We start from the raw sequence: 113,615 nt of genomic DNA on the forward strand, positions 1-113,615 counted from the left end.
CGCAGGTTGATATTGCCACCGGAGATCGCTTCCAGGGTTTCGGAGAGGTGCACGACCGGCGTGCTCAGGCCCACCAGGTGGGACGGGAAGGCGATGGGCACCTGCCAGCGCACGCGCTCCTGGGCGTTGGCGGTGCTGGCCATGGTGGCGCCGGCCAGAATCACGGCGGCTGCCGTGCCGGCCAGCTTGAAACGTGCAGACCCTTTGAGGCCAGTTGAGGCTTGCATAGACGCGACTCCACTTGTTGTGACGGGTATTGTTCTAGGGAAAGGCCTATTCCAGCCGCGAAATTAGCCATGGCCTCGCGTGGAAAGCAATATTGGAAAATTGGTAAGACCAAAATTCGGAATTTCCGATTGTGAGTGCGAAAAAGTCGTGCGACGAATGAATGCCGTATTTGCACGATAAAATCTAAAAAAATGGCGCTAAAATCTCACATATAAAGCTTATGTTTAGCTTGCTTATGCTGTTTTCCGAGCATGGGAGTGCGACCAATTGTTAAGTTGATGTATCCCCGCGCAGCCATACATGAGGGGGAGAAGTGCATGGACCGAAGTCTCGAGAAAATATTAAATTGGTCTGACCGGGTGGGGGCGAAGGGGTGGAGAGGTCTGGTGTGGTTGGCCTCGGCTGGCGAGTCGGCTCGGGATCAGGCCGTTGCCCTATGGCGGGTGCGTGACTGGCACTCCTCCTGCTGGGTCTCACCATCGCCGCCGGATGTGCTGGGCGAAGAGAGATGGTTACCGCCTGGCAAGGCTCGTACTCACCTCGGGCGCGAGCACGACCTGATCGTCTTCGACGCCGCATCTGCCGGGGCCGGCTTCGACGCTGACGCCTTCGGAGCGTTGAGTGGCACCCTGCGTGCCGGTGGCTTGCTGGTGCTGATGACGCCACCCCCCGATGCCTCGCCGAGCCGCTACATGGCCCGATTGCTATGGCGTCTGTCGCGGGCTGCCGAGGTGGTGCGCTGGTTTCCCGGGAAACCGCCGCTGCTGCCTCGAGTGTCTGCATGTGCTCTCGAAGCCGTCGGTGACAGCGGTGATGCCGACTGCCTGACACCTGATCAGGCCGAGGCGGTGAGGCGACTGGTCGGGCTCCGTCGGCGACGCCCGCTGGTACTCACCGCCGACCGCGGCCGCGGCAAGACCGCGGCGCTTGGCATTGCCTGTGCACGCCTGATGGCGTCGGGCCAGGAGGAAGTCTGGGTGACGGCACCGCGTCCGCAGGCCGTGACGGCTCTGTTCGAGCGCCTGGAAGCGCTGCGCCCGTATGGCCAGCGCCAAGGCAACCGCTTCGTCGACGCGCAGGGCGGGCGGGTCGAGTTCATTGCTCCCGATGAGCTGGGCCTCAAGGTCGAGCGTGGCGAGGCTGGCGGCCAGGGAAGCCGGCTGCTGGTGGACGAGGCCGCCGCCATTCCCGCCGCCATGCTGGGGCAGTGGCTCACGGCGTTCCCACGTATCGCCTTTGCCACCACCGTGCATGGCTACGAGGGCTCCGGTCGCGGTTTCGCCCTGCGCTTTCGCAAGCGGCTCGAGCGAGCGACGCCCGACTGGCGCGAATTTCACCTTGCGGCACCGGTGCGCTGGGCCGAGGGCGATCCGCTCGAGCGCCTGGCCAGCGACCTGCTGCTGCTCGACGCCGAGCCGTCTCCGCTCCCACCCAGGGTCGCAGCGCCACTAGAGGCAGTGCGCTGGTCGCGCGCGGCGCTGGCCGCCGATGAAGCCACCCTGCGCGAGGTCTTCGGCCTATTGGTGCAGGCGCACTACCGCACCACGCCTGCCGACCTGCAGCGACTGCTCGACGAGCCGGGGCTCGGTATCACGACCCTGGCCGATCATACCCATACCCAGGCCGTCGCGGTGTGTGCCGACGAGGGGGGCTTCGCCCCTGAGCTGGCCGAACGCGTGGCCCGCGGTGAGCGCCGCCTGCCGGGTCATTTGCTGGCGCAATCGCTGGCTGCCCACGGCGGTTCCCGCGAGGCGCTCATGGCTCGTCTGCGTCGCGTACAGCGCATTGCGGTGAACCCGCAGCGCCGCCGCGAGGGGCTGGGGCGCCGATTGCTGGAGCATGAGCGTGAAGCCGCCCGGGAGGCCGGTATCGACCTGCTGGGGGCCAGCTTCGGCGCCGAACCGGAGCTGCTGGCCTTCTGGCAGGCGCTGGGTTTTCGTGCCGTGCGCCTGGGATTGTCACGCGAGACCTCCACCGGTGAGTACGCCGTCATGGTCGTCGCTCCGCTTGGTCCCAAGGGTGAATTGCTGGCCGAATCACTGGTGGAGCGCTTCCAACGGCTGCTGCCCGTCCTGCTGGCCTTCGAGCTTGCCGATCTCGATCCCGAAGTGGCATTGGCACTGCTGGCCGAAGGGAGGCCATCACGCTTGAGTGATGCCGAGCGCGGCGATATCGCCGATATGGCCCATGGGCGTCGCGAGCCGGCCCTGGTACGTCCTGCGCTGCAGGGGCTGGTGCGGCGTGCGGCAGCGGCGGGCTCTCGGGAGCCAGAGCTGGCCTGGCTGGCCGCCTGGGCCTTTCAGGGCCGCGACACGGCCTGGCTGGCAGCCCGGTTCGGTGCCAAGGGGAGGCGCCAGGTCATGGACCGGCTGCGCGATGTCGTGGCCCGCTTTCTCGGCGATGATCCGCTCATGCCATGAGCGGGCTTTTCCCGGCGCCAACGGCCCGGTAAGGTAGTCCGGTTATCCCCATGCAGACCGATCATGAACGAACATCTCGAGCAACTCGCGCCGCAGCCGCTGTGGCGTCATTTCCGTACCCTGTGCAATACGCCGCGGCCGTCGGGGCACGAGGCCGAGCTGGTAGCCATTCTCGAGCGTTGGGCCGAGCGGCACGGGCTTGCCCACGACCGTGACGACTTCGGCAACCTGAGACTTCGCAAGCCGGCCACGCCCGGCAAGGAGGGCGCCCCGGGCGTCATCCTGCAAGGGCATCTCGACATGGTGGCCCAGGCCAACGCCGACCATCCCCATGACTTCACCCGCGACCCCATCGAGACCTATGTCGAAGATGGCTGGCTGCGCGCCCGGCACACCACGCTGGGCGCCGATAATGGCCTTGGCGTAGCGGCGGCGCTGGCGATACTGGAGGACGAAGCGCTGGTTCACGGTCCGCTGGAGGCGCTGTTCACCCTCGAGGAGGAAACTTCGATGGGGGGCGCATTGCAGCTGGCGGAACACTGGCTCGAGGGGAGCGTGCTGCTCAACCTGGATTCGGAAGATCGTGGCGAAGTGTTCATCGGCTGCGCCGGTGGTGCCGACATCCTGGTGGAAGCCCAACTGCCCACGGCCGACGTGGGACCCGACGAGATCGGCGTGCAGCTGGCGCTGACCGGCCTGAAGGGCGGCCACTCCGGTATCGATATCCACCGCGGTCGCGGCAATGCCAATCGCCTGCTGGTACGGGTGCTCAGGGTGCTGGAGGCCTATGACATCCGGCTGGTCAGCTATCACGGCGGCACCTTGCGCAATGCCATCCCGCGCGAGGCCTTCGCTACCCTGGTGCTGCCCGCCGACGAGGTCGCCGCTGTCGAGAGTCGCGTAACCGTGCTGGAGCAGGAGCTGCGTGCCGAGCTGGCCGGGGTCGACGACAATCTGACGCTGATCATGACGCCGCTCGAGGCACCGCCTGCACAGGCGCTCAATGCCCATGCCAGCGGCATGCTGCTGGCGGCGCTGAACGTGGCGCCCTACGGCGTGGAGCGCATGAGCAGTACGGTGCCCGGCGTGGTGGAGACCTCCAATAACCTGGGCGTGGTGAGCCTCGACGGGGGCCGCTTTCATCTCTGTGCTCTGGTGCGCTCGCTGCGCGACAGTGCGGTGGACGACATGGCCGATCGTTTTCGCGGTCTGTTCGATCTCATCGGCGCGCGTACCCGGGTCGAAAATGCCTACCCTGGCTGGACACCGGTGCCGGACAGCGCCTTGCTGGCGCGCTTCCGGCGCCTGCATCGGCAGCAGGTGGGCAGTGAGCCGGCAGTCAAGGTAATCCACGCGGGTCTGGAGTGCGGCATCCTGGCGGGCAAGTATCCGCAGCTCGAAATGATCTCCTTCGGCCCTTCGATCCGCGGGGCGCATTCTCCCGACGAGCGGGTGGAGCTGAGTTCGGTGGAGGAGTTCTGGGAACTGCTGCGGGCACTGATCGAAGACCTGGCCAACGAAACGGTGGTGCAGGAGGCCTGAGCCGGCCAGGGAGTTTCAAATAGACCGCCGCTCGCTGTGGGGCGAGCGGCGGAAGATACATTCAGGCTTAGTACATCAGGCGTGTTGCCGGCTGTGCTTGCCTTCGGCGATCTCCTCGACGAGCTTGCTGCAGAACGCTTCGAGATCGTCGGGCTTGCGGCTGGTGACCAGGCCGCTGTCGACCACGACCGCCTGGTCGACCCATTCGGCTCCGGCATTACGCAGGTCCTGCTCCACCGAAGGGTAGGACGTCATGCGGCGGCCCTTGGCGACACCGGCATTGATCAGTACCCATGGGCCGTGACAGATCGCGCCGACCGGCTTCTTCGCCTCGAAGAAGCGCCGGGTGAACGCCAGCGCCTGCTCGTTCTGGTGCAGGGCGTCGGGATTGAACAGCCCGCCGGGAAGCTCCAGCGCGTCGTAGTCGTCGGCATTGACCTGCTCCAGGTGACGGTCGACGTCATAGGAGGGGCCCCAGTCCGTACCGGCCCAGGAGCGAATGCTGTCCTTGTCCGGTGCGATCACGTGTACCGTAGCGCCCTCTCGCTCCAGCGCGGCCTTGGGCTCTGTGAGTTCCGACTCCTCGAAGCCGTCGGTGGCCAGGATGGCGACGGTCTTGCCTTTCAGCTTCTCGCTCATGTGCTACCTCCTTGCACGCAGTGATTGCTGGCTCCGCCAGCATGGGTGGCGAGTCGCGACTGTGTACTCCTGAAGGGTTGTAGCGGATGGCCTCGACGACAAGGGCGGGAATGTTGCGAATCGTCAAACTGGTTGTCGGCGTGTGGCCCTGTGTTCGCATGGAGCCGGGTTGCCCCCGGCTCCGACAGCGATGACGCTCAGCCCAGGTAGGCGTTGAGCATCCAGACGGTCTTCTCCTGCTCGCGGATGTAATCGCCGGCCTGGGAGGCAGTGCCCTCGTCGTCGGCATCCGAGGCCAGGGCGAGCAGTTCACGCTGCAGCTCGATCAGAGTCTGGTAACCTGCGAGCACGCCGCGCACGCAGGCTTCGCCGTCGTGTATGTCCTTGTCCTCGCGGATCTGCGCCATTGACACGTAGTCGCTATAGGCGTGTACCGGCTTGTGGCCCAGGGTCAGGATGCGCTCGGCGACTTCGTCGACCTTGGTCAGCAGGTCGGTATAGAACTCTTCGAACTTGGCATGCAGCTCGAAGAATTGCGGCCCCTTGACGTTCCAGTGGTAGCCGCGAACGTTCATGTAGAAGACCTGATAGTTGGCCAGCAGAACGTTGAGCTTTTCGGCAAGCTGGCTAGCGCTGCCTTGATGCAAGCCGATGGCATTGGTATCGCTCATGTGCGGACTCCTTGTTCGCATGCGGATGAAAGAGATCATGAGAAGTCTATGGTTTTGCCGGGCAGTGATTAAGCAATTTCTGGTCATTGGGGCGATAGTAAGCATGCATGATGGGCCGGGCGCTGCTGCAGCTGTCAATCGAGAGCCGTCTGGTCGGGAACCCGACGACCTGTCGGGACTCTCAAGACAGCAGCGACGCCTTGCAAGGCGGCCAAGTCTGCGTAGACTGCGGCCAATAACGAACAGGAGAACTCCCATGCGCCTGTGGTGGACGATACCCGGCCTGGCCCTGCTGGCCGGCTGCCAGGCGACGCCGACGGTACTGCCCTCTGCGGAACCGCGGCCTGCAGCTGAGTGCCGCTGGGAAGCCGACGGCATCGAGCCGCGCGAATGGGTGCGCCGGGCGCTCAATGCGCTGGAAGCGGATGATTTCGTGGTGCGCAATACCGAACTGGCGCTGGGGATGGTCAGTGCCGAGCGAACCCGGACCATACCGGGCTACGGCGACCGCTATGACAGCTGGGAGCGTACCGGCTTCTTCGGTGGTTTCGGCCTGGGAGGCGGCCGTGGCGTTTCCAGTGGCGTGATGATCGGCTTCGGTGGTGCCGGCGGCAGCATCACCCAGGATGCGACTCAGCTCGAGCGCGTCTCGGTAGTCGCGGATCCAGGCTGGGTGCGGGTCAGTCGCGATATCCAAGTCATCGACTGGCGCGGCGAGCTGCGTGAGTCGCGCAGCGCCAGTGATACGGCTTTTTGCCGTTCATTGCACCAGGCCATGATGACCCCCGCAGTCAGGGAGGAGCCCTGATGCGTGCTCTTGCCACCGTGCTGGTGCTGGTCCTGCTGTCGGGCTGCGCCGCGACGCAGCCTGCCCCGGAGCCGCGTGAGCTGACGCTGGCAGCAGCGCCAGAGGCGACCCTGCGGGAGGTCGTCGGTCTGCTGATGGAGGAGGGCTACGTGATCCGCCACGCCGATGCCGAGCTGGGGCGCGTCGAGGCGGTGCTTGCGCGCTGGCCGGGCTACCGAGTCAGAGCTGCCGTCTCTTCCGAAGGGCAGGGCGCCCGAGCCTCGCTGACGGCAACCCGAGGTGGCGTGCCGTTACCGCCACACCTGCTCGACCCATTGCTGGCCGAGCTGCAGCGCCGGCTGGGACTGGCGCCTTGATCGTTTCGTTCTCGTTGATGAGAGTTTACTAGCGACATGAATCGCTTCCTTCTTTTATTCAGTGCCGGGGCAAGACGTGCCTGGTTGGCTGGACTGCTGGTCCTTCTCTTGTCGCCCGGGTTGGCCCTGGCCCACCCCCACGGCTGGATCGATATCCGCGTACGTCTGATCGTCGACGAGGATGGGCAACTCGAGGCGCTGCACCAATCCTGGCGCATGGACCCTTTCTACAGCCTGGTACTGCTCGAGGAGTTGAGCCGGACCGAGGGCGGGCTTGAAGCCGGCCTCGACCGGCTGGGCGGCGAGATTCGCGGCAATCTCGCGCCGTTCGATTTCTTCACCGAGGTGCGGGTGGGAGACGACCAACTGGGCTTTGGCGACGTGACCGAGTACACCGTGATGGAGCGCGGCGGCCGGGTGGAGTTCATCTTTCTGCTGCCGCTCGCCGAGTCTCGAGCGCTGGGTGAGCAGACGCTGCAGTACCAGGTGTTCGATCCCACCTACTATCTGGAGGTCGTCCACGAGGCGGAGGGTGACACGCCTCCGGAAGAGGCGCTGACGATCAGCGGTGAGCTGAGTTGCTCCACCCGTATCGTGCCCGCCGACCCCGATCCCGAACTGGTGATGGAGGCCGCCATGCTCGACGTGAATGATGAAGCCGAGCCTGGCCTTGGGCGTCATTTTGCCGAGACCGGGGTGGTGACATGCGAGTAATGGCAAGGATGATGGCAAGTACCCCTGGCAGGACCTGGCTGGTTGGGCTCGTTCTGCTGGTGGTTGCCGCGCTGACGCTGCATTTTTTCAGCCAGGGCGGGCTGCAAGCATTGAGCCTCCAACTTGTGGCCTGGCAGCGCGACTTTCACCGTTCCCTTACCATGGCCATCAGCGAATTTTCCGCCACACCCTCGCCGGGTGCCTGGGCGGCGCTGCTGGGCGTCAGCTTCGGCTATGGTGTCTTTCATGCAGCCGGCCCTGGGCATGGCAAGGCGGTGCTGACCACCTACCTGCTCTCACAGGGTGGAGCGGTGCGCCGGGCGCTGACCCTCTCCTTCGCCGCGTCGCTGCTGCAGGGGCTGGTAGCTATCGGCCTGGTGGTGGTGCTGGTGCATGGCTTGGGCTGGGTAACCCGCCAGGCAATGGGCAGCGTCGCCTGGGTCGAGCAGGCCAGCTTCCTGATGGTGACGCTGCTGGGCGGCTGGCTTTGCCTGCGGGCGATTCGTCAGCTGAGGCGCCCGGTCGCCGGGCACATGCATGAACCGCATGGCCACTCTCACCACCACGAGCATCATCACGATCACGGCCATCACGCGCACGACCCTGCCTGCTGCGGCGGCCATCACCACGTCGACCCGAGCCAGGCTGCCGACTGGCGCACTGCGCTGGCCACGGTGGTCGCCATCGGCATTCGTCCTTGCAGCGGCGGTGTGCTGCTGTTGGGTGCGGCCACCCTGCTGGGGCAATTCATGGTCGGTGTGGCGGCGGTCATGGTCATGGCATTGGGTACGGCGCTGACTGTCTCCGGGCTGGCACTGGCCAGCGTCATGGCGCGCGGCTGGGCCGAGCGGCAGCTGGCGAAGCAGAGCGGCATGCAGCGGGTGGGGCGCCTGATGAGCTGGGCCGCCCTGGGCGGCGGGCTTGCCATCATGGCGCTGGGTATCTCGCTCACCATCACCGGTGTGACCCAGCCCACCTCGATGCCACTGCTGGGGGAGCCGCCGGCACGCAGCGCTCCGGCAGAACGCTCACCATCGCCCAGCGGGCATCCTTTCGGCAACTGAGCGTAACGGGAGCTGAGCGAAACCTCAGAGGCGCTGCTTCAGCCCATCCAACTGTGCCAGCAAATGATCGCGCATGCTGGCCAGTTCGTTCAGGTCGTAGGGCTGTCGTTGTCCCTGCCCCCATACCGGCCCCGGCCAGGCGACATCGCCATTCCGGCGGGCAACGACGTGGACATGCAACTGGGTAACCACGTTGCCCAGGTTGGCCACGTTGATCTTGTCGGCCTGGGTCAGGGACTTGAGCATGCGCCCCACCTCACCGGCTTCGTGCCACAGCTGTCGTTGGTCCGCCTCGTCCAGGTCGAAGACTTCGCTGACCGCGTCGCGCCGGGGAATCAGGATCAGCCAGGGAAAGCGCGTGTCATCCATCAGGCGCAGTTGACATAGCGGCAACTCCGTTACCGGATAGCTATCCGCGACCAGACGTTCATCCAGCTGTACTGGAGCCATGTTCCTCTCCCTGACGGTGACGATGGACTCCATCATGGCACAGGCGGGCGAGATGCGCCTGGCACAGGAAGCAAGCGAAGCGGGGCGACAGCGGCTAGAGTGAGAGTGTGAGCCCGGATAGCAAAGGAGAAAGGGAACATGAAACAGACGATAGCGGTATTGTTGGCGGCTCTCATGGGGCTGTCGCTGCTCAGCGGTTGCAATACCATGCGCGGCATGGGTGAAGACATCGAACAGGGGGGCGAGGCGATACAGCGTCAGTCAACTTCATAGTAGTGATATCGAATTTAGCGGTTATGCAAAGCGGCGCAGGGCTGTTACGCTGAACAAGACCATTGCTTCACGGTAAGGAATGGATTTCCCGATAGTGTTTCAAGGAGATATGACCATGAAGAAGGCAATTGCCCTGAGTTTTGCTGTGCTGATGGCTGCCGGTGCCCTGGCGGGCTGCAACACCATGGAAGGCGCAGGTCAGGACGTCGAGCGTGGCGGCCAGCACGTGCAGGACGCCGCCAGCTGATCCATGTGGTCCGGCATGACAGCATGCGGGCGACTTGGCAGTCTCCCCGCGTGCTGCCTGCACGCAACCTTCCCCTTTATCCCTTCTCACTGTAGCGAGATCTTACGCATGGTAAGCCCTCTGAGGTTGTGCCTGATAACTGCCGGCCTGACGTTACTGACAGGTTGCACTCCCATGTCGAATGCCACCAATGCCTCACACGACCCCGCCCCCAAGCCGCCTCAGGTCAGCGAGAGCGATAACGAGAACGCTTGTGGTGCGCAACACGTTCAGGATCGGGTTGGCCGGCGCTACGACGAGGCGCTAGGCGAGTCGATACGCCAAGAGAGCGGTGCCGCCGCGCTGCGGGTCATCCGCCCGGGGCATGCCTACACCATGGAGTACCGGGGCGACCGGATCAACGTGCATATCGACGACAGCGATACCGTGACCGATATCAACTGCGGTTGAGGGGTATATCGTCGACAGGCGAGCGGAGTACGTTTTCCGCTCGCTCATTGCCGCACCCGCCCTATCTCTCCGCGCCGTGCCTATTCTACGCCGTGCTCAGCCTGGGTGCGGCGTTCGGCTTCTTCAGCCTGCTTGCGCAGTTTCTTGCGCAGCGCCGCCTTGTCGAAACGCAGCTTCTGCAGCGATGTCTCCAGCTTGAGTGGTGGCACCCGTGCCGGCTTGCCGTCGGCATCCACCGCCACCATGGTCAGGTAGCAACTGTTGGTGTGGCGAATGAGCTTCTGCTGGATGTCCTCGGCCACCACCTTGATGCCGATCTCCATCGAAGAGCGCCCCACATGGTTGACGCAGGCCAGGAAGGTTACCAGCTCGCCGACATGGATCGGTTGCTTGAACAACACCTGGTCGACCGACAGCGTTACCACGTAGTGGCCTGAGTAGCGGCTGGCGCAGGCGTAGGCCACTTCATCGAGCTTCTTGAGAATGGCGCCGCCGTGCACCTTGCCGCTGAAGTTGGCCATATCGGGTGTCATCAGTACGGTCATGATCAATTCATGCTGGCCGGGTAGGGCATGTTCGTCCATCGAGGCTCTTCCATTGTCGGATTTTCCCACAGCATAACGTCTTCACTGCGGAAAGGGGCAGGCGGTGGCGCGCCTGGTCGCGTGCTTGCGTCGCTGCGGCCGGCCGGGGTGTTATGATCTTGTCATTCCGGAACACCAAGACCGATGCCGTCGACCGGGAAGGAGGAGAACCCATGTGGCCGCCATGCCCGGAGCCGCTGCCTTGAACTGGCAGCGGCGCTTGTTGACTCTGTGCCTGGCCGGGGTGGCGCTGGCCAGCCTATGGTGGCTCTGGCACTGGCAGTATGCCCAGTCGGAGGCGGAAGCGCGTCGCCATGCCGACAACCGATTGTCGCTCTACGGCAGCAGCCTGCAAGGGGCTCTCGAACGTTCCAGCTACCTGCCCGGGTTGCTTGCGCACCAGGCCCAGATACAGGCGGCGCTGCTCGATCCTACTGGGAGCCTCGTGCCCCAGGTCAATGACTTCCTGGCCCTGGTGGCCGAGCGCTCCGGCGCCGAGGTGATTTTCCTGTTGGATGCCGAGGGACTGACCCTGGCCAGCAGCAACCATGCTGAGTCCGACAGCTTCGTCGGCCATGACTATCGCTTCCGCCCCTATTTTTACGAGGCCATGACCACGGGCCTGGGGGAGTTCTTCGCCGTGGGTAGCACCACGGGGCGCCCAGGCTACTTCGTCTCAGCCGCCGTGGGGCTCGGCGATTCGGAAACGCCACGGGGTGTACTAGTGGCCAAGGTCTCGCTTGAGGCACTGCAGGCGGACTGGCGCCGCGCCGGTGAGAAGGTACTGCTCACCGACGCCAACGGCGTAGTGATCCTTTCCAGCCGACCCGAATGGCGCTACCGACGCTTGGGAGAACTGACGCCTCAAGCCCGTGAGGAGATTCGCCGGCAGCGTCAGTTTGTGGACGCGCCGCTCGAGCCGTTGGGACGACGTCTGCGGGACGGTTCGCTGCTGGCAGGAGAGACGGGATATGGCGAGCGTCTGATAGACAGCACCCTGGCCCTGGAGACCCTGGGCTGGACGATGCACTATCTGGTGCCGGTACGGCCTCTTTATATCAGCGCTCGCAATGCCCTGATGGCGGGCATGGCGGTATGGTTGGCACTGTTGCTGCTGTCATTGTGGCTGCGCGAGCGACAGAAGCGCCAGCGGCTGAGGGACAGGGAGGCGGCGATCATCCTCGAAGCCAACGAGCGGCTGGAGGCGCGAGTGGTGGAGCGTACCCGGGAACTGCAGGAAGCCCAGGCAGAGCTGGTACAAGCCGGCAAGCTGGCGGCCCTGGGCACCATGGCCGCCGGTATCGCCCATGAGCTCAACCAGCCACTGTCCGGAATACGTACCTATGCGGCCAATGGCCAGCGTCTGCTGGGTCGGGGGCGCCCTGAGGCGGCCAACGACAATTTCCAGCGTATCCAGGCGCTCTGCGAGCGGCTCGGCGGCTTGATCCGTCAGCTCAAGCTGTTTGCCCGCAAAGGTGGAGCTCGGAAACCGGTGGACCTGGTGGCGCGCCTCGATTTCGTTCTCGAACTGTTGGCGGAGCGCTGCCGCGAGCAGGGCGTGCAACCCCGGCGACGCGTGAGCGAGACGCAGGCGGGACTATGGGTGTTGGGTGACGAGATGCGAGTCGAGCAACTGTTGACCAATCTGTTGCGCAACGCTCTGGATGCCTTGCGCGGGTTGCCCGAGCCATGGCTGGAGGTTGCCATCGAAGCCAAGCCCGAGCGTCTGGTAGTGACAGTGGCCGACAATGGTGCAGGTATCCCCGAAGCGCTGCTGGAACAGCTCTTCGACCCGTTCTTCACCACCAAGGCGGTGGGGGACGGCCTGGGGCTGGGCCTGTTCATCAGCTACGGCATCGTTCAGGACCTCGGCGGGCGCATCCATGCCGGCAATCGCCTATCTGGAGGCGCCTGGTTCCGTGTCGAGCTACCTCGTGCACCACAAACGGTGCGTCCCGAGTCCCCGCCTGCGATCAGGGAGAACCATGATGAGTCATGATGTGTCCGCCGATGTTCTGCCGGTCTGGCTGGTCGACGACGATGCGGACGTGCGTGAGTCCCTGAGCCAATGGCTGGAGATATCGGAGCTTGCGGTGCGTAGCTTCGCCCGCGGCCAGGCAGCACTGGAGGCGCTGCAGGCCGGCGATGTCTGCGGTGTGCTGGTGAGCGACGTGAAGATGCCGGGCCTCGATGGTCTGGCCCTGCTGGGGGCCTTGCAAACCCTCGAAGCGCCTCCTCCGGTGGTGTTGATCACCGGGCATGGCGACGTGCCCATGGCGGTGGAAGCGATGCAGGCCGGTGCCTGGGACTTCGTCGAGAAGCCCTTCGAACCCGAGCGCCTGGAGGAGAGCGTGCGCCGCGGTCTGGAGAGCCGCCGCCTGGCGTTGGAGAACCGCCGGCTGCGCCGAGCGTTGCGCGAAGGGGACCTTGCCGCGCGGCTGCTCGGCCAGGCCCCGGGTATCGTGCGCCTGCGCCAGCAGCTCGCCAACTTGGCGACCACCCGCGCCAACGTGCTGGTGCTGGGTGAGACCGGCAGCGGCAAGGAGGTAGTCGCACGCTGCCTGCACGAGGCCGGCGGGGCGAGGGGACCCTTCGTTGCCCTCAACTGCGGCGCCATCGCCTCGGAGCTGATCGAGTCGGAGCTGTTCGGCCACGAGAAGGGAGCCTTCACCGGTGCCAGTGAAAGGCGCATTGGCACCTTGGAACACGCCAGCGGCGGTACCCTGTTTCTCGACGAGGTGGAGTCGCTGCCGCTGGCGGCCCAGGTCAAATTGCTGCGCGCCCTTCAGGAAGGAGAGATCACCCGGCTCGGCAGCAATGCCGTGCTCAGCGTCGACCTGCGGGTGGTGGCGGCCACCAAGGTCGACCTGCTGGCCCTGGCTGCGAAGGGTGGCTTCCGCGAGGATCTCTACTACCGGCTGGCCATTGCCGAGTTGGCCATTCCTTCGCTGCGCGAGCGTCGCGAGGATATCCCGCTGATGTTCCAGCACTTCTGTTGTCAGGCCGCCGAGGTGCACCAGCGACCACTGCGGGAGCCGGACAGCGAACTCCTGGCTGCCCTGGGGCGCCACCCATGGCCGGGTAACCTGCGTGAGCTGCGCAACGCGGCGACCCGCTTCATCCTCGGGCTGGAGCTGCCATGGCTGGCTGGGGAGGCGGCGCAGGAGGAGAGCTCCCTGGCGGCACAGCTGGCGGCCTTCGAGGCGGCGCTGTTGCGAGAGGCATTGAGCCGCCATGGCGGCAACGTCCAGGCCGTGCTGGAGGAGCTGGAGCTGCCGCGGCGTACCCTCAACCAGAAGATGCAAAAGCATGGGCTGCGCCGCGAAGCCTTCATCGGCAGGGGCGGGAGCGACTGACGTCATCTTGACGGCCACTCGGCAAGTTCTTGCCAATGAAGGACTGACCATCGGCAAGAACTTGCCGATGGTCTCGGCGGGATGGGCTTCCGAACTGCCTGAACGCCATGCAATTCATTGACGCAACTAGGTATCCATCTAACTGGCAGGCTTCTCGCTATCGACTCGGGGCATAACCACAACAGGCTCCCATCGATAGGAGAAGCTCCATGCACAAGCGCCAGTTCCTCAAGTCTGCACTGTGTCTCGCCACTGCCGGCCTGCTCGGCATTACCGCCACCGGTGTCGTTGCCCAGGAGAATGGCAGCGCGGGCGGGCAGTACATCATGGGTACCGCCACCACCGGCGGCACCTTCTACCCAGTGGGTGTGGCTCTTTCCACCCTGGTGCGGGTCAAGCTCGAGCCAACCCACGATCTCACCGTCTCGGCCATCAGCTCTGCCGGTTCCGCCGAAAACTTGCGGCTGATGGAAGACGGCCAGGCCCAATTCGGCATTCTCCAGGCTCTTTACGGTGCCTGGGCCTGGAACGGCAGTGGCCCGGTACCCCATGCCTACGACAACATCCGCTCGGTCTCCATGCTGTGGCAGAACGTCGAGCACTTCGTGATGCGCAGCGACCGGGTCGACACCGGTACCATCGACGACCTGGCCCATCTCTATGGCCGCGGCTTCTCCATCGGTGCACGGAACTCTGGCACTGAGGGCTCCGGCCGGCAGATTCTTGCCGGTCTCGACATCGACCCCGAGCAGATGAACCTGGCCTACCTGGGCTACGGCCCCAGCGCCGACTCCATGCAGAACGGCAACATCGACGGCATGAACGTCCCCGCCGGGGTGCCTGCTTCGGCGGTAACCAGCGCCTTCGCCAACATGGGTAGCGATATTTCCCTTCTGAGCGTCTCGCAAGAACAGCTCGAGCGGATCAATCGCGAGTATCCCGTGTGGACTCCTTTCGAGATTCCCGCCGGCACCTACCCGGGCCAGGCCGAAGCGGTGCATACCATCGCCCAGCCCAACATCCTGGTGGTCAACGCCGACGTACCGGAGGAGCACGTCTACCAGATCACCAAGGCGATGTTCGAGAACCTGCCATTCCTCCATAACATCCACCCGGCAACCCGCGACATGGCGTTGGAGAAGGCGCTGGATGGTCTGCCGATGCCGCTGCATCCCGGTGCCGCCCGCTACTTCCAGGAGCAGGGGCTGGAGATCCCCGAGCATCTGCTGGAGAGCTAAGCACGCCTTTCCAAACCTTGCCAGAGCCTGCTGCCGGGCCATTCCCGGTGAGGGGCGCCGGGGGCAGGCCGAAGAGGAGGTCTTTTTCCAGGGAAGGAAAAAGTAGCGCCCAGGGATGGGTTCACAGCGCCTCCTCGATGGTCCGACACTTCGGGGCCTGCGCCCGGCAAAGCCCCGAACCAGGCCACCGGCAACGCCTTCCTCATCCATGCCAGCTCCGTGAGAACGCCCATGAATACAACGTCACCCCCCGCGGTGCGCGACGAGGCCGCCAGCGAATCCCCAGAACGCCTCGAGCATCCCTGGCTCGGCCGGGTGCTGTTCGCCCTGGCCATCGTCGTGGCCCTGTCGCATCTCTACTTCAATACCCTGGGCACCCTCTCCGAAGTGTGGGTCAGTGCCCTGCACTTCGGCATGTTCGGCCTGCTCTGCGCCCTTTCTGTACCGATGCTCAAGGCCCGCTCCGCCAGCGGTCAACGCCTGGTGCTGACGGTGGACATCCTGCTCGGCCTGGCCGCGCTGGGCTGTGCCTTCTACCTGATCGGCTTCGAGGACGCCCTCTACGCCCGCGGGGTACGCTTCTCCACCGCGGATTGGGTCGTCTCCATCGCGGCCCTGGCCCTGGTACTGGAGTTCGCCCGCCGCACCACCGGCTGGTTCATCCCGCTGCTGTGCCTGGTGGCACTGACCTACGTGGCCTGGTGGGGCCGCCATGTGGGCGGGGTGTTCGGCTTCCCGGGTCTTCACTGGGAGACGGTACTCTTCCGCAGCTACCTGGGCGGCGACGGCATGCTAGGCTCCATCGCCCGCATCTCCTGGTCCTATGTCTTCATGTTCATCCTGTTCGGCGCCTTCCTGGTGCGCTCCGGCGCCGGTGACTTCATCATCGAGCTGGCCCGCTGTGCGGCTGGGCGCTTCGTCGGCGGCCCCGGCTTCGTGGCGGTATTCTCCTCGGGGCTGATGGGTTCGGTGTCCGGCTCCAGTGTTGCCAACACCGTCTCCACCGGTGTCATCACCATCCCGCTGATGCGCAAGGCCGGGTTTCCGCCGCGTTTCGCCGCCGGGGTCGAGGCGGCGGCCTCCACCGGCGGCCAGTTGATGCCTCCGGTGATGGGAGCCGGGGCCTTCATCATGGCCTCCTATACCCAGGTTTCCTACCTCACCATCATCGGCGTGGCAGCCCTGCCGGCACTGCTCTACTTCCTTTCGGTGGCGATGTTCGTGCGCATCGAGGCCAGGCGCAGCAACGCCCAGCACGTCGAGACCGAGGAGGCGCCGCGGCTTCTCGAGGTGCTCAAGGGCGGCTGGCACTTCTTGTTGCCGCTGGTGGTGCTGGTGGCGTCACTGATCCACGGCTTCACGCCGACCTATGCCGCGGGTATTGCCATCCTCTCGGTGGTGGGAGCCTCATGGCTGTCGAAGCACCCCATGACTCCCAAGGCGGTGCTGGAAGCCCTGGTGCTGGGTACTCGCAACATGATCACCACAGCGATCCTGCTGCTTACCGTGGGGTTGATCGTCAACGTGGTTTCCACCACCGGTATCGGCAACACCTTCTCGCTGATGATCACCGACTGGGCCGGCGGCAGCCTGCTGATCACCCTGGTGCTGATCGCCATCGCCTCGCTGGTGTTGGGCATGGGCCTGCCGGTCACCGCCGCCTACATCGTGTTGGGCACGCTCTCGGCGCCGGCCCTCTACGGCCTGATGGCCCATGGCGAACTGATGGATCTGTTGATGGCCGGCGAACTGCCCGAGCAGGCCCGGGCGATTTTCATGCTCGCCGCGCCGGAGAGCTTGGAAGCCTTGAGTGCGCCGATGGACGCCGCCACTGCCCGCGAGCTGCTGGCCCTGGTGCCGGATGATTTCCGCAGCCAGCTCTACGAGCAGGCGTTGTCGCCTCACACCCTGGCCCTGCTGCTGGTGGCAGCCCACATGGTGATCTTCTGGCTCTCCCAGGACTCCAACGTCACCCCGCCGGTATGCCTGACCGCCTTCGCCGCAGCAGCCATCGCCAAGACGCCGCCGATGCGTACCGGCTTCACCGCCTGGAAGATCGCCAAGGGGCTCTACATCATCCCGCTGCTGTTCGTGTGGTCGCCGTTGATCACCGGTACGCCGATAGAGATGGCGACGGTGTTCGCCTTCGCCCTGTTCGGCATCTACGCCATCATTGCCGGCCTGGAAGGCTTCCTGGAACATGAACTCTCCTGGTGGCTGCGCCTGGCAATGTTTCCCATGGGCGCACTGATGCTCTGGCCCCATGGGCAGCTAGCGCTGGATCTACTCGGTCTTGCACTGTTCCTGGGAACCCTGGGATGGAGTGCGCGTATGGGGCGTACGCCGGTACGAGCGGCGATGGCCTAGCAGAGGTTGGGTGCCATCGGCTCGGTACCGCTTCATTCGTTCTTGTCGCGCCGGGAGGCGTCTGCATCCTTGTAGCGGCTGTCCTGCCACGGCCAATGTCCTTCTACCTCGACGTGAAGGGTAAAGCCGAGGAAGGCGCGGATCAGGACGATGACGCCGAGGGTGGCGACCTGTTGGCTGGTATTGGCGATGATGACCGTCTTGATCACGTCACCGGCAATCAGAAAATCCAACCCCAGGATGAGCGAGCGGGCGATGCCGTGGCGGTAATGCATGAAGGCCCGCTGCTGGTGAAACATGCGGTGGTGCAGGAATCGCCAGGAGGTAATGGCGAAGCCGCCGACGATGATGGCGACCCCCAATACCTCGATGAGCAGTGCAATCGTGTCGATGGCTTCAATGAAATAGTGCATAGGGCCCGTGACGTTGGAAGAGGCGACGGCCACGGCACAACATGCCGGGGCCGCTCACGAGTAGGCCGCTCAGAACCAGGTCAGGCCAATCGAGATGATGACTCCGGTGATTACCAGTTGGATCAGGCAGTAGCCCATGATGTCCTTCGCCTTCAGTCCGGCGATGGCGAGTACCGGCAGGGCCCAGAACGGCTGCAGCAGGTTGGTCCAGGCGTCGCCCCAGGCCACGGCCATGGCCACGCGAGCCACGTCCACGCCGAGCGCTTCGGCGGCCGGTAGCATTACCGGTGCCTGTACCGCCCACTGCCCGCCGCCGGAGGGTACGAACAGGTTGACGATACCCGCGCTGATGAAGGACCAGAACGGCAGAGATGTCTCGGTGGCGAAGGAGATCAGTCCTTCTGACATGGTTTCAGCCAGCCCCGACTGCACCATGATGGCCATGATGCCGGCATAGAAGGGGAACTGGATGACAATACCTGCACCGCCCTTGATCGCCTCGTTGAGGCTTTCCAGCAGGCTGCGTGGGGTGCGATGCAGCACGATGGCCAGGAACAGGAACATGAAGTTGACGATGTTGAGGTTCAGGCCGCCACCACGCAGCAGGAAGTGGTCGAGCAGGAAAATCACCCCGGGGATGCCGACCAGCCAGGCGAGCGTCACGCTGTTCTCAAGGCGCTCGGCGGGGCGGGTGATGCGAACCCGCGCGGCGGGGCTGTCGTCGAGCAGCTTGGGATCGATGTAGACGCTATCCTTGTCATCGGGGAGCATGGCCCGGTTGACCAGTGGTATGGCGATGAACAGGCACACCACGATCGCCAGGTTGAAGAAGGCGAAGATGGTCGAGCCGGTACCGATGATGCCGATCTGGTCGGCGGTGAAGTGGCCCTCGGTGGCGATGGTCAGCGGGATGGAGCCGGCCAGGCCGCCATGCCAGACCACGAAACCGGAGTAGGCGCTGGCCACCAGCAGGCGATAATCGACCCGCACCAGGCGGGCCAGCTCCTTGGCGAACAGCGCCCCCACCACCAGGCCGAAGCCCCAGTTGACCCAACTGGCCACCAGCGAGACGAAGGTCACCAGCAGGATGGCGTGTCCGGCGTTCTGGGCCAGGCTGGCGAGCCGCTGCAATAGTCGCTTCACCGGTGGAGAGCTGGCCAGCATGAAGCCGGTCACCAAGACCAGCAGCATCTGCATGGAGAAGGTCAGCAGGTTCCAGAAGCCATCGCCCCAGAAACGCATCACGGCCAGGGGCGTCTGGCGCTCCACGCCGATGGCGGCAGCGGCAGCGATGATCGTCAGCAGCAGTACGAAGATGAAGGGGTCCGGCAGGTAGCGTTCGACCAGCTTGACGGCGGGTCTGGACAGCATTTTTAGCATGGCGGCGTCGCTTCTTCTGATTGTCTGGAATGCGTCTGAGAAAAATAGCGCAAAGTCATCAGCTTGCCCTAATAAAAACGGGCATTTGCAGGTTCAGCAAGAACGATCGTGCATCCGTGGCGTCGTTTCATCGTCCATTCTGCGGCACCACTGGGTACGGCGATGGTGCCAATAGTAGCCGACCAGTACCAGCGATCGCACCACGGCAAAGGCGAGGAACGCCAGCCATAGGGCATGGTTCTCGTGGCCGGGTAAAGCAAACTCCCGTGCCAGCCACCATATAGGCAGGTAGGCGGCCAGGGCAACGAAGATACTGTTGCGCATCTCGCGGATCGCGGTGGCCCCGATGAAGACACCGTCGAGCAGATAGCTCCACACCGCAATCAACGGCATGGCCACCATCCAGGGCAGGTACGTGCCAGCGGTTTCCTGCACTTCCGGCAGGCCGGTCAGCAGAGCGATGAGATAGTGGCCACCCAGAGCGAAGGCGAGCGCCGCGGTAGCAGCCGTGACCAGAGAGAACCAGGCGGCGGCGCGCACGGCAGTGCCGAATTCGTCCCAGCGCCGCCTGCCCACGGCGCGACCGGTGGTGGCCTCGGCGGCATGGGCGAAGCCGTCCAGGGCGTAGCTGGTGAGCATGATGAACTGCATCAGCACGGCATTGGCGGCCAGCACGGTGTCGCCCTGAGCCGCGCCCCGTGAGGTGAAGAACGCCATGGCGAACAGCAGCCCCAGGGTGCGCAGGAAGAGGTTGGCGTTGACCTGGAACAGCTCTCCGTAGGCCGCGAGCCGGAATAGCCGCTCACGCAGGAAGCGGCCCTGCAGCAGTTTCAGCTGCCGGGCGACCAGCCAGGTGCCGAAGGCCAGCGCCGTATAGTCGGCAATCACCGTAGCCCAGGCCACACCGTCGCTGGTCATGCCGAGGCCGACCACGAACAGCAGGTCGAGGGCGATGTTGACGCTGTTGGTCAGCACCAGGATGGCCAGCGTCACGCGGGAGTTCTGCTGACCCAGGAACCAGCCGAGAATCGCATAGTTGGCCAGTACCGCCGGTGCCGAAAGGATGCGGATATGGGCATATTCGGCTGCCAGAGCGGTGGCGACCTCACTGCCGTCGAGCAGCCACAACCCTGTAGCTATCAGCGGATTGGAGAACAGGATCAGCAGCGTCCCGATGCCCATGGCCAGCAGCAGCGACTGCCCCAGCAGGTTGCGTACCTCGCTGTCGTTCTCGCGGCCCAGCGCCTGGGAGGTCAGGCCGGTGGTGCCCATGCGCAAGAAACCGAAGCCCCAGTAGAGGAAGCTGAACAGGGTGGCGCCCAACGTCACGCCGGCCAAGTAGCGCGAATCCGGCAGGTGGCCGACCACGGCGGTATCCACCAGTCCCAGCAGTGGTACGGTGATGTTGGAAAGAATGATCGGCCAGGCCAGGGTCCAGATTCGCCGACGGGCGGCGGAGGGTGTCTCGGCTTGCAGGGTTGCCACGTCTTGTCCCTGTGATTGACGAATCGAGCAGCATGGCGGGTGGGGCGGTTTGACGCAACCGAGTCATGCCGCGACCGGATGTTGGTCTCGGCTATGGGATTCAGGGAAGGCAGAGGAGTATCGTGGAGGCGATACTCAGGCCAAGGGTGCCAGGAGGGGATGAGATGGAACGTATGGAAAGTATGATGGTGGGAATGGCGAAGAGAATGGTGACGAGGGTGGCGGTGGCCACGTGCATGGCAATGGCCTTGTCGCTGGGCGCTATGCAAGCCCAAGCCCAGGAGCAGCGTATGGAGGCGCGGCCGAGCGGTGGTGCGATGATCGCCGATGCCCTGATCGCCCGGCCGCTGCTGTTGGTGGCCACGCTCGGCGGCACGGCGCTGTTCGTCGTCTCGCTACCGTTCTCGGCGATGGGCGGCAACGTCGATGCCGCCGCCGAAACCCTGGTCAAGACGCCGGCAGAGGCGACGTTCCGTCGCTGCCTGGGGTGTACCTCGATCAATCCGCGTCCCCGGCCGGAAGAGCGCTGACAGGCGCTTGAATGCCAAGCCCCGCAGAAGCGGGGCTTGGCATGTGCTGCTGGGCTTACGGCAATCGCTTCAGGCGGCGGTGATCAGGCGGTACTTGGCCATCAGCTCGTCGCGGCTCTCGCGGCGCTCGGGATCTAGTGGAATGCAGTCGACCGGACACACCTGCTGGCACTGCGGCTCATCGTAGTGGCCTACGCACTCGGTGCAGCGGCTGGGATCGATGATGTAGATCTCCTCGCCCGCTGAAATGGCGTCGTTGGGGCACTCGGGTTCGCAGACGTCGCAGTTGATGCACTCGTCGGTGATCATCAGGGCCATGGGTTACCTCGCGATCGGGCAGGCCGCGTCCGGCCTTGCCCTGGATAAAGCGGCTCGGGAATTACCGAGTAATACGGTCAGGTATTGTAATGCTTGCGCAGCGTTTCGGCGACCCTGGGATGCACCAGGCGCGACACATCGCCACCGAGCTTGGCGATTTCGCGCACGATGGTGGAGGAGATATAGGAGTTCTCCACCGCCGGGGTGAGGAAGACACTTTCGAGCTCGGGCGCCTGGGCGCGGTACATGTTGGCCAGCTGCAGCTCGTATTCGAAATCGGAAACCGCGCGTAGGCCGCGCAGGATGATATGGGCCTGCTGCTCGGCCATCATGTCGGTGAGCAGCCCGGAGAAGCCGATCACCTCGACGTTGTCGAGCCCCGCGGAGACCTCGCGGGCCAGAGCGATCCGGGTGTCGAGATCCAGCGCCGGATTCTTGCCGGGGCTGGCCGAGATGGCGACCACCACCTTGTCGAACAGCAGGGAAGCACGCTCGATCAAGTCATAGTGTCCGTGGGTGATGGGGTCGAAGGTGCCGGGGTAGACCGCGATTTTCATGGCGTTCCGCTCATAGCCAGCTCAAGAGGGCTCAGGGTAACCGCCCACGGCCGAGGCGACAACGCCGGGCCGGGGCCAGCGTATCAGTCTTCCAGCTTGCCGAAGGGATTGTCCACTGTCAGCGATACCGGGTGTGTATAGCCGGGGATGACGATGCTGGTGGCACTGACGTCGAGTTCTGGCCCTTCCAGCACACCTTCGCCGAAGCGATAGCGCACCTGGTAGTGGCCGCCGTCGGCCTGGGTCAGATAGGCCCTGCTGACTTGACGGGTGGCTTCGCGTCGCTCATGCCAGGCCGCGATGGCGGCTTCGCCATGGCGTTTCACCAGCAGGCGCTCGGTTACGGCAGGCGACAGCACCACACCGGTGGCGTTGTTGCCGCCGAAGCCCTTGGCGTTGATGAAGGCCGCATCGGCAGTGAAAGGGATCGGCGTGCTGGAGAAGCGCAGCCGCTCGGCATGAACGTCATCGGCTACCGCATCGAGGGTGGGGATGCCGGGCAGCACGCCATGGGCGAAGCTGCCCAGGGCGCTGGTCAGCTGGTCGCCGGCAGCGCTGCCCTGGGAGTGACCGACGAAGGCCTTCACCGCCACCACCGGCCAGTGCTCGATGCCGTTGGCTCGGGCGACCAGATCGAAGACGTGGGATTCCGTTACCCGGTTCTTGGGCGTGCTGGTGCCGTGGGCATGCAGGAAGGTGCGCTCGCGCAGCGCCTCCTCTCCGAGCATGTCGCGTACCAGGGAAGCCGCCTTGCCCAAGGTGATGTAGTTGCCGATACCGGGGGCGGAGATGGAGCGCTTCCAGCCGTCGGCGTTGACGAACACGCCCGGCACGCTGCCGAGGATTTCTGCGCCGAGCTCCAGCGCCAGGGCGTCGTCGAGCAGCAGCACGAACTGACTGGCCTCGGCGATGGTGAAGCCGCAGTTGCGCGCGAAGGGGCGGCAGGCGCGCTGGTAGTCGGCATCGGTAAGCAGCTCCAGGGCATCCAGTGCCTTGAGGCTGTCGTCGTCCGCCAGGGCGCCCATGGCACGAAAGCCCTCGATGATCTCGGGCGTCACCGGGGCGTCGGAGGTGCCTACCATTACCGCACGGCGCTGGCCGCTGCGGATGTCCTCGACGCCCAGGCGGAGGTTGTAGAGAAAGCTGGCGCAGGCGCCGAGCACGGCGCCGGTGCCGCCGACGCTGCCGAGTACATAGGCGTTGAGGAAGTCGGCAGGCATCTGCCCGTAGCCTAGCGGCATCTGCTTGGAGGTGGCGCGGTTACCTGAGACGAAGCTCTTGAGCAGCCCGCCCCAGCCCTCGTCGTCGAGCTGGCCGATGGAGTTGCCGGCGTAGACGGCGATATCGTCGGGATCGAGGCGGTCGCGCAGGGTCTCCCACTCCAGGCCGCTGCTCGACAGGCAGTCGCTGGCAGCGAAAATCGACATCGACAGGCCGCGGGGATGGTGCACGCTGCGGTAGTAGTGGCTGGGGTCGAAGCCGCTGGGCAACTGGCCGGCGGCGCGCACCTGGGCCGGCCGGGTCTCCGGCAGCAGCACATCGAGCTCGCCGGGAGGCACGGTGACCTCCAGGGTGTGGCGGTCCAACTCACGGACCTGCCAGGTCGGCGGCAATCGCTCGGGCAACTGGCGGCGACGAATGCTGAAGGTCAATTCCGACGCCAGGCCAAGGCCGGCGCGGCGATTGGCTGGCAGCCCGTCGTCGTTGAAGCGGGGATCCTCGATGCGCCGGATCAGGGTGTGGTCGAGCACCTGGGCGCGGCAATTCTCGGCCAGCCGGCCGGCAGCGATGGGATTGCCTGAAGCATCGTACCAGGCGCCTTCCCGGCAGCTGCCCAGACCCATCAGAGCGGCCAGGCCGAGCAGCAGCGCTTGCTGTTCGGCTTCGGGCAGGGCGTCGATCACGGTGCGACGAAATGCTTGATGGCCTGAGGTACGACCGGCGGCGTTGACGCCGCCCATGCCGACGATCACCGGTAAGTGTGACAAGCCGCTTTCCTCGTTGTGCTGTTCGTGCGAGTCGGTAATGTAGATATAAGGGAGAAGATCATATCACCCGCCTCGGGACGTCGTCATGGGCGGGTGGCGCAAGTTATGGCGACAAGGATAAAACAAACGTTTGAAAAGAAGCGGCGGATGCGCTATGCTGTCGGTGCTGTTTGAGTCATACGAGTGGGTATGTGGGCGCTCCCTGTTTCTTGGGTGCGCCTTTTTTTTGCTTTCGTAGCAGGTCAGCACTAGGGCCGGCAGGCTGCTAAAATGGCCAGTTCGTCAGCTACCGAACCGTTTCCGCATGCTTGCCACCTCCCGCGCCATCGCCACCAATCAGCACGGCCCGCACAAGGACGTTGCACGAAGGGTCGAACGCGCCCTGAGTCACCCCCTGCGCAAGCCAGTGGCCGCCCATACCCGCGAGGCGTTCGAGCGGGCCCGTGCCTGGTACGAGCGCGACGGTGGGCGGCGCCCGCTGATTCTCGATGCCGGATGCGGCGTGGGATTGTCGACGCGGCAGCTGGCAGCGTGCTTCGACGATCATCTGGTCATCGGCGTGGATCGCAGTGCCGACCGGCTCTCGCGGGAGCATGGCGAAGTGGGCGACAATGCACTGCTGGTGCGCGCCGACCTGGTGGATTTCTGGCGCCTGGCGCTGGCTGCAGGTTGGCAGCCGTCGCGTCACTACCTGCTCTATCCCAACCCTTATCCGAAATCGGCGCACCTCAAGCAGCGCTGGCATGGTCACCCGGTGCTGCCGGTGATCCTGGCGCTTGGCGGCCGGCTGGAGTTGCGCTCCAACTGGCGGCTCTACGTGGAGGAGTTCGCTCTGGCGCTGGAGCAGGTGACCGGTGTCGCCGCTGCGGTGGAAGCCTGCATTCCCGGTGAGCAATACCTGACGCCCTTTGAACGGAAGTACCACTTGAGCGGTCAGTCTCTCTGGTGTCTGGTGGCGGACCTGCCCCATGCGCCGCAGCTCGTTCCCGGTGGTGCAGAGGAGGTTGGCTGATGGCGTTCGTCTACCTGGCATTGGCGATCGTGGCGGAAGTGGTGGCGACCAGTGCGCTCAAGGCCACCGACGGCTTCACCCGCCTCGGACCCAGCCTGGTGGTGGTGGTCGGCTACGTGATCGCCTTCTTCATGCTGTCGCTGGTGCTGCGTACCATCCCGGTCGGCATCGCCTATGCAATCTGGGCCGGCCTGGGTATCGTGCTGGTGGCCCTGGTCGGGGCGCTGGTGTATGGCCAGCGCCCCGACCTGCCGGCGGTACTGGGTATCGGCCTGATCGTCACCGGTGTGGTGGTGATTCAACTGTTTTCACGCGTTTCCGCCCATTGAACCGGCTTCCTTGGGCGTAGGATGGGTTTGACCGAGATGCTATCGATTGCTGTCGTCAGGCTGCGTTGCCTGGTTCTGTTCTGTGGCTTGTGGCTGCCTCTGGCGGCCTCGGGGGCGGGTTTCCCCGCGCTGGAAAAAATGCTCGAGAGTGGCTTTCGCATCAGCGCCGAGGCTCGGCTGCTGGGCGACGGCGGGCGCCCCGGTGAGGTGCTGGGTGCCATCGAGTCAGAGCGTCAACTGTCACCGGCCTCGGTGTCCAAGGCCTACCTGGCGGCAGCAGCGCTCGACCGTTGGGGCCCCCAGCACCGCTTCACCACGCGTTTGGTCAGCACCGCCAGGCCCGACGCCAACGGCGTGCTGCGCGGTGACCTGATACTCGACGGCGGCGGCGACCCTGCGCTTGCCAGCGAGGACCTGTGGCGTCTGGCCCAGCGGCTGCACCAGGCCGGCGTGCGCGAGGTCGATGGTCGCCTGGTGGTCAGCCAGTGGCGCTTCGGCCCGGTGGAGTGCATCACGACGGACCGCTGCGAGGCACTGTCTCGCACGGCTAACAGCTACAGCGCGCTGCTCTCGTCTGCCGGGGTCAATCATGGCAACTGGTGCGTCAACGTGGCCCCTGGGGCAGCAGCAGGCGAACCGGCCCGGGTCACCAGCTGCGACAGCCAGTCGCTGATCGTGGGTATCGACAATCGCATCGAGACGCGTGCGGCCAATGGCGGCACCGAGTTCAGCGCCGAGCGCGTCACCCGCGAAGAGGGAGACGTCATGCTGCTGAGCGGCCACATCTCGCTCGATGCCGAGCCTCGTGACGTCTACCGTGCCAGTGGCGACCCCGCTCGCCAGACGGCGCGAACCCTCACGGCCATGCTCGAACAGGCCGGGATCACCATAGGCGGCGGCTACGCCACCAGCATCGAGGCGCCTCCTTCTTCCGCACGCACCCTGGCACAGGTGGAAGGCAAGCCGCTGCAGGAGCTGCTGCTGCATGTCATGAACTACTCCAACAACTTCATGGCCGACGTGCTGGCGCTCAATCTGGTCGGTTCGCCGCGGGCGACCCTGATCCAGGCAGGGGAAGCGATCCAGGACTACGTTACAGGCCTGCCCGACCACGGCCCGGTGATCATGCTCAGCGGCAGCGGCTTGACCACCGAGAACCGCACCTCGGCGCAGGGTGCCAACGTGCTGCTGGAGAGCATGTTCCATCGCTCTTCGCTGTTTCCCAGCTTCGTTGCCAGCTTCCAGTCCCCGGCCAACGGCGTGGCCCGCTTCATTCGCCGTGGCTCGCCGCTGTTCCAAGACCACATCATGCTCAAGACCGGTACCCTCAACCAGCCCTATGCGGTGCGTGCCGTCAGCGGATACTTCCGTACCCGTTCGGGGCGCTGGGGCGTGTTCACGGCGCTGGTCAACGGCACCGGTTCCACGCCCTGGCTCAACTGGGCCCAGGTACTGGACCCCTTGTCACAGGACCTTGAGCGCATGATCGAGGCGCATTGATGCCTGCCCGCAAGTAAGGATAGCGAGACGATGAAACCAGCACGTACCGGGTGGCGGCACATCATCGATGCCACGGGCTATTCGCTCAAGGGGCTCAAGTTCGCCTTTCGCCACGAGACGGCGTTTCGGCAAGAGCTAGCCCTGTGCGTGGTGCTGCTGCCGCTGGCCTGGTGGGTCGGCTCTGGGCCGGTGGAGTGGATCCTGCTGGTAGGCAGCTGCCTGCTGGTGCTCACCGTGGAGCTGATCAACAGCGCCATCGAGAGCGTGGTGGACCGCATCGGCACGGAACACCACGAGCTTTCGGGGCGGGCCAAGGACATCGGCTCAGCGGCGGTAATGATTGCGCTGGTGGCCGCGGGGCTGACCTGGGGCCTGCTCGTCTGGCAGAAATTCTTCGGCTGAATGTCGCTGCTCCATCCGTCAGGGGTGCCGCAGCGCCAGCGCCTTCGATATGCTGGGGGTGACCCAGCTGCGACAAGGCCCGTTGCCATGCCCATTCCCGACGACTTCCTGCCTGCCGACGATCTTTCCCCCGCGCTCGTGCCCACCCTGGGAAAGGCCTGGCAGCGCCTCGGCGAGAGCCTGGCACGGGGCGACAACGTTGCCGAGATGACCGGCCAGGAGCTTCCCTCCGAGAACTGGCTGGGCCTCGACCCCGAACGCCGGCGTCAGCTGGCGCGCGTCATTGCCATTTCCGATTTCGCGGTCGATACGCTGGTACGCTACCCCGACTGGCTGCAGCATCTCGATGCCAGCGGCGAGCTGGATGCAGCCCCAGACGCCGATACGCTCGGCGCCTGGCTGGCCGAGCGGCTGGAGAATGCCGAGGACGAAGCGGCCCTGCACGCGGCGCTGCGCCGTTTCCGCCGGGCGCGCATGCTGGGCATCGTCTGGCGCGACCTGACGCGGCCGGCGGGCACTGACATGTGGGCGACGGCCGCTGCGGTGTCGCGGCTCGCCGAAGTGTGTCTCGAGGGTGCGCTGGGTTGGCTCGAGCAGTCCCTCGAGCCGCGCTGGGGGCGCCCTGCGCTGCGCACCGATGGCAGCGAGCAGCGCCTGGTGGTGTTGGGCATGGGCAAGCTCGGCGCCGGTGAACTCAACCTCTCTTCCGATATCGACCTGATCTTCGCCTACCCCGAGAAGGGCGAGACCGTTGGCGGGCGCACTGCGCTCGAACACCAGGAGTACTTCACCAAGCTGGGGCAGAGGCTGATCGCCGCGCTGGATGCGGTCACCGCCGATGGCTTCGCCTTTCGCGTCGACATGCGCCTGCGGCCGTTGGGCGATGGCGGCCCGCTGGTCGGTAGCTTCAGCTCGCTGGCCGCTTACTACCAGGACCAGGGTCGCGAGTGGGAGCGCTACGCCATGCTCAAGGCACGGCCGGTGGCCGGCGACCTGGGGGCCGGGAGCGAGCTGCTCGGCAACCTGAGGCCCTTCGTCTACCGCCGTTACCTCGACTTCGGCGCCATCGAGTCGCTGCGCGAGATGAAGGCGCTGATCAACCGTGAGGTCAAGCGCCGCGGTGTGCAGGCCAACATCAAGCTCGGGCCTGGCGGCATTCGCGAGGTCGAATTCGTGGTGCAGGCCTTCCAGCTGATCCGCGGAGGGCGTGATACCGAGCTGCAGGTCACCTCGCTGCGTACCGCACTGGCACGTTTGCCGGAGCTGGGCCTATTGCCTCAGGCGGTGGTCGACGAACTCCTTCCCGACTACGTCTTCCTGCGCGACCTGGAGCATGTCCTGCAGGCACTCGAGGACCGCCAGACCCAGAGCCTGCCCGACGACGAACTCGATCGTGAGCGGGTGGCCCAGGCGCTCGACATGGAGGACTGGCCTTCCGTCATGGCGCGTCTCGACGAGGTGCGCGCCAGGGTGCGCCAGCACTTCGATGCGGTGATCTCCGACCCGGAAGATGAGGTCGAGGTGGTGAGTGATGCCCCTGGTGCGGGTACCCGGTCGCTCGACGACTGGCGCGCGCTGTGGTGCGGCGAGCTCGAGCCTCAGGAGGCACAGGCGATGCTGGCCGAGGCGGGCTTCGATCAGGCCGAGACCGCACTGCGACGGCTGGTGACCCTGCGTCAGTCACGTCAGGTCCAGTCCATGCAGCGCATTGGCTTCGACCGCCTCGAGGCGCTGATGCCGCTGCTGCTGGATGCCGTGGCCGCAAGCGACACTCCCGATACCGCGCTTGAACGGGTGCTGCCACTGATCGAGTCGGTGCTGCGGCGTACCGCCTACCTGGCGTTGCTGCGTGAGAACCCCGAGGCCTTGAGCCACCTGATGGGGCTGTGCGGCGCCAGCCCGTGGATCGCCGAGCAACTGGCTCGTTACCCGCTGCTGCTCGATGAGCTGCTGACCCCGGAAACCCTCTACACACCTGCCGACAAGTCGCGCCTGGCCGATGAGCTGCGCCAGGCCCTGGGCCGCATTCCCGAGGACGACGAAGAGGCCCAGCTCGAGGCGCTGCGCGTGTTCAAGCACGCCCACGTACTGCGCGTAGCCGCCTCGGATATCGCCGGTACCCGGCATCTGATGAAGGTCAGCGACTACCTCACCTACATTGCCGAAGTGCTGCTGGAAAGGGTGCTTGCCATGGCCTGGCGCCACCTGGTGCGCAAGCATGGCTATCCGCGCCGCCGCGACGGCTCGCGCGCCGGGGCCGAGCCGGAATTCCTGATCGTCGGCTACGGCAAGCTGGGCGGCATCGAGCTGGGCTATGGCTCCGACCTCGACCTGGTCTTCATCCACGATGCCGATTCCCAGGGCGAGACCGACGGCACACGGCCCATCGATACGCCGGTGTTCTTCACCCGCCTGGGCCAGCGCATCATCCACCTGCTCACCGCGGTGACCCCCGCCGGTGCCCTCTACGAGGTGGACATGCGCCTGCGCCCTTCGGGCAATGCCGGGCTGCTGGCCACCACCCTCGAGGCCTTCGGCGAGTACCAGCGCCGCGAGGCCTGGACCTGGGAGCACCAGGCGCTGGTGCGCGCCCGCGTGGTGGCCGGCCATCCGCGCCTGGCGCAGGGCTTCGATGCGGTACGTAGCGAAATCCTCGGCCGCGAGCGTGAATGCCAGGCCCTCCGCGAGGAGGTGGTGAAGATGCGCCAGAAGATGCGCGACCATCTGGGCGGCAAGGTGGGGCAGGGCGAGTTCGACCTCAAGCATGACCCCGGCGGCATGGTCGACATCGAGTTCCTGTGCCAGTTCGCGGTGCTCTCCATGGGCCACGAGACACCCGAGCTGCTGCGATGGAGCGATAACATGCGCATCCTCGAAACCCTCGAGAGCACCGGCCGGCTGCCCGCCGAGGAGTGCCAACGCCTGCGCGAGGCTTACCTGGCCTTGCGTAGCACAGCGCATCGCGCCTCGCTGACTCGCGAGGCGCCCCGCGGCCGCGACGCCGATTTCCATGCCCACCGCCAGGCAGTGGTCGAGGCCTGGCAGCGGCTGCTGGAGCCACCGGCATGAGGCCAGCCCACCCGTTTCCTTTCCCACGAGAGAGATCGTAATGAACAAGGTTCTGATACTTCACGGCCCCAATCTCAATCTGCTGGGCACTCGCCAGCCGGAGATCTATGGGCGTGAAACCCTCAACGACATCAACAATGCGCTGTACGAGAAGGCCGCCGTCAACGGCTGGGACATCAAGGCCTTGCAGAGCAACCACGAAGGTGTGCTGATCGATGCCATTCACGCTGCCCGCGAGGACGGCACCGCGGCGATCATCATCAATCCCGCCGCCTACACCCACACCTCGGTGGCCATCCTTGATGCGCTCAACGCCTTCGAAGGCAAGGTGATCGAGGTGCACCTCTCCAACGTGCACAAGCGCGAGAGCTTCCGCCACCACTCCTATGTCTCGCTGCGTGCCGACGGCGTGATCGCCGGCCTCGGCAGCCAGGGCTACCTGGCCGCGCTGGACGCCGTGATCCGCGCCGCCGAACGCGCTTGAGCCTGCTGCCCGCTGGCGTACCTCACGACGGCGGGCCTTTGCATTGCCATCTCCTCAGCGAAGCGAGTCGATCAGCTCACCATTGACGAGCAGCGCCTCGTGGGTGACGAACAGGTGGTTGTTGAACTCATCCATCTGCTCGTCGCCCTGGGGCCGGTGCTGCTCCAGGTACTCGATCGCGGCCACGTGCAACTCCATCTGGTAGGCCAGGAAGGCCTCGTCGAAGGCTTCACCCTCCAGCTCATGCAGTGCCTCAAAGGCTTCGCTGTCATGAACGGCCTCATCGCTCCGTTCGGGAGCCTCACCACGCTCGTCGGCCGCCACCAGCCATTCCTCGAGAATGCCGTGGTCACGCTCCAGGGTACTTGCCAGCTGGGCTACCTCGTCACGTTCGGCGCGCTCCCTGGCCAGCTCGGCCAGTTCCGCCTGGTGCGCATGCAAGGCATACAGGGCATCGCGCACCTCGTCGCGATCGAGATCCGCCCAGGCCGAGCCGAGCACGAAGAGCCAAGCCGTCCCAACCGTTACGATCATTGCACCGTATGAAAGGAATTTTTTCATTCAGCCTCCTGATGTGCTGGGTACCAAATAAAACATGCCTGGTATTTGCATGAACGACTAATGCTTCCTACGGTAGTACAAGACGACACGCTACGGTGCCGGTTATGGATCACACAATAGACAAGTGCGGCAAGCCGCCCAAGCCAGGAACGCCGGAAGAAACCCGCGAAAAGCGTCGGGAGCTGGCCGTTTTCCTCTTCTTGGCAGGAATCCTTTTTCCCATTCTGGCCGTCATCATCGTGGCGGGATATGGCTTTGCCGTGTGGATAGTGCAGATGTTTATCGGCCCTCCCGGTCCACCGGGATAGGTGCATATTTCGGCCTGTTTCCCTACATAAAATAACGACATAAATCGTGACGAAAGCGCCAGTTCGCCTGGCCGGTGGGAGTCTCAGCATGCCACCTGTAGATCCGTCGCGCCGTGCGCTGCTGAAAGGTCGCATGCGGCATGAATCGGTGATCAGACCGCCTTGGTCCATCCCAGAAAGGGCTTTTACGCAACTCTGTACCCGCTGCGGCGAATGCGTAAGCGCCTGCGAAACCCAGGTCATCGTTGCTGGAGACGGCGGTTTCCCTGAAGTGGACTTCAAGCTGGGAGAGTGCACCTTCTGTCAGACCTGCGTCGAAGTCTGCCCGGAACCGATCTTCGACGTCCGCAGTCAAGCATCCCCTTGGAGTCACGTTGCTACCATCAGCCAAAGTTGCCTGGGCTTTCAGGGCGTCTACTGCAAGAGCTGTGGCGAAGTGTGTGAGATCGTCGCCATTCGTTTCACCTTCAATTCCATGCATGTACCCGAGCCTGAAGTCGATACCGATGCCTGCAATGGCTGCGGGGCCTGCGTGCAGCTGTGTCCTGTACAAGCAGTCGAAATGAAGTGTGATACCGCATCGAAAGTCACAGTGAACGCCAGTTAGATCAAGGAACGAACATGGACGACAACGTACACATTTCCAGCTTGGTGGCGCAGGTGAAGCCGCAGTCTATCGATACGATAAAGGCGCAGTGCAGCGCCCGCGAAGGGGTGGAAATTCCTGCTGTAGACCCCGTGGGGAAGCTGGTGGTGCTGCTGGAGCTGCCTTCGCAGCGCCACATCGTCGACTTCATCGACTGGCTGCAGGAGCGTGAAGGGGTGATATCGGTAAGCATGGTTTACCACCACGTGGAATCCAGGTTGGCGTTGGAGCAGGAGGTGCAGGGAACATGAAGCTGACACGGCGTGATTTCATCAAGAATTCGGCGGTGGCCACGGCGACCACCGCGGCGGGCATGTCGACCGCAGCGCAGGCGCAGAACATCGTCACCGATGCCCAGCATACGCAGCTGCAGTGGTCCAAGGCGCCCTGCCGGTTTTGCGGTGTGGGCTGCGGCGTCAACGTGGCCGTGCGTGACAACCGGGTCGTGGCCACGCACGGCGACATGCAGTCGCCCGTCAACCGCGGCATCAACTGCATCAAGGGTTACTTTCTCTCCAAGATCATGTACGGCGAGGACCGCCTGACCCAGCCGCTGCTGCGCAAGACCAACGGCGAGTACGACAAGAACGGTGAATTTACTCCTGTGAGCTGGGATGAAGCCTTCGATGTGATGGCCGATAAGTACAAGGCTGCCTTGCGCGAGAAGGGCCCCGGCGCCATCGGCATGTTCGGCTCGGGTCAGTGGACGATCTGGGAAGGCTATGTGGCCAACAAGCTGATGAAGGCCGGCTTCCGCTCCAACAACCTCGACCCCAATGCTCGCCACTGCATGGCCTCGGCGGTGTTCGGCTTCATGCGTACCTTCGGCTCCGACGAGCCGATGGGCTGCTACGAGGACATCGAGGCGGCGGATGCCTTCGTGCTGTGGGGGGCCAACATGGCCGAGATGCATCCGATCTTGTGGACGCGCATCACCGATCGCCGGCTGTCGCATCCCCATGTCAGGGTTTCCGTGCTCTCCACCTTCGAGCATCGCTCCTTCGAGCTGGCCGACCAGCCGATCATCTTCACGCCCCAGGCCGACCTCGCCATCCTCAACTACATCCAGCGCTACATCATCGAGAACGATCGGGTGAACTGGGACTTCGTCAACGATCACGTGCGCTTCATGGAGGGTAACGTCGATATCGGCTACGGCTTGCGCCCCGAGCATCGCCTGGAGCTGGCGGCGGCCAATGCCCGCGACAGCGCCGGCGCGCGCGACATCGACTTCGAGCGCTATCGGGAATTCCTGCAGCAGTACGATGCCGAGACCGTCACTCGGCTCTCGGGTGTACCCAAGCAACAGCTCGACCGGCTAGCCGAACTCTACGCCGACCCCGACACCAAGGTGATGTCGTTCTGGACCATGGGCTTCAACCAGCACACCCGCGGTGTCTGGGCGAACAACATGATCTACAACATCCACCTGCTCACCGGGAAGATCTCCACGCCGGGCAACAGCCCCTTCTCGCTCACTGGGCAGCCCTCGGCGTGCGGTACGGCGCGCGAGGTCGGCACCTTCTCCCATCGACTGCCGGCCGACATGGTGGTGACCAACGACAACCACCGACGCTACGCCGAGGAGATATGGAGGGTGCCGGAAGGCACCATCCAATCTCAGCCCGGTGCCCATGCCGTGCTGCAAAACCGCATGCTCAAGGACGGCGACATCAACGTCTACTGGGTGCAGTGCAACAACAACGTGCAGGCGGCGGCCAACCTGGTGGAGGAGACCTACCCCGGCTATCGCAACCCTGACAACTTCATCATCGTCTCCGAGGCCTACCCCACCGTCACCGCCGAGGTGGCCGACCTGATCCTGCCGGCGGCGATGTGGGTCGAGAAGGAGGGCGCCTACGGCAACGCCGAGCGGCGCACCCAGTTCTGGCAGCAGATGGTCACGGCTCCCGGCGAGGCGCGCTCCGACCTATGGCAGATGATGGAGTTCTCCAAGCGCTTCGATATCGAGGAGGTATGGCCGGAAGAGCTGCTCGACGCCAACCCGGAGTATCGCGGCAAGACCCTCTATGAAGTGCTGTTCCGCAATGGCCAGGTGGACGCCTTCGGCCTCGATGAGCTCAATCCCGACTTCGCCAACGACGAGTCCCATCACTTCGGTTTCTACGTTCAGAAAGGGCTGTTCGAGGAGTACGCCCGCTTCGGTCGCGGCAAGGGCAAGGACCTGGATACCTTTGACAGCTACCACCAGAGCCGCGGCAAGCTCTGGCCGGTGGTGGATGGCCAGGAAACCCGCTGGCGCTACAACGGCGACTACGACCCCTACGTAGAAGAGGGGCGCCAGTTCCAGTTCTATGCCCAGGCCGACGGGCGTGCCGTCATCTATGCCGTGCCCTACGAGCCGCCCGCCGAAGCGCCGAGCGAGGAGTATCCGCTGTGGCTGGTGACCGGGCGCGTGCTCGAGCACTGGCACTCCGGTTCGATGACGCGGCGTGTCCCCGAGCTGCACCGCGCCTTCCCCCAGGCGGTGGTCTACATGCATCCGCAGGATGCCCAACAGCTGGGCGTCAGACGCGGCAGCGAGGTGCGTATCGTCAGTCCGCGGGGTGACATGCACACCCGAGTCGAGACACGGGGCCGCAACCGCATGCCACGCGGCGTTGTGTACGTGCCCTGGTTCGACGCCAGCCAACTGATCAACAAGGTCACGCTGGATGCCACCGATCCCATCTCCAAGCAGACGGATTTCAAGAAATGCGCCTGCCGTATCGAGGCCGTCTAGGAGGCGAACATGCGACTGATCAGCATTACTTTCCTGTCCTGCTTCGCCGCGTTCGGCCTGCTGGCCCTGCACAGCTTCGCTGCCGAAGGTGAGCTCGATGCGCTGCGTGCCAACGTACCGCTGCTGGAGGAGCCGACCCCGGAGCCGCTCTATCGGGTCGAGGATCGCAGCCTGCGCCCGGTCCGCGAGTACCCGATGCAGCCACCCACCATTCCGCACCGCATCGACAACTACCAGGTGGACCTCAACGCCAACCGCTGCATGGCCTGCCATGCGCGCACCCGAGTCGGAGAAACCCAGGCGATCATGGTCAGCGTCACCCACTACATGGATCGTGAGGGCAACTTCCTCGGCGACCTGTCGCCACGGCGATACTTCTGCATGCAGTGCCACGTGCCGCAGACCGACGCCCCCTCGCGGGTGGGCAACACCTTCGTGGACATGAGCGATCTCATCCGCGGTTCACGTCAGACAGGCCAATAAAAGGAGGACGCAATGTTCAGATGGATCGGCAACGTCCTCGGCACGTTCTGGCGGGTATTCCGCTCCCCCAGCGGATACTTCAGCCTTGGCTTTCTCACCGTGGGTGGCTTTATCGGCGGCGTACTCTTCTGGGGCGGCTTCAACACGGCGATGGAAGCCACCAACACCGAGCAGTTCTGTATCAGCTGCCATGAGATGGAATCCAATGTCTATCAGGAGATTCTACCCACCATTCATTACACCAACCGTTCGGGGGTGCGGGCGGTCTGTTCGGACTGCCACGTACCGCACAACTGGACCGACAAGATCGCCCGCAAGATGCAGGCCTCCAAGGAAGTGTGGGGCCACATCTTCGGAGTCATCGATACCCGCGAGAAGTTTCTCGACCACCGTCTCGAGATGGCGGCCCGCGAGTGGCGGCGCTTCGAAGCCAACGACTCGCTGGAGTGTCGCAACTGCCATGACGAACAGTACATGGACTTCACCCGGCAGAGCCCCCGGGCAGCCGCGGCGCACCAGCGCGGCCTGGTGGAGGGCGATGCCACCTGCATCACTTGTCACAAGGGCATCGCCCATGAGCTGCCGGACATGGCAGGGGTTCATGGCTGGGAATGAGCGGCACACCGCGCGGGAGGAAAGGACGATGAGCTATCGCAAGGGAATGGGCGTCCTGGTGGCGATGTTGGCCATAGGGGTATCTTCGAGCATTCATGGCCAGGATGCGTTTCCTGAGCCAAGCACTCCGGCGCAGCGGGGATCGGTTGCCGAGGAGGCGACGATTGGCACCATCGAGGCGCGAGACGACGACTTGGGCGTTGCCCGTGACGAACCGGAGCAGGACATGCACGGCACCGGTTCAAGCGACGAAGACGAAGCACGACCGGGTGCCGATACAGGGGCGGATACCGAGTCACAGGCAGGGCAGGGCGGCAGTGAACGTCAGGGAGAGGGCAATGAATTCGACTCCCCTTACGCTGACCTGGAACCGGAAAGCCCTGGCCTCGAAGAGCCCCGCCAGCCGATACGCCCGGGGCAGATGGAGCAGGAGTCCGGCAGCCAAGATTGATTCATGGAAGGTGGATCAAAGCTGTTTCAGGGCAGTTTCCAGCCCGTGTAGATCACGAATGGTGATGGTATCGCCGGGGAAAGGCGAGGCGCTTGGGTCGGCGGTGACACCGACGAAGTGAGTCCCGTTGGAGCGGGCGGCGCGGAAATCGTTGTAGGAGTCACCGATCATCACTGACTCTTGTGCGGCATGGCCCCGGCGAACCAGGAGATTACGCAAGCCCGTGACCTTGTCGGGAGGCGAGCCCACGACCTCACGGAAAAAGCATGTGAGTTTGCGCTTCTCGACGATGGCCTTCAGCTCTGCCTCCGGCGTGGCCGATAACAAATAGAGCGGACGCTTGCCGGCCCAGCGGGCGAGAAACTCCACGGCGCCGGCAATCGCCGGGGCCTCGAGGAGGCGTTGCTCGACACTCGCCTTGAACAGGTCACAGAGCTCACGGATACGTTCCTCACTGGTTTGCCGGCCAAAGATCTGCGCCTCGATATGTCGAAACTTGACCTCGCGTGGCTGGCCACCCTTTCGGCCCAGGTAGGCGCACACGGCCTGGTACTGGGGGCCAGGCGCCTCGGCATAGAGATCGGCGAAGGCCTGCCGCTTGAGGGTGGCCGAGTCCAGCACCACGCCATCGAAGTCGAAGACCAGCGCATAGTGAAGGGCTGGATCGGTCACACTCACAACCTTTCGTTCGTTTGTCCTCACCGCTGGCGCGGCCGGGTATGGTCGCGCCAAGGTGTGTCAGGCCCTGCTGAAGCGTTTGGCCACCCAGCCCTTGAGCGGAGTGTTACCCAGCAGTACCAGTGTGATCACGCTGGTCAACACCAGGGACAGCGGGTTGCTGACCAGGGCCAGCAGGAAATCGCCACCGCGATCGCCGACCGACGACATCGCCTGGCGATAGGACTCGTCGAGCAGCGGCCCGAGTATGACGCCAAGGATGATCGGGCCCATCTGGAAGCCGAATACCTTGAGCCAGTAGCCGAGGATGCCGAAGGCGAGCATCCAGTAGACTTCCATCATGTTGCTGTTGATGGAGTAGGTACCGACCACGCAGAGCACCAGGATCAGCGGGATAAGCACCGCCTTGGGCACCTCGACGATCTTCGAGAAGATCTTGATGCCGGTAAGGCCGAATACCAGCAGGAAGATATTGGCCAGCGCCAGGTTGCCCACGGTGAACCAGAAGATGTGCGGGGTTTCGATCATCAGCATCGGGCCAGGGTTGAGGCCGTGGATGACCAGGGCACCGATGATCACGGCGGTCACTGCATCGCCGGGCATGCCCAGCGTCAGCATCGGCACATAGGCACCGCCCACCGCTGCATTGTTGGCTGTCTCCGGTGCCACCAGGCCCTCATAGGCCCCTTCGCCGAACGGCCGGCTGGGGTTCTTGACGGTGCGCTTGGCGTGATCGTAGGCAAACAGCGAAGCGATGTCGCCACCGGTACCGGGCAGTGCGCCGACGACGACGCCGATTATCGCGGTACGTATCGAAAGCGGCAGGAACTTCAGAACCATGTTCAGCGGTGGCACGATCTTGTCGACCTTCTGCTTGATCGGCACCTTGGCCAGGTTGTGCAACTGGTAGAGCGCCTCGGCCACACCGAACAGGCCGATCATCACCACCACGTAGTGGATCCCTCCGAGCAGCTCCATTTGCCCCATGGTGAGACGCGGCTGGGCAGTGACCATGTCCATGCCCACCAGGCCGATGACGCTTCCCAAGGCCACCGAGAAGATACCGCGTGACAGCGACTTGCCGGAGAGCGAGCTGACCAGCAGCAGACCGAGTACGGCGATCAGGAAGTAATCGCGAGGAGCGAACTGCAGCGCCAGGTCGGAGAGATAAGGGGCGGTCCCGGCAAGTACCGCAACGCCGATCAGCCCGCCGATGACCGACATCACCGTGCTCAGGCCGATGGCGCGGCCGGCCTCGCCGCGTTGGGCGAGCGGATAGCCGTCGAAGGCGGTGGTCACCGCCGAGGGAGCGCCGGGAATGTTGAGCAGGATGGCGGTACGTGAGCCGCCGTAGACGCCACCGACGTAAATGCCGACCATCAGCGCCAGGGCATTGTTGATATCCCAGGAAAAGGTGAAGGAGATCAGGATCGACACGGCCATCGTCACGGAGAGGCCGGGGATGGCGCCGATATAGATGCCGGCCAGTACGCCGAGGGCGGTCAGGCCAAGCAGGCCCGGGTCGAGCCAGGCCATGAGCAGGAAGGAAAGGGTGTCACTCATCGAGGGCCTCGAGGGTCAGGGAAGGTAGACGCGGAAGACCACGGTGAAAAGGACATAGATGATCGCAAGGGCGACTGCGGTAATGAGCAGCGAACTGACGACCTTGCCCTGGCGCAGGTAGACGAACATGGCCGCCAGGAAAATGAAGGTGCTGACATAGAAGCTTGCCCAGACGATGGCCGCGAGATAGATCACCGCGCCAACCGAGAAGACCACGATATGGGGCTTGAAGTGCTCGTGTAAGAAGACCTGTAGCTCATGCAGGGCGCTGTGAATGCGTTCATCACGTCGCTTGTAGCGGTGGCTGATCAGGATGGCCAGCGACGAGGCCAGCATCACCAGAGCCAGGCCTACCGGGAATGAGCCGGCCGAGTTGAGCCGTAGCCCGCCGTCGATGCGGTAGGCCTCGACCAGCACACCGATACTCAGTAACAGAAGCAGCCAGTCGAAGACCTTTTCGCCAGCCTGTACGCGCTCGATTTTCTTGCTCATCAACAGACTCCGAGGGGGAGGCTTTGCCTCCCCCTTCACCGCGAGGGTGGATTACGGACGCGGAATGCCAAGCTCTTCAGGCGTGGCTTTCAGCGTCTCGGCATCGGCTTCGAACATGGACCAGGCGGTCACCGACTGCCAGCTGTCCAGGTATTGCTGGGCTTCCTCGCCACGCAGGTTCAGCGGTTCGGCGCCGAAGTTATGCAGGAACTCGACAAACTCATCCTTGGCAACGGCCTGCTCGTAGGCCTCTTCCAGGGTGGTCTTGATGTCGTCCGGGGTGTCCTGATGGACGAAGACGCCCCAGAACGGCCCCCACGGCAGGAAGGCTTCGATGTCGGGCAACGCCTCGGTGATCGGCGGCACGTCAGGCAGCGACTCGATCTCCTCGGCGCTCAGTATGGCCAGGCCTTTCATCTTGCCGCCGCGAATCTGTTCACCGGCGGCGGCCAGGCTCAGCGGCATGAAGTCGATGTGACCGCCCAGCATGGCGGTGATGCCGGGGCCGTCGCCGCCGAAGGTGACGACACGGACGTCGAGTTCGTCCACGGCATTGATCATGGCGTGCACGGTACTCGGCAAGCCGCCGGCGCCGGTGCCGCCCATGCGCAGCTCGTTCGGGTTCTCATGAGCATGTGCGAGCAGGTCGGCGAAGTTGTCGAAGGGGCTGTCCGCCGGAGCTGCGATCACCACCAGGCCCTGGCCGATGATGTTGACGGTATGCATGTCGTCATAGGTGAAGTCGGCCAGTCCCATCAGCGGATAGAGCTGCGGGTTTTCGGCGCCGATCAGCAGGTTGTAGCCATCGGGGCGCTGGCGCATGACATGGTTCATGCCGATTACACCAGTGCCGCCCGGACGGTTGGTCAGTACGATGGTGGTATCCAGGATCTCTTCGACATGGGGGGTGAGGCTGCGGGCGACGTTATCGGTGGCGCCACCGGCCCCCCACTGGATGGTGCCTTGAATGTTGCGCTCCGGATAATCGGCGAGCGCACTGCTGGCCATGGCCAGTGAGCCGAGGGTGACAGCCAGGGATGTGAGCAGCGGTTTGAACATGGAATCCTCCGGGATTGTTGTGTTTGGTTGTTATTGGCCGTTCGACGACGGCTTCCTGTCTTGGCAGGTATGGGTTGTGTTCGCTTTGCGAACGATAGTGCTTTTTGCGAACACTAGAACTCCCTTCCAAAACTGTCAATGCCTGGGGAGATTTCTGCGACGAAGGTTTAATGCCTGCCTTTGCTAACGCATGCACGCCCAAAAAGAGGCAAGATTCGAAGACCGTGTCCTGCATCTATGATATCTGCCACGGCTCATCAAGAGCTATGCAGATGAAAGATGAACGACTAGTGGTGGATATTGCGAACTAAAGGACGCTATGCGAACATTGAAACTGTGTTCTAGTTCTCTTCGGGACGGGACGACAGAATTTTGAATGAACAAGAAGGCTGCTCATCGCTGTCAGGCGAGGGGGCCAGGAGGGGTGAGGATGCGTGCCATTGCCACGGTCTGCTTGAGCGGTGATCTCAGGACCAAGCTGGAAGCGATCGCTCGCGCGGGCTTCGAGGGTGTGGAAATCTTCGAGAACGACCTGCTCTCGTTCGACGGATCCCCCGAGGAGGTGCGTCAGCTCTGCCAGCGCCTGGGTTTGACCATCGTTGCCTTCCAGCCGTTTCGCGACTTCGAGGCCATGCCCGAACCCCAGCGTAGCCGCAACTTTCAGCGTGCCGAACGCAAGTTCGACCTGATGGAACAGCTCGGCACCGATTTTCTGCTGGTATGCAGCAACGTCTCGCCGCAGACCATCGACGACATGGAGCGGGCCGTGACCGATCTGCGCGAACTGGCCGAGCGCGCGGCCAGGCGCAGCATTCGCATCGGCTTCGAGGCATTGGCCTGGGGGCGCCACATCGCGGATTATCGAGATGCCTGGGAGGTGGTGCGCCGAGCCGATCATCCCAACCTTGGCGTGGTGCTCGACAGCTTTCATATCCTCTCGCGCGGCCACGACCTCTCTACGATCGGCAAGATTCCCAAGGAGAAGATCTTCTTTGTCCAACTGGCCGATGCGCCGCTGCTGGACATGGATGTGCTGCAGTGGAGCCGACATTTCCGCTGCTTCCCTGGCCAGGGGCGCCTGCCGCTCCATGATTTCATGACCGAGCTGGGCAAGTCGGGCTATGACGGCCCCCTTTCGCTCGAGATCTTCAGCGATGCCTTCCGCGCCGCCCCGACCGAGGTCACTGCCCTGGATGGCCTGCGCTCGTTGATCTGGCTAGAGAACCTGGTCGAGCACGGGGCCTGGGCGAGCGAGCTGCCCCCCACGCCGAACTATCACGGTATCCATTTCATCGAGTTCACCCTCGACGAAGAGAGCGCCGCTCCCCTTGGCGAATTCATCGACGCGCTGGGGTTTCGTCACGTGGGGCGGCACCGCTCAAAGAATGTGGAGCTGTGGAAGCAGGGTGAGATCCACCTGGTGCTCAATTTCGAGACCGACAGCTTTGCCCACACCTTCCGACTGCTGCATGGCACTGCGGTATGTGCCGTGGGGTTCCGAGTCGATGACGTGGAACGGGCGCTGGAACGAGCGCGGGCCTTCAAGGCACAGCTGTTCCGCAGCCAGGTGGGCGAGGGGGAGATGGAAATCCCGGCGCTGCGTGGTGTGGAAGGCAGCCTGATCTATCTGGTGGACGAGGCGGCTGCCGATGACCTGCAGTGGCGCACCGACTTCGAACTCTTCGATCAGGAGAGCCGTGACGAAGCCGGCCTGGTGCGTATCGATCACCTCTCCTATGTATTGCCGGCGACGCAACTGCTGGGCTGGCAGCTGTTCTACCGCACCGTGTTCGGCTTCGCCGCCGAGGCCGAGAACGAGATCGTCGACCCGCACGGCATGATGATCAGCCAGGCGGTGGTCAGCCCCGACCGCAGCATTCGCCTGCCGCTCACCGTCTCCCAGGCGCGCGAGACCCAGCCGGGGCGCTTCCTCAGCGCTTTTCGCGGCGGTGTGCAGCAGATTGCCTTCGAGAGCCGCGACATCATCGCCACCGTGGACGAAATCCTGGCCCGCGGGCTGCCGCTGTTGAAGATTCCGCGTAACTACTACGACGACCTGGAAGCGCGTTTCGACATCGCCCCGGAGCTGCTCGACGCCATGCGCTCGCGCAACATCCTGTTCGATCGCAACGAAGACGGCGACTTCCTGCACGCCTACACCGAGACCTTCTCGGGGCGCTTCTTCTTCGAGATCGTCGAGCGGCGTGGCGGCTACCAGAAGTTCGGCGAAGCCAACGCGGGCATACGTCTCGCCGCACAGTCGAAGGCCGGCTGAAACCAGGCAGAGTTGGTAGTGGCTTTGGGACCGACTTTTGAGATTTATGCGAGCGCAGAAGGTTCGCCCCCGTTCAGGAGACAGTGTTATGAAATTGGGCTTGATCGGCAAGGCCATCATGAACTCCAGCTCGCCGGACCTGCACGTACGGCTCGGCGAGCTGATCGGCATATCCACCACCTATGACCTGTTCGACGCCAATGAGCAGCCGATCGAGTCACTCGAGAGTCAGGTGAGGAAGGTGATGGCCGCCGGATACCGGGGCGTGAACGTCACCTATCCTTGGAAGGAAGATGCTATGCACCTTGCCAACCGTGCCTCCGAGGGCGCGCGGATGGTCGGGGCCGCCAATACGCTGATCTTCGAGGAAGATGGCATTTTTGCCGAGAATACCGACTTCACCGGTTTCATCAGCGGCTATCGCGCTACCCTCGGCGAGCGTGAGCCGGGGCGGGTGTTGCTGCTCGGCACCGGCGGCGTGGGCAAGGCGGTCGCCTTCGGCCTGGGCAGGCTCGGTGCCTTGGAGGTGGTTCTGATGGACCTGGATCCGGCCAAGTCGCGCCAGTTGGCCGCGGAACTGAAGGCCCAGGGCTTTGCCGCCTCCACCATCACCCCGGCGCAGCTGGCCGAGACGGTGCCGGCCTGCGATGGCCTGGTCAACTGCACCCCCATCGGCCACGAGAAGAGCCCCGGCTGCCCGCTACCCGCGGAGCTGGTGGCAGCCCACCACTGGATCTTCGATGCCGTCTATGTGCCGGCGGTCACCGAGTTCGTTACCGCCGCCAAGGCGGTCGGTGCCGATGTGATGAGCGGTGTGGGCCTGTTCGTCTTCCAGGGTGTCGACGCCTTCAAGCGGTTCTGCGAGGACGAGAGCAAGCGTGCTGCTGCCGACGAGCAGGCCGCCGCGCTCTATGCGCTTTACCGCCGCGAACTGCTGAAGGAGGCGTGATCGTTTGCCGGCGCCGTTGAGAACCAGCCTCAACCGATAACGACGCTTCGTGCCTTGTCGAGGGCCTGGCGGGCTCGCTCCAGAGGGGTGACGCCCTGACGGCGCAGCGACTCGGTGGGTATTTCGAGGCTCAGCGGCCGGCCAGCGGGCAGGGTCGCCAGCAGAGCGCGCAGGTCGATATCGCCGTCGCTAGGGAAGCAGCGCTGCTGCCTGGCCTCGTGCAGAATCGCCTCCATGCTGTCCGGGATAGGGCCGGCCACGTCGCACAGCTGCACATAGCGTAGCCAATCCGGCGGCACGCGTTCGAGGTCCTCGAGGCGGCTGGCCGAGCGGTTGAAATGGAAGGCATCGACCAGCAGGCAGGCATTGTCATGCCCGGCTTGGCGTGCGGCGGCGACGATACGGTGCGCCTGGAGCAGGTTCTTCACCCCCGTCCACGGCATGAACTCCAGGTGCGGGTGCAGGCCCAGGGGGCGGGCCAGTTCGCACAGGGCAGCGAAATTGTCGGCGGTGCGCGCTTCATCGTCGTCGTTTCCTGCCACCAGCACCTCGCTGGCGCCCAGCTCGGCGCCGATTTCCAACACCTGGCTGAAATCCCGGCGCACGTCGGTGTTCGGCTTGAGACGCAGGATCTCGATATCCAGGACCCGCAGCCCCGTCTCCTGCAATCGCTGCTGGGTTTGGCGCAGCAGGTCGGTATCGCTGGCCAGGGGATAGTGGTGCTCCTCGGGCGTGGCGGGAATGAGTCGCAGGCCCACGGCCTGGTAGCCGGCCTGGGCGGCCACCTCCACCATGTCCGGTGGAGACAGCTCGAGCACGGTGAGAGCGGCCAGGGAAAAGATCGGGTCACGCATGGGCGGCGTCGGCTCCCGTGGTGGCATTGTCATTTCGATCACTGTCGCAACAGCGCTTGCCAGCAGCGTGCAGGCCGGCAATGTAGCCGAAGGCCATGGCCGGGCCGAGGTTGATGCCGCCGGCCGGGTAGTAGCCGCCCATGATGCTGGCCATATCGCTGCCGGCGGCGTAGAGGCCCTCGATCGGCGTGCCCTGGGCGTTCAGCACATGTGCATGCTCGTTGGTCTCGAGACCGGCGAAGGTGCCGAAGCAGCCAGGCACTACCTTCACTGCATAGAAAGGACCCTGGTCCAGGGGTGCCACGCAGGGATTGGGGCCGTGGGCAGGGTCGCCCTGCTTGCGGTTGTAGGGGGTGGCGCCGCGCCCGAACTCGGGGTCCTCGCCCCGGGCGGCGTGGCGGTTGTAGTCGGCCACGGTGGCCGCGAGGCCGTCCGCATCGATACCGCACGCTTGCGCCAGCTCGGCAAGCGTCTTGCCGCGCTTGAGATAGCCCTTCCTGATCCAGTGTCGGAAGGGCACCGGCGCCGGACGGGTGATGCCGAGGCCATAACGACGCTGGAAGCGGTGAGTGCAGATCAGCCAGGAGCAGACCTCCTCGCCCTCCGGCACCGCCTTGACCATGGCGTCCACGTAGTCGTAGTAGCCGCCGGCCTCGTTGACGAAGCGCTTGCCGTCTTTCAGCACGCCAATCAGGCCCGGCTTGCCGCGGTCGATGATATGCGGGAAGTGCCCGACCCGGCCACCACCCCAGGGCACCAGCGACACCGGCGCCCAGGCCACCGGCGAGTAGAGGTCGGTGCCCACCGTACCGCCCACTGACTCGCCCAGGCGCAGGCCGTCGCCGCTGGCCGAGGGTGGCGGCAGCGGCCAGTGCTCCTGGCCCGTCGGCGTACGCGGGAAGAGTTCCCGGCGGCGTTCGACGTCCCAAGGGAAGCCGCCGGTGGCCAGCACCACGCCACATCGGGCCCGGAGGGTCACCGGCCCCTGCGAGCCCTCGACCACCACGCCGGTGACCCGTTCATCCTCCATGATCAGGCGCTTGGCTGGCGATGAGACACGCAGCTCCACGCCCAGGTCAACGGCGGACTTGGCCAGACGGCCGATCAGGGCCACCCCGTTGACCAACTGCATGGCGCGGCCGTAGCGGGCCAGGTCGAGGAAATGTCGGGTGAGGCGTCGGGTGACATGTACGAAGGATTTCAGCGAGCGGGTCGCGGTCAGGAAAGCCAGCAGGTCCGGCCCGGCCTGGATCGGCATTCCCAGAAAGGCTGTCTCGGGCATGGTCCTGCGCAGCTTGGCCAGCGTTTCGCGATCCAGTTGGCGACCGTCGAAGGGAGCGGCAATCACCGAGCGGCCGCCGGTGCCGGCGCCGGGGGTGTCGCCATGGATGTCGGCGATGGCGTTGCCGTCGGCGAACTGCAGTGCCGTTTTGTCGTGAAAGAACTCCACCATTCGCGGTGCGGCATCGAGAAAGGCGTCGATCTTCGCCGCGTCATAGCGTTCACCCAGCTCATGACGCAGGTAGGTACGCACGGTCTCCGGATCTTCATCGATGCCGGCCGCCTTGGCCAGCGGATTGAGCGGCGCCCACATCCAGCCGCCCGACCACGCGGTGGCACCGCCCAAAGCCTCGGCTTTCTCTACCACCATGACCTTGAGGCCGTGATAGGCAGCAGTGGCAGCGGCGGCGAGGCCGGCGGCGCCGGAACCTACCACCACCAGGTCGTAATCCTGTCGTATGTCGGTCATGTAGAGACTCGCTGGAAGGCTGATGGAACAATTTAGAACGAAGTTCCAGTTTTATCAATGGCCAGGTAAGTCGGAGAGTCTCGGGCATGGTGGCTAAGGGGGCATTGAACGAGAGCGGCCCCTGAAAAGGGGCCGCGTTTGGGCGCGTGATTCACCGAGATCCGATTATGGATCGGCGTCTTCGACCAGGCGTAGCGCGGCCTCGACGGCTGTCCGATAGCCGGCCGGCCCCAGCCCCGCGATCACTGCCGTGGCGGTGCGCGAGACGAGCGAGCGATGATAAATCTCTTCGCGCCGGTGGATGTTGGAGATATGCAGCTCGATGATCGGTCCGGGAAACATCTTGAGCGCGTCTAGGATCGGGATCGAGGTGAAGGTCAACCCCGCCGGGTTGATGACGATGGCGGCAGCGGGTTCATCGATGGCCTCGTGAATCCATTCCACCAACTGTCCTTCGTAGCCGGACTGGCGAAACACCACCGGCCGGGTGCCGGCGGCCTGCCGGCACAAGGACTCGACCTCCGCCAGTGTCGTATGGCCGTAGATCTCTGGTTCGCGCTTGCCGAGTCGGTTCAGGTTCGGGCCGTTGAGAATATGAAGGCTATGCATGGACATTACCTCTTATCATTATTCAGCCTTGGTAGCCGAACTGCCGCGGTAGCCAGAGGACGAGATCAGGGAATAGCGTGATGATCGCCAACGACAGGAAGAGTGCGGCGATGAACGGGATGAGATCGAGGAACAGGCTGCGCAACGGGGCGCGGGTAATGCTCTGCATGATGAAGATCAGTAGTCCATAAGGCGGTGTCACCAGCCCGATCATGATGTTCACCACTGCGATGACGCCGAAATGCACCAGGTCGACGCCCAGGGCATTCGCCGTAGGGATAAACACCGGCACGATGATGAGGATAATGGCCGTTCCCTCGAGCAAGCAGCCCAGCAGCAGCAGTACGAGGTTGACGAGCAACAGAAACTGCAGCACCGAAAGGTCGTAATCGGCCAGGAATATGCGCAGTGCCTGAGGAATGTTCTCGGACGTCACCACGTAGTTGAACACCAGCGCGCCCGCGATCAGCATGCCGATGGCGACGGAAGAGCGGGCGCTGTTGACGAGTGAACCGTAAACCTGTCGTGCATTGATGTTGCGATAGAGCAGGACCGAGATCAGAAAGGCGTATGCCGCGGCGACGGCGGCTGCCTCGGTGGGCGTCATCGCTCCGCTGTAGATTCCACCCAGCAGTACCACCGGCAACATCAATGCCGGGAAGGCGCGAACGGTAATGCCCGGCAATTCCCGCACTGGCGTGGGCTTTTCCACCGGAAACCGGCGGCGACGCGCCGTGACCATCACCACGATCATCAGCATGACCCCCATCAACAACCCGGGAATGATGCCGCCGAGGAACAGGTAGCCGATGGAGGCGTTGGACACCAGGGCATAAAGCACCATCGGAATCGAGGGTGGAATGATCGGCCCAATGACCGCCGCGCTCGCCGTCAGAGCGGCGGCGAAGCTGCGGGTGTAACGACCGTCCTGGATCATCATGTTGGCGATGATCCGCCCAGAGCCTGCCGCATCGGCGAAGGCCGATCCGGACATGCCGGAGAAAATGATCGACTGCACGATGTTCACGTAGGCCAGGCCGCCGCGGAAGCGTCCGACCAAGGCATTACAGAAATGCAGCAGGCGATTGGTCATGGTGCCGATGTTCATCAATTCCGCGGCGAGGATGAACAGTGGCACCGCTAGGATGACGTAGCTTGTGAACATGCTGTTCAGTAACCGCTCGGCCACCAGCCCCATGTCCATCCCGTTCATGAAGAGGTAGACGATGGAGCCCGACATCATGGATAGCCCGATGGGTAGCCCCAGCAGAGCCAGGGCGATGATCACCAGAAGCGTGAGCATGAAGGGATCCATCCTTAACCTCGCTTTGTTTCGTCGTCGGCGTCGCGGGCGGTCATCGGGTCGTGTCCCAGTGCGGCGCGAGTGCCAATCCAGCCGTAGCGGATGATGATGGCCAGGGCGAAGACCACGTAGATCGAGTACAGCCAGTCGTAGCGGATACGCAGATATGACGTGCGCTGCACCTTCATGAAGGTCACGTAGTCGTAGACCGCGGGCAGGGAAACCAGGAAAAGGCCGACGACGCCAAGGGAGAAAAGCACCGTCATTACGCGGCGAATGGGAGGCGGAACATTGCTGTAGAAGATGTCGAAGCGGATCTCGTCACGCTCGCGGAGCAGAAAGGCCGCACCGAACAGCACCAGCCAGACCCACATCACGGTGCTCAGTTCCGAGGCCCAGCCCGCCGGCCAGTTAAGAACGTAGCGGAACAGCACCGTGATCAGGAAGGAAACGAACATGACGGCGAGCATGGCGGCCGCAATGGCGTCGGCGCCATGGCGCAGCCATGCCGCCCACCGGAGAATCCTTTGGCGCATCTGCGTACCTCCAGTGTGGAGTGGGATCGACCGCGACGCGGCCGATCCATCAGCCATCAAAGGTTGTTGATGCGCTCGAGCATGCCTTCCGGCCATGCGTCGGAGATCGAGGATTCCAGGTACTGCTGCTGCGCATACTCGCGGAAGGCATCGATATCCGGCGTGTAGACATCGAGCCCCTGCTCACTGAAGAAGTCAGCCAGCTCCTGCTCTTTGCGCTGATGTTCCGCCGTGCTCCAGGCGATCGCCTCGTCGGCAGCGGCCTGGAAGGCTTGCTGCTGCTCCGGCGTCATGTTGTTCCAGACGCTGGAGGAGACCATTAGCAGGTCGAACGCCACGAGATGCGACGTCAGCGCGATCTGGTCCATGACTTCGTAGAAACGCATGTTCTGGACGTTCGGCAGGGGATTGTCCTGACCGTCGATGGCGCCGGTCTGCAGGCCCGTATAAACCTCGGCATAAGCCATGGCGGTCGGATTGGCCCCGAGCGCCCGGCCCAGGAACTGCCACGACTCACCCGGCGGCATGCGTAGCCGCACACCGGACATGTCCTCTGGGGTCTCGATTCGCTCATCGTTCACCAGCCCTACATGGCGAGTGCCGAAGAAGGTCGGGCCCAGAATGTGGACGCCAAGCTGCTCCTCGGCCATGGCCTTCATTTCTTCCCCGGCTTCGCTGCCGAAGAACGTCAGCAGGTGCTCGGCATCACGGAAGAGGTAGGCGGAGGTCAGAATGGACCAGGCCGGGATCTGGTTGGCGACGTCCTGGGGAGCGACGTTGCTCATCTCCAGGTTGCCACGCTGGAGCGCGACCAATTCCGAGCCCTGGCTGAAGAGCGATCCGCCGTAATGCAGCTCCATAGTGAAGTCGTCGGCGATGGCCTCTTCGAAGCGCTGCATCATCTCGGCACGGATGTCCTGCTCGGAGAACACCGCCGAGAAACGCAGCCTGGGGTTGTCTTGCGCGATGGCCACGGACGCCGTGGTCGCTGCGAACATCATGACGCCGGCGGCAAGAATACCGCGGCACTTGGCGGGAATGGGCATGGAGTGACTCCTTTTTATCTTGTCATTGTGATGCGCCCGCGGCGAGATGGCTTGCTCCCCACGCTGGACATCTCCATGCTACATCACGCATTTTGGTGATCAACTGATTTTAGATATTTCCTACTATATTTTTGATAATGTCATTTGAGTTGTGTTTTTCTCTTGCTGGCTTCACTGGCGAGGAACAAAATGGTCAGTACAAAAAGGGAGGTGAGTCTTGCTGCCTGTACCACAGGAAACGGCGGGTGAAAGCGCTTACCGGTCCATCCGGAGCGACATCATTGGCGGTCGTCTGGCGCCGTGCTCCCGGCTGCGCCTGGAAGCGTTGAAGGAGCGCTACTCGGCCAGCGTCAGTACCCTTCGCGAGACCCTTTACCGGCTATCTGCCGAAGGCCTGGTTCGTTCCGAAGGTCAGCGCGGCTTCGAAGTCGCCGCCGTCACCCAGGAGGAGTTTCAGCAACTCGCCGATCTGCGCGAACTGCTGGAGAGCCACGCCCTGCGCGAGGCATTCCGCAAGGGCGACCTGGAGTGGGAAGGACGAGTGGTCGGCGCGTACCACAAGCTCGAGTCAATGGAACGCCTGATGATAGCGGGCGATACCAGCCGCAGCGCCGAATGGAAGCACTATGACCGTGAATTCCACCATACCCTGATTTCCGCGTGCGGCTCGGCGGAGCTGCTCCAGGTTTATGGCGCTATCTTCGACCGCTACCAGCGTTACCAGATCGTTGCCGTCATCTTTCGCGGCAAACCCGCGGCGCAGGAACACCGCCTGCTGTTAGATGCAGCCCTGGCACGCGATGCCGAGCGCGCTGCTGCCGTATTGCATCAGCATATCGCAGCCTGTGTGGCACATACGGTGGAGACCGGTCAGCTCTCCTCCACCGATTCGGATCCAACGCCCCTAATTCACGGAAGACTGAACAAGTCAGAGGCGCCGGTCTCGGTGGGCGAGACGGCCTGGCGCTGCATACGCGCCGACATCATCGCCGGCAAACTGCCCCCGGGGAAGAAGCTGAAGTTGAGCAACCTGCAGGATGATTACGACACCAGCGTGACCACACTGCGCGAAGCTCTCAACCGGTTGACCTCGGAGGGCTTCGTCGTCGCCGAAGGTCAGCGTGGCTTCGAAGTCGCGCCGATATCGGCCGAGAATGCTCGCGAGCTGGCCGAATTGCGACTTCTGGTGGAGGGGCGGGCGCTGGAGGACTCCTTCGCGCATGGAGACATCGACTGGGAAGCGAGAGTCGTAGCGGCCTACCACAAGCTCGCCACCATGGAGGCGGAGATGGCGAGCGGCAATCTACAGGTCGCCGAACTCTGGAAGCGGTATGACTGGCAGTTTCACCAGGCGCTGACCTCGGCTTGCGGCTCCCAGGTACTGATGCACCTGCACAACGCGGTCTTCGACAAGTACCTGCGCTATCAGCTCATCGCCCTGTCCTACCGGGGCCGCATCGCCGCCGACGAGCACCGAGCGCTATACGACTGCGCCCTGCGGCGCGATGCCGAGGGCGCGCAGGAAATCCTGCAGCGCCATCTGCGGGGCGGAACGGAGCACGCCCTGGCGTCGGGGTCCATTGCCGCCTGAAGACTCTGCATCTGGAGTGACACGAGGAGCCAGATGCCTAGTGCCGTATTCTTTCAAGAGCCGGACCCAGGTGGCCCCTACGCCTGCGGCCAAAGGAGAAACCAGCCCCAGGCCAGTCACAACAACTCGACGCATACTCGATTCCTCGTCTGCCATTCGTGAAGCCCGCAACGCTCATACTCTGGAGAGAAAGCGGGATCGATTCAGGCGAGCCCAAACGTTTTTCTGAGGCCTTTCTCGACCGGGCCAGCGGGCATGAAGCGGCGTAATTTCCTCAGAAGAGAAGCCTCGCCTTTGGGCGTGTGCCGCATTTTCCATGCACCCAACGCGGCATCGACAATCGTGGTGGCGACCCCATCGGGCTCGGGCGCTTTTTGGACATTGTTTTGGATGGCTTGAGAAACGACGCCTAGCTCCTTGCTGTAGTCAGGGATTCTGGAAGCCGCCTGGGGCGCATTGAGATCCAGGTTGGTCTTGGTGAAGGAGGGTTCGACAAGTGCCACGCGGATGCCGAATTGACGCACCTCGTGATCCAGGGTCTCGGATAGCCCTTCGACGGCATGCTTGGATGCCGAATAGAGTCCCATGTACGGCGCAGGCAGAAAGCCCAGCACCGAGCTGAGGTTGACGATGCGACCAGAACGCTGCTCACGCATGTGCGGCAGCACCGCCTTGGTCGTGCGCAAGAGGCCGAAGAGGTTGGTGTCGAACAGCGTCTGGGCTTCGGCAATCGACGTCTCCTCCGTTGCGCCGAGCAGGGTCACGCCAGCGCTGTTGACGAGCACGTCGATGCGCTTGGCCTGAGCGATGACGGTCTGGATGCCATGTTGAACTGACGCTTCGTCACGGATATCCATCTCGACCAGCTCGACTCCCGGTATTGGCTGTGCCTTTGCCGTGTTGCGCGCGGTGCCGAACACCCGGCAGCCCTGCTCGACGAACTTCACCGCGGCGGCACGTCCGATGCCCGATGACACGCCGGTAACGATGACAATTTTGGAATTCGACATGGCAGTTTCTCTCTATTAGGGGGATTGGGGTGATGGCGACCAGCTTTGCGATGGGGCCGGCTTGATCCTGAACCAGATGGCGTACATCGCCGGCAGGAACACCAGGGTCAGCACCGTCCCGGCGAAGGTGCCGCCGATCAGGGTGTAGGCCAGCGTTCCCCAGAACACCGACTGGGTGAGCGGGATGAAGGCCAGGATGGCGGCGAGCGCGGTCAGGATGACCGGGCGCGCGCGCTGCACGGTGGCCTCGACCACGGCGTCGAAGGGCGCGAGTCCTGCCTTCGCGTTGTCGTGAATCTGGCCGATCAGGATGAGGGTGTTGCGCATCAGGATGCCGGCCAGCGCAATCAGACCGACGAGCGCATTGATGCCGAATGGCTGGTTGAACACCAGCAAGGTGGGCACCACGCCGATGAGGCCCAGCGGTGCGGTAGCGAACACCATCGTCATCGCTGAGATCGAGCGTACCTGAAAGATGATCGTGATCAGCGTCAGCGCGATCATGATGGGGAAGACCGGTAGCAGGGCGCTATTGGCCTTGCCGGATTCCTCGATGGAACCGCCCATCTCTATCCGGTAGCCCGCCGGTAGTTCGGCGGTGATCGGCTGAAGTTCTTCCCAGATGGCTTTGGACACGTCGGGCGGCTGTAAGTCTTCCGCTATATCACCACGTACGGTGATCGTCGGCGTGCGGTCGATGCGGCGCAGGATGGGGTCTTCCATGTGGACCTCCACCGTGCCGACCTGCGATAGCGGAATCCGCTGACCGGCCGAACCGGACAGTGTGAAGTTGCCGATCCTGGCCGGATCGAGTCTTGTGTCTCCGGCCGAACGGGCAACCACCTGCACCGAACGAATGTCTTCACGCACCTCCGTGATTGGGACGCCATTCAACAGGAACTGGAGCTGCTGGGCCGCGTCGCTAGAGGTCAGGCCCAGGCTCTGCAGCCGGTCCTGGTCGAGCGAGAAACGCAGCGAGGGCACGCGCTCGCCCCAATCGGTATTGACCGTTCGCATCTTAGAAGAAGCCTGCATTACGGCACGGACCTGGGCCGCGATGTCGCGCAGTTCATCGGGATCCGGCCCCATCACGCGGAAGGCCACAGGGAAGGGTGAGGGTGGGCCGAACACCAACTGGGTCACCCGCACCCGCGCCTCTGCCGCCAGGCCATCGGCCACCGCCTGACGTAGCCTAAACTTGAGTGCTTCTCGCGCCGTCTGGTCGTCCGTCAGGACGACGATCTTGGCGAAGGAGGGATCGGGCATCTCCGGCGACATGGCGAGATAGAAGCGTGGTGCACCCTGGCCGATGTAGGACGTCACGATCCTGGCTTCCTCTTGCTCCTCCAGCCAGGCCTCGACTTTTGCGGTCGCCGCACTCGTCTGCTCGATCGAGGTACCATACGGCATCTGCACTTCGACCAGCACCTCGGGCCGATCAGACGTCGGAAAGAACTGCTTGTTGACCACGCCCATGCCCAGGATCGCGAGAATGAAGGCACCGACCACGAACGTCGCGACTAGCCATTTGCGCCGGATCACGCTGCCCAGCAGCCGGCGGAAGCGCTCGTAGTTCGGCGTCGCATAGATCGCCCCGTGCCCACCCTCGCGCTTCTTGAAATCCGGGAGCAGCTTCACCCCCAAGTAGGGCGTAAACACCACGGCAACGATCCAAGAAGCAATCAATGCGATGCCGACGATCCAGAACATGTTGCTGGTGTACTCGCCGGCAGTGGATTTGGCGAAACCGTTCGGCATAAAACCGATTGCCGTCACCAGGGTGCCGGAAAGCATGGGCGCGGCGGTATGGCTCCAGGCATAGGCCGCGGCGCGCACGCGGTCGTAGCCTTCCTCCATCTTCACTACCATCATTTCGATGGCGATGATCGCATCGTCGACCAGGAGCCCCAGCGCCAGGATCAACGAGCCGAGAGTGATGCGGTCGAAGTTCTTGCCGGTGGCCGCCATGACGATAAAGACGGCGGCCAGGGTCAGGGGAACTGCCGCCGAAACCACGATACCGGCACGCCATCCCATGCTGAGGAAGCCGACCAACATCACCACGCCGAGGGCGGCGAAGAACTTGAGCATGAACTCGTCGACGGCCGAGCGGATATTGACCGACTGGTCTGTGACTCTGGATAGACTCATGCCAAGCGGCATATCGGCGTTGATAGCCTCTGCCTCCGCCTCCAGCGCGCGGCCGAGATCGAGACCATTCCATCCCTCGCGCATGACCACACCGAGCAGCAAGGCGGGTTCGCCGTTATTGCGAATGAGGAAGGTGGCGGGATCCTCGTAGCCCCGCTTCACCTCGGCGATGTCGCCGAGCTTTAGTGTATGGCCCTGCGCGACGACGGGCGTATTGCGAATCGCCTCAAGGTCGTCGATCGCCCCGTCCAGCCGGATGAAGACCTGGGGGCCCAGGGTGTCAATCGAGCCGGCGGGCGTCATCACGTTGCGCTCGTTCAGTGCCGTGAAAAGGTCGTGCGGGGAGACGCCAAGAGTGGCTAGACGATCATGGGAGAACTCGACAAAGATCCTTTCGGACTGCTCGCCGATGATATTCACCTTCTTGACGCCCGGCACGTGAAGCAAGCGCTGGCGCAGGCTCTCAGCCTCGCGGATGAGATGCCGATGAGGCTCGCCCTTTGCCTTCACCGCATAGAGTGCAAAGGTCACATCGGCGTATTCGTCGTTCACCATGGGGCCAATGACGCCGCTGGGCAGGCTACTGGTCTCGTCGCCAATTTTCTTACGCACCTGATAGAACTGCTCGGCGACCTCCTCGGGTGGCGTACTATCGAGCAGGTACACCGTGGTGAAGGCCAGGCCCGGACGCGTAAAGGTTTCGGTACGGTCATACCAGCTCAGTTCCTGCATGCGTTTTTCCAGCGGCTCGGCGACCAGTTCCTCCATTTCCTGGGCCGTAGCACCGGGCCAGGCCGTGGTTACGGTCATCTGCTTGATGGTAAAGGCGGGATCCTCCGCCCGACCCAGCGTCAGGAAGGCCATAATGCCGGCAATGAAGATCACCACCATCAGAAACAGGGTGACCGAGCGCTCGCGTACTGCGAGGGCGGAGAGGTTGAAGGCACTCATGGCTGCTCTCCGCGATTGGCGGCCAAGCCCGTGGTAACCTCATGCTCATCTAACTGCACTTGCTCGCCCTCGTGCAGCAAGTGCACGCCGAGCGCCACGACGCGATCGCCCGCTTCCAGGTTGCCAACGACCGAAGCCGTTTCATCGCTGAGGCCAGCCACCTGTACGGCCTGCCAAGTGACCCGGGGCGTTTCTCCTTCGATCAGCCATACGCCGGGCCCTTTACCTGGATCGAAGAGTGCGCCTATCGGCACCTGCAATGCTGAAGCGGAAGGGTCGATCCGGATACCGACGGAAACGGTCGAGCCCAGAGGCGCATCTGCGAGATTGTCCTCCAATACATAGCGTGCCTCGAAGGTTCGCGTCAGGGGATTTGCGGCATCCGACAACTGGCGAAGCGTTGCAGCACCCGTGAGCCCGTTGCCATAGAGGGTTGCACGGCCTGTGGAGCCGACCGCTGGGCGCAGCGTTTCGGGGAGGTCGATGAGTGCCTCGCGGGGCCCCGCATGGGCCACCCGCACCACGGGTTGACCAGCAGCAACGACCTGGCCGGTTTCTGCCAGCGTTTCCACTACCACCCCGTCTGCATCGGCGAGAAGAACTGCATAGTCGGTTTCATTGCGAGCAACGTCTGCCCGAGCCTCGGCCGCCATGAGATCCGCCCGAGCCGTCTCGGCGGCTGCCCGGGCGCTGTCGTAGGCCGATGCTGACACCGCGCCTCTAGAGACCAGGTCACGGTATCGCGCCTCGTCCTCTGTGGTTTGATGCGCGCGCGCCCTGGCGGCAGCCACGGCCTCCTCTTGGGTGCGCGCGGCGAGCATCAAATCTGTGGGATCGATGCGCATGAGTGGCTGGCCGCGCTCGACGGCCTGACCTGTATCGACTAAACGCTCCTGTATCTTGCCGGGTACGCGAAAGCCGAGATCGCTTTGCACCCGCGCGGCAACAATACCGGCAAATGAACGCTCGGCCTTTTCGCCGACCTCCACCTCCGCTACCCGTACATAGGGGTTCTGCGTCCGTGGGTCGGTTGAAGAGGTGGCATCGCTGCACGCTGCCAAGGCAAGCGGCAGCAGAGCGATGACGGTAAGGAATGAGACATCACGGCGCTTGAGCATGGAGATCTCCGGAAGGACGGATATCTCACAGCTTATGACGAGTGACCAAATTTGTAAATAGTCACTTTTTGGGTTCGCTAGGCCACTAGGGAGCCAGGCTGCGCAGCACCAGGTTCGACAGCTGCACCGGCGCCTCCTCGACGAGATCGAGGTTGTACTGGAGCAGGAGCGGATTCGCGTAGGGTTGAATGACCAGGAAGATCGCTTTCACCGTCTCGTCCAGCGGCGTCTTGCGCTCGAACTCACCGCTCTCGCGCCCTTCACGGACCACTTCCGTCAGGATCTGTTCGATGCGCTCACCGTAGGCGCGGGCAGATGGCCAACCCTCGCCGGCAGAGTGCGCGGCAATGTCGTACAGCTTGCGATCATTGAAGAACAGGCTCACACCAGTCGATACCAAGCTTTTGAACATTCTGCGGAATTTTTCCGTTGCCGTGGGCGCGTCGGCCACGGCCTCTTCGACCGCCACGATGATGGCGCTCAAGGTCTTGGCGCAGATGGCCTCGCCGATGGCCTGCTTGGAATCGAAGAACTTGTAGATGTAAGCCTTGGAAAAACCAATTGATTTTGCCAGGTCGGAGACCGTGGTCTTGTCGTAACCGTAGTGGCTGAAGTGTTCTTCGGCGGCCTCCACGATCTGCTCGCGAACATTGTGATCGGCAGGGCCGCGCGATTGGGGGGCGGAAGACGCGTTTTCACTCATGAGACACCACACCTCGATATTTTGGGTTTGACAACTTGTGACTATATTGGACTATAGTCACTTCAACAAATTCCACCCCTGGAGACTCCCATGCTTGCCCCTCCCCGCTCTCTCGCCCTTCTGCTGAGTGTCAGCGTCTTGACGGGCTGCGCGGTCGGCCCGGACTACCGGCCGCCCGAAACTGCCCTGTCGGCTCGCTTCATCGGGCAGGAGAGCGTTGAGCAGCGGGAAGTCCAGAGCCAGGCGGACCTCCAGGCCTGGTGGGCCGCCTTCGACGATCCCTTGCTGGCGCGCTTCGTCAGCCTCGCCCTCGAGCAGAATCTGGATATTGCGCAAGCGGCGGCCCGTGTCGCCCAATCGCGTGGCTCGCTGCGCCAGGCCGATGCCGCACTGCTGCCATCGGCCAACGTGAACGCTCACGGTGCGGAAGTATACCAGTCGATCGAGACCCCGCTGGGGCAGGTGCTGTCTGCCACGCCCGATTTCGATCGCAGCGGCAGTGCCTACGAGGCCAACCTCGAGGCGGGCTGGGAGGTCGACATGTTTGGCGGCCTGCGGCGAGGACGGGAAGCCGCGCGCGCGGAGTATGTGGCATCCGAAGCTGGTGCCGTCGCGACACGGCTGGCCGTGGCCGCACAAACGGCGGATGTCTACGTCACGATCCGAGGCCTGCAGGAGCGCCTCGCGATCGTCAGGCAACAGGCCGAGACCCGTCGCGAACTGCTCGACACGATCAAATTCCAGTACGAGAAGGGGATTGCTAGCGAGCTTCAGGTGAACCAAGCCGAGGGTGCGCTAGCTCAAGTCGAAGCACAGATTCCCGTCCTGGAAACGGGACTCGACGCGGCGATGAACGCGCTGGACGTGCTGCTCGGCGCGCAGCCTGGGACCTACCGCGCCGACTTGAGCCTGGCGGAGCCGATCCCGGTCGCACCGGGGCTGGCCGAGACCGGTACCCCGGCCGAGATGATTCGGCGCCGGCCGGATCTCATCGTGGCCGAGCGGCGTCTCGCTGCAGCGAACGCACGCATTGGCGTGGCGATGTCTGAGTACTATCCCAAGCTCTCGCTCGGCGCCCTGCTGGGCAGCGCCACCACGATCTCGAGCGGCAACCTCTTCTCTGGCGATGCCAGCCAGGCCCAGGGCGTCCTCGGGCTGCGCTGGCGCCTGTTCGACTTCGGTCGCGTCGAGGCGCAGATCGCCGCTGCGCGTGGCCAGGAGGCCGAAGCGCTCGCGGCCTACCGGCTGGCCGTGCTGCGGGCGGCCGAGGAAGTGGAGAACGCCTTTTCCTCCCTCGTCCAACGCGAGGCCCAGGTCGGCATCTTGGCACAGGGGGAGGCGTCGCTTGCCCGTGCCCGCGAGAATTCGCTTGCCGCCTACGAAGGCGGCATCGTCAGCCTGATCGAGGTGCTCAATGCCGACGGCAACCTGCTGCAGGTGCGCGACGCGAAGGCCCAGGCGCAAACCGAAGCGGCGCGCGCCGCTATTGCTTCCTTCCGGGCATTGGGGGGCGGGTGGGATGCACCGCATGCAAGTACCAATCGCCTCTACAGTGACCTCTCCATCACCGTCGACGGGGATGCGAAATGACCACAACCGACGCGATGAATTCCGAAGAAACGCTCGCTCGCTGGCAGGCCGAGGAAGCGGCCGTGCGTGCCCGTCTTCAGACCGTTCCCGGTGTGGCGTCGCCTGATCAGGTCGCCGGCCGCAGTGGATTGCAAATACTCGAAGCGATCCTTGCCGGCGAGCTGCCGCTCCCCTCGATGGTCGCCACGCTCGACTGCGTCCCTGTGCGCATCGAGCCTGGGCGTGCGGTATTCCAGGGACGGCCGGGCTCCAGATACTACAACCCGATGGGTACGGTACACGGCGGCTGGTTTGCGACCATGCTCGACACGGCGATGGGATGTGCCGTGCATTCGACATTGCCGCCTGGTAAGACGTACACGACCCTGGAGCTGAAGTTCAATATCATCCGGGCCCTCACCGAGGCGGTACCGCGGGTTCGCGCGGAAGGTCGGCTGGTTCACGGTGGCCGCCGAATGGCGGTGGCGGAAGGCCAGCTCTACGGACCAGACGGCAAGCTTTACGCCCTTGCGAGTACGACCTGTCTGATTCTCGATCAGGCTTCGTAAGGATCGCTCATGTTGAAACGTCCCTCCGGTTCACTCGACGCATTGCTAACCAGTGGTCAACAGACCAGAGACATCCATTAACCAGATGCCCGCACTCAGGGTCACGAAAGCCGTCAACGTGCTCATCATCAGCGCGGCAGCGCTGACGCCGGCCATGCCATAGCGCTGGCCGAGCAGCGGATAGATGCTGATCATCGGCGCACTGGCGAACAGCAGCGCCCCGGCCAGCAGGGTGGGGTCGGTGGCGGGCATGAGAAGAAACAGACCGAGTATCAGCAAGGGGTGAAAAATCAGCTTGCCGACGACGATCTGGCCGACGTCACCCAGCATGCCGCGTACCTTGAGACCGAACAGGGTGCCGCCGATCACGAACAGCGCCGCCGGTCCGGAAGCGTTGGCCAGCATGTCGACGACCTGTGCCAAGGGGCGTGGCAGTGCCGTTTCCGTCACGGCCAGCAGCAGGCCCAGCATGATGCCGACCAGAACGGGATTGCGGGCCAGGCGCAGGAAGGTCTTGCGCGCCACGCTGGCGACGCCGGTCCCGCTCTGGCGCCCCACCTCGGCCAGGATCAGCGCCGCGGGGATGATCAGCAGGTTCTCGATGATCATGTTCAGGGCCATGAAGACGGCTGCCGGTGAGCTGCCAATCACCATGGCGGCGACGGGATAGCCGATGAAGCCGCTATTGGAGGCGGACATCCCCAAGGCATGCACGGCACCTTCGCTGAGAGGCTTGCGCTGAACTGACAGGGTCAGTATCAGGGCCAGGCCGAAGATGACGACCGAGCCCAAGCCATAGGCCAGCAGGTATTGGGGCTGGAGTACCTCGTCGAGGGGATTTTGGGTCAGGGCTCGTATCACCAGCGCCGGCAGGGCGAAATAGAGTACGAAAGTGGCGATGCCCTGGATCTGTTCCCGGTTCACCAACCGGAGCCCCATGGCCAGATAGCCGGCACCGATCAACAGGAAGATCGGCGTGGTAATGGTAAGAATTTCCAGCATGCGGTCTCCATGCCAAGGTAGCCGCGACCGGGTCCTGGGAGAGCCAGGCCGGCCGCTTTCTGGATCGGAAGATCAGGCGAAGAGGCGCGAGGAGGGCGTAGCTTGCGAGAGCTCTTCGGCCGCGGTCACAAGGGCAGAGCCCAGTTCCCTTACCCGGTGTTCGTCGAGGCGCACGCTGGGGCCGGCGATGCTCAGGACACCCTGGGGGTGACCGTCCAGGGGGTGACGCACCAGCGCGGCCATGGCGGCGGTACCGGGCCCCATGCTGTCATGCGTCCAGCTGTAGCCGCGCTGCCGCGTCTGCTGCAGATGTTCGAGCAGGGCTTCCTTGCTGCGTGGGGCGTTGGGTCCCAGCGGGTGGTCGGTCTCCATGCCCTGGGTGTCGACCAGCGCCAGGGCTTCCTCGTCGCTCAGGGCCGCCAGCCAGGCGTGGCCGCTGGCGGTACAGAACAATGGCGCTTCCTTGCCCATGTCGGGGTCATAGCGCAGGCCGCTGCGGGCGCCCTGGGCCTTGGCGATCCAGGTCAGGCGGTCGCCTTCGATCACCGAGAGGCGCACCAGCTCACCGCTCTGCTCGGCCAGGCGGTCGAGCACCGGCTGCACGATATCGCTGGCGCCGGTGCTGGAGAGATAGCGCAAGCTCAGTGCCACCAACCGGGTCGTGAGTTGGTAGCGCTGGCTGACTGGGTCCTGGCGAACATGTCCCAGGCGGATCAGCTCGTGGCAGATGCGGTGCGCCGCGCTCTTGGGAATGCCCAGGCGCTCCGCGACGATCAGCAGCGGCAGGCCGTCGGCATCTTCGGAAAGGGCTTCAAGCACCCCGAGGGTGCGTTCGATCAGACTGCCCGCCATGATGATGTCTCGCTGGCTAAATTGGCCATTCTAGAATCGTGTTCAAGAAATGTCATGTCGCCTGTTGTGCTTTCAACTGACAGTGGCGCGTATATCCCGAGCCTTCTGCTGCAACAGCGGCAAGTACTCCTTCATCAGCGTATCGAGATCCACCCGCGCGGCGTTGGTGCTGATGTTGATCGCACCTAGCAGCTTGCCGTTGGCATCGAAGGCCGGCACGGCCAGCGAGCGCAGCCCCGAGTCCAGCTCCTGGTCGGCGATGGCGTAGCCTTGCTGGCGCACCTTGAGGATGCACTTCTTGAGTGCGGCCTTGTCGGTCACGGTCTTGTCGGTGTAGCGCGTAAGCGTGACCCGTTCCAGGAAGGCATCCAGCTCGGCATCGGGAAGCTGGGCCAGTAGCGCTCGCCCCATCGAGGTGTGGGCGGCAGGTAGCCGGGTGCCGACGGAGAGGGTGATCGCCATCAGCCGGTGACGGGCCGAGGAGCGCGCCACGTAGGTGACCTCGTCGCCGTCGAGTACGCCCAGGGAGGAGGATTCGCCACTCTCGGCGGTGATGTCCTCCAGCACCTGCTGGATCACGCTACGATAGTTGTTGGCGGAGAGAAACGCGTAGCCGAGCTGCAGCACTCGTGGGGCCAGCTCGAAGTTACGACCTTGCTTGCGCACGTAGCCCAGGGCATGCAACGTGAGCAGGAAGCGCCGGGCGCGGGCACGGTTCATGCCGGTACGGCTGGCGACCTCGCTCAGTGTCATGCGCGGATGGGTTTCGTCGAAGGCCAGGATGACCTCCAGGCCGCTGGCCAGGGCGGTGACGAAGTCCCGGTCATCCGGGCTGAGAACCTCTTCCTCTGATGCCATTTTTGTTCCGTCGCTATCTTGGATGGTTTGCTCTTCAGAAGTCTTTCAATCTAGCATAGTGTTCGAATTGCGAACATATGTACGACTATGGGCTAAGCTGGGCCTGACCTTGAGCCTGAATTTCGCGATTGAGCTTGAGACCGATCTTAAGACTGAGCATGAGCCAGCCCTTCCTGAGGAGAGCATGATATGCCTGACGCCCTGCTTCGGCATCCCTTCATGAGCCAAACGGCACTGGCAGAGTGTCATGACCAGGCCATGGTCCAGGCCATGCTCGCTTTCGAGCTGGCGCTGGCCGAAGTGCAGGAAGCGCACGGTGCCATGCCCCAAGGGGCGAGTGCGGAAATGCACCGCTGCCTGAAAAGCCACGCCTTTGATGACACCGCCATCGCAGCCGGTATCGCCAGCGGCGGCAACGCTGCCATCCCCTTCGTCAAGCAGGGGCGCGCTGCGCTGCCGGACGAACTCAAGCGCTACTGGCACATGGGCGCGACCAGCCAGGATGTTATCGACACGGCGCTGATGCTGCTGCTCAAGCCGCGCCTGGCCGCGTTGGATGCACTGCTGCTGCGCTGTCGCGCCGCCGCGGTCGAGCTGATGAAGACTCATGAGCGGACCGTGATGGTGGGGCGCACCCTAATGCAGCAGGCACTGCCGATGACGTTCGGCGTCAAGGTGGCGCATTGGGCCATCGGCCTGGAGCAGGCGCGGCGCCGCCTGGCGCAGGTCGAGCTGCCGGTGCAGTTCGGTGGCGCCGTGGGAGTGCACTCTGGTTTGGACGAGCCGGGGCAGGACGAACTGGGCCTCGATTTCATGGACGCTCTCGCCGAGCGGCTGGGGCTCGCTGCTCCGGTGCTGCCTTGGCACACAAACCGTCAGCCGATCCATGCCCTGGGCACGGCGCTGGACGCGGCGGCGGGGGCAGCGGAGAAACTCGCCCTCGATATCTCGCTGCTGACCCAGACCGAGGTGGGCGAGGTGGCCGAACCCTCCGCCCCGGGCATGGGCGAGTCCTCCTCCATGCCGCACAAGCGCAACCCGGTACGCTGTGCCATGATCCGCGGCGCGACGCGACAGGTGCATGGCTACACCACGGTGCTGCTCAACGCCGCCGCCCAACCCCTGGAGCGCGGGCTGGGCGAGTGGCATGCCGAATGGTCGCCGCTGGTCGACAGCGCTCTGCTGCTGGAAGGCGCGCTGGAACAGGCCGCCACGCTGCTCGAAGGGCTCGAGGTGAATCCCGAAGCAATGCGCCGCAACCTGGCGGCTACCGGCGGCGGCATCATGGCGGAACCGGTATCGCGCCTGCTCGCGCCGGTGCTGGGCCAGGACGCGGCCAAGCGCATCAGCGCCGAAGCCGCCGAAATGGCGCGCCTTCAGGGCATTCCCTATGCCGAGGCACTCGAGGCGCATGCCGAGGTGAAAGCCGAAGTAGGGGGTAGGCTCAAGGTCGAGGTGCTGCACCAGGCAACGGATCCCGCTTTATACCTTGGTAGTGGCCAAGCGCAGTTGCGGCGCGCCATGGCCTGGCTTCAGCGGGAATGATTCGCTGAAAAATCACTATTTTGCATGTCCCGAGCAAGGGGAGGCCTGGCCTCCCCTTGTGCTTTTGGGTCTCCGGCGAGTTTGACGATCAGCTGGCATAGGGGTAACTTGTTCGCATCACAAAACAAAGTTCGCTATTCGAACTTATTTGAGAATACCCGCCAGGAGGACGACCATGGCCGAGTTCCTGAGCCTGCATGACGCGGTGGCACGCTACGTCGAAGACGGCGCCACCGTGGCCATGGAGGGCTTCACCCACCTGATTCCTTTCGCCGCCGGTCACGAAGTGATCCGCCAGAAGAAGCGCGACCTGACCCTGATCCGCATGACGCCGGACCTGGTCTATGACCAGATGATCGGTGCCGGCTGCGCCAGGAAGGTGATCTTCTCCTGGGGTGGCAACCCCGGCGTGGGCTCGCTGCACCGCCTGCGCGACGCGGTGGAGAAGGGCTGGCCGCACAAGGTCGAGATCCTCGAGCACAGCCACGCCGCCATGGCCTGCGCCTTCGAGGCTGGCGCTGCCGGGCTGCCGCTGGCCGTGCTGCGCGGCTACGTAGGCAGCGAGCTGCCCAGCGTCAACGACCAGATCAAGTTCATCGAATGCCCCTTCACCGGCGAGCGCCTGGCCGCGGTGCCCTCGGTGCGCCCCGACGTCTCCATCGTTCACGCACAGAAGGCCGACCGTGCCGGCAACGTGCTGGTGGAGGGCATCATCGGCGTGCAGAAGGAAGCCGTGCTGGCGGCGAAGAAGAGCATCGTCACCGTCGAGGAGATCGTCGACGACCTGCGCACCGAGCCGGACTATCATCCCAACGCCTGCATCATCCCGGGCTGGGCGATCAGCGCCGTCGCCGTGGCCGAGAAGGGCTCGTTGCCCTCCTATGCCCACGGTTACTACCCGCGCAACAACGCCTTCTACAAGGAGTGGGATGGCATCGCCCGCGATCGCGACAGCTTCAACAAGTGGCTTGATGAGAACGTCTACAGTGCAGGAGGGCAGTCCTGATGAGCCTCGAGTACACCTCAGCGGAAATGATGAGCGTCACCGCGGCGCGCGCGCTCGAGAACGGCATGACCTGCTTCGTCGGCATCGGCCTGCCCTCGGAGGCGGCCAACCTGGCGCGCCTGACCCACGCCCCCGAGGTGGTGCTGATCTACGAATCCGGCACCCTGCAGACCAAGCCCGACGTGCTGCCGCTCTCCATCGGTGACGGCGAACTGTGCGAGACGGCGTTGACCACCGTCTCGGTGCCGGAGATGTTCCGCTACTGGCTGCAGGGCGGCAAGGTCAGCGTGGGCTTTCTCGGCACCGCCCAGATCGACCGCTTCGCCAACCTCAACACCACCCTGATCGGCGACTACCGCGAACCCAAGGTGCGCTTGCCGGGTGGCGGCGGAGCGCCGGAGATCGCCACCAACGCCGGCGAGGTCTTCATCACCCTGAAGCACTCCAAGCGCGCCTTCGTCAAAGACGTGGACTTCATCACCACCCTGGGCTTCGGCCGCGACGGCAAGGGCCGCGACGGCGTACCCAATATCGGCAAGGGCCCGACCCGGGTGATCACCGACCTGTGCGTGATGAAGCCCGACCCCGAGACCAAGGAGCTGGTGGTCGTCTCGCTGCATCCGAACGTCTCCCGCGAGGACGTGATCGAGGCCACCGGCTGGGAGATCCGCTTCGCCGAGTCGCTCGAGACCACGCCGGAGCCCAGCGCCCACGAACTCGAGATCCTGCGCGAATTGAAGGCGCGCACCGAGCGCAAGCACGCGGGCGAGTAAATTCGCCTTCAAACGGGCTGCATTCGTCACGTTCTACAGCGAATTTCAGGAGATTTTTTTATGACCGACGTCTTCCTCTGCCATCCGCGGCGCACCGCCATTGGCCGCTTCGGCGGCACCCTGGCAAGCCGGCGCCCCGACGATTTCGCCGCCACCATCTTCAAGGCGGTACTGGCCGAGGCTCCGGACCTCGACCCGGCCGCCATCGAAGAGGTCTTCATGGGCTGCGCCAACCAGGCCGGCGAGGACAACCGCAACGTGGCGCGCATGTCCGCCCTGCTGGCGGGCCTGCCCACCTCGGTACCCGGCACCACCATGAACCGGCTGTGCGGCTCCGGCATGGACGCGGTGGGCACCGCCTTCCGCGCCATCAAGGCTGGCGAGATGGAGCTGGCCCTGGCCGGCGGCGTGGAGTCGATGTCCCGCGCGCCCTACGTGCTGGGCAAGGCCGATGATGCCTTCTCCCGCGGCCAGAAGATCGAGGACACCACCATCGGTTGGCGCTTCGTCAATCCGCTGATGAAGAAGGCCTACGGCATCGACTCCATGCCGGAGACCGCCGAGAACGTGGCCGAACAGTTCAACATCTCCCGCGAGGACCAGGACGCCTTCGCCCTGCGCTCCCAGCAGAAGGCCGCCGCGGCGCAGAAGGCGGGTCGCTTCGCCATCGAGATCACGCCCATCGAGATTCCCCGGCGCAAGCAGGAGCCGCTGCTGTTCGACACCGACGAGCACCCGCGCGAGACCACCCTGGAGAAGCTGGCCGGCTTGCCGACGCCGTTCCGTGAGGGCGGCAGCATCACCGCCGGCAACGCCTCCGGCGTCAATGACGGTGCCGCCGCCATGCTGGTGGCCAGCCAGGCCGCGGTGGAGCAGCACGGCCTCAAGCCCATGGCCAGGATCATCGGCATGGCCACGGCCGGCGTCGAGCCGCGCATCATGGGCTACGGCCCGGTGCCGGCGGTGCGCAAGCTGCTCGAGCGCACCGGCGTGACGATGGACGAGATCGACATTTTCGAGTTCAACGAGGCCTTCGCTGCCCAGGCCCTGGCCTGCACGCGGGACCTCGGCCTCGCCGACGACGACCCGCGGGTCAACCCCAACGGCGGCGCCATCGCCTTGGGCCACCCGCTGGGCATGTCTGGCGCCCGCCTGCTGATGACCGCGGCCTTTGAACTGCAGCGCACCGGCAAGCGCTACGCGCTGTGCACCATGTGCGTAGGCGTGGGGCAGGGGATTGCGACCCTGATCGAGAAGGCCTAAGAGAGAAGAGTGGAACCAGGCCGGCGGTGACGAGCTGCCGGCTTTTCCCGTTGCACTGCTGGGAGAAGGAACATGGCATTTCTGAACGTCGATGGCCGCAGTGTCGCCTATCGCCTGCTCGGCCCCGAGGCGCTGCCGCTGGTGGTGCTGGCGCATCCGTTGGGCATGACCCAGGCGGTGTGGGACGACCTGCTGCCGGCGCTGCTGCCGCGCTACCGCGTGCTGACCTGGGACCTGCCCGGCCACGGCGCCAGCCAGGCCTGGCCGGAGGCAGGTGGCGAAATCACCCCGGCGGCGCTGGCCCGCGATGCCCTGGCGCTGGCCGAGCACGCGGGGGCGGCACGCTTCCACTTCGTCGGCACCTCCATCGGCGGCGTGGTGGGTCAACAGCTGATCAGTGAGCACGCCGAGCGGCTCTACTCCGTCACCCTGACCAACACCGGGGCGGTGATCGGCAACAGCGAGCTGTGGACCACCCGGGCCGGGCGCGTACGCGACGAAGGTTTGGCGGCCATGTCCGGCGAGATCGTGCCGCGCTGGTTCGCGCCGGCCTGCTTCGAGGCCGAACCGGCACTCAAGGCCGGCTGGTGCACCCAGATGGCACGCACCGACGCAGAGTCCTACGCCCGGCTGTGCGAGATGCTCGGCCGAACCGACTTCCGCGGCAAGCTGAAGGGGCCGCTGGCGCAGCATCGCAACGTCAGCGTACACCTGCTTGGCGGCAGCGAGGACGTGGCCACCCCGCCCGAGACCCTGCAGGCGCTGGCGGCCGAGTGCGGCGGTGCACCGCTGGAGATTCTCGAAGGCTTCGCCCACGTGCCCTCGGTGGAAAATCCCCAGGCAATGGCCAAGCGGCTGCTGCTGTGGATGGCCGTCGATCGCGAAGACGTCGGCCAGCATGGCGTGAGCTACGCCGCTGGGCTCGAGACCCGTAAGCAGGTGCTCGGCGAGGCGCACGTCGCCCGTTCCACCGAAAACGCCAACAGTCTCGATGCGCCGTTCCAGCAGATGATCACCCGGCTGGCCTGGGGCGAGCTGTGGAGCAACGACGACCTCACCCGGCGCGAACGCAGCCTGATCACCACCGGCATGCTCGCCGCGCTGGGTCGTGAGGAGCTTGTACTGCACCTCAAGACCGCCAAGCGCATCGGCCTCAGCGAAGCGGAGCTGCGCCAGGTGCTGATGCACGTGGCCATCTACGCCGGCGTGCCGGCAGCGAATCATGCGTTTGCGTTGGCCAAGGAGCTGGGCTGGGGGCAGAAGGGCTGACCCGGGCGGTTCGCCGCTGGCGTGTCGCTGGTGTATCGTCTGAGCGAAATCCGACAATGACCGGCATCGCAATACCGAGGAGAGTCGCTTGCTCAACGCACGCATCAAGCTGCGCCATCTGCAGGCCTTCCTCGAGGTGGCCCGCCAGCGCAGCTTCGCCCGGGCCGCCGAGCGGCTGGCGATCACCCAGCCAGGCATCTCCAAGACCATTCGCGAGCTGGAGGAGAGCCTCGGTGCGGCGCTGTTCGAACGTACGCCCCAGGGCGTGGCGCTGACCCAGGCGGGCCTGACCCTGTTGCGCCACGCCGGGCCGGCCATGCGAGCCCTGGAGGAGGGCGTGGGCGCCGTCGGCGAAGCCCACGGCGCCCACGGCCTGCGGGTGGGGGCACTCTCCACTGTGGAGAGCCGGCTGCTGCCCGAGGCCATCCGCCGCTGGCACGCCGCGCCCGGCGGGCAGAACGCGGTGGGCGTCAACGTGGTGGTCGGCGCCAGCGCCTTCCTGCTCTCGCGCCTGCGCCGCGGCGAGCTGGATCTGGTGGTGGGTCGCATGACCGAGGCCCGCGAGATCCGCGACTTGGCCTTCGAGCATCTCTACTACGAGCCGCTGCTGCTATGCGTGCGCCGCGGCCACCCGCTGGCCGGTATCGCACCACTGGAAGCCGCTCGGCTGGGTGAATTCCCCTGGGTGCTACCGCCCCTGCAGACCACCCTGCGCCAGCAGGTCGACAGCTTCTGCGTGCGCCATTCGCTGACGCTGATGAGCCAGCGGCTGGAGACACTTTCGCTGCCCATCAGCCGGCGCTACACCCTTGAGAGCGATGCGATCTGGGTCGTGCCCGAAGAGGCCGTGGCCGAGGATCTGGCGGCGGGGCGGCTGTGTCGCCTCGGCATCGACCTGGAGCCCCGCGGCGGCTCCGTGGGGCTGTGCTACAACGCCAGCATGCAACCCTCGCTGGCGCTGGAGGCCTTCTGCGAAGTGCTGCGCGAGGTCAGCGCGGGCCACTCTCAAGGTGGCGGTGCAACATAACCCAGCGGTTATAGGGGGTGCCCGAGTCGTCAATTGGCGCACCTGCGGCAAGGCGCCACACTGGGCGAGACAAGACCACTCTCCCCAAGAGACGACACGCCATGCAAGATCACAACAAGCGCTTCGTAGAGCGCGACCGTAACTGGCATCCCCCGGCCTACGCCCCCGGCTACAAGACCAGCGTGCCCCGCTCGCCGCAGCAGGCCCTGGCCAGCATGCAGCAAGCCACCGCTTCCGAACTCACCGGCCCCGACTTCCGCCACCTGCGCATGGGTCCCCACGACAACGACCTTCTGCTCAACTTCCGCGAAGACCCGTCGCTTTCGGGCGCGGCCGGCCTGCCGGTGGGCGAGCGCATCATCATGTTCGGCCGCGTGATCGACCAGTTCGGCAAGCCGGTGCCGCACACCCTGGTCGAGATGTGGCAGGCCAACGCCGGCGGGCGCTACCGCCACAAGAACGACCGCTACCTCGCTCCGCTCGACCCCGGCTTCGGCGGCGTGGGCCGTACCCTCACCGACGAGCAGGGCTGGTACCGCTTCCGCACCATCAAGCCCGGCCCGTACCCCTGGCCCAACGACCCCAACAGCTGGCGCCCCTCGCACATCCACGTCTCGGTGATGGGCCCCTCGATCTCCACCCGCCTGATCACCCAGATGTACTTCGAGGGCGATCCGCTGATTCCGCTGTGCCCCATCGTCCACACCATCAAGGACCCGGCCGCGGTCGAGACCATGATCGGACGCCTCGACATGGCCCGCAGCAAGCCCATGGACTGCCTGGCCTACCGCTTCGACCTGGTGGTACGCGGCGAGCTGCAGACCTTTTTCGAAAATCAGTAAACGGGTTCGAGAATCAGTGAGGGGAAATCACATGAAACAGCCAAACAGCGTTCCCACCAGCGAGCTGATGCTGCGCGAGACCGCCTCCCAGACCGCCGGGCCCTACGTGCACATCGGCCTGGCCCTGGCCGCCGCGGGCAATCCGACCCGCGACGAAGAGATCTGGAACGAGATGGCCCGGGAAGGAGCCGAGGGCGAACACATCGAAGTCGTCGGCACCGTGATCGACGGCAACGGCGACCTGGTACGCGACGCCTTCCTCGAAGCCTGGCAGGCCGACGCCAACGGCGTCTATCAGCCCGAGTTCGACCTGAAGAAGCCGTTCAACAGCTTCGGGCGCACCGCCACCACCTTCGACCACGGCAGCGAATGGTCGCTGAAGACCGTCAAGCCCGGCCCGGTGGCTCACCCCAGCGGCCAGCTCATGGCGCCGCACATCAACCTGGCGATTTTCGCCCGCGGCATCAACATCCAACTGCAGACCCGCCTCTACTTCGAGGACGAAGCCGAGGACAACGCCGCCTGCCCGGTGCTCTCCCGCATCGAATCACCGACCCGCCGCCAGACCCTCATCGCCAAGCGCGAAGAGGTGGACGGCAAGGTGCGCTACCGCCTAGACATCAGGCTGCAGGGTGAAGGCGAGACGGTTTTTTTCGACTTCTAGACGCTTCGATTTCGGCGTCTGCCAAGCAAGGGCGGCCCGCTCAGCCGGGCCGCCAAGATCAAGAGCCAGCGCACTGCGTTGGCTCTTGGCTTTTTTGGTTTTGCGTTGACCTAGGTCGTTGGTTCAGGCGTGGCATGGAGTATAGGCTGAGATGCGTATCCTTTTGCAAGCTGGGCTTCGGGCGTGGGCAGGGGTGTCGGCAGCTGACGACCCAAAGCCGTCATGCAGGCAAAAGCAGCGCTTGTACATCGGTGTTCTGCAGCAAACGTGGCTGTTGATGTTATACTGCCGAACCATATTTAATAGCAGGTGTTTCAGGAGGTTAGGAGATGGACGGCGAGCAATGCAATATTCGACTTGCAGTCTAGATACCTGATGGACCTCTGGGGCAAGCGCCTACGAGACTCTGCCGGATACGGCACTACGAAAGAAACTAAGATGGAGCCCTGATGGGGACTACTGAGCCGCACAATACCGACCTCGCCCGCGCCGAGATACTCTGGAAGTCCGCCGACGCCCTCCGCGGGCAGATCGATGCCGCCGAGTACAAGCATGTGGTGCTTGGTCTGCTCTTTCTGAAGTACATCTCTGACTCTTTCGAAGCCCGAAAAGACGAACTCAAAGCCGAGCTGGAAGCCGACGGCATCACCGGCCCGCAACTCGAAAGCCTGCTGGAGAGCCGCGACGAATACACCGCCGAGCGGGTGTTTTGGGTGCCGCCCGAGGCGCGCTGGCAGAACCTCCAGAACCAGGCCGCGCGCGCCGACATCGCCACGCTGATCGACGACGCCATCCTCGCCGTTGAGCGCGACAACCCCAATCTCAAGGGTAAGCTGCCACGCGACTACGCCCGCCGGGGCATCGCGTCGGAGAAGATGAAAGGGCTGATCGACTTGATCGCCGACATCGGCTTCAAGGGCGACCGCTCCAGGGCACGCGACACGCTCGGCCGCGTCTATGAGTACTTCCTCGGCAAGTTCGCCCAGGCCGAAGGCAAGCTCGGCGGCGAGTTCTTCACACCGCGCTCCATCGTGCGGCTGCTGGTCGAGATGCTCGAGCCCTACGAGGGCCGCGTCTACGACCCCTGTTGCGGTTCGGCGGGCATGTTCGTGCAGTCCGAGCGCTTCGTCGAGGCCCACGGCGGGCAGAAGACCGACATCTCGATCTTCGGCCAGGAGTCCAACCCCACCACCTGGCGGCTGGCGCACATGAACCTCGCCATCCGCGGTATCGAGGCCAACCTCGGCTCGCAGCCCACCGACAGCTTCCTGCGCAACCTGCACCCCGACCTCAAGGCTGACTACATCCTCGCCAACCCGCCGTTCAACATCTCGGACTGGTCTGGCAAGCTGCTGGCCGACGACGTGCGCTGGCGCTACGGCACGCCGCCGGTCGGCAACGCTAACTACGCATGGATCCAGCACTTCATCCACCACCTCGCGCCGCCCAACGGCCACGGCGGCGGGGTGGCCGGCTTCGTCATGGCCAACGGATCGCTCTCCACCGGCTCCGGCGGCGAGGGCGAGATCCGTCAGCGCATCGTCGAGGCCGACCTGGTGGACTGCATCGTCGCGCTGCCGGCCCAGCTCTTCCTCACTACCGGCATTCCCGCCTGCCTTTGGTTTCTCACCCGCGACAAAACTGGCAGAAATCTCAAGCACGGCGGGCGTGATCGGAAAGGCGAGACGCTGTTCATCGACGCGAGCAAGCTCGGCACCATGCAGACCCGCACGCTCCGCGTGCTTACCGGCGGTGACGACGGCGAAACCCTGCTGGCCGATGGCATGGGTGACCCGAATTTTGATTCGGATATCGGCCGCATCGTCTACGCCTTCCGGCAGTGGCGCGGCGAGCCCGCGCCCGGTTGGTGGGACGAGGCCCAGCACGGCAAGTGGGCCTACCGCGACATCCCCGGTTTCTGCAAGGCTGAGACGATCGAGGGCATCGGCAAGCACGGCTTCGTGCTCACCCCCGGCCGCTACGTCGGCGCCGAGGAGCAGGCGGACGATGGCGAGCCCTTCGCGGAGAAGTACCCCCGGCTGCTGGCGGAGCTGGAGGAGTGCTTCGGGGAGAGCGAGCAGTTGACATCACTGGTAAGGAAGCACCTTGCATCGGTTTACCAGGAGGGCGCTACTAGTGAATGAGAGTCGTGCAAAGTTCGAGTCGTCCTTGCTCGAAGATTGCATGTCCGCAATCATCGACTACCGGGGCAAGACGCCCCGTAAAACCTCGATTGGAATCCCGCTAATAACTGCCAAGATCGTGAAGGGCGGTCGCATTGAGCCTCCGGACGAGTTCATCGATCCAAACGAGTACGATTCATGGATGTGCCGTGGTCTCCCGAAAATTGGCGATGTCCTTCTAACAACCGAAGCACCACTCGGTGAAGTCGCGCAGTTGACAGATGATCGGATCGCTCTTGCTCAACGCCTCATTCTTCTCCGGGGCAAGCCCGATCTACTTGACAACACCTACCTCAAGTTCCTCTTGATCTCAGAACCAATTCAGTCCCAGCTCCGTGGGCGCGCTTCGGGAACTACAGTTCTTGGCATCAAGCAAAGCGAGTTGCGGAAAGTGACGCTTCCACTTCCGCCAATCGATGAGCAACGCGCTATCGCCGGTGTCCTCGGCGCGCTGGACGACAAAATCGAGCAGAACCGGCGGACGGCACGGGCGTTGGAGCAGTTGGCGCGGGCGATCTTCCGGGCGTGGTTCGTGGACTTCGAGCCTGTCAAGGCCAAGGCCGCCGGCGCGACCGCCTTCCCCTCAATGTCCCAGGCCGTCTTTGATGCCCTGCCCACCCGCTTCGTCGACTCCGAAATTGGCCCCGTGCCGGAGAGGTGGGAGGTGAAGCCGATTGGCGATGTCGTAACGGCGAAGGGCGGTGGTACCCCGAGCACGAAGAACCCGAATTATTGGGACGGTGGCGAGTATTGCTGGGCGACCCCGAAGGACATGTCACGCCTCTCCCATCCGGTCCTGCTGGACACGGACCGCCGCATTACTGACGCAGGCGTCAACTCTATCAGTTCCGGCATCCTGCCCGTTGGTACGGTTCTGATGTCGTCGCGCGCCCCAGTCGGCTACCTAGCGATTGCAGGTGTGCCGACGGCTATTAACCAGGGCTTCATCGCGATGGTGTGCGACGGCCCGTTGCCGCCGACATACGTTCTCAACTGGGCGTTCACCTCAATGGACGCGATCAAGGCTCACGCGAGTGGGACGACCTTCCCCGAGATCAGCAAGAAGAACTTCCGCCCGTTGCCCGTTGTCGTGCCGACTTCCGACGTGATAGGCGCGTATCAGCAAGCGGCCGATCCGCTCTTTGAGCTGCTTACAGCTTCCGTGAAAGAAGGCGAGCGATTGGCGAGCGTGCGGGATTACCTTCTGCCACAGCTTCTATCGGGAGCGGTAAGGGTCCGGCTATGAGTGACTCGCCCGCCCGCGACCAGGTGGAAAGGGAGGGTCTCGATCCTGACCAGCACCTCCTCGATCGGCGACGCAAGCGAGACGAGGAGGACTATCGCCTGTGGTGTGAGTCTTCGTATGGCATGGTAGAAGTGGGAGAAGAGGTTTTTCATCCTGCGGACGTGCTGGACAAGCTAGCGCCAGACGCTGCCCGACGCGGTCGCGATGATGCGTCGGCCCAAGCTCGGGCGGACCTTGAGCAAACCGTGTACGAGCAGTTTCCTAGCCCTATCGCGGTCCCGTTCTATGCCTTCTTGGAAGGCCCTCGTCCGGCGCTCACACGCCTGCACCGACTACGTGACACGTGGGAGTCTCTCGTTCGTCTCTTGGCGGCCCTTGCCCTGTCTGAAGCTGTCAGATCTTCGACGCGCATGGCACCACTTGTCGTGCGTGAAGGGAAGGATCAAGGGTGGCGGGAGTGCAAGCGGCGCGATCTGTGCTCCGACAAGCTAGCAGTGCGCATCGGGCTCATCGAAGGGGTGCTGTATCGGGCCGAGCAAGTCGGGGTCGATCTACAAGTGGCCTCACTCGTTGAGGTTGAGGTGCTTGAAGAAATCCGGCGCCTAAACGTTGTCCGCAACGGCTTTTCACATGAAGCAACAAAGTCCGAGGGGCAAGCGAAGAAGATCATCGACGAGGCTTATCCCGTGATGCGCGAGATCTTACTCGATCTGCGTGACATGCAGAGTATCGAGCTGTTGCGAGTTCACGCTATTCAACCGGGTAGTCGGGGAGAGGTCGAGAAGCTGATGGGGCATGCACAGAGTCGCCGCATTCATGAGCTCACTCTCGACGCCGACGCGGCATCGCTTGCCATGACTGCAGCAACAGTGGACGGTATGTCGAGGGTTCTGGCTCGTATGAGTGGACTTACTATGGACCTTAGTCCATTCCTTTATGCGGCTGACGACGACACGGGGCACCGCACCCGCGTCTTTCATTTCAAGTGCAAGAAGGGCAATGACTGGCAGATGGAGTGCGTGGCTGATTCGACTACCAAGGCATCGGCGGCACCACAGCATGAAGACCTTCTTGTGCGGTTCGAGGGTCTGCTAAGACACAGCGGGGAAGGTGCATGATGGCGGGGCTGAGCGAACAGCTTGTCGAGGATCTGACATCTAGCCAATTCGAGGCGATTGGCACAGCCACCAAGTGTGGTGTCGAGATCGACGACGCGGGGGAACGCGGCGGTCCGACCGGCGTCATGCTGAAAGGCCGCCTCGGTGCGGCGCTGCATCGCCTCAACCCGGATCTGCCGCACGACACCGTTGAGGAGGTGGTACGCATTCTGTCGCGCCCGCCGCATCCGACGCTGATTCAAAACAATCGCTGGTTCCATGCGCTGCTCGCCGATGGCGTCGAGGTCGAGTACCGCGACGCGAAGAGCGGAGAAACGCGCGGCGGGCGAGCGCGCCTGCTCGACTTCGACGATCCGGCGGCGAATGAGCTGCTGGTGGTCCGCCAGCTCAACGTCGCCGGGGCATTGGGCAAGATCATCCGCCCGGATCTGACAGTGTTCCTAAACGGCCTGCCGGTCGCGGTCATTGAGCTGAAGGATCCGAGCGACACGCAGGCCGACCTCGGCGTCGCCATCGACCAGCTCGACCGTTACAGGCAGATCGCGCCTGACCTGTTCGTGCCAAACCTACTGCTGGTGGTGTCGGACGGCATGCTGACCCGCGTCGGCTCGATCACCAGCGGGCGCAGCCGCTTTATGCCCTGGCGGCCGCTGAATGACGACGGCGGAGGAGCGCCGACGTTGGAGGCCCTGATCCGGGGGTTATTTGAGCCGCGGGCGCTGGTGGACTACCTGCGGACCTGTGTGGCCTTCGAAGAGGACGAGCGCGGCGAGATCGCCAAGAAGATCGCGGGCTACCACCAGTTTCGCGCGGTGCGCAAGGCACGGGCCAGCGTACTGGCGAGCTTGCGGCCGCCCTCGGGCGAGGGCGACGGTCGCGGCGGCGTGATCTGGCACACCCAGGGCTCGGGGAAGTCGCTGACCATGCTGATGCTCGCCGGCGCGCTGATCCGAGAACCGCGCCTGACCAACCCAACGGTGGTCATGATCACCGACCGCAACGATCTCGACGATCAGCTCTTCGATACCTTCGCCACCGGGCGCGCGCTGCTGCGGCAGGCTCCGGTCCAGGCCGAGAGCCGGGAACAACTAAAGGCGCTGCTCGACCGCGCGGCGGGCGGCGTGGTGTTCACGACGATACATAAGTTCGCTGAGGCGCACGGTGTGGTGTCGACGCGTTCGAACGTGGTGGTGATGGCCGACGAGGCCCACCGCAGCCAGTACGGCTTCGTCGAGGGTGGCGCGCGCTGGATGCGCGAGGCACTGCCCAACGCCACCTTCATCGGCTTCACCGGCACGCCGCTAGAGCGCGACGACAAGAACACGATCCATGTCTTCGGCGAGTACGCAGACGTCTACGACATCCGCCAGGCCGTCGAGGACGGCGCCACCCGGCCGCTTTACTACGAGTCGCGCATCATCAAGCTCAAGGTGGACGAGGAAGGCGCGCGCGTCGCCGAGGAAACGGTTGACTACGTAGCGGGCGCCGACCGCGGCGGGGACGAAGCAGAGAATCGCATCCGCGTGCCGCTGGAGTCGCTGGTCGGTGCCCAGGAGCGTATCGAGCGGTTGGCGGCGTTTATTGTGGAGCACTGGGAGAAGCGCCGCGCCGCGATGGAAGGCAAGGCGATGGTCGTCACCATGAGCCGCGACATCGCCGCTCGTCTCTACGAGGCAATCCGCGCGCTGCGCCCCGACTGGCACGACACTGACGACGAACGCGGCGCGATGAAGGTGGTTGTGACCGGAACGGCCGACGACCCGGAGCCGCTGAGCAGCCACGTGCGCACGAAGGCGGCGCGCAAGCGGCTGGCCGAGCGCTTCAAGGCTGCGAATGATGACCTGCGGTTGGTGATCGTCTGCGACATGTGGCTGACCGGTTTCGACTGTCCGCCGGCGCACACCATGTATTTGGACAAGCCCCTGGCCGGGCACAACCTGATGCAGGCCATCGCGCGCGTGAACCGCGTCTATGGTGAAAAGCCCGGCGGCTTGATTGTGGATCTGCTGGGGCTGGCCGACCAGTTGGCCGATGCACTGGCCACCTACGCTCAGGCCGGAGGCACGGGTGAGGCGGTTCGCAAGGTGCAGGACGAAGCGGTGCCGGCGATGCAGGCAGCGTTTGAGAAGCTGCGCGGCTACTTTCATGGCTGCGATTACGAGCAGGCGCTCGACGCGAGCCCCGCAGATGTCCTGCCGGTATACCTGCGTGCTATTGACCATGTGTTTGGGCAGAACGACGGCTGGAAACGCCTGCGGATGCTAGTCAAGGAACTGTCCGCGGCCTTTGCACTGGCGGTGCCGCGTCCCGAGACCGAAGCTATCACGCCGCATCTGGCCTTCTTCCAGCGCGTCGTCGCGATGATTCGCAAGCGGCTGGTCGACGATAGCGGCGGCGCGGGCCATTCGCGTCAGAGCGACATTGACGCGGCTGTGCGCCAGGTGATCGGCGGCGCTGTCGATGCCGACGAGGTCGTCGACCTGTTCGCAGTCGCCGGCCTGGAAGAAGCCAGGCTCGACATTCTAAGTGACGAGTTCCTCGGTCGGGTGGCGGCGCTGGAGCAGAAGAACCTGGCCCTGGAGACGCTCCGTAAGCTGTTGAATGATAAGATCCGTATCACCGAGCGCACAAACCTTGTCCAAAGCAAGAAATTTCGCGAGGCGCTAGAAGATGCCATGTTGTGCTACACAAACAAGGCGATCAGCACCGCGGAGATGATCGCGCGGCTGATCGACTTGGCGAAGCACCTACGCGATATCCAAAAGCACGGCGAGGAACTCGGCCTTAGCAGTGAGGAGGCTGCCTTCTACGATGCGCTGGCAGAGAATGAGTCTGCCCTCGAAGCGATGCAGAGCGACACGCTGCGGCTGATGGCGCGGGAGCTCACCGAGATGGTCAAGAATATGCCCAAGTTGGACTGGACCCAGCGCGAGTCGGTGCGGGCGAGCCTGCGGCGCAACGTGAGAAGGCTGCTGGCCAAGTACGGCTACCCGCCGGATCTGGCGGAAGGGGCGACGCAACTCGTCTTACGACAGGCTGAGCTGTCGACGGAAAACTCGGAGTAGCGGGCGGGCTTGAGTCGATAACAGGAGGTCTGTCAACAGCATGCAGCGGACGGCGCTGATGTTGGGTGTTGTTTCAAAGCCACTGAACGCCCGATTTTGGCCGAATCTTGTCTCCCCACCCACTGCTACACTGCCGACAGTATCGATAGCTGCGCAATCATGAGCGAACATGTTGAGAAACTTCCCGTGCCGCTGGTTGAGGTGCGCCGTTATCTGGGGCCAAGGCTCATTGTGTTGATCACGTCGGTTTATGGTGGGCTATGCAATAGGCCAACGCCGCCTGCCCGGTGCTCTCCCGCATCGAGTCGCCGACCCGCCGCCAGACTCTCATTGCCAAGTGCGAAGAGGCCGACGGCAAGGTGCGCTATCGCCTCGATATCAGGCTGCAAGGCGAAGGCGAGACGGTGTTCTTCGATTTCTGACCCGCTATTATCGCGGCGAATCTGCCCCAAGAGGGCCGCGAAAGACCGAGAGCCGGCGCATGTGCCGGCTCTCGGTTTTTTTGGCTATTGGTTTGACGCAGGTCATGCGACTAAAGGCGAATAATTTAGACCAAAGTCTAAGCTTGGGGTATGCTATTAGCATCCTCATGAAGCGACCGAGAGCTCAGCCATGACCACCCAGACGCTTTCCCACAGTGTGACCGCCACCAACACCAGCGCTCCTCTGATGAAGCGCATCGGTCGTGCCGCCTATCGCATTCTCGAGCGGATGAGCGAAGCTGCCTACCGCCAGCATGCGCCCCGCCTGCGCAACAACTACTACCTCTAACGGTAGCGCCTGGCCCAGTCGGCCCGGCAACCTGACACGAAGAAGAGCCAGCGCACTGCGCTGGCTCTTCTCGTTATGGAGTGTCGATAGCGCGAGCCCCCGTTCGATGAGTTCCGGAGACATGCGAAACGGCAGATGCCTGCCATCGATGGAGCTGACAATGCTGAAACTCTATGGAACGCCGCCGACCCGCGTCCTGCGCGTCATCTGGTTGCTCAACGAGCTGGGTCTGAAGTACGAGCAGGTGCCGGTGGAGCTCATGAAAGGGGAGCACCACCAGCCAGATTTCCTCGCCCTCAATCCCGCTGCCAAGGTGCCCGTTCTGGTCGATGGCGACCAGATCATTACCGAATCGTCCGCGATCCAGCTCTACCTGGCCGAAAAATATCCACAGGCGGGTTTCATCCCCAGCGCTGTGGAAGAACGTGCCCAGATGTACCGCTGGATTTTCTTCCTGGTGACCGAGATCGAGCAGCCGCTGTGGCGCATCGCGCGTCACACCTTCGTTTATCCAGATGAGAAGCGCATACCCCAGGATGTCGACCTGGCCCGGCAGGAGTGCCTGGAGATGGTGGCGGTATTCGAGCGACACATGAAGGAACGCGATTTCGTGGTCGGCGACCGGCTCAGCGTGGCCGACTTCAATGCCGCCTACATCCTGGACTGGGCGAACGAGGAAGAAATGCTGGGCGATGCACCCAGGCTGAGAGAGTACCTGAAAACGATGTACGCCCGACCCACGGCGCCGCCCACCATCGCCGTAGCGTTCGCGGCGATGGAGAGTTAGGTCGACCTTGTCGAGATTAGTGGGGAGTTGCCAGCACCGAGAGCCAGCTATTGCGCTGGCTCTCGGCTTTTTGAACTTGCGTTGACGTAGGTCGCTGGTGCAGGTCAGCGGGAGCGTCTAGGCTGATTGTACGTGTTTATTTGTAAGCTAAATGGGGTGGTCGCTCTGGGTTGGATTCTTTATATTCTCAGCAATGTGGAAGGCTAATGTCAGTTAACGACCCAAAGCGGACATGCTGTTAAAGCACAAATATTCGGTATTATGCCGACGAGAGGTAATGAAAGCTCGTGATTTCAGTAGCTTGGGTGGCGTGCTAGATAACATTGTGAACGTGTGTGCACGTTCACAATGTCGGTGCGTGTTGTCAAACCATTGATGGGCATCTTGATTTTCCGAGGAGTAATCTTGTCAGTTGATAGTTCGTACTACGTTTACGCGCTGAAGGATCCTCGACAGGATCCGGCATTGCCCTTTTATGTTGGCAAAGGCACTGGTATCCGTTCATACGACCACCTGGTCAAGCCAGATGAGTCCCGTAAGGGAGCGCGCATTCGTGAGATAGAAGCGGAAGGGCATCAGGTGCTGGTGACGCGTCTCGTAGACTCCCTTACAGAAATCCAAGCTCTCCGACTTGAAGCCGAGCTTATCGCCGCGTTCGGTACAATAGACTCCGGCGGTTTGCTCACCAACTCGGTACTTCCTACAGGCCTGGGTGCGAAGACGCGAGCTTCCATCGTCCTTCCTTCTGGGGTCAAAGAGAAGGCGCAGCTTGGGCTCTCACTACTCAAGGAGGCGATACTTGAGTTCGCAAAGGCAAATCCGAAAGGAATTTCAAACTCCGAAGCGGCAAGTCTTCTTGGGCTGCGCAGCGACTACGGGGGCGGCTCGAAGGACTATCTCTCATACAGTGTCATTGGTTTGCTCATGCGAGAAGGAAAGTTAGAACGAGATGGGGCGTCGAGGAAGCATGTCGCGCGTGTGCGCTGAGGCGCCCCACCATCCATCGAGGGGCCAGGCAACCGGCATCATCGGTCGTCTGTCCTTCAAATTAAACGTTATGATGCTGGCTACGATGGATAATGAGGGAAGGAGATAAAGATGCACCGATTCATTGTGAATAATAATCAGCAGTCCAATGGAGATCATGAGGTTCATAACGCGACCATGGGTTGCTCATATATGCCAAAACCTGACGCGAACCGGCGCATCGGCGGCCCGCATTTACTCTGAAAGCCATGGCGGCGTTAACGCGCTCGACCCTGAGCTTCGCGTCGATGTGCCGTCAGCCATCACGATATATCCACGGGATATCGAGAAGTGTCCGCGCCCTTGGGCGGAGCAGCGGTACCGACAGATCGTCCGACGGAGTACGGCCGAACGCGGGGGGCATTTTCCGTCTCTGGAGGTGCCCGAGTATTTCGTCAGGGACCTGCAAGAAGGCCTCGCGGCCGTGCTGGCTGCTAATCGGGGCCGCTAGTCGGTGAACGCGGCTCCCTCCCGTTCCCCAATCGCCCCGATAACGCACTCGCAGAACCAGCGCTGTGAGGGGGAGCGGCTGGCCTGGGCCTGCCAGTGCAGGGCGACTTCGAACCCGGGTACGTGGAAGGGCAGTTCCTGGATGGTCAGTGGCGGCCCTTCGGTGAAGCTGGCGGCGACCTGGTGCGCACGAACCAGATGAGGTAAGACTTACCGCTGAGCAGTCGCAGCTTGGGTGCGACTACTGGCGGAGTGCTATGCAAAGGCTAAGGCCGTGGCTCATAGTACTGACTAAAGAGCTTAGGCGAGTTGCAGGAAAATAAGATTTATGCAAGATGAAGTTGCTTCTCGGCTAGTCTTGATTTAGGCATTAGCCTAGGAGGTCAAAGTATTGAAATGTTCCCTTTCGATGGAAATTCTCTCATGGAACCCGATTTCACAAAGCTCGTCCATTACGGATGGTGCTGGCTGGAAGAAGCCGTATAGCTATCTTCAGCATGCTGAACGCCTTCTCTCCCATTGCTGCGATGAGCATTACCGTATTGACTGCATTTTGAATCTCAATAGAGCGATCGATCATCGTGTGAAGCTCCTGGCGGCCTTATACCGTTTCAAGAAGATTCCAGTCCCTGAGAAGCCGGAAAAAATACTTGATATGCTGGGATATTTCGGCGTCGCAAGGCCAGCGATGCTGAGAGAGCTTTCCTCAGTTCGCAATCTATTGGAGCATCAATACAAGGATCCGCCCCCACTCCGGCGCTGCCAAGAGCTAACCGAGTTTACTTGGTATTTTCTCAAGTCGACAGACTATTTAAGTACTTCCGTGCTTCAAGATTTTGTGTTGTATCCCGACGACATGCAATTTTCGGAACAATACTGGTTAGAGGTTAGTTATGGACCAGATAGTGAATGGAAATGCTCTATAAGGGGTAGGGTGCCGGCTGACTTTGTCGGAGATGAGTCTTCCGGTGGGTGGATTGTACTGGCTAGTAGGCTTGAGAGAAAAGAAAAGCTCTCGAAAGGGTGCATGGTGAACGATGAGCTAGAGGGAGAGGATATGCACGAAAACGATCTCTACATCGTTGCCGATGTCCTTGTTGGTGAACAAATCTATAGAGATATCACCGGACTTTACTTCTCAGTCTTATGAGAGTTTCGCCCTAGTAAGAAATGTCTACTTTTTCGCGCACGCCGCAGCCCTCCCGGCCGATGGCCAATGTGCTGACCTATCGGGCAATTCAACCTCGCCCCTCCCGCTCCCAATCGCCTCGATGATGCTTTCGCAGAACCAACGCTGCGACGGAGAGCGGCTGGCCTGGGCCTGCCAGTGCAGCGCGACTTCGAACTCGGGCACGTGAAAGGGCAGTTCGTGGATGGTCAGTGGTGAGCCTTCGGTGAAGCTGGCGGCGACCTGCAGCGGCATGATCGCGATCAGGTCGCTGTCGTGCAGCACCTTCGGCAGCACCGAGAAGTGCGGTATCTCCAGGCTCACCTTGCGCTGGATGCCGTGCCGGCGCATCACCTCTTCGGCCATGCCATGCCCGGAGGAGGAGGTCACGGCGACATGGCGCGCGGCGATGAAGCGTTCACGGGTCAGGGGGCCTTCCCCGAAGCGCTCCTGGTTGAGCAGGCAGACGTAGCGATCCCTCAAGAGCACATGGCGTGCAATCGCCGCACCCGTCAGCGGGCGGCTGCAGATCAGCGCGTTGACCCTGCCGGCGGCCAGCCACTCCTCGGCGTGTTCGATCTCCAGCGGTACCACTTCCAGCTCGGCCTGGGGAGCCTGCTCGTGCAGGTGACGCATCAGCTTCGGCAGCAGTGCCATTTCACCCAGGTCGGTCAATGCCAGCCGGAAGCGGCGGGCGCAGGTCGCCGGGTAGAAGTCGCGGCTGCTCTCGATGGTGTCCTGCAACTGCTGCAGCGCGTCGCGCAGCGAGGGGTAGAGCTGGCGAGCGGCAATGGTGGGCTCCATGCCTTGGCGGGTGCGCACGAACAGGCGGTCCTCGAAGAGTTCGCGCAGCCGGGCCAGCGCATAGCTGACCGAGGGCTGGGTGACGTATAGGCGCTCGGCCGTATGGGTCACGCTACCGGTTTCGTACAGCAGCACGAAGGTGCGCATGAGGTTGAGGTCGATGTGATGCATTACATAGACACGCTTTATTTTTGATAGAAAGAATATCGATTTGCTTGATTGTAGCAGCGGCGACTAGCGTGAAGGCACGCACCGCACAATGACAAGGAATCAAGCATGCCGAGCGTTCACGCCGTCACCTATTCGCTCCTGCGCCGCCAGGGCATCACCACCATTTTCGGCAATCCCGGCTCCAACGAGTTGCCCTTTCTCAAGGGCTTTCCCGAGGACTTCCGCTACGTGCTGGGGCTGCACGAAGGCGTGGTGGCCGGCATGGCCGACGGCTACGCGCTGGCCAGCGGGCGTCCGGCGTTCGTCAACCTGCACGCCGCGGCGGGTACCGGCAACGCCATGGGTGCGCTCACCAACGCCTGGTACTCCCACTCGCCGCTGGTGATCACCGCCGGGCAGCAGGCGCGCTCGATGATCGGCGTGGAATCGATGCTGGCCAACGTGGATGCGCCGCAGTTGCCCAAGCCGCTGGTGAAGTGGAGCTACGAGCCGGCCTGCCCCGAAGACGTGCCCCGGGCGCTGAGCCAGGCGATCCACAGCGCCTCGCTGCCGCCGCGGGGGCCAGTCTATGTCTCGATACCCCATGACGACTGGGATCGTGAAGCCGGCGACGATGCCGCGCTGGTAGTGGAGCGCGAGATCGACCACGCCGGCGTGCCCTCGGCTGCGCAGCTCGAGCGCCTGGCACTGAGGCTCAACGCCGCCGAAAATCCGGTACTGGTGCTGGGGCCCGAGGTCGACGCCCGCCAGGCCAACGGGCTGGCCGTGGAGCTGGCCGAACGCCTGCGCCTGCCGGTGTGGGTGGCGCCTTCCGCCTCGCGCTGCCCCTTCCCCAATCGTCACCCCTGTTTTCGCGGCGTGCTGCCGGCGGCCATTGCCGGCATTACCGCCCACCTTGAGGGGCACGATCTGATCGTGGTCGTCGGTGCCCCGGTGTTCCGTTATCACAAGTACGCACCGGGGCGTTACCTGCCCGAAGGGGCGGGCTTGGTGCATCTCACCGGCGACGCCAACGAGGCGGCCCGCGCGCCCATGGGCGATGCCTTGGTGGGCGACGTTCACGCCACGCTCGAGGCGCTCCTGCCGCGCATCGCACCAAGCGAGCGGGCCATGCCCGAGCCGCTCCCCAAACCGGCAGCGGCCGAGGATGGTGAAGGGCGCCTGGCCCCGGCCAACGTGTTCGATACCCTGGATGCCTTGGCGCCGGAGGATGCCATCTACGTCAAGGAGTCGACCTCGACGGTGGAGATCTTCTGGGAGCGTGTCGGCATGCATAAGCCCGGCAGCTACTTCTTCCCCGCCGCGGGCGGGCTCGGTTTTGGCCTGCCGGCGGCGCTCGGCGTGCAGCTCGCCCAGCCGCAGCGTCAGGTCATCGGCGTGATCGGCGATGGATCGGCCAGCTACGCCATCACCGCGCTGTGGAGCGCCGCGCAGTACCGCATCCCTGCGGTGCTGATCATCCTCAGGAACGATACCTACGGCGCCCTGCGCGGCTTCGCCCGCCATATGGCCGTGGACGACGCTCCCGGGCTCGACGTGCCGGGCATCGACTTCTGCGCCCTGGCACGCGGCTATGGGGTCGAGGCGCGTCTGGCCGACTCCCGGCAGGCCCTGGAGGCCGCCTTGCAGGAAGGCTTTGCGATGGACCGGCCGCTGCTGATCGAGGTGCCGACCCTGCCCACCTGAGCCTTCATCACTTCACCACTACAACGATAAGAGAGGACACGCCATGAAACACACCATCTCCAAGAGCCTGCTTGCCGCCTGTGCGGCGGGGCTCGTCTTTTCCGCCCACGCCGACACCCTGCGCATGTCGCACTTCTGGCCAGCCAACTCCGACGTCAACAAGGAGATCTTCGAGGCCTGGGCCAAGCACGTCGAGGAGGCTACCGGCGGTGAGCTGACCATCGAAAACTACCCCTCCCAGACCCTGAGCCGCTCCGAGCAGGCCTACCAGGGCACGGTGAACGGCATTTCCGACATTGCCATCACCATGCAGGGCTATACCGCCGGCCGCTTCCCGCTGTCGGAAATCGTCCAGCTGCCGGGGGTTTCCACCAGCGCCCCCCAGGGCGGCTGCATCCTGCAGACCCTGTACGACGAGGGCCACCTCGCCGACGAGTACGATGACGTCAAGGTGCTCTACCTGTTCACCACTGGCCCGGCTTATCTACACACCCGGGGGCACGCGATCGAAACCCCTGACGATCTGCGTGGCCTACGCATTCGTCGCCCCAGTGACGTGGCCGGCGAGATCCTCGAGCGCCTGGGGGCCAACCCTGTGGGCATGCCGGCGCCTGACATCTACACCTCGCTGCAGCGCGGCGTGATGGATGGCCTCAGCTTCCCCTGGCAGGCGATGAAGACCTTCGGCATCAACGAGCTGGCCGATCATCACCTCGAAGTGCCGTATTACACCGGCGTGGCGGTGGCGGTCATGAACCGTGAGAGCTACGAGCGCCTTTCGCCGGAGCAGCAGGCCGCCATCGACGAGGTCAGCGGCATGGCCTGGACCCAGCGGGCCGGTGAGGTGTATGCGCGGCTGGATGGCGAAGGCCGCGAGGAGGCCGAGGCCCAGGGCGGCACCATCAACACGGTGGAAGACCCGCTGGGCGACCCGGACTGGTCGGGCCCGCTCAACGAGGGCACCGAAGCCTACCTGGTTCGCCTGGAGGAGCGCGGTATCGACAATGCCCGTGAGGTCTACGAGCGGGCGCTGGAGCTGCGCGATGAGTGCCCCGTGGATCCCAGCTGAAAGGCGGTGGCGATCGCCAGCCGCTTCGGCGGCGGGTGCGACTAAAGTCCCAACCCGATACGGGGAAAGTCCAAGTAATCCCGCTGATATTGCCTTATGTGGTGCATGGCTTCGGGGAAAATGAAAGCGGACGACGCTGAAAACAACGCAACGGAGAGACCCATGACGACCCTCGGATTGCTGATCGGCGGCCAGGCCAAGGCCGCTTCCGGAGAAGGAACGTTCGAACGCCGCAACCCTTTCACGGGTGAGGTGGCGACCACGGCGGCGGCCGCTTCGGTGGAAGATGCCAAGGCGGCGGCGGATGCTGCGGGCCGCGCCTTCGCGTCCTGGTCGCAAACGGGCCCCGGCGAGCGGCGCGCCAAGCTGCTCAAGGCGGCGGAGCTGATGGAGGCGCGCCAGGCCGATTTCATCGAGCGCATGGTGAACGAGACCGGCGCCACGCCGGGCTGGGCCGGCTTCAACGTGATGGTGGCCGCCGGCATGCTGCGCGAGGCGGCGTCGCTGACCACCCAGATTCAGGGCGACGTGATTCCTTCCAACGTGCCCGACAACCTGGCCATGGGCATCCGCGTGCCCTGTGGCGTGGTGGTGGGTATCGCGCCGTGGAACGCGCCGATCATCCTCGGTACCCGGGCCGTGGCCACGCCGCTGGCCTGCGGCAACACGGTAATCCTCAAGGCCTCGGAGCAGTGCCCGGCGACCCATCATCTGATCGGTGAGGTGCTGGTGGAGGCCGGGCTCGGGGACGGGATCGTCAACGTGGTCACCAATGCACCCCACGAGGCCCCGCAGGTGGTGGAAGCGCTGATCGCCCACCCCGAGGTGGCGCGTATCAACTTCACCGGCTCCACCGGGGTGGGGCGCATCATCGCCGAGAAGGCGGCGCGTCATCTCAAGCCGGTGCTGCTGGAGCTGGGCGGCAAGGCGCCGTTCCTGGTGCTGGACGACGCCGACCTGGATGCGGCGGTGGACGCGGCGATTTTCGGTGCCTTCTTCAACCAAGGGCAGATCTGCATGTCCACCGAGCGGCTGATCGTCGATGCCTCGGTGGCCGACGCCTTCGTCGACAAGCTGGCCACCCGCGCCGCGGCGCTCAAGGCCGGCGATCCGCAGGGCGAGGGCAACGCCCTGGGCACCTTGATCAACGCCGAGTCGGGGCAGAAGCTCAACGGCCTGCTCGACGACGCCGAAAGCCACGGCGCGCGCCTGGCCGCGGGCGGCCGCGCCGATGGGGTGATCATGCCGGCCACGGTGGTGGATGGCGTGACGCCGGCAATGCGGCTCTACAGCGAGGAGTCCTTCGGGCCGGTGGTGGCGGTGATCCGCGTGGAAGGCGAGGAGGAGGCGATTCGCATCGCCAACGACAGCGAGTACGGCCTCTCGGCGGCGGTGTTCAGCCGCGACACGGCGCGCGGATTCAAGGTGGCCGGGAAGATCCGCTCGGGCATCTGCCACATCAATGCCCCCACGGTGCACGACGAGCCGCAGATGCCCTTCGGCGGCACCAAGGCCAGCGGCTATGGGCGATTCGGGGGCAAGGCAGGCATCGAGGAGTTCACCGAGCTGCGCTGGATCACGGTGCAGCTGGGGCCGCGGCACTATCCGATTTAGCCGACCCAGGTCGATTCATGCCTCGCGGAGTGTGAAGGGAAGCTGAATTCAGCTTCCCTTCCTGGCCTCGATGATGCGGTCGAGAAGGTCGAGCAGCCACTCGCGCTCACCCTCTTTCATGAAGCCGTCGAAGTTGTCTTCACCCGCAGCGACCTTACGGTTGAGCCGCTCGGTGAAGTCCCTGCCCTTGTCGGTCAGGTACAGCGCATAGGAGCGACGATCGTTCTTCGACTTGCGCCGCTCCACCACCTCCATGCTTTCCAGCTTGTCGATGGCTGCGACCATGGCCGAGCGGTCCACGTCCAAGGCGGTGGAAACCGCCGACTGGGTAAGCCCCGGGTTGTGATAGATGATGGCGAGGATGCTGAACAGCCCCGGCGTTATGCCTTCCTGGGCACAGGCCTCGAAGAACACGTCGAAGTAGACGAGCTGCGCTCGGCGTAGCTTGTAGCCGAGACGCGATTGCAGCATGGAGTAGTCGATACCGTTCTGGTCGTCGTTGCTCATAGGTTGGTCGGCCCTGACGTTGGGTGAGCCACGAGGCGGCAAGCAGCGAATTGTTTATCGGATACCGGTCGGCGAGGCCCGCTAGGGCATCAACTTTAGTCGCAGCTCAGCCAGGGCGACCGTACCCGATACGTGCCTAATGGCGTGTATCTCTTTGATATAAAAAGATTCCGCTGCCTGGTTTCGGCTCGTTGAAGCATAATGTTATGCTGGCGAAATGTTTGACACACCAACAATTTAAAAAAATACTGGACTCCATGTTACCAAGGCTCCCATGCCGAGGGTAGCGAGATGCCCCTTTCGAAGCTGACAACGATCATAAACAGCGGAGCACCCATGTCTCACTCCTTTCGCGATGTCCACCTGGGAACTGCCACCGCCAGGTTGATCCTGCGCGATGACGGAACCCGACTTCTCAGCATCGAGGAACCTCTCGGCGCCTATCCCGACAGCCTGCTTGATTGCCTGGAACGCTGGGCCCATGAGGCGCCGGAGCGCACCTTCGTGGCGCGCCGAGATGCCGGCGGCGAATGGCAGCGCCTGAGCTATGCCGAAACCCTGACGCGAGTGCGCTGCCTGGCGCAGGGGTTGCTGAACCGGGAGCTGAGCGCCGAGCGGCCCCTGGCCATCCTCAGCGGCAACTCCATCGAGCACCTGCTGCTGGCGCTGGCGGCAATGTACGTGGGTATCCCCTTCGCCCCCGTATCGCCGGCCTATTCGCTGGTCAGCCGCGATTACGGCAAGCTGCGCCATATCGTCGAGCTGCTCACGCCGGGCTTGCTGTTGGTCGACAAGGCCGACGATTTTGCCCCTGCCCTGGCAGCGGTGCAGCCAGCCGACTGTGAATGTCTCGCCATCGACCCGGCAAGCCATACGGGTGTGCGCGGCTTTGGTGAGCTGCTGGATACGCCTGTTACCGCGGCGGTGGATGAAGCCCGCGCGACCGTGACCCCCGACACCATCGTCAAGATCCTGTTCACCTCCGGCTCCACCGGCATGCCCAAGGGGGTCATCAACACCCACCGCATGCTCTGCGCCAATCAGGAGATGCTGGCGTCGCTGATGCCTTTCATGCGCGACGAGCCGCCGGTACTGGTGGATTGGTTGCCCTGGAATCACACCTTTGGCGGTAACCACAACATCGGCATCGTGCTCTACAACGGTGGCAGCCTCTACATCGACGATGGCCGCCCGGTGCCGGGCGAGTTCGAGACCACCATCGCCAACCTGCGCGAGATCGCACCGACGGTCTACTTCAACGTGCCCAAGGGTTTCGAGATCCTGGCGGACTATCTGAAGCGCGAGAATGCCCTGCGCGAGACCTTCTTCTCGCGGCTCAACCTGATGTTCTTCGCCGCGGCGGGGCTCTCCCAGCACATCTGGGACGAGCTCGACCGCCTGGCCATTCAGACCCTGGGCTGCAAGATCGGCATGCTGACCGGGCTGGGCGCCACCGAGACCGCCCCCTCGGCGATGTTCGCTTCGCTGGAGGAGTCCAGGTCCGGCGTAGTGGGCCTGCCCGCCCGCGGGGTGACGATCAAGCTGGTGCCCAACGGCGGCAAGCTGGAGTGCCGGGTGAAGGGCCCCAACGTGATGCCGGGCTACTGGCGCCAGCCCGAGGTCACCGCGAAGAGCTTCGACGAGGAGGGATTCTACTGCCTGGGCGATGCGGTCAAGTTCATCGACCCGGACGACCCCCAGCGCGGCATGCGCTTCGACGGACGCATCTCCGAGGACTTCAAGCTGGACACCGGCACCTGGGTCAGCGTCGGGCCGCTGCGGGCGCGCATCATCGAATCCGGCGCCCCCCATGTGAAGGACGTGGTGATCGCCGGGCTCGACAAGCCCTATGTCTCGATCATGGTGTTCCCGGACCTGGAGAAGTGCCGGGAGCTGGCGGAGCTGGGCGGCACAGCCGATGCCGCCACGGTGCTGGCCAGCGAGCCGGTGCGCGAGCGGTTTCTGCACATGCTGCGTGACCTGGATGCCCACAGCACGGGCAGCTCCACCCGGGTACGGCGCGTGGTGCTGCTCGACGAGCCGCCGCGCCTGGACGCCCACGAGATTACCGACAAGGGTTCGATCAACCAGCGCGCCGTGCTGGAGAACCGAGCCGACATCGTCGAGGCGCTTTATCGCGAGCCACCGCCGCCCAGCGTATGGCGGCTCGATTGAATACCCTTTGAACTGGAGGCTGCGGTCCGGCTGAACTGTCATGCACGGAATGGCGCATAACTGTCTCTGTTTTGTCTCGCCTCGTTGATGCTAGGCTTTATCTGAAAACTGGCTACGCTTGCCCATACTGCGTTAAAAACCAGCTCAAAGTACTCATTTACACCACGTAAACTCCGTCTTTTCGCTGGTTTTGCCTTGTCTGGCCTTTGCTCGCCGATTTTTCAGACGAAGCCTAACGTTGCTATATCGCAGCTCGACAGCAGCGGCGCCGTGGCGATTCGGCGACTCGAACGGTATCCGACGAGGGGAGGGGAAGATGGACTACAAGGCAATCGATATCCAACAGAAGCTTGGCCTGCTCAACGAGCAGTGGTCACCCAGGGTGATCGCCGAGATGAACGACTACCAGTTCAAGGTGGTCAAGCTCGAGGGAGATTTCGTCTGGCACGATCATCCCGAGACGGATGAGGTGTTCCTGGTGATCAAGGGCAACCTGCGCATCGACTTCCGTGATGGCGCGGTCAATCTGGCCGCCGGTGAGATGTTCGTGGTCCCGAAGGGCGTCGAGCACAAGCCTTTCGCCGAGCAGGAGGCGGAAGTGATGCTGATCGAGCCGCGCGGGGTCCTGAATACGGGTCAGGCCGGCGGCGAGCGGACCGCCGAGAACGACGTCTGGATCTGAGTTGGTCCAATTCTGTCAGTTAGGCTGCAGGGGTGGGTATGGGCGACTATCGTGTGAAATTCGATTTCACCGTTCACTTTACGAATGGCGGGAGTCTTTCTGCAGAGGACTTCCGTCTCGATATTCCTGGCGAAGATATCTCGGACGACCAGCTTGCCGCGTACCTGATTCGGGACATGCGATTGCTCATGGCTGGACGCGTAGAGATCTCAAACAAGCAAATCATATCTGAGCCCCACAAGCGTCAGCCCATCGACACGAGCGATCTTGCGCAGCAGACGATCGATCTTTCTTCCGTCAAGGTTTCGCTGGAAGAGCTGCTTACCTTGGCCGCTTCGTCTTCAGTTCGCGTCATAGCTGAGGATGGCGAAAGCTACATGATCTCTCGCTTGGTGGTCTAACCAGTTCCTCACGCTTCGCTGCATCCGCCGCTCGCTGCCGCGTTTCCGTCAATTTCATTCCGCATGAATGCGTAGATCCTATCAATCGTCTTCCGAACCTCCGGTAGGTTACGGTCGTCCTGATGGGTAACCAACCACTGCTCATGCCTCAACTCGTCGATCGGAGGCTGAACGCGGTGTAAACGATCCTGTGCATCTCCGATAAAGGTAGGCAAAAGCGCGATACCAATACCTGTGAGTGCAAGGTCAAGAGCGGCGCGAGGCTGGCTGACTTCACAAACAATGTCTTCTTCTCTGATTTCACGATCCACCCAGCGCGCCGATGGTGTGTCCACAAGCACTTTGATCCAGCGTTCCGGAGCGCCGGTGGCTACGTAAGGAGCAAACTCGACAGGATTGAGCTTCCGCGCTACCAGCGTCTTCTCCGTGGGTCGCTGGTTCCGAAAACCGATCACCGCCTCCCGGTGCCGTATACTGAGCACCTGCTCGCTGGTAATGAAACAGGGTTTGATGTCAGGCGGCTGGCCCGTAACCAAGTCCAACCGTTCCATCAAGAAAAGAGCCGTCCAGCTACCGGCCGATATCTTCACGGTTGGCTTGATCTTCTCGCTTGGCTGGGTCAGCCGTTCAATGCGAGTCTCTACCTCCTCGAGCCCTTGCAACAGCGTTTGGCCGTCTTCCGTCAGGGAATAACCAAGCCTGCCTCGCACAAACAATTGGCGACCTAGGCTTCGTTCCAAGGACAGCATGCGGCGACTTAGAGTGGGGGCACTCGTGCCGATCCGGCGGGATGCTGCCGACAAGCCCTGTTCACGAGCGACAGTTATGAAGAGAGCCAGAGCATCCCAATCAATATGCTTTTTATCCATGAAAAGGCCTTTTCATTTTTGAGCCCTCGTCTTGTGAGCAGGAGTCAATATAATTGCCATTAAATGTTTGCGCAGGAATGATGATTCGATGGTTTTTTCTGAGGTGTCGGGATTTCACTCGCGGCATAACTTTTAAGTAAGAGGATGATGATGCATCTTATTGTTCCCCTATGTCCAGATGCTAGTGGCCGGAGCCTTATGGTCGGCTTTCAAATAGTTGACTGCACCAAGATCCCACCGGGTGAAAAAGAGCTGCAGGAGGAGCAGTTCTATGAGCAGCATGGAAACCGGGTGGCCCATCTGATCTATCGCTTTTTCGAGATCTGCACACCCTGATATCTCGGAAACCTCTCAAGCGGGAGGACGCTACAAACATTTTGTTAGCCTTGGCATGATTTTTCTTCAGTGCACGCCTGGCCCGTACTTGTATATTTTTCTATTGGCCTCGCCAGTTTTTTTGTGGCAGAGAATAATTTCGTAATGAGAAGAGGTGTTATGTCTTCCCCCTTTGAAGGCGTGCGAGTTATTGATGCCACCCATGTCCTGGCTGGCCCCTTTGCCACTTATCAACTCGCCGTGCTAGGAGCGGATGTCATCAAGCTCGAGTCGCCGTCAGATCCCGATCAGGCGCGCCTGCAAGGGTCTGACCGTAAATTGAACGACATGGGCATGGGTACGGCCTTCATGTCGCAGGCGAGCAACAAGAAGGCTGTCGCCGTCGATTTCAAGAAGCCCGAAGGGCGAGAAATCATGAAGAAGCTGCTGGCGACGGCCGACGTATTCGTCGAGAACTATCGCCCGGGCGCCTTGGAAAAGCTGGGGTTGGGCTATGAAGATCTGGCGGCCATAAACCCGGCACTGATCTACTGCTCCATCTCTGCCTTCGGTTCCACCGGGCCGCGCCGGGAGCTGACGGCCTACGATAACGTCATTCAGGCCTTCTCCGGCATGATGGCCATGACGGGCAACCGCCATACGGGGCCGCTCAAGAGCGGTGCACCGGTCGTCGACTATGCCACGGGCACGACGGCGGCTTTTGCTATCACGACGGCGCTTTTTCAGCGCGAGCGTAATGGGGGAAAGGGGCAGTTCGTCGATGTGTCGATGCTGGATACGGCCTTGATGCTGACAAGCCCCTATTTGACCGCGCTACTGTGGAACGGCAAAAAGCCGGAGCCGAAGGGGAATACGTTCCCCTTCGCCACCATCGGCTGCTACCAGGCCTCCGATGAGCCCTTGATGATCGCTGCCTCCAACCTGACTCAGCAGAAACGCCTGTGGACGGCGCTGGGACGCGAGGACATGATCAAGGAGAACAACAACCAGCGCCTCGATAGCCATGAGGAAGAAGCGAGAGTCATCGCGGAAATTATCGGCACCATGACCGCGAGCTACTGGGAGAAATTCCTGCAGAAGCGACGCATCCCGGCGGCGCGAATCAGGCGGCTGGAGGAAGCCCTGGCAGACCCGCAGATCGACGCCAGGGGCATACTGCACAGCCAGCCCATCGAGGAAAGCGACGAGCGTGAGCTGGTCGTACCGATCTCGGCATTCACGTTGTCCGCCGGAGAGCGGGGTATCACCTCGGCGCCGCAAAAGGTCGGTGCCCAGACGGCGGAGCTGCTCGCCAGCCTGGGATATTCGACGGGTGACCTGCAGGCGCTGAAGGCCGCGGGCGTCATTGGCGGTGCATTGGACGAGACTCGCTAGGAGAGCCCCATGAACCACCCTATCGAATGCTTGGCGCGGGTGGCGGACGAGTGGCAACAGCGGCCATTGACCTCCGAGGTCGACTGGGCGACGCGCAGGGCGCTGCTGGACTGGTTTGCCACCACGCTGCCCGGTACTCGCCATGCACCTGCCACGCTACTCACTCGCGCATTTGCTGCTACCCGCGGCGACGGCAAGGCGGTGTGCTACGTCGATGGGCTGCAGGGTGCGCCCAGGTACGCCGCCTTGTTGAACGCCACGGCCAGCCATACCGTCGAGTTCGACGATATCTTCAAGGATGGCGGCTACCATCCAGGCAGTTCAACCATTGCGGCGGCGCTTGCCGTTGCCCAGGACATCGACGCGTCTCGCGAATGGCTGCACCGCGCCATCGTCGGCGGTTACGAGGTTGGCTGCCGCATCGCGCTGGCCATCCAGCCAAGCCACTACACCTACTGGCATACCTCGGCGACCGTGGGGACCATCGGCGCGGCCGTGTCGACGGCGATGCTGCTGGGAGCGAGTCGAGAGCAGATTGCCCATGCCATTGCGCTCTCGAGCAGCTTCGCCGGTGGCCACCAGCAGAACTTGCAGGGCGAGGGCATGGCCAAGCCGCTGCATGCCGGCCATGCGGCAGATGCCGGACTCATGGCCGGCATGGCGGCCGCTCATGGAGTGACGGCATCGCTCGATAGCCTGCACGCGCCCAAGGGTTTCGCTGCGGCGACCAGCGACTCAACGGGGAACTGGGAGGCCGCTCTGGCAGGCATCGGTGACTGGACCCCCATCACACGCATGACGATCAAGAATCATGGCTGCTGTGGGCACATCTTCCCGGCACTCGATGGCTTGAAAGTGCTGCGGGAAAGCGTGGACATACCGCTCGATCGGATAAAGGGCATTCACGTCGAGGGATACGGCGCCACCTACTCGATGTGCAATCGGCCCGATCCGGGCTCGGCCCAGGAGGCCAGGTTCAGCCTTCAGTACTGCATTGCTGCCTTCCTGGTGTCGGGAAACGTCAGGCTGCAGGCGTTCGAAAGCGCCATGCTGAGCGACACGCGAGTGCGTGACCTGATGAGAAAGGTGACGGTATCGGAAAGATCGGACATCGCCAAAGAGTACCCCGCGAAGCGGATGGCCAACATCATCGTGACGACCCATGAGGGCAAGAAGCACATCCATTTCCAGGAGACCCGCAAGGGGGATCCGGAAGATCCCATGTCGGATGATGAGCTGATCGAAAAGTACGATGAGCTGAGTGACGGAATTATACCAAAGTCTGATCTTGCGCGAATCAAGAGCAACATCCTGTGGGGTAACGAGCTGCCCGGAAAGCTTTTGTCATCTACGTAGCATTCACTGAACCAAAGGTTGGCCAAGCACCAATTTATGGTCGGTGGAAGCAGCTATTGCGTCGTGCCAGCATGAGTCAGAGAAGCTGCTTTGTCCTGAATAAATAAGATAGTGAGGTGGTATAGATGAATAACAAGTTTAAAAAAACCGTGTCGAAAACTCTCTTTGGCGCTGCTGTCGTGTCGCTGTTTTCCACCGCTGCTACGGGCAGCTTGGCAGTAGCCGCCGATAGCGACTGGCCGACAGGCACCGTCAATTTCGTCATGCATACCCAGGCGGGTGGTTCGGCCGATGTTTTCATCAGAACGCTGGCTGAAACGATGGAGCCCATGATCGGGCAGCAGATCGTCATTATCAATTCGCCCGGCGGTGCGGGTGCCACCCAGATGTCCCGAGTTCGCAGTGCCAAGCCCGACGGCCTGACGCTGGGCATCAACACGCTTTCCCACTTCACCGGGATGCTGACCAACCTCAACGGTGTTTTCGAGTTGGATGACTTTGCCTGGATCGCCTCGGCCCAGGAGGACGTGCATATCGTCTTTTCCAGAAGCGAGACAGGAATCGAGAGCGTTGGCGAGCTGATCGAGAAAGCCGGCAATGGCAGCGGAAAAGTCAGCGTCGGAGGGTTCGGTCCGGAAGGCTCGACGCAGCACATTGCGATCTCCATGCTCGAGAATGAGGCCGACGTCGAGTTCGAATGGATCGCCTACAACGGCACGCCCGATATCATCGCCGCCGTCATGGGTGGCCATGTGGATGTAGGCATCTCCAACCTCAGTGCGCTCAAGAGCTTCTTCGATGCTGGCCGCATCCAGGGGGTCGGCGTCATTGCCGATGAAAGGCTGGAAGGGCTGCCGGACGTTCCCACCTTCGCAGAGCAAGGGGTCGATATCGACACTGGCTGGGTGCAGGTGCGCGGTGTCTTTGGCCCGGCCGACATTCCGATGGAAACCCAGCAGAAGATTGCCGATACGTTTCACGAGGCCATGCGTTCCGAGCACTACCAGGAGTACTCACGTAACGCCGGCGTCACCGATTCATGGATGGGTCCTGAAGAGTATACGGAATACGCAAGAAGGATAAGCGAAGTCGCCAAGATCGAGCTGGAAAGATAGCGAAGTGATTCTTCCCGTCAGAGCGGTAGAGTGAGCTTTTCTGCCGCACGGACTTCTTGAAGAGCAATATAATCTGTTTTATGCCCCATTTTTCTCCTGTGGCTCTCAAGGGTTCTCTCCTTTGGCCACAGGTGGGGCCTTTTCTTTCTTTTAATCAAGTTATACAGGCAGTGGCCTGGTTTATAGAAAAAGCCGTTGGGCTTCATTCTTTAAATAACTTTTTCTACATGACGGCTGTTATTCAAAGAGGGGTGTGTCATGAGCCAGAACGAGTTGGTCAACTGTACGGTCGATAACGGAATTGCCCTGCTGACGCTGAACCGTCCCGACAAGCGCAACGCCATGAGCGATGCCATGCGGGCCGAGCTGGTGGCGCATCTGCTGTCGATTCGCACCGATCGCGCCATTCGCGCCCTGGTCATCACCGGGAGCGGCAAGGGGTTTTGTGCCGGCGGTGATATTGCCGACATGAAGACGCGGATGGAGGCCGACCCGTCGACAGTGGGGTTCAACGGCTGGGAGCGCCAGCAGGGCGTGCACTACGCCGCCAGCCTGCTGCTGAATCTGCCGATTCCCACCGTGGCGGCCGTGAACGGTGCGGCGGCGGGGCTGGGCGCGGATCTGGCGCTCTCCTGTGACTTCGTCGTGGCATCCGAGTATGCCCATTTCACCTGGGCCTACATCGCCCGTGGGCTGGTGCCGGACGGCGGCGGCATGTACTTCCTGCCCCGCCGTGTCGGCCTGGCGCGTGCCAAGGCGCTGATCTTCAGCGGTCGCCGGGTGAATGCCGAAGAGGCCCTGCAGCTGGGCATTGCGGATCAGCTTTGCAGCGCCGACGAGCTGTTGAGCTCGGCCCAGGCCATGGCAGACGAGATGAGCAGCGGCTCGCGTACGGCGATCGCCTTGACCAAGTCGGTCATCAACAAGAGCTATGAGATGTCCGAGCACCAGGTATTCGCCGAGGGCAGCAAGGCCCAGGGCATCTGTTACACCTCACAAGAGCACCGTCGCTCGGTGCAGGCCTTTCTCGATCGCATGAAGGAGGCGCAACAATGAACCAGATCGATGCCCTCCTCAATCCGCGCAGCATTGCGGTGATCGGCGCTTCCGCCGATCCGAAGAAGACCTCGGGGCTGCCCGTTTCCTACTTGATCAAGCACGGCTTCGAGGGACCGATCTATCCGGTCAATCCCAAGGCCGATGAGATCCAGGGCCTCACCTGCTACCCGAACGTGGAGGCGCTGCCGGAGGCCCCGGATGTCGGCTTGGTGCTGCTCAATGCCAGACGCAGCATCGATGCGGTTCGCTCCCTGGCCCAACTGGGCTGCAAGGCTGCGGTGGTGCTCGCCAGCGGTTATGCGGAAGCGGGAGAAGAAGGCCAGGATCTTCAGGCGCAGTTGAAGGAGGCCGCCGGCTCCATGCGCATCCTGGGGCCGAACACCATCGGCCTGGTCAACCTGACGGCCGGCATCCCCCTTTCCGCCAGCGGAGCCTTGGAGGTCAGCGAGCTGCCTGCCGGCAGCGTGGCGGTCGTTTCCCAGAGCGGTGGCATCCTGGGGGCGTTGCTTTCGCGTGCGGCGGGCCGCGGTATCGGCCTCTCCTCGCTCATCTCCACCAGCAACGAGGTGGACCTGGAAGTGAGCGACTTCGTCGAGTATCTGATCGACGATCCCAACACCAAGGTGATTGCGCTTTACCTGGAGAGCATTCGTCACCCGGCACGTTTCCGTGAGGTGGCGATGCGGGCCCGCGAAGCAGGCAAGCCCCTGGTGGTGTTCAAGATCGGGCGCTCCGAGGCGGGCGCCAGCGCCGCCAGCTCGCACACCGGTGCTCTTGCGGGTGAAGACCGCGTCTACGACGCCTTCTTCCGTGAGCTGGGTGTCATCCGCGTCAACACCTTCGACGAATTCCTCGACGTGCCCGCCGTGCTGGTGGCCGGTCGCAAGCTGGCGGGGCGTCGCGTCGCCGTGCTGACCTCCACCGGCGGTGCCGGAACGCTCATCGCCGACAGCCTGGGGATCAATGGCTTCGAGACGCCGCCGCCGGACCAGGCCACCGCGGGGAAACTGCGTGCCCTGCAGGGCGACACGCCAACGGCGCTCGATCGTAACCCCATCGACGTGACCCTGGCGGGGCTGCAGCCAGATCTGCTGCGGCAAGCGATTCGTATCCTGCTCGAAAGCAACAGCTACGATGCCTTGATCGTGATCATCGGCTCTTCGGGCCTGGCCATGCCGGACCTGGTGGTCGGCGCGATCAGCGACAGTCTCGGTGCCAGTGACAAGCCGGTGTTGGCTTATGTCAGCCCCTATGCGCCGAATACGCTGCAGCGCCTGAACCGGGCGGCAATTCCCGGTTTCAGCTCGCCGGAAAGCTGCAGCGCGGTATTGGAAGCCCTGTATCTCACCGGCCAACCGCTGAGCGCTGGGGCCAGCCAGCCGAGCGTCCAACTGCCCGACCTGAGCGGTCTGCCCCAAGGGGCGATTGACGAAGCGGCCGCCAAGCAGCTGTTCTCCCAGGCCGGCATTGCCGTACCGGCGAGCCGCGTCGTGCACACTCGTGAAGAGGCCGAGCGCGCCGCCAGTGAAGTGGGAGCGCCGGTCGTGTTGAAGGTGCTGGACGCCAACCTGCTGCACAAGAGCGACATCGGCGGCGTGGCACTGCACCTGGATGCCGAGACCATCGGCGATCGCCTGGAGCAGATGGCGCATCAGGTGGAGTCCCACGTGGGACGCCGTCCCGACGCCTACCTGGTGGAGGCGATGGTGTCGGGCGGCCATGAGCTGATCCTGGGCGCCAACCGCGATGCCCTGGGCACGGCCATTCTGCTGGGGGCCGGTGGCGTCACGGCTGAGCTGTTCAAGGACACCGCCATCCGGCTGTTGCCGGTGCAGGGCGCCCTCACGCTGGAACAGGCCAGGGAGATGATGCAGCAGTTGACCACCTGGCCCCTGCTCGACGGGTATCGCGGTGCAGCGCGGCGCGATACCGAAGCGCTGGCACAGGCGATCGTCAATTTCTCCGCCCTGATGGCAGAGCTGGGCGACCATGTGGTGACCTCGGAGATCAACCCGCTGTTCGTCATGCCGGAAGGGCAGGGCGTGGTGGCAGCGGACGCGGTGCTCGTCCTCGACGAGGGTTGCGGGGAGGAAAACGCCCATGGCTGAACCGTGCAGCGGCGGCCAGGTCCACCTTCGCCAGGAGGGGGCTGTGGCGGTCATCACCCTCGACAACCCGCCGGTCAACAGCAGCACCGACGCGGTGCGCAGGGGCATCCTCGCCGCGCTGGACCGGATCGACGTGCAACGCACCACCGCTGTCGTGCTGACGGGAGCGGGCCAGCACCTGATGGCCGGCGCCGACCTGCACGAGCTGGAAAAGGAGCCGACCGAGCCGACGCTGCCGCAGGTTACGGCGGCGCTGGCCGCCTTTCCGCTGCCGCTGATCGCCGTCGTCAAGGGCCACACCTTGGGCGGCGGGCTGGAGCTGGCCCTGGCCTGCGACGTGCGACTGGCCACGCCCAGCGCCACGCTTGGATTGCCCGAGGTCAGCGTCGGTGTCATTCCCGGTGCCGGGGGTACCCAGCGCCTGCCGCGCGCCGTGGGGCTGGCCAAGGCGCTGGAGATGATCGTCAGCGGCAAGTCCATCGCTGCCGTCGAGGCCAACCGGATCGGACTGGTGGACGAGCTGCTGGTGGCTACGGACGAGGAGTCGCAGCAGGCCGAGATCCTGGCCTACGCGAGCCGTTACCGGGGCGGCAAGCGGCCCCTGGCCGAGCGTGACGTCGCGCCCGTCGATGAATCGACGCTGCAGGCGCAGGCGCAAAAGCTCCTGGCACGCTCCCGCGGTTTACCTGCGGCGGCCGTGGCGGCCGAGGTGGTCATGAGCGCAGGCAAGTCGAGCTTTGCCGAAGCGGTGGCCAAGGAGCGGGCGCACTTCCTCGCCCTGCGTGGCAGCGAGCCCGCACGCGCGCTGCGCTACCTCTTCTTCGCCGAACGAGCCCAGCCCTTCACGCCGACCCAGGCCGTGGAGCCGCGCTTACTGAAGCGGGTCTCGGTGTTCGGTGCCGGCACCATGGGCAGCGGCATTGCCCTCTGCGTGCTGCAGGCCGGCTATGTGGTTGATCTGCTTGAGCTCAATGCTGCGGCCCTCGAGGCGGGGGTGAAGCGAATCGCGGATGAGCTGAATGGCAATATCGATCGCGGACGCATGACGGCCGAGCAGCGCGACGAGATGCTGGCGAGACTGCGCCCCACCCAGGAGATCCAGGCGGTGGTCGGTACGGATCTGGTCATCGAAGCCATCATCGAGGATCTCGACGTCAAGCGGGCGCTGTTTGCCGACCTTGCCGGCCTGGTCGGTGAGGAGACGCTGCTGGCGACCAATACCTCCTATCTCGATATCGACCGGATTGCGGAGGGCGTGGCCCATCCACAGCGCGTGCTTGGGCTGCACTTCTTCAGCCCCGCGCAGCGCATGGCGCTGCTCGAGGTGGTGCGCTGCGAGACGACCAGCGAGCAGACGCTCAGCACCGCTATCAGGTTCTCTCGGCGCTTGAAGAAAAAGGCGATCGTGGTCGCCAACAGCTGGGGCTTCGTCGGCAACCGGCTGTACGCGGCCTATCGCCGTCAGTGTGAGTTCATGCTGGAAGAGGGCGCTAGCCCCGAACGGATCGACAGTGCCCTTGAAGCCTATGGCATGGCCATGGGGCCGTTCAAGGTGGCCGACATGTCCGGGCTGGATATCGCCTGGAGGATGCGCCAGCAAACCCTGACCACCCGGCATCTGCGCCGCTATGTCGGGATACCCGATGTGATCTGTGAGGCCGGTCGCCTGGGGCGCAAGACCGGCAAGGGCTACTACCGCTATGGCGAAGGCAAAGGCCCCGTTTCGGACCCTGAGGTCGCTGCGATCATCGACCGGTACCGCCAGGAACAGCGTATCGAGGCGAGGGGGTTCAGTGACGAGGAGATCCAGCAGCGAGCGCTGCTGGCGCTGATCAACGAGGCACTGCTCTTGCTGGGTGAAGGGGTTTGCCAGCGACCGGCGGACATCGACATCGCGCTCGTGCATGGCTACGGATTCCCGCGCTGGCGTGGCGGCCCCCTCTTCATTGCGCGGCAGTGGGGCCATGAGCGACTCACGTCGGAGCTTGCATGGCTCGCCGAGGTAAGCGGTAAGGGCCACGAACGTGGCGATGCCGGTCTGGTGAGTGCCGATACGTTAAAAGGCTAGACGGTAGAAGTCATCCATTCTCATTTCGTCTAGTTTGGCCCTAACGTTTATTACGGTCGAGACTGATGAATAGTCAGTTTTTCGCGATATGTTTCTGCGCCCTGATGATGAAAAGGCCTGGATGAGCCGTTGAACATTACAAGAATTCTGGAGAACGCCAATGAGTGATTTATCACATGATGCCGACCCCAAGGAAGAAGTCGTTTCGGAGATCAGGATAAGCAAGAAAGGGTTTGAGATTTTTGTTTACCTCGTTCTTTTCCTGCTCAATGCCTTTTACTTCAAGGAGGCTCTGGGCCTGCCGGGATCGGCTCGTGGCGTGGGGGCCGGTGGGTTTCCCTTTATCGTCTCGCTGGTTATCGGGGCATCCTTGCTGGCGCTTCTCGTCGTTTCATTGGTTGTGCCGCGAAAGGACGAAGTGGAGCCCTTCGTTGCGATTAGTCGGCCGGTGCAAGTGGCACTCGTGATCGCCGTCATGCTCGCCATGGTTATGACTCTCTCGTGGACCGGGCCTCTTGTCGGTATTGCACTGCTTGCGTTGCTGGTGATGTGGCTGGGGGGCGAAAGGCGTTATCTCCTTTTGCTTGGCCTGCCTCCGCTGTTATCCGTGGGCATTTATGTCCTCTTCGTGCTGGTGCTTGGCGTCTATTTCGATTGAGGTGTGATCATGATTGACAATCTCCTGATAGGCCTGGATGCCTTTGCCAATCCGATGGTTCCCCTTGGCCTCGTCGCGGGCGCCCTCATCGGCTACCTGATCGGCGCCATCCCCGGCTTGGGGCCTAGCCTGGGTATCGCACTGATGATCCCCTTTACCTATGGCATGGACCCCATCGTCTCCATCGTCATGCTGGTGTCTCTGTTCGCCGCGGCCGAGTATGGTGGCGCAATCTCCGGCATCCTGCTCAATTCACCCGGCACGGCGGCCGCGGTTGCCACGGCTTGGGATGGCTACCCGTTGACCAAGCAGGGGAAGACGGGCATTGCGCTGAACATTTCCATCATCTCTTCGGGCGTGGGTATCTTTGCCAGCGCGGTTCTGCTGTTCCTTACCGCCGTACCGCTTTCCGAGTATGCGCTAAACTTCGGCCCTACCGCTTACTTCGCCCTCGCTCTGCTCGGCCTTAGCCTGGTCTCCAGCCTCTCCTCCGGCTCGCTGCTGAAAGGTGCGCTGGCCATGGGCATCGGGCTGGCCCTGGCCACGATCGGCCTGGATACCCAGACGGGAGTGCCGCGCTTCAGCTACCACCCCGATTTCTTCGAGGGGCTGCCCCTGGTGCCTGCCCTGCTGGGGCTGTTCGCCCTCTCCGAAGTGCTGTACATGATCGAAGCGGGGGCCAGCCATAAAACCAAGAACCAGCCCATGAGCGGGATCCTGGCGGTGCCTTTCAAGACGTTCTACAAGATGAAGATGCTGTTCCTGAGAAGCTCGCTCATCGGCTACTTCGTCGGAGTAATACCCGGCGCGGGCGCTTCCGTCGGCTCCTTCGTCTCTTACGCCGTTGCCAAGCGCTTTTCCAAGAAGCCCGAGCTGTTCGGCAAAGGCAGCTACGAGGGCATCGCCGCCTCGGAAACGGCGAACAATGCATCGGTATCCGGTTCGCTTGCTCCGATGCTGGCCTTGGGCATACCGGGCTCCGCCACCACGGCCATCATGATCGGTGCGCTCATGATCCACGGCATACAGCCCGGACCGCTGCTGTTCACCACCAACCCGCAGATCCCCTACACGGTCTTTGTCTCGCTGTGGATCAGCGTGCCGATCATGGTGTTCATCGGGCTGGCCGGCGCCAGATTCTGGGCCAAAGTGGCCGATATTCCGCGCCCGGCGATAGCCGCCATCGTTGCCTCGATCAGCCTGATCGGCGCCTACGCTTCGGAAAGCTCGATGTTCCCGGTCTATGTGACGCTGGCTTTCGGTGTCATCGGGTACGTACTACGCAAGGTCAACATTCCCTTGGCTCCCGTCATCCTGGCACTGGTGCTGGGCGATATGCTGGAGACCAACCTCCGCCGTGCCCTTTCCATTTCGAATGGCGATGTAACGACGTTCGTGACCAACCCCCTGAGTGCCACGCTGCTGGCGATTGCGCTGCTGTCGTTCCTCTTGCCGGCGCTGGGGCTTTTCCGCAACAAGATCAAGGGATACCGTCGTCAGCGCCCGATCGTCAGGTAGTTGAAGCGACCGGTGAGGTACGGGGTGGGCAACGTTGGCTGTCCACCCCTTCATGTTTTCTGCTGATGCAGCACCAGGTCTTTCATCAGGGCCTGACCAAGAGGGAAGCGTGCGATGCGAATGGAGTTTGCGTGTATTTGCCTGAGCTTGAGCGTCGCCTTCCTCGTGCAAACAATGCTGCTGGTGGCCGTGCCGCTATCAGCCATCGAGCTTGGCGCAACGCCGTTGGCCCTGGGGCTGCTGGTCAGCGCGCCCTACGTTCTGCCGCTGTTTCTGGCGCTGTCGTTTGGTTCGCTTGTCGCGCGTTGGGGGAGCACTCGCCCTCTGCAGCTGGGGGCGGTGGGCATGGTGCTGGGCGCATGGTTGCTGGCCGCACTGCCTGGCTTCACAGGGCTGGTCGCAGGGCAACTGGTGATCGGCCTGGCGCAGCTGATGATGATCATCTCGGCGCAGACGGCCGTAACCTACTTCGGCAGGGGCACCAAGCTGGAGCGTTATTTCGGTTGGTACACGACGTTTCTCTCCGTCGGCCAAATGCTCGGGCCCTTGCTGGCGGGATGGATGATCGACCATCGGGGCGGTCCTGCGGGCGCCATCCACGCTGCTTTTCTTTTGTCTCTGGTTTCACTGGTGGCGATCTTCATCTCCAACAAGAGAAAGGGGCATGGCGGTGCTAAGAAAAAAGTCGGCTTGCGAGTGGGGTTGGCGAGACAGCTGGCGCTGGTGAAGAACACGCATGGCGTTCAGCTATCCATGATTGCGTCGATCGCGGCGATGCTGGCGCTGGGTGCGCACTCCAGCTATCTCCCCGTCTACCTGGAAAGCCTGGCTCTTTCTGGCACCACGATCGGACTCATTGTCAGCCTGCGCGCTTTCTCCTCGATGGCGATCAGGCCATTCACGAGCATGATCGTCCGTCTCCTCCGCGGACGTTACGCGACTATGGCATTGACCATGGCATTCATGGCCTCAGGCTTGTTGCTGACCGGCTTTGCGGGCAACTTCTACCTGCTGTGCTTCTTCTCGATCCTGGTAGGAGTTGGGGTAGGGCTGTCCCAGCCGCTTTCGATGGTGGTGATCGCTGAGGAGGTACTCGAAGAGCAGAGGGCGCAAACCTTGGCGATACGGCTCATGGCCAACCGGGCGATGCAGTTCCTCGCGCCGTTGCTTCTAGGCTTTGCCACACAGCTCGGCGGTTTTACGGTGGCCTATTTCATCTGTGGCATGATGCTGTTCTTGCACCTGGCGATATTCAAGTGGCTTCGACATCGCTATGGCAAGACACTAGTTCGGAAGTTTGCTGACTAATAGACTGGTTTCTACCAGGTCGATTTTTATCACAGCGGCTGATCTATCAGTCCTCTCATCCACTCCAGGAACTTGAGCAGTGCATCCGAGGGGCGGGCGTCTTTTGGCCAGGTCAGGTAATAGGCCTCACCCGTCTTGCAGACAAAGTCCGATAGCGCCACGAAGCCGCCATCCTGAAGCTGGCGCTCGATAAATACTTTTATGGCGATGGCGCAGCCAATGTCCATCGAGGCGGCTTCATAGGCCAGCGCAGAGGTGTCGAACTTGATCCCCATCTCAGGATCAGCCTGGCTGCCGCTTGCCTCTATCCACTTCTTCCAGTCATCCGGGCGCGCCATCGAGTGCAACAGGCGCACTTGTGAAATATCGCCTTTTTTCAAGTTTTCTGTTGCCCACAGGGACGCCGATACGATCGGAATGAGTTCGATATCGACCAGCTTTTCTGCATGCAGACCTGGCCAGTCCCCATGACCGGAGCGGATGGCAGCATCCACGTTCTGGGAGCTGAAGTCGACGGGCTTCAAGGACGACGATAGCTTTACTTCGAGCAGAGGATTCTTCTTGTGGAAGTCGGCAAGTCTCGGTATTAGCCATCTTTGGGAGAACGTAGTGTAGGACTGAATCGACAGCGTGTCTCGATGATTCCTGCGAGATACTTTTCTCGAGGCAGTTTCAATATCCTGAAAGGCTTGCTTTACACCTTCGTAGAGCTCTGCGCCTTCTTGGGTGAGTTCTATGCCACGATGCAGGCGAGTAAACAGCGCGACACCAAGGTAATCTTCCAGCACCTTCACCTGCCGGCTAACGGCAACTTGCGATACGTGGAGCTCGTCGGCGGCACGAGTGAGGCTACATGAGCGAGCGGCTACCACAAACGCTCTAAGCGGGTTAAGAGGTGGTAGTGAGAGGCTCATGTTGTCACCGTATAGACTGCATCAATAAGCGTATCCTGCTCACTGTTGCCATTGTTTTTTGGTCAAAGGTGCGACTCGCGCGATGCTAAAATAAGAAAAAATCGACTTATCGCTAGGAGTGTATCCCCCTGAACACCAACCTGCAACGCCTCTGGTGCCCACCGGTGCGCTAAGGAAGCGCTGAACAAATCGCCGAGCGAGATGAAGCGCACGGAGCACGGAGCACAGTACCGAGCGAAGCGACAAACAGCCGTAGGCTGGCCCCGAAGGGGCGAGAAGCCGAAGGCTTAGAGTCAACCGGAGCATATGGGGTATATGTGAGGATTCCGAGCACCGCGCAACGCAGTGATTCGCTCGCGCAGGCATTTGTGTAGTGTTTCCTTAACACCCTGCTTCTCGCCAGAACTTGGCCTGCCGGCAAAAGACGGGCCGGTACTACGGTCCAAGGCCGGGAGATGGTGTCAGCGGGGAGCCGGTGGAGTGAGAAGTCTTGTATATTGAAGGTAACGCTATTTCCCGAGGCATAGTGGCTCGGCAGGGGGGCAGCTATGGGAATGAAGGGCACGTCGCCAGGAAAGGCGAAAGAAAAAAGACATACCAGCAAGGCAGTCCAGTCACTAGAGCGAGGCGTCGAGATAATTCGTGCTTTTCGTGCAGGATATGACTTGTTGGGAAATAGCGAGTTGGCCGAGCGCACGGGCTTGTCACGCTCGACGGTAAGCCGGTTGACCCAAACGCTTTGCTTGGCAGGGGTGCTTGAGCATGACCGGCACAGGAGGGCGTATCGGCTCGGTGCTCCTGTCTTGAGCTTTGCCCATGCAATGCGAAGCAGCCACCCAGTCTTCAAGCTCGCTACTCCGCTGATGCGTATGGTGTCTGAACAACATCAAATCAATGTTGGAGTTGCCACCGCCGACCGGGATGAAATGGTGTATCTAGAATCCATCCGTTACAACGTAAAGTCCACGCTTCGAAGCATAGTGTCTGGGCAGAGAGTGCCGATGGAACTGACCTCCCTGGGCCATGCTTATTTGTCGGCCACCTCGGATGTCGAAAGAAAGAGCTTTTTTAAACGATACGAGCTTGGACAGCCAGGTGGCGAGGAGCGAAAGACGGAGATCGAGAGGTCAATGGAGTCAGTGTGGGAGAAGGGCTATTGTGCGGTCTCTTGGCAGCCTGGGATAGTGGCCCTGGCCACCCCTGTCGTGATGGATGACCATCCGGTTTATGTATTGAATATCAGCCTTGCGACGAAAACCTCCAAGGATGAGGTGGGGGAAGCACTGTCTCCAGTGCTTCTCGAACTGAAGAAGGTTATCGTGGAGAGCATGAAGCAGGACTAGCATAATCTCCAAGCTGCCAATGCTAGGCTTTGTACGAAAACTGCCTGCGCTCGGCCATGCGGCGTTAAAAATCGGCTCAAAACACTCATTTACACCCTCGTAAACTCCGTTCTTTCGCCGACTTTTCGTACATAGCCTAGGGATTCGCCGTAGAGCGCTGGCTTCGGCGAATCATTTGGATAGCCATTCTAATCAGCAGGATTGCCGCTATTGCCAGCAGCACTGCGGTGATGGGGCGAGAGAGTAAAACGGTAAAATCCCCTCTTGCCATCAGCATGGCGCGTCTCAGGTTCTCCTCGAGCATAGGGCCAAGTACGAAGCCAATGATCACCGGGGCCGGCTCGAAGCCCAGAAGGCGCATGGAGTAGCCGAGAGCCCCGAAGAACAGAACCAAGGCAACTTCGAAGAGACTGTAGTTCAGAGTGTAAACCCCAATGCATATCAAGCAGAGAATGGTTGGGTAAAGATAGCTGTACCTGATCTTGAGCAGACTAACCCATATGCCAATCAAGGGTATGTTGAGGATGAGCAACATGATGTTGCCGATCCAGAAACTCATGGTCAGCCCCCAGAAAATATCTGGTCGATCAGAAATCAAGCCTGGCCCGGGTGTTATGCCATGGATAAGCAGAGCCCCCATCATCAGGGCCATCGTAGCGCTCCCGGGTATTCCCAAGGTCAAGGTGGGGACGAAAGAAGCTTGAACGGCGGCATTATTGGCCGCTTCCGGAGAGGCTAATCCCTCGGGAGCCCCCTTGCCGAAGCGTGACGGATCCTTGGACATGCGCTTTTCAACGGAATAGCCGATAAAAGAGGCGATGGACTGCCCAGCACCGGGAAGGGCACCAAAAAAGCTGCCGATACCTGCACCACGAAGCATGGGGAAGCCAATTTTTCTACTCTCTTCAGAACTGGGAAGCATGGAGCGCAGGCGAACCTTCATGCCACTGGAGGCTGGCTTGTGGGTATTGATGGACGAAATGATCTCGGCCACACCGAAAAGCCCCATCGCCAATGCTACCAGGCTGATCCCATCGTATAGACCCTGAAGCCCAAACGTGAGGCGCGTCTCGCCGGTGTTGATATCGACGCCAACGGATCCCAGCAGTAGGCCAAGCAAGACCATGGCCAGGCCTTTCAAAGGTGAGCCCTGCACTACCCCGGCAGCGGCAACAAGTCCCAGGGTCATGAGTGCGAAATACTCGGAGGGGCCGAATGAAAGCGCAAAGCTGGCCAAGAGAGGGGCAAAGAGCATCAGCATGAGGATGCCGATCGATCCCCCTACGAAGGAGGCGATGGTGGTAATGAACAGGGCGACGCCGGCTCGGCCCGCCATTGCCATGGGGTAGCCATCCAGGCAGGTCACGGCAGACGATGGGGTGCCAGGAAGGTTGAGCAGGATCGACGCTGTGGAACCGCCATATTCTGCTCCGTAGTAAACCCCTGCCAACATCACGAGTGCCGTCGTTGGGTCGAGATAAAAGGAAAGAGGCAACAGCATGGAGACAGCTGCGAGTGAGCCTATCCCGGGCAGGACACCGATAAAGGTTCCGAGGAACACACCGGCAAAACAATAAAAGATGTTTTCCAGTGTTAAGGCTGTTTGCAAGCCAAGCAAAATGTTCTCTAGCATGATACTTACCGCCTCAGTTCCAGGAAGGGTATAGGTAGTCCTAGCCCTTGATTGAATATGAGCCAGGCAGCGAATGGCACCGTTATCAGTAGTGCTATTACACCCGTCCAGGTGCTGTTTTTATCTGCTATCGAGGAGATCAGGATGGTAAGCACGATCGCAGGCAGTAGGCCGCCAAGGTACATGCCTGCCATGAACCCACCCAAGCTGAAAAATATCGCTGTCATCGGGCGCCAGGACACGCTGGGAAAGCTCTTGTTGGAAAGGTTCCTTGGTAAGGCGGTGATGCTCGTTACAATGATGAGGGCACCTACGGCGCTGAGCATCAGGCTCAAGGCCAGCGGCAAGTAACCTGGCCCCATTCTCCTTGCGGTTCCAATGTTGTAGTCGTATATGATGAACAGGCCTGCCATGCCTATTAATAAAATGATTGATCCTGCTATCATTTCTCTTTTGTTTATCGTCATGCCTTTTTCAGCCTTGATTGAATTTTGTAGTTCGTGGCCGTTCAACGACAGTGGGCTATCGGCGTGCCTTTCAAGTGCTCTGGATGAATGCTCCCTTTCTACATTGATGATCTTGACTGTCGATGTGTTGATAAAATTAGAGGTACTTTAAGTTAATGCCATGGCGAAAATTTCGTCCAATGCCTTTTGATTTGAGAAGGCCTTACATTTTGGTATGGCAGTATCAGGGCGCCACCGCTGCCTGTTCTTGAACCTCAGATAAGTCAATTTATTTCAAAGGGTTGTGGTGGCAGGGCTGGCCAATTCCACATGGTGGAAATGAGCCGTTCTGCGGTGAGGCGAGATGTGCCAGGCTCAGTGAAGGGGAAACATCCCCATGCACAACAACAGCGAAAAAGAAGGGCCATTACCATGAGTACGCCAACACATCCGTTCCTGTCCCGTGTCCTGAAGTCAGCCCTGCTGGGGTGTTTTATCCTCGGCGGTAGCTCGGTCGCCATGGCAGCCGATTCAGATGCTCCTGTCCAGGTGGTATCCAATGCCTCGACCTATCGTTTCATCGTCGGGTTCGGTGCGGGTGGCATACCTGATCTGGGGGCCCGTTTGATCGCCGAAAAACTCGCCGAGCGTCAAGGTGTACCGGCCGTTGTCATCAACCGGCCCGGCGTAGGTGGCACAATGGCCGCCCAGGACGTGCTGGCCGCACCGGCGGATGGCACCACCATTCTCAGTGTCACGCCGGCACATGCCACGGCTCCTGCCATCTACCGCGAGATGCGCTACGACACCCTCAATGACTTCGCCCCGGTAACCTTGATTGGAGACGGCCCGGCGCTGCTGGTCGTACCGAGTGACTCGGCCTACGCCACGCTCGAGGATTTGATCGATGCCGCCAGGGCAAATCCGGGCGGGTTGGATTACTCCTCGGCAGGGGTGGGCAGCAGCACCCATTTTGCGGCTGAGCTGCTGAAGCAGCAGGCGGATATCGATGTGCTCCATATCCCCTACCGCGGAGTCAGCGAGGCTCTGACCGAGGTCATGGCCAGCCGCGTCGACTTCACCATGGCTCCCTACGTGGCAGCAGTCGAGTACGTCAAGGAAGGCCGAGTGCGCGCGCTTGCCGTCACGAGCCGTGAGCGGGTCGAAGAGATGCCCGATCTGCCCACGGCCATGGAAGCCGGTCTCCCCGATTACGAATGGGCGTTCTGGTATGGCCTGCTCGTACCTGCGCAGACGCCGGATGAGACAGTGCAGCGCCTGCACCAGGAAACGGCGGCCATCCTGCGTCTTCCCGATGTCGGCGGTCGCCTGGAAGAAATGGGCGTGACGGTATCGGCGGACTCTCCAGAGGCTTTCCAGCAGCTTCTGGAAGCGGAGTACGAAAAGTTCAAGCAAATTGCTGAAGAAGCCAATATCGTTCCGGAATGATGGATGGACTACCCCGTGCAGACAATGATCAACGGCATTAACGTCAACTACTCGATCACTGGTGACCAAGGACCATGGATCGTCATGTCCCACTCCCTGGGCTGCGATCTGGCAATGTGGGATCGACAATTGGACGCTTTGCAATCGGAATACCGGCTGCTGCGTTACGACACCAGAGGCCATGGACAAAGCGAGGGCTCGGAGCCTCCGTACACTCTCGAGCTGCTTGCAGACGATGCTCTGGCGCTGATGGACCATGTCGGGGTAGACAAGGCTCACTGGCTAGGCTTCTCGATGGGCGGAATGATTGGCCAGGTGTTCGCGCTGAAAAATCCAGAGAGACTGCATTCTCTGATTCTTGCCGATACGACGAGCGAGCATACGAGTACTCCCCACTCGATGTGGGCGGAGCGTATTCGTATCGCTCGCGAGGAAGGCGTCCAGGCACTGGTAGGGCCTGCGATCGGGCGCTGGTTTACCGAAAGGTTTCGGGCCGAGGACCCCGATGAAACCAGGCGTATCGCCACCATGATTGGTGACACCTCCGTCAATGGCTGGTGTGGCTGCTGTGCTGCCATCGCCGATGTCCAGACGACGAACAGGCTGCATGAGATCGCGTGCCCAGCGCTCGTCATCGTGGGGGAGTACGACATCGGAACGCCTCTTGATGCAGCACTCACTATTCACCGTAACCTCAAGGAGTCGACCCTGGTTGTGATCTCGGATGCAGCACATATGACATGTGTCGAGCAGCCCGAACAGTTCAACCGAGCGCTGAAGCAATTCCTGAGCTCGGTGCGTCCCGCCAATTGATCACCGAATACGTGGTTGCCTGACACTCGCCGGGCAACCACTTCTTTTCTCTCCCGCCTGTTCTCCAGTCTTCCCATGTTGAGCGATCCTCGCTCAGCCCGTCCTCCTACAGACAGATCGCTGCAACCGCGCACTAGCTGGCCCGCCAGGAGCGATGTGTTGTGTATTCGACTAATTTAACTTTGGCTTGCTCCGGCGAAGCCCATTGGCGCCGCTGCCCGGTGGACGGCCGCGGATGCAAGCGGACGGCCACCAGGCCAGGCGTCGGGCTAAGTATCATACCAAAGTCGGGTATCAAGAGGGGTTGATGAGTGGACTATAATCGGCTTTCAAATAGATGTTGATGACCATTGTTTTATACACAAACAAATATAAACCGCCGAGGTAACCCATGACATGTCGCACGCTGCTCAAGACCCTTGCCGTCGCCGCTACCGCCGGTAGCCTGGCGCTCGCCGGCCAAGCCCAGGCCCGCGATCTGCGCATGGCACCCGGTGTGCCACCGGCCCATCCCGCCTACAACCCCATGTTTACCGAATTCGCTGAACGCCTGGCCGAGAAGACCGATGGTGCCTTGACGGGCAACCTGCTGGGCACCGAAGTGGCCAACATCGGCAACATGCGCAACGCCATCCGCAGCGGCCTGGTGGAAGTCGGGCTCTTCCTGCCGGCCTACTTCCCGGCCGACCTGCCCGAGATCAACCTGGTCGGCGACTTGGCCTTCCTGGGCACCAACCCCCATGCCATGGGGGCGGCGGTGACCGAGTACATCGTCACTTGTGACGAGTGTCAGCAGGAGCTCAAGCAATTGGGCATCGTCTATACCAGCTCTCATGCTTCGGATCTCTACCGGATACTGAGTACGGAGCCGGTACGGTCTCTCGACGACCTCAAGGGGCTGCGCATGCGGGTGGGTGGTCCCCAGTATTCCCGTTGGGCCGAATCGGTGGGGGTGTCGCCGGCATCAATCCCGGTGGGCGAGACTTACGAGTCGCTCTCCCAAGGTGTGATCGAAGGCACCATCGCTTCCATTGCCGATATCATCTCCTTCCGACTGGATGACGTACTGAGTTATGTCACCGATGTCGAGCTAGGCACTTTCCATAGCACCATTTCCCATGCGGTCGGCCAGCAGGCTTGGAACTCGCTTTCTGCCGAGCAGCGTGAGGCACTGGTGCATGCCTCGGTCGAGGCCTCTGCCGCCATCACCCAGCGCTGGGGCTACGAGATGGCCGACGAGGCGCGAGAGGTTGCGCTCGCCAACGGTATCGAGATTCTGGAACCCGAGCCCGAGCTGTTGGCAGCTACCGAGGCTTTCCTCGAAAAAGATCTGGCCTATGCCGCGGAGCAGGCGGAAAATCGCCACGGCGTAGAAGATGCGGCGGCCAAGATCGAGCGCTTCCAGTCGCTGGTCGAGAAGTGGAACGCCATCGTCGAGGAGGTCGGCGAGGATCCCCAGGCGGTGGCCGAGGCCATGAATCGCGAGGTCTGGGACGGGGTGGATTTCTCCACCTACGGGACCTGATGTCACGCCGGCCGGCACCCCGGCCTTCGGTATCGCCCTTCCCGGAGACTCGTCATGGACGCTCTCTACCGCCTCACCAATCGGGCCGCCGTCGGCCTGGCGTTGCTGGGAACGCTCGGCATCCTGCTGATGGTGATCCACATCACCCTCGATGTGTTGCTGCGCGCCACGCTGTCCGTGTCGATCCCCGCCACCGTGGAGCTGGTGACCCGCTACTACCTGATCACTCTGGCACTGCTACC

General features: G+C 62.9%; 102 protein-coding genes and 2 pseudogenes (1 of these 104 running past the window's edge). 69 read left to right on the top strand and 35 right to left on the bottom strand.

Annotation, left to right across the window (positions count from 1 at the left end):
• Window positions 1-227, bottom strand: a pseudogene (locus tag SPH52_RS17455) (C4-dicarboxylate ABC transporter); the annotation flags it as partial.
• A gap of 387 nt (window positions 228-614) precedes the next feature.
• Here SPH52_RS17455 and SPH52_RS17460 point away from each other — a divergent pair.
• The gene (locus SPH52_RS17460; protein ID WP_411796332.1) at window positions 615-2,648 is read left to right on the top strand and encodes a tRNA(Met) cytidine acetyltransferase TmcA; all 2,034 of its coding nucleotides are present in this window, start codon (window positions 615-617) and stop codon (window positions 2,646-2,648) included.
• 63 nt (window positions 2,649-2,711) lie between these two features.
• Window positions 2,712-4,190, top strand: coding sequence for an aminoacyl-histidine dipeptidase (locus SPH52_RS17465; protein ID WP_411796333.1), 1,479 nt, complete (start codon window positions 2,712-2,714; stop codon window positions 4,188-4,190).
• A 75-nt stretch (window positions 4,191-4,265) separates the two neighbouring features.
• On the opposite strand, the gene SPH52_RS17470 is transcribed toward SPH52_RS17465, so the two are convergent.
• Entirely contained in the window at window positions 4,266-4,829 is a 564-nt protein-coding gene (locus SPH52_RS17470; RefSeq protein WP_411796334.1) for a type 1 glutamine amidotransferase domain-containing protein, read from the bottom strand.
• Between the two features lie 197 nt (window positions 4,830-5,026).
• On the bottom strand, window positions 5,027-5,500 hold the full coding sequence (locus SPH52_RS17475; protein WP_411796335.1) for a Dps family protein: 474 nt from the start codon (window positions 5,498-5,500) through the stop codon (window positions 5,027-5,029).
• A 256-nt stretch (window positions 5,501-5,756) separates the two neighbouring features.
• Here SPH52_RS17475 and SPH52_RS17480 point away from each other — a divergent pair, with 256 nt between their 5' ends.
• Genes SPH52_RS17480 through SPH52_RS17495 form a run of 4 tightly spaced genes read left to right on the top strand, consistent with a single transcriptional unit; the run spans window position 5,757 to window position 8,442 of the window.
• Window positions 5,757-6,308: a hypothetical protein gene (locus SPH52_RS17480; protein ID WP_411796336.1), complete on the top strand. Its 552-nt coding sequence runs from the start codon at window positions 5,757-5,759 to the stop codon at window positions 6,306-6,308.
• A complete protein-coding gene (locus SPH52_RS17485; RefSeq protein ID WP_411796337.1) occupies window positions 6,308-6,664 on the top strand; it encodes a hypothetical protein in 357 nt (118 codons plus the stop codon). Before SPH52_RS17480 ends, SPH52_RS17485 begins: the two co-directional genes overlap by 1 nt.
• Window positions 6,665-6,700: 36 nt before the next feature.
• Window positions 6,701-7,378 carry a DUF1007 family protein gene (locus tag SPH52_RS17490; RefSeq protein ID WP_411796338.1) on the top strand — a complete coding sequence of 226 codons (678 nt, stop codon included), beginning with the start codon at window positions 6,701-6,703 and terminating at the stop codon, window positions 7,376-7,378.
• An 11-nt stretch (window positions 7,379-7,389) separates the two neighbouring features.
• Window positions 7,390-8,442, top strand: coding sequence for a nickel/cobalt transporter (locus SPH52_RS17495; protein WP_411796339.1), 1,053 nt, complete (start codon window positions 7,390-7,392; stop codon window positions 8,440-8,442).
• A gap of 24 nt (window positions 8,443-8,466) precedes the next feature.
• Here SPH52_RS17495 and SPH52_RS17500 read toward each other — a convergent pair whose 3' ends face one another.
• Window positions 8,467-8,892 carry an HIT domain-containing protein gene (locus SPH52_RS17500; protein WP_411796340.1) on the bottom strand — a complete coding sequence of 142 codons (426 nt, stop codon included), beginning with the start codon at window positions 8,890-8,892 and terminating at the stop codon, window positions 8,467-8,469.
• Between the two features lie 138 nt (window positions 8,893-9,030).
• Between SPH52_RS17500 and SPH52_RS17505 the strand changes: the two genes are divergently transcribed.
• The 3 genes from SPH52_RS17505 to SPH52_RS17515 all read left to right on the top strand — a co-directional run bounded on the left by SPH52_RS17505 (window position 9,031) and on the right by SPH52_RS17515 (window position 9,862).
• Window positions 9,031-9,165: an entericidin A/B family lipoprotein gene (locus SPH52_RS17505; RefSeq protein WP_411796341.1), complete on the top strand. Its 135-nt coding sequence runs from the start codon at window positions 9,031-9,033 to the stop codon at window positions 9,163-9,165.
• 115 nt (window positions 9,166-9,280) lie between these two features.
• On the top strand, window positions 9,281-9,412 hold the full coding sequence (locus tag SPH52_RS17510) for an entericidin A/B family lipoprotein (protein WP_411796342.1): 132 nt from the start codon (window positions 9,281-9,283) through the stop codon (window positions 9,410-9,412).
• Between the two features lie 174 nt (window positions 9,413-9,586).
• The gene (locus SPH52_RS17515; protein ID WP_411796343.1) at window positions 9,587-9,862 is read left to right on the top strand and encodes an I78 family peptidase inhibitor; all 276 of its coding nucleotides are present in this window, start codon (window positions 9,587-9,589) and stop codon (window positions 9,860-9,862) included.
• 80 nt (window positions 9,863-9,942) lie between these two features.
• Here the strand turns inward: SPH52_RS17515 and SPH52_RS17520 are convergent, their stop codons facing one another.
• On the bottom strand, window positions 9,943-10,446 hold the full coding sequence (locus SPH52_RS17520; RefSeq protein WP_411796344.1) for an acyl-CoA thioesterase: 504 nt from the start codon (window positions 10,444-10,446) through the stop codon (window positions 9,943-9,945).
• Window positions 10,447-10,630: 184 nt separating this feature from the next.
• On the opposite strand from SPH52_RS17520, the gene SPH52_RS17525 reads away from it, so the two are divergent.
• The 4 genes from SPH52_RS17525 to SPH52_RS17540 all read left to right on the top strand — a co-directional run bounded on the left by SPH52_RS17525 (window position 10,631) and on the right by SPH52_RS17540 (window position 17,407).
• Entirely contained in the window at window positions 10,631-12,445 is a 1,815-nt protein-coding gene (locus SPH52_RS17525; protein WP_411796485.1) for an ATP-binding protein, read from the top strand.
• Window positions 12,435-13,802, top strand: a complete 1,368-nt coding sequence (locus SPH52_RS17530; RefSeq protein WP_411796345.1) for a sigma-54-dependent transcriptional regulator — start codon at window positions 12,435-12,437, stop codon at window positions 13,800-13,802. The genes SPH52_RS17525 and SPH52_RS17530 overlap by 11 nt, the downstream gene beginning before the upstream one ends.
• A gap of 209 nt (window positions 13,803-14,011) precedes the next feature.
• Window positions 14,012-15,040 carry a TAXI family TRAP transporter solute-binding subunit gene (locus tag SPH52_RS17535; RefSeq protein ID WP_411796346.1) on the top strand — a complete coding sequence of 343 codons (1,029 nt, stop codon included), beginning with the start codon at window positions 14,012-14,014 and terminating at the stop codon, window positions 15,038-15,040.
• Window positions 15,041-15,271: 231 nt separating this feature from the next.
• Window positions 15,272-17,407 (top strand): TRAP transporter permease, encoded by a 2,136-nt coding sequence (locus tag SPH52_RS17540; protein WP_411796347.1) that lies wholly within the window; start codon window positions 15,272-15,274, stop codon window positions 17,405-17,407.
• 32 nt (window positions 17,408-17,439) lie between these two features.
• On the opposite strand, the gene SPH52_RS17545 is transcribed toward SPH52_RS17540, so the two are convergent.
• The 3 genes from SPH52_RS17545 to SPH52_RS17555 all read right to left on the bottom strand — a co-directional run bounded on the left by SPH52_RS17545 (window position 17,440) and on the right by SPH52_RS17555 (window position 20,685).
• Window positions 17,440-17,820 carry a DUF1622 domain-containing protein gene (locus tag SPH52_RS17545; RefSeq protein WP_411796348.1) on the bottom strand — a complete coding sequence of 127 codons (381 nt, stop codon included), beginning with the start codon at window positions 17,818-17,820 and terminating at the stop codon, window positions 17,440-17,442.
• 69 nt (window positions 17,821-17,889) lie between these two features.
• Window positions 17,890-19,200: a short-chain fatty acid transporter gene (locus tag SPH52_RS17550; RefSeq protein WP_411796349.1), complete on the bottom strand. Its 1,311-nt coding sequence runs from the start codon at window positions 19,198-19,200 to the stop codon at window positions 17,890-17,892.
• Window positions 19,201-19,293: 93 nt separating this feature from the next.
• Entirely contained in the window at window positions 19,294-20,685 is a 1,392-nt protein-coding gene (locus SPH52_RS17555) for an MATE family efflux transporter (protein ID WP_411796350.1), read from the bottom strand.
• A 206-nt stretch (window positions 20,686-20,891) separates the two neighbouring features.
• Between SPH52_RS17555 and SPH52_RS17560 the strand changes: the two genes are divergently transcribed.
• Window positions 20,892-21,215, top strand: coding sequence for a hypothetical protein (locus tag SPH52_RS17560; RefSeq protein ID WP_411796351.1), 324 nt, complete (start codon window positions 20,892-20,894; stop codon window positions 21,213-21,215).
• A gap of 69 nt (window positions 21,216-21,284) precedes the next feature.
• On the opposite strand, the gene SPH52_RS17565 is transcribed toward SPH52_RS17560, so the two are convergent.
• The 3 genes from SPH52_RS17565 to SPH52_RS17575 form a co-directional block, all read right to left on the bottom strand.
• Window positions 21,285-21,533: a YfhL family 4Fe-4S dicluster ferredoxin gene (locus tag SPH52_RS17565; protein WP_167117662.1), complete on the bottom strand. Its 249-nt coding sequence runs from the start codon at window positions 21,531-21,533 to the stop codon at window positions 21,285-21,287.
• 77 nt (window positions 21,534-21,610) lie between these two features.
• Complete coding sequence (gene coaD, locus SPH52_RS17570; RefSeq protein ID WP_411796352.1) at window positions 21,611-22,090, bottom strand: pantetheine-phosphate adenylyltransferase; 480 nt, start codon at window positions 22,088-22,090, stop codon at window positions 21,611-21,613.
• A gap of 83 nt (window positions 22,091-22,173) precedes the next feature.
• Entirely contained in the window at window positions 22,174-24,051 is a 1,878-nt protein-coding gene (locus SPH52_RS17575) for a beta-ketoacyl synthase (RefSeq protein WP_411796486.1), read from the bottom strand.
• Window positions 24,052-24,382: 331 nt separating this feature from the next.
• On the opposite strand from SPH52_RS17575, the gene trmB reads away from it, so the two are divergent.
• The 6 genes from trmB to aroQ all read left to right on the top strand — a co-directional run bounded on the left by trmB (window position 24,383) and on the right by aroQ (window position 30,874).
• Window positions 24,383-25,090 (top strand): tRNA (guanine(46)-N(7))-methyltransferase TrmB, encoded by a 708-nt coding sequence (gene trmB, locus SPH52_RS17580; protein ID WP_411796353.1) that lies wholly within the window; start codon window positions 24,383-24,385, stop codon window positions 25,088-25,090.
• Window positions 25,087-25,419 carry a DMT family transporter gene (locus SPH52_RS17585; protein ID WP_411796487.1) on the top strand — a complete coding sequence of 111 codons (333 nt, stop codon included), beginning with the start codon at window positions 25,087-25,089 and terminating at the stop codon, window positions 25,417-25,419. Before trmB ends, SPH52_RS17585 begins: the two co-directional genes overlap by 4 nt.
• A 36-nt stretch (window positions 25,420-25,455) precedes the next feature.
• The gene (dacB, locus tag SPH52_RS17590) at window positions 25,456-26,919 is read left to right on the top strand and encodes a D-alanyl-D-alanine carboxypeptidase/D-alanyl-D-alanine-endopeptidase (RefSeq protein WP_411796488.1); all 1,464 of its coding nucleotides are present in this window, start codon (window positions 25,456-25,458) and stop codon (window positions 26,917-26,919) included.
• A gap of 30 nt (window positions 26,920-26,949) precedes the next feature.
• Window positions 26,950-27,321 (top strand): diacylglycerol kinase, encoded by a 372-nt coding sequence (locus SPH52_RS17595; protein WP_411796354.1) that lies wholly within the window; start codon window positions 26,950-26,952, stop codon window positions 27,319-27,321.
• A gap of 87 nt (window positions 27,322-27,408) precedes the next feature.
• Entirely contained in the window at window positions 27,409-30,390 is a 2,982-nt protein-coding gene (gene glnE / locus SPH52_RS17600) for a bifunctional [glutamate--ammonia ligase]-adenylyl-L-tyrosine phosphorylase/[glutamate--ammonia-ligase] adenylyltransferase (protein ID WP_411796355.1), read from the top strand.
• Between the two features lie 40 nt (window positions 30,391-30,430).
• Window positions 30,431-30,874 carry a type II 3-dehydroquinate dehydratase gene (gene aroQ / locus SPH52_RS17605; RefSeq protein ID WP_411796356.1) on the top strand — a complete coding sequence of 148 codons (444 nt, stop codon included), beginning with the start codon at window positions 30,431-30,433 and terminating at the stop codon, window positions 30,872-30,874.
• 54 nt (window positions 30,875-30,928) lie between these two features.
• On the opposite strand, the gene SPH52_RS17610 is transcribed toward aroQ, so the two are convergent.
• Entirely contained in the window at window positions 30,929-31,435 is a 507-nt protein-coding gene (locus SPH52_RS17610; RefSeq protein WP_411796357.1) for a DUF4142 domain-containing protein, read from the bottom strand.
• Window positions 31,436-31,539: 104 nt separating this feature from the next.
• On the opposite strand from SPH52_RS17610, the gene napE reads away from it, so the two are divergent.
• From napE to SPH52_RS17645, 7 genes are all read left to right on the top strand, one after another.
• Entirely contained in the window at window positions 31,540-31,743 is a 204-nt protein-coding gene (gene napE / locus SPH52_RS17615; RefSeq protein ID WP_411796358.1) for a periplasmic nitrate reductase, NapE protein, read from the top strand.
• Between the two features lie 88 nt (window positions 31,744-31,831).
• The gene (gene napF, locus SPH52_RS17620) at window positions 31,832-32,350 is read left to right on the top strand and encodes a ferredoxin-type protein NapF (protein ID WP_411796359.1); all 519 of its coding nucleotides are present in this window, start codon (window positions 31,832-31,834) and stop codon (window positions 32,348-32,350) included.
• A gap of 14 nt (window positions 32,351-32,364) precedes the next feature.
• A complete protein-coding gene (locus tag SPH52_RS17625) occupies window positions 32,365-32,640 on the top strand; it encodes a chaperone NapD (protein ID WP_411796360.1) in 276 nt (91 codons plus the stop codon).
• Window positions 32,637-35,132 (top strand): nitrate reductase catalytic subunit NapA, encoded by a 2,496-nt coding sequence (napA, locus tag SPH52_RS17630; protein WP_411796361.1) that lies wholly within the window; start codon window positions 32,637-32,639, stop codon window positions 35,130-35,132. Before SPH52_RS17625 ends, napA begins: the two co-directional genes overlap by 4 nt.
• A gap of 9 nt (window positions 35,133-35,141) precedes the next feature.
• Complete coding sequence (locus SPH52_RS17635; protein WP_411796362.1) at window positions 35,142-35,615, top strand: nitrate reductase cytochrome c-type subunit; 474 nt, start codon at window positions 35,142-35,144, stop codon at window positions 35,613-35,615.
• A 12-nt stretch (window positions 35,616-35,627) separates the two neighbouring features.
• Entirely contained in the window at window positions 35,628-36,230 is a 603-nt protein-coding gene (locus SPH52_RS17640) for a NapC/NirT family cytochrome c (RefSeq protein WP_411796363.1), read from the top strand.
• 28 nt (window positions 36,231-36,258) lie between these two features.
• A complete protein-coding gene (locus SPH52_RS17645) occupies window positions 36,259-36,681 on the top strand; it encodes a hypothetical protein (protein ID WP_411796364.1) in 423 nt (140 codons plus the stop codon).
• A gap of 15 nt (window positions 36,682-36,696) precedes the next feature.
• Here the strand turns inward: SPH52_RS17645 and SPH52_RS17650 are convergent, their stop codons facing one another.
• The 4 genes from SPH52_RS17650 to SPH52_RS17665 all read right to left on the bottom strand — a co-directional run bounded on the left by SPH52_RS17650 (window position 36,697) and on the right by SPH52_RS17665 (window position 40,473).
• A complete protein-coding gene (locus tag SPH52_RS17650; protein WP_411796365.1) occupies window positions 36,697-37,353 on the bottom strand; it encodes an HAD family hydrolase in 657 nt (218 codons plus the stop codon).
• Window positions 37,354-37,419: 66 nt separating this feature from the next.
• Window positions 37,420-38,922 (bottom strand): tripartite tricarboxylate transporter permease, encoded by a 1,503-nt coding sequence (locus SPH52_RS17655; RefSeq protein ID WP_411796366.1) that lies wholly within the window; start codon window positions 38,920-38,922, stop codon window positions 37,420-37,422.
• Between the two features lie 15 nt (window positions 38,923-38,937).
• Window positions 38,938-39,414, bottom strand: a complete 477-nt coding sequence (locus SPH52_RS17660; protein WP_411796367.1) for a tripartite tricarboxylate transporter TctB family protein — start codon at window positions 39,412-39,414, stop codon at window positions 38,938-38,940.
• A 51-nt stretch (window positions 39,415-39,465) separates the two neighbouring features.
• Entirely contained in the window at window positions 39,466-40,473 is a 1,008-nt protein-coding gene (locus SPH52_RS17665) for a tripartite tricarboxylate transporter substrate binding protein (protein WP_411796368.1), read from the bottom strand.
• A 430-nt stretch (window positions 40,474-40,903) separates the two neighbouring features.
• Here SPH52_RS17665 and SPH52_RS17670 point away from each other — a divergent pair, with 430 nt between their 5' ends.
• Window positions 40,904-42,748, top strand: coding sequence for a bifunctional sugar phosphate isomerase/epimerase/4-hydroxyphenylpyruvate dioxygenase family protein (locus tag SPH52_RS17670; protein ID WP_411796369.1), 1,845 nt, complete (start codon window positions 40,904-40,906; stop codon window positions 42,746-42,748).
• A gap of 88 nt (window positions 42,749-42,836) precedes the next feature.
• Window positions 42,837-43,697 (top strand): shikimate dehydrogenase family protein, encoded by an 861-nt coding sequence (locus SPH52_RS17675; RefSeq protein ID WP_411796370.1) that lies wholly within the window; start codon window positions 42,837-42,839, stop codon window positions 43,695-43,697.
• Between the two features lie 29 nt (window positions 43,698-43,726).
• Here the strand turns inward: SPH52_RS17675 and SPH52_RS17680 are convergent, their stop codons facing one another.
• The 6 genes from SPH52_RS17680 to dctP (SPH52_RS17705) all read right to left on the bottom strand — a co-directional run bounded on the left by SPH52_RS17680 (window position 43,727) and on the right by dctP (SPH52_RS17705) (window position 49,795).
• Entirely contained in the window at window positions 43,727-44,551 is an 825-nt protein-coding gene (locus tag SPH52_RS17680) for a sugar phosphate isomerase/epimerase family protein (protein WP_411796371.1), read from the bottom strand.
• Window positions 44,544-46,301, bottom strand: coding sequence for an FAD-dependent oxidoreductase (locus SPH52_RS17685; protein ID WP_411796372.1), 1,758 nt, complete (start codon window positions 46,299-46,301; stop codon window positions 44,544-44,546). Before SPH52_RS17685 ends, SPH52_RS17680 begins: the two co-directional genes overlap by 8 nt.
• A gap of 165 nt (window positions 46,302-46,466) precedes the next feature.
• On the bottom strand, window positions 46,467-46,910 hold the full coding sequence (locus tag SPH52_RS17690) for a type II 3-dehydroquinate dehydratase (protein WP_411796373.1): 444 nt from the start codon (window positions 46,908-46,910) through the stop codon (window positions 46,467-46,469).
• Between the two features lie 22 nt (window positions 46,911-46,932).
• On the bottom strand, window positions 46,933-48,213 hold the full coding sequence (locus SPH52_RS17695) for a TRAP transporter large permease (protein ID WP_411796374.1): 1,281 nt from the start codon (window positions 48,211-48,213) through the stop codon (window positions 46,933-46,935).
• Between the two features lie 14 nt (window positions 48,214-48,227).
• Window positions 48,228-48,749 carry a TRAP transporter small permease gene (locus SPH52_RS17700; RefSeq protein WP_411796375.1) on the bottom strand — a complete coding sequence of 174 codons (522 nt, stop codon included), beginning with the start codon at window positions 48,747-48,749 and terminating at the stop codon, window positions 48,228-48,230.
• 56 nt (window positions 48,750-48,805) lie between these two features.
• Complete coding sequence (gene dctP, locus SPH52_RS17705) at window positions 48,806-49,795, bottom strand: TRAP transporter substrate-binding protein DctP (RefSeq protein WP_411796376.1); 990 nt, start codon at window positions 49,793-49,795, stop codon at window positions 48,806-48,808.
• A 217-nt stretch (window positions 49,796-50,012) separates the two neighbouring features.
• Here dctP (SPH52_RS17705) and SPH52_RS17710 point away from each other — a divergent pair, with 217 nt between their 5' ends.
• A complete protein-coding gene (locus SPH52_RS17710; RefSeq protein ID WP_411796377.1) occupies window positions 50,013-51,386 on the top strand; it encodes a GntR family transcriptional regulator in 1,374 nt (457 codons plus the stop codon).
• Window positions 51,387-51,589: 203 nt separating this feature from the next.
• Here the strand turns inward: SPH52_RS17710 and SPH52_RS17715 are convergent, their stop codons facing one another.
• From SPH52_RS17715 to SPH52_RS17730, 4 genes are all read right to left on the bottom strand, one after another.
• The gene (locus SPH52_RS17715; RefSeq protein ID WP_411796378.1) at window positions 51,590-52,396 is read right to left on the bottom strand and encodes an oxidoreductase; all 807 of its coding nucleotides are present in this window, start codon (window positions 52,394-52,396) and stop codon (window positions 51,590-51,592) included.
• A 15-nt stretch (window positions 52,397-52,411) separates the two neighbouring features.
• Window positions 52,412-55,498, bottom strand: a complete 3,087-nt coding sequence (locus SPH52_RS17720) for an efflux RND transporter permease subunit (RefSeq protein WP_411796379.1) — start codon at window positions 55,496-55,498, stop codon at window positions 52,412-52,414.
• The gene (locus tag SPH52_RS17725; protein ID WP_411796380.1) at window positions 55,495-56,616 is read right to left on the bottom strand and encodes an efflux RND transporter periplasmic adaptor subunit; all 1,122 of its coding nucleotides are present in this window, start codon (window positions 56,614-56,616) and stop codon (window positions 55,495-55,497) included. Before SPH52_RS17725 ends, SPH52_RS17720 begins: the two co-directional genes overlap by 4 nt.
• Window positions 56,617-56,701: 85 nt before the next feature.
• Complete coding sequence (locus SPH52_RS17730) at window positions 56,702-57,319, bottom strand: TetR/AcrR family transcriptional regulator (RefSeq protein ID WP_411796381.1); 618 nt, start codon at window positions 57,317-57,319, stop codon at window positions 56,702-56,704.
• Window positions 57,320-57,409: 90 nt separating this feature from the next.
• On the opposite strand from SPH52_RS17730, the gene SPH52_RS17735 reads away from it, so the two are divergent.
• On the top strand, window positions 57,410-58,909 hold the full coding sequence (locus SPH52_RS17735) for an efflux transporter outer membrane subunit (protein WP_411796382.1): 1,500 nt from the start codon (window positions 57,410-57,412) through the stop codon (window positions 58,907-58,909).
• Window positions 58,906-59,457 carry a PaaI family thioesterase gene (locus tag SPH52_RS17740; RefSeq protein WP_411796383.1) on the top strand — a complete coding sequence of 184 codons (552 nt, stop codon included), beginning with the start codon at window positions 58,906-58,908 and terminating at the stop codon, window positions 59,455-59,457. The genes SPH52_RS17735 and SPH52_RS17740 overlap by 4 nt, the downstream gene beginning before the upstream one ends.
• Window positions 59,458-59,502: 45 nt before the next feature.
• Here SPH52_RS17740 and SPH52_RS17745 read toward each other — a convergent pair whose 3' ends face one another.
• The 3 genes from SPH52_RS17745 to SPH52_RS17755 all read right to left on the bottom strand — a co-directional run bounded on the left by SPH52_RS17745 (window position 59,503) and on the right by SPH52_RS17755 (window position 62,169).
• Window positions 59,503-60,459 carry an AEC family transporter gene (locus SPH52_RS17745; protein WP_411796384.1) on the bottom strand — a complete coding sequence of 319 codons (957 nt, stop codon included), beginning with the start codon at window positions 60,457-60,459 and terminating at the stop codon, window positions 59,503-59,505.
• A gap of 72 nt (window positions 60,460-60,531) precedes the next feature.
• Window positions 60,532-61,311, bottom strand: a complete 780-nt coding sequence (locus tag SPH52_RS17750) for an IclR family transcriptional regulator (RefSeq protein WP_411796385.1) — start codon at window positions 61,309-61,311, stop codon at window positions 60,532-60,534.
• Between the two features lie 72 nt (window positions 61,312-61,383).
• A complete protein-coding gene (locus SPH52_RS17755) occupies window positions 61,384-62,169 on the bottom strand; it encodes an IclR family transcriptional regulator C-terminal domain-containing protein (protein ID WP_411796386.1) in 786 nt (261 codons plus the stop codon).
• Window positions 62,170-62,358: 189 nt separating this feature from the next.
• Between SPH52_RS17755 and SPH52_RS17760 the strand changes: the two genes are divergently transcribed.
• The 17 genes and pseudogenes from SPH52_RS17760 to SPH52_RS17840 all read left to right on the top strand — a co-directional run bounded on the left by SPH52_RS17760 (window position 62,359) and on the right by SPH52_RS17840 (window position 82,354).
• Window positions 62,359-63,714, top strand: a complete 1,356-nt coding sequence (locus SPH52_RS17760) for an adenylosuccinate lyase family protein (protein WP_411796387.1) — start codon at window positions 62,359-62,361, stop codon at window positions 63,712-63,714.
• Window positions 63,715-63,889: 175 nt separating this feature from the next.
• Window positions 63,890-64,720: a CoA transferase subunit A gene (locus tag SPH52_RS17765; RefSeq protein ID WP_411796388.1), complete on the top strand. Its 831-nt coding sequence runs from the start codon at window positions 63,890-63,892 to the stop codon at window positions 64,718-64,720.
• The gene (locus SPH52_RS17770; RefSeq protein WP_411796389.1) at window positions 64,720-65,493 is read left to right on the top strand and encodes a CoA-transferase subunit beta; all 774 of its coding nucleotides are present in this window, start codon (window positions 64,720-64,722) and stop codon (window positions 65,491-65,493) included. Before SPH52_RS17765 ends, SPH52_RS17770 begins: the two co-directional genes overlap by 1 nt.
• A 60-nt stretch (window positions 65,494-65,553) precedes the next feature.
• Complete coding sequence (gene pcaF / locus SPH52_RS17775) at window positions 65,554-66,756, top strand: 3-oxoadipyl-CoA thiolase (protein WP_411796390.1); 1,203 nt, start codon at window positions 65,554-65,556, stop codon at window positions 66,754-66,756.
• A gap of 72 nt (window positions 66,757-66,828) precedes the next feature.
• Window positions 66,829-68,025, top strand: coding sequence for an alpha/beta fold hydrolase (locus tag SPH52_RS17780; RefSeq protein ID WP_411796391.1), 1,197 nt, complete (start codon window positions 66,829-66,831; stop codon window positions 68,023-68,025).
• A gap of 88 nt (window positions 68,026-68,113) precedes the next feature.
• On the top strand, window positions 68,114-69,052 hold the full coding sequence (pcaQ, locus tag SPH52_RS17785; RefSeq protein ID WP_411796392.1) for a pca operon transcription factor PcaQ: 939 nt from the start codon (window positions 68,114-68,116) through the stop codon (window positions 69,050-69,052).
• A gap of 101 nt (window positions 69,053-69,153) precedes the next feature.
• On the top strand, window positions 69,154-69,894 hold the full coding sequence (gene pcaH / locus SPH52_RS17790) for a protocatechuate 3,4-dioxygenase subunit beta (RefSeq protein ID WP_086508606.1): 741 nt from the start codon (window positions 69,154-69,156) through the stop codon (window positions 69,892-69,894).
• A gap of 31 nt (window positions 69,895-69,925) precedes the next feature.
• Window positions 69,926-70,558 carry a protocatechuate 3,4-dioxygenase subunit alpha gene (gene pcaG, locus SPH52_RS17795; RefSeq protein ID WP_411796393.1) on the top strand — a complete coding sequence of 211 codons (633 nt, stop codon included), beginning with the start codon at window positions 69,926-69,928 and terminating at the stop codon, window positions 70,556-70,558.
• Window positions 70,559-71,007: 449 nt separating this feature from the next.
• Complete coding sequence (locus SPH52_RS17800; protein ID WP_411796394.1) at window positions 71,008-72,702, top strand: N-6 DNA methylase; 1,695 nt, start codon at window positions 71,008-71,010, stop codon at window positions 72,700-72,702.
• Window positions 72,703-72,742: 40 nt separating this feature from the next.
• Window positions 72,743-73,987, top strand: a complete 1,245-nt coding sequence (locus tag SPH52_RS17805; protein ID WP_411796395.1) for a restriction endonuclease subunit S — start codon at window positions 72,743-72,745, stop codon at window positions 73,985-73,987.
• A complete protein-coding gene (locus SPH52_RS17810) occupies window positions 73,984-75,105 on the top strand; it encodes a hypothetical protein (RefSeq protein ID WP_411796396.1) in 1,122 nt (373 codons plus the stop codon). Before SPH52_RS17805 ends, SPH52_RS17810 begins: the two co-directional genes overlap by 4 nt.
• Window positions 75,102-78,170, top strand: coding sequence for a type I restriction endonuclease subunit R (locus SPH52_RS17815; protein ID WP_411796397.1), 3,069 nt, complete (start codon window positions 75,102-75,104; stop codon window positions 78,168-78,170). The genes SPH52_RS17810 and SPH52_RS17815 overlap by 4 nt, the downstream gene beginning before the upstream one ends.
• Window positions 78,171-78,439: 269 nt before the next feature.
• A pseudogene (locus SPH52_RS17820) lies at window positions 78,440-78,592 on the top strand (protocatechuate 3,4-dioxygenase subunit alpha); the annotation flags it as partial.
• A 190-nt stretch (window positions 78,593-78,782) separates the two neighbouring features.
• Window positions 78,783-78,941, top strand: coding sequence for a hypothetical protein (locus SPH52_RS17825; RefSeq protein ID WP_411796398.1), 159 nt, complete (start codon window positions 78,783-78,785; stop codon window positions 78,939-78,941).
• A gap of 160 nt (window positions 78,942-79,101) precedes the next feature.
• A complete protein-coding gene (locus tag SPH52_RS17830) occupies window positions 79,102-79,728 on the top strand; it encodes a glutathione S-transferase family protein (protein WP_411796399.1) in 627 nt (208 codons plus the stop codon).
• Between the two features lie 405 nt (window positions 79,729-80,133).
• Window positions 80,134-80,715, top strand: coding sequence for a GIY-YIG nuclease family protein (locus SPH52_RS17835; protein WP_411796400.1), 582 nt, complete (start codon window positions 80,134-80,136; stop codon window positions 80,713-80,715).
• A gap of 898 nt (window positions 80,716-81,613) precedes the next feature.
• Entirely contained in the window at window positions 81,614-82,354 is a 741-nt protein-coding gene (locus SPH52_RS17840) for a hypothetical protein (RefSeq protein ID WP_411796401.1), read from the top strand.
• A gap of 24 nt (window positions 82,355-82,378) precedes the next feature.
• Here SPH52_RS17840 and SPH52_RS17845 read toward each other — a convergent pair whose 3' ends face one another.
• Window positions 82,379-83,347, bottom strand: a complete 969-nt coding sequence (locus SPH52_RS17845; protein ID WP_411796402.1) for a LysR family transcriptional regulator — start codon at window positions 83,345-83,347, stop codon at window positions 82,379-82,381.
• 105 nt (window positions 83,348-83,452) lie between these two features.
• Between SPH52_RS17845 and mdlC the strand changes: the two genes are divergently transcribed.
• From mdlC to SPH52_RS17860, 3 genes are all read left to right on the top strand, one after another.
• Window positions 83,453-85,033 carry a benzoylformate decarboxylase gene (mdlC, locus tag SPH52_RS17850; protein WP_411796403.1) on the top strand — a complete coding sequence of 527 codons (1,581 nt, stop codon included), beginning with the start codon at window positions 83,453-83,455 and terminating at the stop codon, window positions 85,031-85,033.
• 43 nt (window positions 85,034-85,076) lie between these two features.
• Window positions 85,077-86,102 (top strand): TRAP transporter substrate-binding protein, encoded by a 1,026-nt coding sequence (locus SPH52_RS17855; RefSeq protein WP_411796404.1) that lies wholly within the window; start codon window positions 85,077-85,079, stop codon window positions 86,100-86,102.
• Between the two features lie 162 nt (window positions 86,103-86,264).
• A complete protein-coding gene (locus tag SPH52_RS17860; RefSeq protein WP_411796405.1) occupies window positions 86,265-87,716 on the top strand; it encodes an aldehyde dehydrogenase in 1,452 nt (483 codons plus the stop codon).
• A 48-nt stretch (window positions 87,717-87,764) separates the two neighbouring features.
• Here the strand turns inward: SPH52_RS17860 and SPH52_RS17865 are convergent, their stop codons facing one another.
• Window positions 87,765-88,223, bottom strand: coding sequence for a MarR family winged helix-turn-helix transcriptional regulator (locus SPH52_RS17865; RefSeq protein ID WP_411796406.1), 459 nt, complete (start codon window positions 88,221-88,223; stop codon window positions 87,765-87,767).
• 336 nt (window positions 88,224-88,559) lie between these two features.
• Between SPH52_RS17865 and SPH52_RS17870 the strand changes: the two genes are divergently transcribed.
• The 3 genes from SPH52_RS17870 (at window position 88,560) to SPH52_RS17880 (ending at window position 91,481) form a co-directional block, all read left to right on the top strand.
• A complete protein-coding gene (locus tag SPH52_RS17870; RefSeq protein ID WP_411796407.1) occupies window positions 88,560-90,398 on the top strand; it encodes a feruloyl-CoA synthase in 1,839 nt (612 codons plus the stop codon).
• 316 nt (window positions 90,399-90,714) lie between these two features.
• Complete coding sequence (locus SPH52_RS17875; RefSeq protein WP_411796408.1) at window positions 90,715-91,080, top strand: cupin domain-containing protein; 366 nt, start codon at window positions 90,715-90,717, stop codon at window positions 91,078-91,080.
• Window positions 91,081-91,118: 38 nt separating this feature from the next.
• Window positions 91,119-91,481 carry a hypothetical protein gene (locus tag SPH52_RS17880; RefSeq protein ID WP_411796409.1) on the top strand — a complete coding sequence of 121 codons (363 nt, stop codon included), beginning with the start codon at window positions 91,119-91,121 and terminating at the stop codon, window positions 91,479-91,481.
• Window positions 91,482-91,489: 8 nt separating this feature from the next.
• Here SPH52_RS17880 and SPH52_RS17885 read toward each other — a convergent pair whose 3' ends face one another.
• On the bottom strand, window positions 91,490-92,350 hold the full coding sequence (locus SPH52_RS17885) for a LysR family transcriptional regulator (RefSeq protein ID WP_411796410.1): 861 nt from the start codon (window positions 92,348-92,350) through the stop codon (window positions 91,490-91,492).
• A gap of 405 nt (window positions 92,351-92,755) precedes the next feature.
• On the opposite strand from SPH52_RS17885, the gene SPH52_RS17890 reads away from it, so the two are divergent.
• From SPH52_RS17890 to SPH52_RS17930, 9 genes are all read left to right on the top strand, one after another.
• The gene (locus tag SPH52_RS17890; protein ID WP_411796411.1) at window positions 92,756-94,060 is read left to right on the top strand and encodes a CaiB/BaiF CoA transferase family protein; all 1,305 of its coding nucleotides are present in this window, start codon (window positions 92,756-92,758) and stop codon (window positions 94,058-94,060) included.
• A gap of 9 nt (window positions 94,061-94,069) precedes the next feature.
• On the top strand, window positions 94,070-95,416 hold the full coding sequence (locus SPH52_RS17895; protein WP_411796412.1) for an MmgE/PrpD family protein: 1,347 nt from the start codon (window positions 94,070-94,072) through the stop codon (window positions 95,414-95,416).
• A gap of 125 nt (window positions 95,417-95,541) precedes the next feature.
• A complete protein-coding gene (locus tag SPH52_RS17900) occupies window positions 95,542-96,531 on the top strand; it encodes a Bug family tripartite tricarboxylate transporter substrate binding protein (protein WP_411796413.1) in 990 nt (329 codons plus the stop codon).
• A gap of 258 nt (window positions 96,532-96,789) precedes the next feature.
• Window positions 96,790-97,587 carry an enoyl-CoA hydratase/isomerase family protein gene (locus SPH52_RS17905; RefSeq protein WP_411796414.1) on the top strand — a complete coding sequence of 266 codons (798 nt, stop codon included), beginning with the start codon at window positions 96,790-96,792 and terminating at the stop codon, window positions 97,585-97,587.
• On the top strand, window positions 97,584-99,698 hold the full coding sequence (locus tag SPH52_RS17910) for an acetate--CoA ligase family protein (RefSeq protein WP_411796415.1): 2,115 nt from the start codon (window positions 97,584-97,586) through the stop codon (window positions 99,696-99,698). The genes SPH52_RS17905 and SPH52_RS17910 overlap by 4 nt, the downstream gene beginning before the upstream one ends.
• The gene (locus SPH52_RS17915) at window positions 99,691-101,766 is read left to right on the top strand and encodes a 3-hydroxyacyl-CoA dehydrogenase NAD-binding domain-containing protein (RefSeq protein ID WP_411796416.1); all 2,076 of its coding nucleotides are present in this window, start codon (window positions 99,691-99,693) and stop codon (window positions 101,764-101,766) included. The genes SPH52_RS17910 and SPH52_RS17915 overlap by 8 nt, the downstream gene beginning before the upstream one ends.
• A 160-nt stretch (window positions 101,767-101,926) precedes the next feature.
• A complete protein-coding gene (locus SPH52_RS17920; protein WP_411796417.1) occupies window positions 101,927-102,424 on the top strand; it encodes a tripartite tricarboxylate transporter TctB family protein in 498 nt (165 codons plus the stop codon).
• 9 nt (window positions 102,425-102,433) lie between these two features.
• On the top strand, window positions 102,434-103,942 hold the full coding sequence (locus SPH52_RS17925; protein ID WP_411796418.1) for a tripartite tricarboxylate transporter permease: 1,509 nt from the start codon (window positions 102,434-102,436) through the stop codon (window positions 103,940-103,942).
• 114 nt (window positions 103,943-104,056) lie between these two features.
• Window positions 104,057-105,250, top strand: a complete 1,194-nt coding sequence (locus SPH52_RS17930; RefSeq protein ID WP_411796419.1) for an MFS transporter — start codon at window positions 104,057-104,059, stop codon at window positions 105,248-105,250.
• Between the two features lie 29 nt (window positions 105,251-105,279).
• Here the strand turns inward: SPH52_RS17930 and SPH52_RS17935 are convergent, their stop codons facing one another.
• Complete coding sequence (locus SPH52_RS17935) at window positions 105,280-106,164, bottom strand: LysR substrate-binding domain-containing protein (RefSeq protein ID WP_411796420.1); 885 nt, start codon at window positions 106,162-106,164, stop codon at window positions 105,280-105,282.
• Between the two features lie 548 nt (window positions 106,165-106,712).
• On the opposite strand from SPH52_RS17935, the gene SPH52_RS17940 reads away from it, so the two are divergent.
• Window positions 106,713-107,507, top strand: coding sequence for an IclR family transcriptional regulator (locus tag SPH52_RS17940; protein WP_411796421.1), 795 nt, complete (start codon window positions 106,713-106,715; stop codon window positions 107,505-107,507).
• Window positions 107,508-107,643: 136 nt separating this feature from the next.
• On the opposite strand, the gene SPH52_RS17945 is transcribed toward SPH52_RS17940, so the two are convergent.
• Window positions 107,644-109,140, bottom strand: a complete 1,497-nt coding sequence (locus SPH52_RS17945) for a tripartite tricarboxylate transporter permease (protein ID WP_411796422.1) — start codon at window positions 109,138-109,140, stop codon at window positions 107,644-107,646.
• A gap of 5 nt (window positions 109,141-109,145) precedes the next feature.
• Window positions 109,146-109,607 carry a tripartite tricarboxylate transporter TctB family protein gene (locus tag SPH52_RS17950; protein ID WP_411796423.1) on the bottom strand — a complete coding sequence of 154 codons (462 nt, stop codon included), beginning with the start codon at window positions 109,605-109,607 and terminating at the stop codon, window positions 109,146-109,148.
• 411 nt (window positions 109,608-110,018) lie between these two features.
• On the opposite strand from SPH52_RS17950, the gene SPH52_RS17955 reads away from it, so the two are divergent.
• From SPH52_RS17955 to SPH52_RS17970, 4 genes are all read left to right on the top strand, one after another.
• On the top strand, window positions 110,019-111,035 hold the full coding sequence (locus tag SPH52_RS17955) for a tripartite tricarboxylate transporter substrate binding protein (protein WP_411796424.1): 1,017 nt from the start codon (window positions 110,019-110,021) through the stop codon (window positions 111,033-111,035).
• 3 nt (window positions 111,036-111,038) lie between these two features.
• Complete coding sequence (gene pcaD / locus SPH52_RS17960; RefSeq protein ID WP_411796425.1) at window positions 111,039-111,848, top strand: 3-oxoadipate enol-lactonase; 810 nt, start codon at window positions 111,039-111,041, stop codon at window positions 111,846-111,848.
• 391 nt (window positions 111,849-112,239) lie between these two features.
• A complete protein-coding gene (gene dctP / locus SPH52_RS17965; protein WP_411796426.1) occupies window positions 112,240-113,373 on the top strand; it encodes a TRAP transporter substrate-binding protein DctP in 1,134 nt (377 codons plus the stop codon).
• A 54-nt stretch (window positions 113,374-113,427) separates the two neighbouring features.
• On the top strand, window positions 113,428-113,615 hold the 5' end (the start) of the coding sequence (locus SPH52_RS17970) for a TRAP transporter small permease (protein ID WP_411796427.1). The gene runs 331 nt beyond the window's last position; the window shows 188 of its 519 coding nt (coding positions 1-188); its start codon is at window positions 113,428-113,430; its stop codon lies off the right edge, out of view.

It is taken from the genome of Halomonas sp. A29, from assembly GCF_046723295.1.
Classification (GTDB): Bacteria; Pseudomonadota; Gammaproteobacteria; order Pseudomonadales; family Halomonadaceae; genus Halomonas.

Coding starts and splice junctions, on each gene's coding strand:
- SPH52_RS17465 (WP_411796333.1), top strand. CDS start 2,712: ATGAACGAACATCTCGAGCAACTCGCGCCGCAGCCGCTGTGGCGTCAT.
- SPH52_RS17470 (WP_411796334.1), bottom strand. CDS start 4,829: ATGAGCGAGAAGCTGAAAGGCAAGACCGTCGCCATCCTGGCCACCGAC.
- SPH52_RS17475 (WP_411796335.1), bottom strand. CDS start 5,500: ATGAGCGATACCAATGCCATCGGCTTGCATCAAGGCAGCGCTAGCCAG.
- SPH52_RS17480 (WP_411796336.1), top strand. CDS start 5,757: ATGCGCCTGTGGTGGACGATACCCGGCCTGGCCCTGCTGGCCGGCTGC.
- SPH52_RS17485 (WP_411796337.1), top strand. CDS start 6,308: ATGCGTGCTCTTGCCACCGTGCTGGTGCTGGTCCTGCTGTCGGGCTGC.
- SPH52_RS17490 (WP_411796338.1), top strand. CDS start 6,701: ATGAATCGCTTCCTTCTTTTATTCAGTGCCGGGGCAAGACGTGCCTGG.
- SPH52_RS17495 (WP_411796339.1), top strand. CDS start 7,390: ATGGCAAGTACCCCTGGCAGGACCTGGCTGGTTGGGCTCGTTCTGCTG.
- SPH52_RS17500 (WP_411796340.1), bottom strand. CDS start 8,892: ATGGCTCCAGTACAGCTGGATGAACGTCTGGTCGCGGATAGCTATCCG.
- SPH52_RS17505 (WP_411796341.1), top strand. CDS start 9,031: ATGAAACAGACGATAGCGGTATTGTTGGCGGCTCTCATGGGGCTGTCG.
- SPH52_RS17510 (WP_411796342.1), top strand. CDS start 9,281: ATGAAGAAGGCAATTGCCCTGAGTTTTGCTGTGCTGATGGCTGCCGGT.
- SPH52_RS17515 (WP_411796343.1), top strand. CDS start 9,587: ATGTCGAATGCCACCAATGCCTCACACGACCCCGCCCCCAAGCCGCCT.
- SPH52_RS17520 (WP_411796344.1), bottom strand. CDS start 10,446: ATGGACGAACATGCCCTACCCGGCCAGCATGAATTGATCATGACCGTA.
- SPH52_RS17525 (WP_411796485.1), top strand. CDS start 10,631: ATGCCCGGAGCCGCTGCCTTGAACTGGCAGCGGCGCTTGTTGACTCTG.
- SPH52_RS17530 (WP_411796345.1), top strand. CDS start 12,435: ATGAGTCATGATGTGTCCGCCGATGTTCTGCCGGTCTGGCTGGTCGAC.
- SPH52_RS17535 (WP_411796346.1), top strand. CDS start 14,012: ATGCACAAGCGCCAGTTCCTCAAGTCTGCACTGTGTCTCGCCACTGCC.
- SPH52_RS17540 (WP_411796347.1), top strand. CDS start 15,272: ATGAATACAACGTCACCCCCCGCGGTGCGCGACGAGGCCGCCAGCGAA.
- SPH52_RS17545 (WP_411796348.1), bottom strand. CDS start 17,820: ATGCACTATTTCATTGAAGCCATCGACACGATTGCACTGCTCATCGAG.
- SPH52_RS17550 (WP_411796349.1), bottom strand. CDS start 19,200: ATGCTAAAAATGCTGTCCAGACCCGCCGTCAAGCTGGTCGAACGCTAC.
- SPH52_RS17560 (WP_411796351.1), top strand. CDS start 20,892: ATGGTGACGAGGGTGGCGGTGGCCACGTGCATGGCAATGGCCTTGTCG.
- SPH52_RS17565 (WP_167117662.1), bottom strand. CDS start 21,533: ATGGCCCTGATGATCACCGACGAGTGCATCAACTGCGACGTCTGCGAA.
- coaD (WP_411796352.1), bottom strand. CDS start 22,090: ATGAAAATCGCGGTCTACCCCGGCACCTTCGACCCCATCACCCACGGA.
- SPH52_RS17575 (WP_411796486.1), bottom strand. CDS start 24,051: ATGGGCGGCGTCAACGCCGCCGGTCGTACCTCAGGCCATCAAGCATTT.
- trmB (WP_411796353.1), top strand. CDS start 24,383: ATGCTTGCCACCTCCCGCGCCATCGCCACCAATCAGCACGGCCCGCAC.
- dacB (WP_411796488.1), top strand. CDS start 25,456: ATGCTATCGATTGCTGTCGTCAGGCTGCGTTGCCTGGTTCTGTTCTGT.
- SPH52_RS17595 (WP_411796354.1), top strand. CDS start 26,950: ATGAAACCAGCACGTACCGGGTGGCGGCACATCATCGATGCCACGGGC.
- glnE (WP_411796355.1), top strand. CDS start 27,409: ATGCCCATTCCCGACGACTTCCTGCCTGCCGACGATCTTTCCCCCGCG.
- aroQ (WP_411796356.1), top strand. CDS start 30,431: ATGAACAAGGTTCTGATACTTCACGGCCCCAATCTCAATCTGCTGGGC.
- SPH52_RS17610 (WP_411796357.1), bottom strand. CDS start 31,435: ATGAAAAAATTCCTTTCATACGGTGCAATGATCGTAACGGTTGGGACG.
- napE (WP_411796358.1), top strand. CDS start 31,540: ATGGATCACACAATAGACAAGTGCGGCAAGCCGCCCAAGCCAGGAACG.
- napF (WP_411796359.1), top strand. CDS start 31,832: ATGCCACCTGTAGATCCGTCGCGCCGTGCGCTGCTGAAAGGTCGCATG.
- SPH52_RS17625 (WP_411796360.1), top strand. CDS start 32,365: ATGGACGACAACGTACACATTTCCAGCTTGGTGGCGCAGGTGAAGCCG.
- napA (WP_411796361.1), top strand. CDS start 32,637: ATGAAGCTGACACGGCGTGATTTCATCAAGAATTCGGCGGTGGCCACG.
- SPH52_RS17635 (WP_411796362.1), top strand. CDS start 35,142: ATGCGACTGATCAGCATTACTTTCCTGTCCTGCTTCGCCGCGTTCGGC.
- SPH52_RS17640 (WP_411796363.1), top strand. CDS start 35,628: ATGTTCAGATGGATCGGCAACGTCCTCGGCACGTTCTGGCGGGTATTC.
- SPH52_RS17645 (WP_411796364.1), top strand. CDS start 36,259: ATGAGCTATCGCAAGGGAATGGGCGTCCTGGTGGCGATGTTGGCCATA.
- SPH52_RS17655 (WP_411796366.1), bottom strand. CDS start 38,922: ATGAGTGACACCCTTTCCTTCCTGCTCATGGCCTGGCTCGACCCGGGC.
- SPH52_RS17660 (WP_411796367.1), bottom strand. CDS start 39,414: ATGAGCAAGAAAATCGAGCGCGTACAGGCTGGCGAAAAGGTCTTCGAC.
- SPH52_RS17665 (WP_411796368.1), bottom strand. CDS start 40,473: ATGTTCAAACCGCTGCTCACATCCCTGGCTGTCACCCTCGGCTCACTG.
- SPH52_RS17670 (WP_411796369.1), top strand. CDS start 40,904: ATGCGTGCCATTGCCACGGTCTGCTTGAGCGGTGATCTCAGGACCAAG.
- SPH52_RS17675 (WP_411796370.1), top strand. CDS start 42,837: ATGAAATTGGGCTTGATCGGCAAGGCCATCATGAACTCCAGCTCGCCG.
- SPH52_RS17680 (WP_411796371.1), bottom strand. CDS start 44,551: ATGCGTGACCCGATCTTTTCCCTGGCCGCTCTCACCGTGCTCGAGCTG.
- SPH52_RS17685 (WP_411796372.1), bottom strand. CDS start 46,301: ATGACCGACATACGACAGGATTACGACCTGGTGGTGGTAGGTTCCGGC.
- SPH52_RS17690 (WP_411796373.1), bottom strand. CDS start 46,910: ATGCATAGCCTTCATATTCTCAACGGCCCGAACCTGAACCGACTCGGC.
- SPH52_RS17695 (WP_411796374.1), bottom strand. CDS start 48,213: ATGCTCACGCTTCTGGTGATCATCGCCCTGGCTCTGCTGGGGCTACCC.
- SPH52_RS17700 (WP_411796375.1), bottom strand. CDS start 48,749: ATGCGCCAAAGGATTCTCCGGTGGGCGGCATGGCTGCGCCATGGCGCC.
- dctP (WP_411796376.1), bottom strand. CDS start 49,795: ATGCCCATTCCCGCCAAGTGCCGCGGTATTCTTGCCGCCGGCGTCATG.
- SPH52_RS17715 (WP_411796378.1), bottom strand. CDS start 52,396: ATGTCGAATTCCAAAATTGTCATCGTTACCGGCGTGTCATCGGGCATC.
- SPH52_RS17720 (WP_411796379.1), bottom strand. CDS start 55,498: ATGAGTGCCTTCAACCTCTCCGCCCTCGCAGTACGCGAGCGCTCGGTC.
- SPH52_RS17725 (WP_411796380.1), bottom strand. CDS start 56,616: ATGCTCAAGCGCCGTGATGTCTCATTCCTTACCGTCATCGCTCTGCTG.
- SPH52_RS17730 (WP_411796381.1), bottom strand. CDS start 57,319: ATGAGTGAAAACGCGTCTTCCGCCCCCCAATCGCGCGGCCCTGCCGAT.
- SPH52_RS17735 (WP_411796382.1), top strand. CDS start 57,410: ATGCTTGCCCCTCCCCGCTCTCTCGCCCTTCTGCTGAGTGTCAGCGTC.
- SPH52_RS17740 (WP_411796383.1), top strand. CDS start 58,906: ATGACCACAACCGACGCGATGAATTCCGAAGAAACGCTCGCTCGCTGG.
- SPH52_RS17745 (WP_411796384.1), bottom strand. CDS start 60,459: ATGCTGGAAATTCTTACCATTACCACGCCGATCTTCCTGTTGATCGGT.
- SPH52_RS17750 (WP_411796385.1), bottom strand. CDS start 61,311: ATGGCGGGCAGTCTGATCGAACGCACCCTCGGGGTGCTTGAAGCCCTT.
- SPH52_RS17755 (WP_411796386.1), bottom strand. CDS start 62,169: ATGGCATCAGAGGAAGAGGTTCTCAGCCCGGATGACCGGGACTTCGTC.
- SPH52_RS17760 (WP_411796387.1), top strand. CDS start 62,359: ATGCCTGACGCCCTGCTTCGGCATCCCTTCATGAGCCAAACGGCACTG.
- SPH52_RS17765 (WP_411796388.1), top strand. CDS start 63,890: ATGGCCGAGTTCCTGAGCCTGCATGACGCGGTGGCACGCTACGTCGAA.
- SPH52_RS17770 (WP_411796389.1), top strand. CDS start 64,720: ATGAGCCTCGAGTACACCTCAGCGGAAATGATGAGCGTCACCGCGGCG.
- pcaF (WP_411796390.1), top strand. CDS start 65,554: ATGACCGACGTCTTCCTCTGCCATCCGCGGCGCACCGCCATTGGCCGC.
- SPH52_RS17780 (WP_411796391.1), top strand. CDS start 66,829: ATGGCATTTCTGAACGTCGATGGCCGCAGTGTCGCCTATCGCCTGCTC.
- pcaH (WP_086508606.1), top strand. CDS start 69,154: ATGCAAGATCACAACAAGCGCTTCGTAGAGCGCGACCGTAACTGGCAT.
- pcaG (WP_411796393.1), top strand. CDS start 69,926: ATGAAACAGCCAAACAGCGTTCCCACCAGCGAGCTGATGCTGCGCGAG.
- SPH52_RS17800 (WP_411796394.1), top strand. CDS start 71,008: ATGGGGACTACTGAGCCGCACAATACCGACCTCGCCCGCGCCGAGATA.
- SPH52_RS17805 (WP_411796395.1), top strand. CDS start 72,743: ATGTCCGCAATCATCGACTACCGGGGCAAGACGCCCCGTAAAACCTCG.
- SPH52_RS17810 (WP_411796396.1), top strand. CDS start 73,984: ATGAGTGACTCGCCCGCCCGCGACCAGGTGGAAAGGGAGGGTCTCGAT.
- SPH52_RS17815 (WP_411796397.1), top strand. CDS start 75,102: ATGATGGCGGGGCTGAGCGAACAGCTTGTCGAGGATCTGACATCTAGC.
- SPH52_RS17825 (WP_411796398.1), top strand. CDS start 78,783: ATGACCACCCAGACGCTTTCCCACAGTGTGACCGCCACCAACACCAGC.
- SPH52_RS17830 (WP_411796399.1), top strand. CDS start 79,102: ATGCTGAAACTCTATGGAACGCCGCCGACCCGCGTCCTGCGCGTCATC.
- SPH52_RS17840 (WP_411796401.1), top strand. CDS start 81,614: ATGGAAATTCTCTCATGGAACCCGATTTCACAAAGCTCGTCCATTACG.
- SPH52_RS17845 (WP_411796402.1), bottom strand. CDS start 83,347: ATGCATCACATCGACCTCAACCTCATGCGCACCTTCGTGCTGCTGTAC.
- mdlC (WP_411796403.1), top strand. CDS start 83,453: ATGCCGAGCGTTCACGCCGTCACCTATTCGCTCCTGCGCCGCCAGGGC.
- SPH52_RS17855 (WP_411796404.1), top strand. CDS start 85,077: ATGAAACACACCATCTCCAAGAGCCTGCTTGCCGCCTGTGCGGCGGGG.
- SPH52_RS17860 (WP_411796405.1), top strand. CDS start 86,265: ATGACGACCCTCGGATTGCTGATCGGCGGCCAGGCCAAGGCCGCTTCC.
- SPH52_RS17865 (WP_411796406.1), bottom strand. CDS start 88,223: ATGAGCAACGACGACCAGAACGGTATCGACTACTCCATGCTGCAATCG.
- SPH52_RS17870 (WP_411796407.1), top strand. CDS start 88,560: ATGTCTCACTCCTTTCGCGATGTCCACCTGGGAACTGCCACCGCCAGG.
- SPH52_RS17875 (WP_411796408.1), top strand. CDS start 90,715: ATGGACTACAAGGCAATCGATATCCAACAGAAGCTTGGCCTGCTCAAC.
- SPH52_RS17880 (WP_411796409.1), top strand. CDS start 91,119: ATGGGCGACTATCGTGTGAAATTCGATTTCACCGTTCACTTTACGAAT.
- SPH52_RS17885 (WP_411796410.1), bottom strand. CDS start 92,350: ATGGATAAAAAGCATATTGATTGGGATGCTCTGGCTCTCTTCATAACT.
- SPH52_RS17895 (WP_411796412.1), top strand. CDS start 94,070: ATGAACCACCCTATCGAATGCTTGGCGCGGGTGGCGGACGAGTGGCAA.
- SPH52_RS17900 (WP_411796413.1), top strand. CDS start 95,542: ATGAATAACAAGTTTAAAAAAACCGTGTCGAAAACTCTCTTTGGCGCT.
- SPH52_RS17905 (WP_411796414.1), top strand. CDS start 96,790: ATGAGCCAGAACGAGTTGGTCAACTGTACGGTCGATAACGGAATTGCC.
- SPH52_RS17910 (WP_411796415.1), top strand. CDS start 97,584: ATGAACCAGATCGATGCCCTCCTCAATCCGCGCAGCATTGCGGTGATC.
- SPH52_RS17915 (WP_411796416.1), top strand. CDS start 99,691: ATGGCTGAACCGTGCAGCGGCGGCCAGGTCCACCTTCGCCAGGAGGGG.
- SPH52_RS17920 (WP_411796417.1), top strand. CDS start 101,927: ATGAGTGATTTATCACATGATGCCGACCCCAAGGAAGAAGTCGTTTCG.
- SPH52_RS17925 (WP_411796418.1), top strand. CDS start 102,434: ATGATTGACAATCTCCTGATAGGCCTGGATGCCTTTGCCAATCCGATG.
- SPH52_RS17930 (WP_411796419.1), top strand. CDS start 104,057: ATGCGAATGGAGTTTGCGTGTATTTGCCTGAGCTTGAGCGTCGCCTTC.
- SPH52_RS17935 (WP_411796420.1), bottom strand. CDS start 106,164: ATGAGCCTCTCACTACCACCTCTTAACCCGCTTAGAGCGTTTGTGGTA.
- SPH52_RS17940 (WP_411796421.1), top strand. CDS start 106,713: ATGGGAATGAAGGGCACGTCGCCAGGAAAGGCGAAAGAAAAAAGACAT.
- SPH52_RS17945 (WP_411796422.1), bottom strand. CDS start 109,140: ATGCTAGAGAACATTTTGCTTGGCTTGCAAACAGCCTTAACACTGGAA.
- SPH52_RS17950 (WP_411796423.1), bottom strand. CDS start 109,607: ATGACGATAAACAAAAGAGAAATGATAGCAGGATCAATCATTTTATTA.
- SPH52_RS17955 (WP_411796424.1), top strand. CDS start 110,019: ATGAGTACGCCAACACATCCGTTCCTGTCCCGTGTCCTGAAGTCAGCC.
- pcaD (WP_411796425.1), top strand. CDS start 111,039: ATGGACTACCCCGTGCAGACAATGATCAACGGCATTAACGTCAACTAC.
- dctP (WP_411796426.1), top strand. CDS start 112,240: ATGACATGTCGCACGCTGCTCAAGACCCTTGCCGTCGCCGCTACCGCC.